We start from the raw sequence: 113324 nt of genomic DNA, 5'->3' as shown, positions 1-113324 counted from the left end.
CACGTGCTGAAACGGTTCGGCGGTGACCGATGCATGGTGGTACGCATCATCAGTGCGTCGCGAGATTTCTTCGAGAAGGCCCTCAACCTCGGACCGGACGAACTCAGTGCCCGGAATGCCGCACTACTGACGCGACTGACCACGGCACGCAGCGTCAGGGTCCGCAGCCGAGGCGGCACCGACCTCCGCATCCGCCTCGACTCCGATCGATTCGACTGGATCAGCAATCGCGGCGTGTGGCGGCCGGGCGGCTTCACCATTCTCCCGGCAGGGGAGATCGCCACGTATCCCGCCAGGATCGACGGCCGCCTGGTGGCGGACGGAGCGCTCAATTGCAACGTCATCACCCGGATCGACACCCGGCTGGCGGCTCACCCGCTGACGGTCGACATCACAGACGGGCGCGCCACGGGCTTCACGGGCGCCGATGACGACGTCCGTCAGCTGGTGGAGCTGTGCTTCAAGCAGCCGCACGGCACCCGGGTGGGTGAGCTGGGATTCGGAACGAATGCGGGCATCGACCGGTTCATCCCGGCCAACTCGCACATCAATGAACGGCGCGTCGGAGTACACATCGGATTCGGACAGCACAACCAGGACCGTTCCGTGGTCGGCTACGAGGAGAAAGTGCATCTCGACCTCATCACCGATGGCGCGGAGCTCTTTGTCGACGACGAGTCCGAACCCATCGATCTGGACAACCTTCGGCTGACCGGTGACGAGCACCCCGAGTTGGTGCGGGACGAGGACATCACGGGCGACTGCTGCGGGTTCGGCTACGGGGAGTTGACCGATCCTGCGTCGGCGACTCCGATCGGCTGAGCATGCCTGACCGGAACACCTTGTTCACCGGGCGCCTGGCCGACAGCGCCATGGGACTGCGCGACTTCCGGTATCTCTGGGCCGGGCAGGCAGTCAGCGCGGTGGGAGACCAGCTGTTCAACGTAGCCGTGTCTCTCCGGGTGATCGAGAACGGCGGCGATGCCGGCGATGTCGGCCTGGTGATCGGCGCCCGCATGCTCGCCACGGTCCTGTTCGCGCTCGTCGGCGGTGTGTGGGCGGACCGTGTGCCCCGGCGAAGAGCCATGATCCTCGCTGATGGATTCCGCCTTGCGGCCATCACCGCGGTGGTGCTGGGAACGTTCGACACCGGAACACTTCCGCTGGCCGTCATGACCTTCCTGGTGGGCAGCGGTGAGGCATTCTTCCGCCCCGCCTATGGCGGGCTTGTGCCCTCACTCGTCCCCGACGAGCGGCTGCTCAGCGCGAATGCGTGGCGAGGCGGCATGGAGAGCGCCGCAGCCGTGGTGGGACCGGCGCTCGGCGGGCTCCTGGTGGCCACCGCCGGTACCCGGTGGGCCTTCGCCGTCAACGCGGCGACATTCGCGGTGAGTCTGGTGTGCGTCCTCGCGGTGACCGAACCGCCGAGGGAAAAGTCGGCGACCCGTTCCTCCATCATCCGGGAGACCCACGAAGGGCTGTCGGCGGTACGCCGCGTTCGGTGGACGTCGGCCGTTCTCCTCATGACCGCGGTGCAGACCATGTTCGTCGTCGCGCCGCACATGGTGCTGCTGCCCGTCATCACTCAGGAGGAATTCACCGGCCCCTCGGCCTACGGCCTGGTGATCGCCATGTTCAGCCTCAGCGGATTCATCGGCACGATCGTCGTCGGGCGAATTCCGTTGCGGCGTCCCGGAATAAGTGCGATCGTCTTCAACGCGCTCTTCGTCGCCGTTCCCCTTGTCCTCCTCACCCCGTTCTCCGTGTGGTGGGTGATGGGCGGATACATGATCGCGGGACTCGCGATGATGCCCTTCAACATCCTTTTGCAGACCGCACTGCAACGCCAGTTCCCCGCGTCGCTTCTCGGCCGGGTGACCTCGGTCGACTGGTTGTGCAGCCTCGCCTTGCTGCCGCTCGGCCTCGCTTGCGTCGGGCCGCTGGCAGACGCACTGGGCCGCACGACGGTGCTCGTCGTCGCCGCGGTCGTGCAACTCACCGCCTCAGCCCTGGTGCTGACTGTGCCCGGGGTACGCGATTTCCATCAGGATGAACGGTCAGATATCGAGAATTCGGAGGTAGCAGATGGCGCTGGAAGAAGTTCTTGATGATCCATCCATGCTGGCATCTCTTCGGGACAGGAAGCCGCACGTCAGCCGGAATCTGGGCAAGCTGGACCGTGTCTTCTCGACGGAGATCGCACAGCAGCTCCTCTTTGACCGAGGACTGCGCGCCCCCTATATCAGGCTTTGGCGCAAGGGCGAGGACATAGGAGTCCGGGACGCCGCCAAGGCCAAGGGCGGAGCCGACGAACGCAGGGTGCTGTCCGGGCTCGCAGATCCGCAGTACGTGGTGTCCGAGATGCGGGCAGGAGCGACGCTCGTCTTTCAGGCGATGTCCACCTACTGCCCCGAAGTCGCGTCATTCTGCGCGGACCTGGCTGACGACGTCGGCTGCCCCGTCGCCGCCAATGCCTTCCTGACCCCGCCCCACGCGCAGGGTGCGCCGGTCCATTACGACATGGCGAGCGTCTTCATACGGCAGTTGGCCGGCTCCAAGACGTGGCGACTTCACGAACCGCCCAAGACATGGCCCATCAGGCGCTCGAAGCCGGGCGACAAGCCGGAAACCCCACTGGCTCACGAGATAACCCTCCACCCCGGCGACTGCCTCTACCTCCCGCGCGGCTACTACCACGAGGGAATCACGGGCGAAGACGGGTCCGTTCACATCACGTTCTCCGACGGAGTGGAGGACCACTGGGTCGATGTCCTGCATGACGTACTGGATCTGGTGGCCGAGCGGACCGAATCCATGCGGGCCCGTCTGCCGGGCAGGGCCGAGGCGGTGAGCGGCGCATCGCGAGAACTCTGGCGATCGGTCCGGGAAGATGTGAATCGCGCGCTGGATGATCTGGGCGACGAGATGATATCGGCGCTGATTCTGCGGCGACTGCAGGCACGCGAAGAGGAACTTGCGAGGTCGGAACCGACCTCGCTGGCCGAGGTTCTGAAAGTGGAGTCGAAGCCAGGTGACGCGTGATGGGGACCGGCCGGGACGAAGCGATCCGGGTCGGGATCACTCCAACGGGCACCATGAGCTTGGTCCGAAGTCACCAAAGGGCGGTCTTCCGACATCTCAAGCCATGCCTTGAGGACGGGCATGAGCCCTCCTGTCTGCACCCCGGCCTGGTGTGGGAGGCGACACGGCCATCCACGGACGTGGACGTCGAGCGCATCGCCGACCTCATCCGCACCCTGGGCACTTCCGCCGTCATGCCTCCCCTCGACCACATCGTGCTCGGTGCGTCGCCGTGTCCCGACTGGTGCCAATGGGGCGTACAGCAACTGCTGGCAGACATCCGGCGGACCAGTGGAGCAGGGGACGCCGACTTCGGAACACCCGGCATGCAGAAGGGAATTGAGCACCTCGAAGCCGCCCGGGAGACCCTGCGCAGAGTATGGCCGGAGGCCGCACTGGAAGCGGATCTGCTGATCCGCGTCATCGTGTACGTGCAGGGTGGCGCCTTCCGTTCGGGCACGCTTCGGCAGACCTTCGGAGCCATCTACCTCGGTACGTCCAGCGTCGAAAGCACTCCGGCCGCTTTCGAGGCGCTCCTGCACGAAACCGGCCACCACGCCCTCTATCTGCGCAACCAGTTCGAGACGTTCGTGACGAACGGCGACGCCATGGTGAGCCACCCGCTGCGCCCGGATCCGCGACCGGTCGCAGGAGCCGTGCACGCCGCCCACGTCCTCGCGCGCATGGCGTTCGGGCTCACGCGCTGGTCGCGGGAGCCGACAGCGCCGCCCGAGGTCTCCGAGCGGCGCGACGATGCTCTGCGGCGCCTCAGGGGAACCATCGAGGCACTGGAGCCGGTCGCCGACTGGACGGACCGAGGTCGCTTGTACTTCGACGACCTCCTCACGTGGGAGAAGGAACTGACGGCCGCCCACCCCGGCTGACGACCGGCCCTCCAGGCGCGAGAGCGGCCGTCCTTGCCGCGCAGGTCATCTGGGCCTGGTGTTGTTCTGGGCGCGCTGTCCCATCCGCTCCCAGAATTTCCTGAGCTCCGCGACGTCCGTGCGCTGCTGCCACCCGGTCTGGGGGCGGAACGGGGACTGCGACCGCGACAGCAGGGTGGACTGCGCCCGGCAGAAGGCCTCGCCCAGCTCGACCCGGTGGCTGTCGAAGCCCATGGACGGGTAGGGGCACAGTTCGAAGGAGCAGTCGTCTCGGCAGTTGGAGCCCGCCTGCGAGGCCGCCGTACGGACGACGCTGCGTCCCGGGTCGAGGGGGCTGCGGTCCCGTGTGAGGCAGGGGGGCAGGTCCGGCCGGGCGGTGCGCTGAAGACGCCGGAGCCGGTCCTTGGGCCAGTCTCCGCGCTCGGCGAGGTTGAGCAGCAGGAGCACGTCGGCGAGGAGTTGCTGGGCGCGCGGGTGCAGGGTGCTCCAGCCGGTGGAGGGCGGGATCCACAGGTGGTGCTTGCGGGCTTCGCCCCGCGGGGCCGTCTGCGAGCCGACCTGTGCGGCGACCCCGGATTCGTCGATCCAGAGGAACCGTTCCGGCTGCCGGGTCTTCATGGCCCACACACAGAGTTCGGCGGCCGCACCGACGAAGGGGTGTTGCGGCTCGCCGTCGGGGAGGTCGAGCCACTGGCGGACCTGCTCCGCGGGGTCGGAGCCCCTCCCCCGCTCGGGGTGCGTCACCGTGGTGCCGTCGGGCAGGTCCCACAGGGTCAGCGCGTGCAGCAGGGTGAGGCGGGTGAACCAGAACCGGGTGCGCTTGAGCATGTTCCAGGCCTGCTCGCTCAGGTACTCCCGGGCCTCGGGGCGGGCGTGGGGATGGCGGTGGCGGCGGTTGGCCGCGTACTTGAAACCCTGGGCCAGCGCCACTTCCACGGTCAGGTCGAGAGCGGGGCCGTCGGCCGGTTCCGGCGCGCCCACCCGCCGCACCCAGCCCTCGAGGAACTCGTACGGGGTGTCCTGGTGACGATGGGTGGTGACCGAGCCCACCAGAAGCGGGACCAGCCAGGCACACAGGGTGTTGTCCCGCCACTCCCGCTCCTCGGTCTCGCGTTCCTCACCCTCCCGCCGGCGCTCCACGCGCCTTTGCTCCTCGCGTTCCCGCAACTCCCGTTTGGTGCGCGCGACCTCGCCCTCCGCCTGGCGGCGGCTCCTGCTCTCCTGATCCGCGACGGCTTCCGGCTGCTGACCGCCCCAGAGCGCCTCCACCCAGTCCGGTTCGCGTTCCATCCGCTGGTCCTGGACGGTCTGCGGGCCGCGCAGACGTGGCTGGAGCGCCGCGAAGGCGCTGTCGCCGCCGGCCCCGATCTCCTGCGCGATGGCGACGCGGACGGGGTACGAGGGCTCCAGACGCGCGATCTCGAACAGTTCCAGGTAGGCGGGTTGCAGGGTGCGCCTGCGGGCGACTGTGCGCATCGCTTCGCCGAAGCGTGACACCAGCAGCGCCTTGGCCGTACCCAGGGTGTGCGGATCGCGTGCGCGCAGGTCCGGCCAGGAGGTGGCCAGTTGCATGGCGATCAGGTGCTGCTGCGGCGCGGCGTCGGCGCTGTCGATCTCCAGGGCCGCCGCGTACAGCTCCAGCGCCTTCGTGTGCAGGGTGCGGCCGAAGAGGCGCTGCGCGTCCGAGGCCCGTCCTCCGGAGGTCCTTCCATCGGGGGTCCTGCCGTCAGGGTTCCTGCCGCCGGGAGTCCTACCCTCAGGGGTCCTTCCGTCGGGAGTTCTTCCATCAGGGGTCCTGCCGTCGGGGGATGCCGGCTGCCCGTCGTCGACCATCTGCGCCCGGCAGGCCGCATGCAGCAGGAGGTCGCGCGCCGCTGACAGCGGGCACCAGGGCGTCCTGCCGCCGTGCGCCTCCTCGTGGACGCAGGCTCCCTCGGGTGTACGGGAGTACAGCACCATGGCCATCAGCAGTTCCCGCCCGGGCCTCTCCAGCGCCGCGGGGAAGTAGGACCCGTCCCTGGGCTCCGCGGGCATGTCGGGATGGATCACGGCGTTCATGAACCGGGCCCCGAGGTGGGCCTGGATCACGCTGTGCTGAAAACGGACCCGGTCCCCGCCCAGCTCCAGCAGTCCCATCCGCATACCCCAGTGCGCGGCGAGACGGATGTCCAACTGGCTACCCTCGACCCTCCTCGCCAGTTCCCGGATGATCTCCGGATAGCGGGGCCGCGAGAGGTTCTGCTCGTCCACCAGGTCGGTGAAGCACACCTCGGAGGAGTCCGCGGCGAGTCCGGCGCACGCCAGCGCGGACAGGTAGTGGATCGCCCCCCGCCGCTCGTCCTCGTTGAGCGGCACGTCGGGGCGGATGCGCCCGCTGATGAGGGCGTTGACCCAGGTGTCGAGGAGATGGAAGCGCAGCGCCGCCCGGTCCCCGCCGCGCGTCTCCACCGGCTCCTCCTGGGAGCGGCCGGTGAGGGCGCGTTCCAGCAGGCCCTCCTCGTGCAGTTCGCTGGCGATCTGCAGATAGGTGGGCGCCTCCGCGATGCCGGCCTTCTCCACGATCCAGTCCAGGCGCTGGCGGTCCTCCCAGGCGCTGCCGGAGGAGATGTAGGAGAGGGCGGCCTCCTCGCTCAGCGGCTCCAGATCGGTGAGGGACGCCTCCATGCCCCTCAGCGAGTTGTGCGGCCGCGAGGTGATGAGGAGCGGCAGCCGCTCGTCGTTGGCCCGGCGGATCGCCAGTCTGATGATGGTGTCGCGCTCCTCCGCCAGGTTCTCACCGGTCAGCGCCTCCTCCAGACCGTCCGCGAGGACGACGATCCGCCCCTGCTGGCACAGTCGCCGCCACACCTTCTCCCCTTCGGCGTCGGAGCGGATGTGCCCCTGAACCTCGCGGGAGAACCGTTCGAACGCCAGTTTCCGGAAGTCCAGGTCGCTTTCGGCGCTGCGCAGCCTCAGTGGCACGGGCACGGCGTTGCGCCGGGCGAGCTGCTCCGTCAGCAGCACGACCAGGGCCGTCTTGCCGGCTCCGACGCCGCCGACGACGAGGTGCGTACGGCGGCTCCGGTTGTTCCGCAGGTCCTCCATGAGGACCTCGCAGAGCTGGTCGCGGCCCACCACCTTGCCGAAAACGCCGCCCGCCGTCTCCACCAGCTCGTGCGGCGCCTCCCTGGCCTTCTTGAAATACGTCCTGCGCACGTGGGTGAAGCGGAAGAAGAGGTAGGTGATCGTGGCCAGGGAAAGGGTGAGGAACGGCATGAAGATGCTCCGGAGGACGCCACAGGACTCGTCGCTCTTCTTGCACTGTTCGTCGATCCATGTGAGGGGCGACCGGAATCCGTCGTCCGCGCCCTCCACCAGAGTGAGCACGGCGGTGGCGGCCAGGGACAGCAGGACGAGCGCGCCGAGGAAGGTGAGTGCGAGGAGCGGGAGGTACCAGCCGCTCTTGCGGACCCGCCATTTCCTGGCCCGTTCGTATCCCTGCTGCGCCAGCTGCCGCGAAGCATCCCTGCCAACGTTCACCCTGTGACTGGTTCCGTGTCAGCGGCCGCTTTCGGTGCCGACTCGCCGACATTCACCCGTGCGGAGCAGTACGTGCGCATGGGCGCCTGCTCCTCACGCGCCTCTGCCCTGGCCCTGGTCCACGGACGAGATGAGCCCGGCCAGCCACGGCACGGCGTCCAGCCCGCGATACGAGCCAGGAGCGGCTCCTGCGGGCAGCACATAGGAGCGCAGTCCCGCGGCGGCCGCGCCGCCGTCCTTTGCGGGGTGGTCGCCCACCATGAGTGTCGTGGCGGGTGCGGCGCCCAGTTCGCGGCACGCGTGCCGGAACAGCAGCGGATCGGGCTTCTCGGTGTTGTGCTCGTAGGAATGCACCCAGGAAGAGAAATAGCCGTCCAAGCCGTGGTGGGCGAAGGTGGCACGCAGATCCCATCCCACATCGCTGACCACGCCCAGGGCCACGCCGGCGCCTGCCAGTCGGCTCAGTGTGGACTGGGCGTCCGCGTAGGGCACCCAGTGCTCGGGGGCCTTCAGCTGCTCGTAGAGCGTCTCGGCGACCGGCGCCAGCTCGGGGACCGAGGCATACCAGGTCGTGAAGGCATGGCGATGGGCTTTCGACGACACGTCCCGGGTGCGTCCGAGGCGGTCGTGGCGCGGATGGGCCCTTCCGGGCCGTAGACGGGAAGGCGACTCATTCGATCTTCCTATCGCGCCCCGGGCGGACACACCAGGCCGACGGGTGTTCCGGATCCCGGTCCCCAAGGCGTGGCCGCGGCCGCGAGAGCTCGCCATCGGTCGCCGCGTCCTCGGTCACCCCAGCGGCTTGTCGAGCACCGCCTTGGCGTGGCTGAAGGTCTCCAGTGAGTACTCGCCGTGGTAGCGCCCCATCCCGCTCTCGCCCACTCCGCCGAAGGGCAGGTCGGGCGCGGTGAGGTGGGCGACCGGCACGCCGAAGGTGAGTGCGCCGGAGGAGGTCTCGGTCAGCAGCCTGTGCTTGGTCTCGTCGGAGTCGGTGAACGCGTACAGGGCCAGCGGCTTGTCGCGGCCGTTGATGAACGCGATCGCCGCGTCCAGGTCGGGCACGGCCACGATGGGCAGGATCGGGCCGAAGATCTCTTCCCGCATCACAGGGGCGTCGGGGGAGACATCGGCGAGGACGGTGGGTGCCAGGTAGCGGTCGGCGCGGTGGTGGGTGCCGCCGGTGACCGTACGGCCGCTGTCGAGGAGCGCGGTCAGCCGGTCGAAGTGGCGCTCGTTGACGATCCGTCCGTACTCGGGCGCGGTGGCCGGATCCGCTCCGTAGGCCTCGGTTACGGCCTTGGCGAGGTGGGGCTCGATGTCCCTGGCGGTGTCGCCGATCGCCAGGACGTAGTCGGGGGCGACGCAGGTCTGGCCGGCGTTGAGGAACTTGCCGGCGACCAGCCGCCGGGCGGCGGCGGCCAGGTCCGTGCCCGGGTCGAGGACGGCCGGGCTCTTGCCTCCCAGCTCCAGCGTGACGGGGGTCAGGTGCCGGGCGGCGGCGGCCATCACGATCCGGCCGACGGTGCCGTTGCCGGTGTAGAAGATGTGGTCGAAGCGCTGGGCCAGCAGCGCGGTGGTCTCCGGGACGGCGCCCTCGACGACGGCCACCGCCTCGGCGTCCAGGTGGCGCGGCAGCAGCCGGGCGAGCGCGGCCGAGGTCGCGGGGGCGAGTTCGCTGGGCTTGACGACGGCGCAGTTGCCGGCGGCCAGCGCGCCGACGAGGGGGGCGAGCGCGAGTTGCAGCGGGTAGTTCCAGGGCGCGATCACCAGGACGACGCCGAGCGGTTCGCGGACGACCTGGGCGGTGGCCGGGAGCAGCCGGTCGGGGAGCTGCGCGGGCCGGGGGGCCAGCCAGTCGTCGAGCCGGTCGAGGGTGTGGTCGATCTCGTTGAGGGTGAAGCCGATCTCGGTGCGGTAGGCCTCCTCGGGTCCCTTGCCGAGGTCGGCGGCGAGCGCGGCGAGGAGGTCGTCGCGGTGGTCGGTGAGCAGGGTGCGCAGGGCCGTGAGCTGGCTGCGCCGCCAGGCGGTGGAGGTGGTGCGGCGGGTGGCGAAGGTGGTGCGGAGCCGGTCGACGACGGCGGCGGCGTCCAGATCAGGGGTGGTGGTGTGCGATGCCATGGCCCCAAGGCTACACGAAACGAAAACTTTTCGTTTCGTAATAGCGGGTCGATAGACTCCAGGTGTGGGCGAACGTACCGAGAGCATCCAGACCGCGGCGGCCGGGCGGCCGCCGGCCCGTGGCCGCCCGCGGGACGCGGCGCGCGACAGGGCCCTGTTGGAGGCCACCGTCCAGGTCCTCCAGGAGAGCGGGTACGGCGGGCTGACCACGGCCGCGGTCGCCAAACGGGCCGGGGTCTCCACCGCGACTCTCTACCGCCGCTGGCGCTCCAAGGAGGACCTGGTCGTGGGCACGGCCGTGCGCTGGGCGAGCGACCTCGGCCCACAGCCGGACACCGGCACCCTCGAAGGCGACCTGGTCGCACTGCTCCGGGACAAGGCCGAGACGCTGGAGGGCCCCGGCGGGCGGCTGCTGCACGTGCTGATCGGCGAGTCCGCGCACAACGAGGCCCTGGCCCGGGTCCTGGACACCGCGATCGTCGAGCCGGTCCGCGACCGGGCCGCCACCGTGGTGCGCCGCGCCGTCGACCGCGGCGACATCCCGCCTCTGGAGAACGCGCATGTGCTCGCCGACCTGGTCGTCGGCTCCATGGTCAGCCGCCTCTTCCTGACCCCGACGCCGCACACGGGGCGCCCGCGGACGGCGTCACCTCCTCCGGCGAGGCGGCGATCCACGAGCTGCTCCCGTTCCTGCTGCGCGCCGTGGGGGCGCGGGAAGCCTGAGCCGGGCCGGTCGGTGCGGCCGTACGCCGATCCGGTGACCTTCCCTCCGACTCGGGAATGCTTGCGGGCAGTCACGCGTTGTGACGACCATGAAGGCAATCAGCACGAAGAGCTACGGCGGCCCCGAGGTCCTCGAATACACCGACCTGCCCGATCCGAAGGTGGGCCCGGACTCGGTCCTGGTCAGGGTCAAGGCAGCCGGGATCAACCCCGTCGACTGGAAGATCCTCGCCGGCTATCTCGACCCGATGATGGATGCGCACTTCCCGCTCGTTCCGGGGTGGGACGTGGCGGGCGTGGTCGAGGCGGTCGGCGCCGACGCGACCGAGTTCGAGGTCGGTGACGAGGTCATCGGCTATGTCCGCAAGGACGCGGTGCAGCACGGCACCTACGCCGAACTGGTCGCCGCGCCGGTGCGGACCCTGGCGCGCAAGCCCGCCGCGCTGAGCTGGCAGCAGGCGGCAGGGCTTCCGCTCGCCGGTCTGACGGCGTACCAGTCGATCAAGCGGGTCGGCACGAAGGCCGGCGAGACGGCGCTGGTGCACGCCGCGGCCGGCGGCGTCGGCTCGCTCGCCGTCCAGATCCTGGTCGCCCAGGGCACGCGCGTCATCGGCACGGCCAGCGAGCGCAACCACGACTTCCTGCGCTCCCTGGGCGCCGAGCCCGTCACCTACGGCGACGGCCTCGCCGAGCGGGTGCGGGCGCTGGCGCCCGAAGGGGTCGATGTGGCCCTGGACTTCGTCGGCGGTGGGGTCGTGGACGTCTCTCAGGACCTGCTCAAGGACCGCGGCCGAGTGGCCTCCATCGCCGACGGCGAGGTCAAGCAGAAGGGCGGCCACATGGTGTGGGTACGCCCGGACACCGCCGATCTGACCGCGCTCGCCGAGCTCGCGGACGCCGGGAGGCTGACCGTGCCGGTCGACGCGGTCTTCCCGCTCCCCCAGGCCGCCGAGGCCATCCGCCGGAGCCAGGAGGGCCGGGCCCGCGGCAAGATCGTCCTGGAGGTGTCCTGAGCGCCGACCACGGCGGACTGGCCGTTCCCCGCTGGACGGGCCGGTTCAGCGGGGAGCCAGGTCCTTGGTGACGACGCGGACCAGGTCGCTTTCGGAGATCTCGGCCTCCTCCGAGGTGAACACCAGCGTTGGGTGCTTCGGGTCCGCGGGCCTGTCCAGGGTGATGACCACGAACGGCTCGTAGAAGGAGTGATATTCGTTGGTCGCCTTCCAGAACTTCTGGGTGAACACCCGTGCCGGACCCAGCGGAGTGCGCACCGTGCGAGCGGTCTTGTTCACCGAGGGCGGGATGTCGGCGGTGGACCGGTAGCGCGGGTGCATTCCGTTGTGCGGGTTCTCGTTCGCTTCCCTGTCGGCCGTGCAGGAGGTGGGCACGGAGAACCAGGAGTAGTAGACGTTGTCCTCATCAGCGACCCGCTGAGGCGGCATGCGGCATTCGCTCGGCGTGCCTGAGGCAGCGACCGGGGGGTAGCCCTCCTCGATCCGGACCCCGTCGGGCAGGGTGAGGCGGAAGCGGGGCATCCCGTCACCGCCGACGTCGTGCCGGGTGCCGGGCTCGGCCTGGCGGTCCCAGCCAGGTCCGAACGACGCAGACGCCTCATTGTTGTCCTCGTTGTCGCCATTGTCGTCGTTGTCTCCTCCGAGGCATCCGGAGAGGGTGGCCGTCAGGCCGATCGCCGCGACGCAGACCAGCCACCTCCGGCTACCCGACCGCCGTCGCCTCGGCTTTCCGCTCGCCCGCATCCGCTTGCCACATCCGTCCGTTCCGCGGTCGCCCGTTCGGTGACCATCCGCGAGGGAGGGACGCGAGGCGATGGCACCCGGTTCCAGGCTCGCGAGCGAGGGCGCCCGGCGCGCTCGGCGTACGGCAGCAGAGGGCTCCGGGGCGAACGGCTCTTCCGAAAGCCGGGTTGATCAGCGGTGATGGGTCAGCGGTGATCGGTCAGGGCTTCCCCAAGTAGCCCGCCAGGGTGCTGCGGCTGCGTCGGAGGCCGTCGATGCGCTCATCCACGGCCGCCAACTCGCGATCCAGGATGGCTCGCAGGTCCACGCACATGTCGAACTCCGGCCGCTCGCCGCGGGCGCACGGCAGCAGCGAACGGATCACCTCGGTGGACAGGCCCGCGTTCAGCAAGGCACGCACCTGCCGCACGGTGAGGACCGAGTCCTCGTCGTAGTCGCGATATCCGTTCGGACCGCGCCTGGCGTCCAGCAACCCCTGCGCCTCGTAGTACCGCAGCAACCGCGGGCTGACCCCGGTACGCCGGGACAACTCCCCGATCAGCATGTGACCCCGCCCCATCTGAGCTTGACCTTCTCATCGATGTGAAGCCTTAACGTCGCCCCATGGGCCGACATTCCCGGCGCTCGTCCGCGGCGTCGGCGCCAAGCCCCGTTTGCGTCTACTCGGTTCCGTACGGCTGGAGTGCTCTATGACCTCGTTTGTTGTCCAACGTAATGGCCGGGCGGCGACCGCCGAGGAATTGGCGCCGCTCGCCTTCGCGGGCTATGCCCACTTCACTGCCATGCAGGTGCGTGGGGGCCGCGTTCGCGGTCTCGACCTCCATCTGGAGCGGCTGCGGTGCGCCTCGGTGGAGCTGTTCGGCAGGGCGATACCCGATGATCGGGTGCGGTCCTTTCTGCGGGCGGCGCTGGAAGCCGGCCCGGATGACGTCTCGTTGACGGCCACGGTGTACTCGTCGGCCGGCGAGTTCACCGCGGCCGGGGCCGATGCGGAGCCTGAGGTACTGGTCCGTACGGGACCGGCCGCGTCCGGCCCCGAGGGCCCGCTGGCGCTGGCGGCGGTGGAGTACGAACGGGTCCTGCCGGCGGTGAAGCATGTCGGCGAGGTGGCCAAGACGTATTTCCTCCGCCAGGCCGCCGGACAGGGCTTCGACGACGCAGCCTTCGTTGACCGTCGGGGTCGGCTCAGCGAGGGGTCGATCTGGAATCTGGCCTTCTGGGACGGCGCCGCGGTGGTGTGGCCCGTGGCCGAGATGCTGGGCGGGGTCACGATGGGCATCGTGCGTCGGCAGTTGGATCGCCTCGGTGTACCCCAGCGCGACCAGGAGGTCACGCCGGCCGATCTGGCGGCGTTGGCCGGCGGCGTGGTCATGAACTCATGGACGCCGGGTGTCGCGGTACACCGCGTCGGCTCTGTGTCCTTGCCCGAGGCGCCTTCCTTCCTGGAGTTGCTTCACCGGGCCTACCAGGCTGAGCCGCTCACCTTCCCCTGAGGGGCACGCCGATGCGCGGCCCGTACCCGGGCGGGTACGAGCCGCGCCGGAGGCGAAGGGGCATTCGTCGCATTGCTGCCCGCTGCCGAGCAGGGTGGGCAGGCCTGCGTACCTGTACGGCCACCGTGCGGTGGCAGGCGTGATTCCGACCGCGGCCGGCGCCCCTGCCCTCACTCCGCAAGGTGGTCCAGCTCCTCCCCGATCGCCTCGCGCAGCGCGCTGTGCTGGGGACCCAGCACGTACTGCTCGTCGCTCCACCTCTCTCTCGGATACAGCCACACTGGCAGACCCACGAGATCGGCAGGCTCCCATTCGAACCGCGGCCACACATGCGCATGCAGGAAACCGTCGGTGTTCCCCAGGATTTCCAGGTTCACCCGCCGGAAAGCCGGGTCCAGCCGCCGACAGGCGCGTTCGACGGCCTCGCCCAACCGATCCATGTCGGACAGAAAGCCCAGCCGCTTGCTCTTCGGGAGGTCCGAAAGTCGTCGTACCGCGAGGTCATCCGTCAGAAGCACCGAGTATCCGGGGAGGAACTGGACGTCCCCGATCACGGCGAAGCCCGCTTCAAGCCGCCGGAGCACCGCAGGATTCTCACCCCGAAGTGCGCTGCCGATGCGGTCTTTCCGCCAGTCACCACTCATGACGGTGACTCTATCCACCGAGGGGTGCCGGCTATCCCCACTGCCCGGGCTGGTAGTCGCCGGCGGGCTGCTGGGTGATGACGTTCATGCGGTTGTAGGCGTTGATGAGCGCGATGAGGCACACCAGGGAAGGTTCACCGGGGCGCGGCCGGGCTAGCCTGGCCCGCATGGAGGAGTTCAACGGGGTGGAAGTCGTCGCGTTCCCGGATGCGGCGGCCTTTGAGGACTGGCTGGCCGAGCACCACGCCCGCCGCGAGGGCGTGTGGGTCAAGGTTGCGAAGAAGGCGTCGGGGATCGCGTCGGTCACGGATGACGAACTGGTCGACGTGGGGCTGTGCTGGGGCTGGATCTCCGGGCAGCGTCGGGGCTTGGACGACCGGTATTACCTGCAGAAGTACGGGCCACGGCGACCGAGGAGCCTGTGGTCGCGGGTGAATGTCGAGAAGGTCGCGGCCCTGGCGGCGGCGGGCCGGATGCGAGAGCCCGGCCTCGCCGAGGTCCAACGCGCCCAGGAGGACGGCCGCTGGGATCGCGCGTACGCATCGCAAGCGACAGCTGTTGTCCCGGACGACCTTACGGCGGCGCTAGCCGCGGACCCGGCGGCACGTGCGGCGTTCGACGCGCTCGACCGGACCGCCCGCTACCTCGTGATGCTCCCGCTGCTCCAGGCCGCGACGCCGGAGACTCGGCGGACGCGGCTGGAGCGGGCGGTACGGGACCTGGCGGACGGGCGGCAGGTGGGCGAGGGGTGATCGTCCGCTGGAACTCCTGGACCGCTGGTGCTGTGACCTGAAGCGATCACCAGGTTGCTTCCTCATCAGGCGGTGAGTGGTCGTCCGCCCCAGCGGATGCCTTTGGGATGACTGGAGTTGGCCAGGGTGAACTGCCGCAGCGGCCCGAAGTGCGCCTCGATCGGGTCGCCCAGGACGCGTTCGTCGGCGTGAAGCACAGCTCGACCTTGTTCCGCTTGGCCCAGCGCAGGATGCCCCCGTCCTTGTGGGCCGTCAGGTTGTCCAGGATCACGTAGATCGGGGCGCCGTCGGGGCGGGCCACCCGCACCGTGCTGGTGCTGCCCCTCATACGATCCGCTGGAGCTTCCCCCCTCCACCTCGGTCACCCGACGAACCCTGACCGGCTTCGCCAGGGATCAACGGCTCGATCCGCGCCCACTGGGCATCCGTCAACGGCACATCCACACAACGATCAGACGATCTTTAAAGACACGATCCAGGCACCGCCTCGGACGTATCGCGGCGCGGGCGCCACGGCGGACGACCACCGGCTTCGACAAGACTGTCCGCATCTACCAAGCCGCCCTGTACACCGCCCGCCCTGTGCAAGGTCGGCAATTGCCAGATCGGGGTCAGCCTGCATGCCGCTTCCGATACCGTCTCGTGCCCGTTGTCATGGAGGCTGTTCCTGCCCCCGAGCTGGGACGGCCCCCAGGCGGCGGACCGACGCGACCGCTGCCGCATCCCCGACACCGAACATCACCGGCCCAAGTGGCATCTCGCGCTGGAGATGCTCGATGAGCTGGCCGCCCTCGGGCTGCGGCCCGCGGTTGTGGTCGCGGATACCGGCTACGGCGCGAACGCAGACTTCCGGCACGCTTTGGACGAGCGGGGCCTGGCCTATGCGCTGCAGGTCAAAGGCGAGCTGACCGCCCACGCGGAGGAGGCGGTGCCTTACCAGCCGCCCTACGGCGGGCTCGGGCCCAGGCCGCTGCCCCGCTACCGCACCCGCCCGGTCAGTCTGCGCGAGCACGTCCTGGCCGCCGGTCGTGAAAGCCCCTGCCAGGGCCTGACCCTCTACCAGGCCCTGGGCCTCCTCCAACACCTCATCGCCACCTGGACCGGCACCTGCCCCACCTGCCACCAACCCACCCCATGGCAGCCATACGACACCACCTGACAAAGCACAACTAGTCCTTGGCATCCATGGCCGCGAAGGGAGCGGGAGCGGTGGCGGTGGGCGGTGGCGGCGAGTCCGTCTTCGGTCGCGCGGCACTGCCGAGCTTCCGTACCAGCGGCTTCTCCACCCAGGTGAACATCGCGTACGACGCGGCGAGGCTCGCCGCCAGGCATCCGAAGAGGGTGGCGAGCGCGACGCCGTCCGACATGCCCGTCACCAGCCACCGCTGCGCGGACACCAGGAAAAGCGAGTGCACCAGGCAGAAGGCGAACGACATCTCACCGAGCTTGACCATGACCCGGCCGCGCATCGACGAGCGGGTCCCGCGCGCGTCGGCCGTCACACCGGCGACGATCAGCGGTGTGACCCAGAAGGCGGCCGTGCCGCCGAGGCTGTACAGGTGCGGCACGTGCGCGTTGAGCACGAAGCCGCCCACCGCGAACAGCGTGGCCGGGATCAGGCCCACCCGCGGCATGGCACCGGTGAGCACCAGACGCGCCACGACGATGCCGAGCACGAACTCGACCAGGCGGGTCAGCGGGAAGAAGTAAACGAACCACAGCTGCTCGTACGCGAGGGCCTGACCGGGCATCGGGGCGCCGTCGATGCGGTGCTCGGCGAACAGCACCACGAGCCAGGGGACGACGAGCAGCACCCCGCCGGCCGTCCAGAGACCGCGCGCCGACAGCCGCCGCACAAGGGGCAGCAGCAGCGGGAAGGTCAGGTAGAAGAAGACCTCGCACGACAGCGACCAGGCCACCGGGTTCATCCCGGTCGGCACCGGGAACTCCGGCACCCAGGACTGGACGAGGAAGAGGCTGGTGAAGAACGTCTTCGCCTCGAACGGGTCGGAGGCAATCAGCATGATCACGGCGGCGGCCGCGAAGGCCACCAGATGGTTCGGGTAGATCTTGGCCATCCGGCGCCGCCAGAAGCCCGGCACGGTGTCTCGCGGCCGCGCCGACCAGGTCAGAATGAAGCCGCTCAGGATGAAGAAGAAGCTCACACCCGGCGTCCCGGTGTCCGCAAACACGTCGGTGAGCAAGTCCCCGACGTCACCGCGCAGGAAACCCATCCCCGTCGCATGGAAAACGAAGACGGTAAGCGCCGCGATGAATCGCATCCCAGTGAGGGACGGAAGCCTGGATAGTTCAGGACGTAAGGCATCTGTGGCCATGGGGAAACCTCCACTGCCGCTGACCCGTCGGGCACCTCGTACCCGTGGCGCCGAGCCGCCAGGCCCGCGCGTGGCAGACCTCGGGCGGTCCGCCACGCGGGACACCCGAGGTCTCAAGCGATCTATAAAGGTTGAGAGTTGAGGATCCGGAGCCACAAGATCTCACGGCCTTTCGCTGTAGCTCGTGTACCGCCGACAGGACGGACGGGACAAGAAGCGGAGGATGGGTTGTCGTCCTTCTCCGGCAGGTGATTCCGCCACCGGCTCACCGCGCTTCGGTGTCCGGTCCGGCAACAGCGCCTCGATCCGCGCCCACTGCGCATCAGTCAACGGCACATCCGGACTAGCGATCAGATGATCCAAACGTAACGTTCCAGCTGTGCGACGCCTGATGGAACGGCGGCTCTCGACAGGGCTGTCACAAGCTTCGAAGTCCCTTGACCTTGCCTCAGAGTGGAGGACAACAGTGTCCTTATTCGTGGGAAGAGCGGCTGGAGCTGCCGCTGGGCACGGTGAATGAGCGGCTGCGCGACGTTTGGCGTGCTGGGAGTCTCGGGAGCATCAGCGAACGAGAGGTGCACGAGCAGGTGGCGACACGCTTGCGCCTCGACGCGCCCCAGGTCGAAGCCTTCATGGCTGACCTGTGGGCGGAATACCTGGGAACTCCGAACGAGGAACTCATCGCCTATGTGCGAGGGCTGCGGGGAAGCTGCACGCTGGGCATCCTCAGCAACAGCTTCGTCGGTGCCCGGGAGCGGGAGACGGCGCTGTACCACTTCGACGAACTGGTGGACCAGATCGTCTACTCGCACGAGATCGGTATCGGCAAGCCTGACCTGCGAGCCTTCGAGGCCGCTTGCGACAGCTTGGGGGTGCGGCCGGAGAGCTGTCTCCTCGTCGACGATGTCGCAGTCAACGTCGAGGCCGCTCAGGCGGCAGGAATGCAGGGGCACCTGTTCGAGGACAACGTCCGGACCATCGCGCGCATCGCTGCTCACCTGCACTCGGGTTCCCGTGGCCCGAGTGCGAGCAGCCTGTCCACGTAGCCCCCGGCGGCTCCAGGAGACTTTTGCGCCATCGAGGGGTTCGCGGGGGCGAGTGGCCGGTGACGCAGGGCCAGGCCAGAGGCCTCACGCCGCAAGCGCGTCGGCGAGCGAGGGGCATCAAGTGAGATGGCGTATTCCCCTTTACTTGGCAGCAAGCTGACGGGCTGGAAGGTTGCTCTTCTCGAGAAGCGACGGTTACTGTTGATCAAGCACCAGGGAAGCCATCACGGGGGACGTGTCCGTTTTTCTTTCGGGCTACTGGAACGGGCTACTGGGATTTATTTCTTCGTTTCCGCGCCAGTGCCTCCGTATGCAGAATCCACTGCACCTTGTGCTGCCATGTCAGGCAAAGAGGAGGTGACTGTAATGCGTAATGACGAGCGTGTAGAGGACCGCGAGCTCCAGGCCTACGAGGCCCCGGAGATGTTCGAGTGCGGTTCCTTCCAGGAGGACACCGGCTACATCGGCCGCAAGAACGTCGAGCCGTGGGGTCAGATCCCCCGGACCTGGTGGTAAATCACGGCCTGATGTGCCGAGCCCGGTGAGGAGGTCGAGATGGTCGGTTCCGGGATGCAGTACTTCGTGGTCCTGCCGGATCACGAGACCGCGGCCGCGGCCGTCGACAGGCTTCCGCCGGGCAGTGCACAGATCATGAGGCACCGGTCCGGCCGGCCCTGGGTGGCCGGCCGGCTGGCCGCCGACCGGGTCCTGTCCGCCGAGGACGGGGACACCCGGCTCGCCGTCGTCGGCCATTGCTCGGCGACGCCCACCGAACTGGCGGCAGCCGCCGCCCGTATCAGCGATGTGGCGCAACTGGACGGACTCGGTACGTCGTGGGCGGGGAGCTACCACCTCCTCGCCTCGGTGGCCGGGCGGCTGTATGTCCGGGGCAGCGCCTCCGGACTGCGCCGCGTCTTCCACGCGTCCCTTCGCGGCTTCGTCTTCGCCGCGGACCGTGCCGACGTGCTGGCCGCGCTGCTCGACGCGCCCCTCGACCGGTCCTCGCTGGCACTGCGTCTCCTCGACGCCGTACCGCACCCCTTGGGAGAACGGCCGGTGTGGCGGGGCATCGCCGCAGTGCCTCCGGGTTTCCGTCTGACGCTGTCCCCGGACGGGCTGCGGCATACGGTGACACGCTGGTGGCAGCCCCCGGAGCCGGTCCAGTCCCTGGCCGAGGGAGCAACCGCGCTGCGACAGGCGCTGGAGGACTCCGTCAAGGTGCGCACGCGCGGCCTCACCGCCATCAGCTGCGACCTGTCCGGCGGCATGGACTCCACGTCCCTCACGGTGCTTGCCGCGCGGGAGCAGGCCCAGGTGACCGCTTTCACCATGGAGAACGACGACCAGGCCGACGACGACGCGTACTGGGCCCGGAAAGCCGCGGCACATCTGCCGCAGGTGAACCACGTCGTCTTCCCGAGCCATGACGTTCCCGGATTTTTCGAAGAGCTGCTCGAGATCGATGACGTTCCCGACGAACCGTCCATCGCCCTGCTCAGCGCTCCCCGTCTGCGCGCCGGGCGGGAGCGGGCCAGCGCCCACGCGCACCTCCATCTCGACGGATTCGGCGGCGACCAGGTCCTGTCGGGCCACCCCGCGTACTACCACGACCTGCTGCGCAGCCGGCCCTGGAGCGCCTTCCGGCAACTGCGCACCGTCCGACTGCTCACCGGATTCGCCCTGGGCACGTCGGTGCGGACGCTGCTGGACGGCAGCTCGTACCGCCGCTGGCTCGCTGCCGAGGCGCACGCGCTGGCCGGCGGCCAGGCGCGCCGCCCGCGGAACGAGCTGTTCGACTGGGGCGGCTCCCTGCGCCTGCCCGACTGGCTCGCGCCCGACGCGGCCGACCTGGTGGCCGATGCCCTGCACGAGGCGGCCGGCACCGCGGAGCCGCTCGCACCCGCCCGGGGCAGACACGGCGATCTGCTGGCGATCCAGGAGGCCGGACGGATGATCCGCCAGTTCCACCAGCTGGTGGAGACGCCGCACTACGCCCAGTCCTCGCCGTTCCTCGACGACCAGGTCCTGAGCGCCTGCCTGGCCGTCAGAGCCGACGAGCGCGTGACTCCGTGGGAGTTCAAGCCGCTGGTCAAGGCGGCCATGGCCGACGTCATGCCCCGCGAGTTGCTGCAGCGGCGGACCAAGGCCGACGGCTCGATGATCGCGGCCGAGGGCTTCGAACGCAGCCGGCGGGAACTCGCGGCGCTGTGGGAGACCTCCCGACTGGCCGAGCTGGGGCTGATCCGTCCGGAACCGCTGCGCGAGCTGTTCCGCCGCCCCTACACGGCCCGGCTCCACGAAGGAGCCATGCCGGTGGCGCTCGGCTGCGAACTGTGGGCACGAGCCGCCACGGCGAGCGCCCCCGACCGCCGCTGACCCGCCGCCCCGCGTGGACACCGCTCTCCACGCGACCGACGGACGCCGCCGGCCACGCTTACGGACACCCGTCTACGGACACCCGTCGCCCGACGTGACACATGGACAGGACAATGGCACTGAGACTGCACCCCGACATCTCGACAGCCGACACCGAGTACGGAACGGTGCTGCTCGACGGGGCCAGCGGCCGCTACTGGCAGCTGAACGCCACCGCGGCCGCCGCCTTCCAGGCCCTCCTCGACAGCGGGACGGTGGAGGAGGCCGCTCAGCGGCTGACCAGCACGTACGACGTCGACGCGGCGCGGGCGCGCGAGGATGTGGAGCGTCTGCTGGCCAGGCTCATCGACGCGAAGGTGGTGCAGATGTGAGCGCGGTCGTACCGCACCGGGTACGGGTCCGGCTGTCGCCGTGGCGGCGCCTGCTCACCCTGCTCGCGGTGGCCGCCGCCAAGCGGCTGGCGCGCAAGCCGCCGGCCCGTATCCGTGCCGTGCTGGCCCGGCTGCGCAAGGGCGCCCGCCCGGCGACCTACGCCGAGGCGCGGGCCGCGCGGGAGGCCGTGGTGGCGGTGAGTCTGCGCTGCGCCGCCTCCGAGGGCTGCCTGCCGCGTTCACTGGCGACGGTTCTGCTGTGCCGCGCGGGTGGCACCTGGCCGGCCTGGTCCGTGGGGGTGCGGGCCCGCCCGCCGTTCGGCGCGCACGCCTGGGTCGAGGCGGAGGGGCGCATGGTCGAAGAGGACACGGACGCCGCGTACTTCCGCACGCTGTTCTCGGTCCCGGCACCGGGGACCGAGACCGGTGCCGGGTCGTCCTGACGCTCCGGCCGGCACCCGGACAGTGGCGGAATCGAGGCTGAGACCCACCCCTCGCAAGCGCGGTTCCGCCGCTGATCAGGGCGAAGAAGGCACTACCGTCGCCGCTGTCGCCGCCGTGATGAGCGTCTCGGCCGCCGTACGAGCGTGCCGGGCCGCGGCCGGGTCGCCGGTGATCGCGGCGGTGGTGATCGCGCCCTCGACCAGGAGCACCAACTGCTGGGCCAGCGCGGACGGATCACCGGCTCCCACGTCGCGGGCGAGATCGGCCACGTACTCCCGGACGGCGTGTTTGTGGTCGCGGGCGGCGCGGGCCACGCCGTCCGAGACGGCGCCCAGCTCGCCGAAGGAGTTGACGAAGGCGCAGCCCCGGAAGCCGGGGACGGCGAACCATTCCCCCAACCAGTCGAACACCGCCAGCAGCCTGTCTTCCGGCGTGGCCGCGTGCCGGGTGCCGTAGCCGGACAGATCCGTGCGCCAGCGGTCGTCGCGGCGGCGCAGGTACTCCTCCACGAGATCGTCCTTGGAGGAGAAACACTGGTACAGCCGCTTGAGCGACACGCCGGCGGCGGCCCGGAGCTCGTCCATGCCCACGGCCTGCACGCCGCGTTCGTAGAACAACCGCTCAGCGGCGTCGAGCAGCCGCCTGCGGGCCTCCTCGTGATCCACAGCACCTCCCACTACCGCCGAGAACGATCGTTCTCTAGAGTAGCCGACACCAGGGAGAACGACCGTTCTCCCCGGCAGGTCACGACACGAGGAGCCCGCCATGGCGCCACGGCCCCCCTTCCCGCCGTTCGACGAGCAGACCGCCCTGCAGAAGGTTCAGGCCGCCGAAGACGCGTGGAACACCCGCGATCCCGAACGCGTCGCCCTCGCCTACACCGAGGACGCCGTGTGGCGGAACCGGGACCGGTTCGTCACCGGCCGGGACGAGATCACGGCCTTCCTGCGCGAGAAGTGGGCCCGGGAACTCGATTACGCCCTGCGCAAGGAGCTGTGGGCGTTCGAGGGCGACCGGATCGCGGTGCGATTCCAGTACGAGTTCCACGACGCGGCGGGCCAGTGGTGGCGCGCCTACGGGAACGAGCTGTGGGAGTTCGCCGAGGACGGGCTGATGCGCCGCCGCGAGGCCAGTATCAACGACGTCCGCATCACCGAGGCCGAGCGGCGCGTCTTCGGTCCGCGGCCGGCAACCGAGCGGGGAGCGCTCCTCCCCCTCCGGTGACGGGGCGCACCCCGACGGGCGCCGCGGCCGGGCACCATCGGCGTTGGTTGCGCCAGTGCCGAGCATCAGCGAGTCAGTTCTGACCCGGGTCGATGTGCCGCATAGGCTCAGGCTGCTTCGTTGTGTTGTGCTTGCGGTTGCGGGTTGTGCTGCCGCCTTCCCACCGGAGCCGACGCCGGTGGTTGAACGGCAGACCAAGAGTCACCGGATACGAGCCGCACCAATTCGACAGTGCCCACTGCCGATTCGCTTCGGCCAAGAGGAGGTCGTCAGGAAAGGAATCCGTCAGCAAGACGCGCGTCACCGGATACCTGTCCCGTCGCCAGGACAACGCGCCAAGAATGGTCTCGCTCTCACCGGTTGAATCGCCACCCCTGCCATACAGTCGAGGGCATCAATCGCGTTCCGATCCGCATCGGTCAGCCTCTTCCGAATACCCTTCTTCCCTACGAGGATGGGACGCTGAGAATCCGCTCGGTCCGTCGGATCCTCCGCGGAGGAATCGCGTGCCCCCAACATTTCACCCGCCACGAAAGGAACTTTCGTGAGCCGCCCCTTACCACGTTCGAGGTCGGCCCTGTTCTCGACCGCTGTACCTCTCTTGCTGGAGTCGCTCTGGACAGCGAGGGGCATCAACTGGCGCATCGAGTCGGGAATGAGTGCCTTCGGCATCACCGCCGCATCGCCGCCGGAGATCGGGCGGACGTTGCCCGAGTGGGAAGCCTTCCTCGCCAGCTTCCCCACCGTCGCCGACGCCATCTGCGCCGTCGCCGCCGGCGAGTCGGTCGAACTGTTCAGCAACGAGCACGCCCCTGTATGCCGCCGCGTGCTGATCAGCGACAGTGAACCGGTGGTCCAGGACACCCTGTACCTGGACATGGACCTGCGGGAGGCCGTCCTCACCGGACTGCTCAACCACGGCGATCCCCAGGCGGCGCAGGCGGTGATCCTGGGGGCCATGCCCGGTCTGGTGCCCGCCGCCCTGTGGCACGACGACGTCGTCTGCGTCAGCGAGGCGTCGACCGGTGCCCTGCCGCGCTTCGGGTACCGCTACACCCTGCCGCTGTCCGGCTCGATGACCTGGGCCGACGTGGAGAGCCTCAGCGAACCCTTCATGCCGCTCTTCGAAGCGCTGACGTACGGCCTCGACGGGGCGGCGGACGCGGACAGCGCCGCCGTCGGACTCCTGCGCGACGCCGGACTCCCCGTGGTGACGTGCGCGGCGTGCGGGCGATTCGTCACCTGCCGCCATCCCGAGTGGCCGGGCGTGTGGGTGTGCCTCGACGACGAGGACCCGATCCGCTGCACCTACCGGCACCATCCTCCGGGGAGCGTTGAGGAGTTCGACTCCATCGACATCGGCACCCCGCACCGGCCCGAGCCCGCGGTTGCGGGCCGTGCGGCAGCCGCCGTCCCCCTGGTGAACGCCGCACCGCGCGTCACCCGGTGACGGCCGCTCCCCCGCCCAGCTTCTCCTCGATCCAGGCGACGCCGAAGTCGACCACGTCGCCGGCGTCGAACAGGTGGCTTTCGGCCGCGCCGACCATGCCGCGGACGCCGATGCCGGCGGCGAGCATGTCCTGGGCGATGGCCTCGAACGGCCACTGACCCTCGGGCACCACGGAGGAGTAGTCGAAGGCACCGTCCGACGAGTCGATGTCGTGGAAGCGCCGCCAGACCCGCTCCCCGTCGACGGTGATCGGCTGCTCGTAGTCCACGAACCGCTTGCCCGGGGCCTCGGCGAGCGCCTCGGCGTGGTGCAGGAGCGTGAGGGAGTCCAGCGGCGCGCCCAGCAGCAGGACGCGGCCGCCCATGGCGACGAGCCGTGCCAGGGGGCTGTCGGGCCCGTGCGGGTCGTCCCAGGGGTGATCGGCCATCAGCGAGACGGCCGCGGCGCCGAGCGCGGCGAAACTGGCGTCGGGATGCCGGCTGCGTACGGCGCCGGGCCAGCGACGCAGCGCCTCCGGGAGCCGGCCGTTGTTGTGGTCCGCTTCACTGGTCTCGGGGTCGTAGGCGGGATGCTCCGCGCGCAGGGCCTCCTGCCAGGCGGCGGGCCAGTCGGTGAAGTCGTAGGGCGGGGCGTCGTTCCAGCAGCAGGTCACCATCAGGGTTCCCCGCTCGCCCACCACGTCGCCGAGGGCGCCGATGATCGTCGCGGGGCCGCCCGCCACGTATCCGATCGCGGACATCTGCGTGTGGAACATCACTGTGTCGCCCTCGGTGAGGCCGAGCGCGGTCAGGTCCCGGGCGAGCCGACCGCGGGTGACAGGACCGCCGGAGCGCTGAAGTAAGGCCATCTCATCCATGAGGGCGACATTTGCGCGGCATACGGGTCGGCGGCAACCGGTTTATCGGCCGGGCGTTCATCCGTTCGAGTGTTCCGTGGCCCGATCCGGCACGCCGGGCGAAGTCGCCCGCGTTGAAGGAGTGAACGTGGCCTGGGGACACCGGGCCGAGCACGAAAGGGGACGGCCGTGGTGGACATCGCGGGTGCGGGAGAAGGCACGTTGTGCGTCGGTGCGGTGGTGCCGCGGACCGGTCGGCTGGCCCAGCTGGGCGACCCGCTGTCGTTCGTCGTGCGGTGGCTCGGGGAGCGGCTGCCGGTCGTGGGTGACGGCGCCCGCCGCCGTCGCATTCGTATCGCCTGCCGCGACAGCCGCTCCGACCCGGCGGCGGCGCGGCAGGCGGTGCGGGAGCTGGCACGGGACGAAGGGGCGCGGCTGGTGGTGACCATGGCCGGCACGAAGGTGCTGCCCGCGGTGGCCGACACCTGCGAGGAACTGGGGGTGCCCTGCGTGTCCACGACCTTCCCCTGGCAGGCGTACGTGTACGGGCGGGGCGGGGACCCGGGACGGCCGTTCCACTGGACGTACCACTTCGCCTGGGGCCTGGACGACATCGCCGAGGTCTTCGCGGAGATGTGGGAACGAGTCGGCCCCGCGCGGGCGGTCGGCTGCCTGTGGAACGACGACCTGCAGGGCCGGCTCCTGCGCGACGGGGAGCACGGGTTCGCCCCGGTCGCGGCCGCGCGCGGCCACACGCTGGTCGATCCGGGTGGCTACGGCGAACCGGCCGAGAACCTCGGCGCGCACATCGACCGCTTCCGCGACGGCGGGTGCGACATCGTCACCAGCGCGTCCACCGCCGGGGATCTGGCGCTGTTCCACCGGCAGGCGCGGGAGCGCGGGCTGCGGCCCCGGCTGCTCACGTGCTCTCGGTGGCTGGCCTACCCGCACGGCTCCGCCGCCGCGGAGCTGGACGGCGCGGGCGTGGCCACGCTCGTCTACTGGTCCCCGCGCCACCCGTACCGCTCTTCACTGGACGGCACGTCGGCCGCCGCGCTCGCGGATGCCTACGAACGGGCCACCGGCAAGCCGTGGCTTCAGCCGCTGGGTCTGGCCCACGCCCTGCTGGAGGTGGCCGCACACGCCCTGGCCACCGCCGATGACCCCACCGACCGCCGTGCGGTGGCCGACGCCATCGGCCGTCTCCGGCTGGCCACCATGGCCGGCACGCTCGACTGGACGAATGGGCCCACCCCCAATATCGCCTTGGTCCCGCTGATCGGCGGTCAGTGGCGCTCGGGCCGGGACCGCGCCCACGAACTGGCGCTGGTCACCAATACCCGGTTGCCGGGAGTGCCGCTGGACGGGGAGGTGGTTCTGACCGGTTGAGCGGTGCGGGCTGCCCGGGCCGGGGCGCGGCGGTAGCGGGGTGGCGCCGCGGTGGCGGGGGCAGGGCAGGAGCCGTCCGGCCCGGTGGATACCATCGTCCGCCGTACGGGGAACAAGGGGGACCGCGATGACGGATGAGACCGCATCGGACGACGACGGCGGCGGCCGGGCCTGGACAGCCCGGGTCAGGCGGCTCGTCCGCGCGCGGCCGAAGACCGCTCTCGCCGCGACCGCCGCCGTGGCGGTTCTGGCGGCGGGGGTCGGCACGTGGGCCGCGGGCATCGGACCGTTCGAGGAAGAGGACCGCTACTGCTGGGGCGCCTGGGAGGAGGGCAGCGGGCCCGAGTTCCTGAGTGACGGGGACGGCAGTCGTACGTCCGAGGAGACCGCGCCGACGGCGAAGCGGCCGCGCGGCCGGTGCACCGTCGCGATCCGCTCCGAGCACGCGGGCAGTACCGGCACCTACGTCTCGAAGGCCGAGGTCACGGTGACGTACGGCCCGGCGCCCGGAGACGCCGCGAAGCGCGTGGAGTGGCTGGACACCTACCTCAGCGGCAGTGCCGTGCCGCTGCCCGACGGGCTGCCCGGGGCCGTCGACGGGGACCGGGGCCTGCTCGTGCTGCCCGAACGGTGCGACACACCGGACGGCCGGCCGACAGCGGTCACGCTCGACTCCGACGCGCGGACGGACTGGAACGACGGCGTCTCCGTGCCGGACGGCGCGGAGCTCGGCGGCACCCGCTCGGTGGCCGCGCTGCTGGTCGCGGCCGCCAACCGGGGCATGGAGGCGGCGGGTTGCGCCCCCGCGAAGCCGCTGCGCGTCACCTCGCCCGTGCTCACGCTGGCCGAGAAGAAAGAGGACTTCTTCACGCGCGCGTGCCGTATCAACGGCATGGAGCTCGACGAGGGCACGTCGGATGGCCTCGCATACCAGGTCGGTGCGGTCACCCGGGACTTCCAGTCGTGTTCGGTTCGACTGAGTCGGGGCGCCGACCGGTTCTTCGACGCCCTGATGGTCGCCCAGCCGCGGCTCGCCGCGCTCCTCGACGGTGTGACGGGCGACAAGCCGCCCGCGCGCGGCTGGCGCGGCACCGGCGTCTTCACCGACACCGGCGGCTACAAGGTCGTACGGGCCGAATGCGCGGGGCGTCCCGTCACCCTCGTGGCACTCGCCCCGGCCACCCGCGAGACGACGCCGTACTTCGTCGCCTTCGCCAACTCCGTGACGCAACGCCTGGGTTGCGCACCGATCGCACCGGGGGGTGCCGGCCGATGACGGACACCGAGAAGGTCGTTTCCGAGCGCGCCGGAGCCGCCGCCGAGGACGGCGCCGAAGGCGCGACCGAGGACACCGTCCCCGCGCCGCGCGCGCCCTGGTGGCACTGGCGGCGACTGACGCGCGGCCGGCTGCGGCCCGCGCTGGCCGCGGCCGTGGCCGGGGCGCTGCTCGGCGGCGCGGGCGTGGCCTGGCGGACGGAGACGGGACCGTTCACGGCCGACGACCGGGCGTGCTGGGGTGCGCTCGGTCAGGACGACGTGGCGGCGCTGTTCGGCGGCAAGCGGGACATCGAGACCTCCGACGTGCCCGTAGTAGGCCACACCGGTGCCGAAGGGCTGTCAGGAGGACTGTGCGTCTTGAAGTCGCCCCGCGGCCGCAGCATCACCGTCCGGATCCACCAGCTCGACACCCGGTTCGGCGGTGCGGCCGACCAGTGGGCCGACGAGTTCCTGTCCGCGCGGCTGAGCCCGCTGAGCGGCGGGCTGCTTGGCATGGCCTCGGACACCCGCGCCTGGCTCGCGGTGCCGGACAGCTGCCTCGGCAGACCGAGCGAGGACGACGGCCCCGTCGTGATCGACGTGGAGACGGGTTGGACCGTCTACAGGGACGAGGTCAAGGTCGAGGAGCGCGATCGGCTGGCCCGTACCGTGGTCAAGCTCGTCAACGACTTCATGGCCGACGAGGGATGCGACGGCACGATCGCCGACCCTGTGGGCCGCATGCCGATACCGGCGCGGTTCCAGGCGGAGCAGCCGGACGCCGTGTGCGGCATCAAGGGGCTGCGGCTGCCCGGGAGGCGAAAGGACCACGTGCGCTACCTGCCCGTGGTGACCAACGGCGCCGGCCCGGTGCGCACCTGCGACCGCGATGTGCTGTTCGACCATCCCGGGCTGCGGCTGATGACGGTCGAGGATCCCCGGCTGGCCGCGCTCTACGGCAACCTGGCCTTCGACGGCGGTACGCCGATCGAGGCGGGTGAGGACAGCGACGGACACGGTGTCATCCGGGACGACTTGGGACTGTTCCAGGCCGCCTGCCCGACCGGTCCGGTCACCTTCCTCGTCCGGGCGAGGGACGGCAGGAGGCCCGGCGACATCCGCGCGCTCCTCCCCCGCTACGTGGCCGCGGAGGCCGACCGCGTCGGCTGCGGCCCCTTGCGTATCCAGCTGCCGGACTGATCGGCGCAACCGGCCGAAGGGGCCGACCCCCGTTCCGTGCGGGTCGGCCCCCTGTCAGCGCGCGGTGCCCTCCAGGGACTCCAGCAAGGTGCGGAGCGCGTCGACCAGATGGTCGCGCTGCGGCGCCGTGAGGCCGGCGAGCAGGCCGGCCTCCGTGGCGATGTGATCGGGCAGCGCCTGGTCGATGAGCGCGCGACCCTCGTCCGTGAGCGAGACCTGCACGCTGCGGCCGTCGGACGCGCTGGGGGCACGGGCCACCAGGCCGCGGGCCTCCAGGCGGTCGAGCCGCTGGGTGATGGCCCCTGAGGTGACCATGGCCGACCGCATCAGTTCGGCCGGGGTCAGGCGGTGCGGTGGTTCGCTGCGTCGCAGGGTGGCGAGGACGTCGAACGACGACCGGTCCAGTCCGTGCTTGGCGAACGTCTGGCCCAGTTGAGCGTCCACCAGCCGGTGGAGCCTCCCCAGCCGCCCGATCACCGCCATCGGTGAAACGTCCAGGTCGGGGCGCTGTCTGCCCCACTGCTCCAGTACCCGGTCCACATGGTCTGCCACGGTGCCAGCCTAGCCGAATGCCTTAGCGGTGAGATACATCACCCGCCCTCCGCCGCCAGATAGCTTAGCGCTGAGATACATTTCCTTAGTGCTAAGCAATCGAATCGGGATCGTGCTGATAACCGCGCTGGCTCCCGCCATCTGGGGGACCACCTACCTCGTCACCACCGAACTGCTGCCCCCGGGCCGGCCCTTGCTGGCCGCGGTGGTCCGCGCCCTCCCCGCCGGGCTCGCGCTGATCGCCATCACCCGGCGCCTGCCGCAGGGGATCTGGTGGTGGCGGGCACTGCTGCTCGGCGCCCTCAACATCGGGGCGTTCAACGCGCTGCTGTTCATCGCCGCCTACCGGCTGCCCGGCGGGGTCGCGGCCACCATCGGCGCCCTCCAGCCGCTGCTGGTCGCCGGGCTCGCCGCCGGGCTGCTCGGTGAGCGGTTGTCCGCGCGTACCGTGCTCGCCGGAGCCGCGGGCGTGGCCGGGGTCAGCCTGCTCGTGCTCCGCGCCGACGCGCGGCTGGACGGGCTCGGTGTCGCGGCCGCGTTCGGCGGCGCGGTGGTCATGGCCACCGGGGTCGTGCTCAGCAAGCGGTGGACGCCGCCCGCGCCCCTGCTGGCGACGACCGGCTGGCAACTGGCCGCCGGCGGGCTGCTGCTGGTCCCGGTCGCCTTCCTGGTCGAAGGCCCGCCGCCGGCCACACTGACCGCCGCGAACCTGGCCGGCTACGGCTACCTGACGGTCATCGGCGCCGCCGTCGCGTACGCCCTGTGGTTCCGGGGCATCCGCGTCCTGTCCCCCACCGACGTCACCTTCCTCGGCCTGCTCAGCCCCCTGGTCGCCACCACGCTGGGCTGGCTCGCGCTCGGCCAGGAGCTCACCGCGGCCCAGGCCCTGGGCGGGCTTATCGCCCTCGCCGCCCTCGTCGCGGCACAGTCCCGCCGCACCCGGGACCCCCGCGCGCCCCGCCGCGCCGCGGCGTGACCCGTCGTCCCGACCCCCTCCACACATCACCCCCACCCATTCAGAAGCAAGAAGGAGACAACCATGCGTATCACCGTGTTCGGAGCGGTCGGAGCCGTGGGAAGCCGCGTGGTGGCCGAGGCCCTGTCGCGCGGCCACGAGGTCACCGCCGTGGTCCGCGATCCTGCCCGCTTCCCCGAACTGCCCGCCGCCGCCCGCGCCCGTACCGGCGACGCCGCGAACCCCGAGGACGTGGCCGCGCTGAGCGCGGGTCAGGACCTGGTGATCAGCGCGACCCGCCCGGCCCCCGGCCGCGAGGGCGACCTCGTCGCCACCACCAGGGCGCTGCTGGCCGGGCTGGCCAGGACCGGCGTCCGGCTGCTGCTCGTCGGCGGCGCGGCCACCCTGACCCTGCCAGGCAGAGGCGGCCTGACCGTGGTCGAGGATCCGGACTTCCCCGCCGACCTGCGGGCCATCGCCCTGGCCTGCGCCGACCAGCACCAGGTGTGCCGCGCCGAGACGGGGGTGGACTGGGCGTATCTGAGCCCGCCCGCCCTGCTGGAGCCGGGCGAGCGCACGGGCGCGTACCGGCTGGGCCGCGACGAACTATTGATCGACGCCGACGGCAACTCCGCGATCTCCATGGAGGATCTGGCCGTGGCGCTGCTGGACGAGGCCGAGCGGCCCGCCCACCACCGGACCAGGTTCACCGTCGCCCACTGACCCGCGGCCGCCTGACCGCCACCCCGCCGCCTGACCGCCACCCCGCCGCCTGACCGCCGCCCCGCGGCCGCCTGACCGCCACCTGGCGGGCGCGGGAGGCGATCGCCGCCTGGTCCCGTATGGGCCGTGCTGGGCGGCTCGCCGCTCGTTGTCCCGTCCACGGGACGGGACCTGGACCGTCCGGAACTGCGCCATCTCGTCGAGCGTTTCCACCGCGGCTCGGATCCCTACGCCCACGACCGGATCAAGCTGTTCACTCTCGTCTGGGACGCCGTCGGCACGGAGTTCGGCGGCCGGCACGAGCTTTATGAGCTCAACTCCTCGGGCAACGGCGAGCAGATCCGTCTCGACACCCTGAAATGGGCGACGGGGCGCGGGAGCGTCACCGACTACGAGAATTCGCCCGGGAATGCGTCGCGATCTGCATGGCGGACCACGACGTGGACGGCTGGCGCAGAGGTCCATGGCTCGACGCACCGGACCCGCCGCGGTGGCGCTCCAACATCAAGAAATCCACGGCGGCTTCGGCGGCGCCCGGCGGAGCAAGTACGATCGGTTTCCCATTTCGCCCTCTTTCCTACGGGAGTTCAGGTGACCGCATCGCTGCTCCGCCCGCTGCCCCGGCCGGACGCCGGACGGAGTTTGGTGTGCATGAGCTTCGGAGGGGGCGGCACCAGGTCGTTCCGGCCATGGGCCCACGCCCTGCCCGATGACGTCGAGCTGGTGCTGCACCGCTACCCGGGTCGGGAGTCGAGGTTCCACGTCCCCTTCGCGGAGGACTGGGACGAACTGGTCGGCGACGCCCTGAGGTCGGTCCGCACCCTGGCCGACCGCCCCTATGTCCTGCTGGGGCACAGCATGGGCGCCTGGGTCGCCTTCGACCTCGCGCAGCGGCTGGAGCGGGCGGGCGTCGCCCCGCCGCAGGCGCTGGTGGTCTCGGGCGCGCACGCCCCGCTCTTGGGGCACAACCCGCGCACCGAGACGCCGATGCTGTCGGACACCGACGAGGAGCTGGCGGACTGGATGTGCTCGGTGGGCCAGTTGCCGGAGGAGCTGCTGGCCGAGCCCGATCTCGTGGCGATCGCCGTGGACACCTTCCGCGCGGATCTGCGCGCCATGGACAGCTACCGGTGCGCGCCGGACGCGCGGGCCGGCGTGCCGCTGCAGGTGCTCCACGGGGAGCACGACGTCCTGGACGCCGCCCGGTTGGAGCGGTGGCACTCCCTGGCCGACGCCGGATGCCATGCCACCCGGCTGCCCGGCGGCCACTTCTACACGCCCGAGGTGTGGGCGCGGCTGCCCGAGTACGTGGACGCGCTCAAGCCCGCCCGGCACTGGTGACGCGCGCCGTCCACACGGGCCTTGACGGGGCTCTGACGGCGGCGCGGCGGATTCTGACGCGGGCTTGACGGCACGGGCGGCCGTTCGTCAAAGGGGCGCCAATTTCCGCAGCTCAGCAGGGGTATGCGGGCATGTGGGGAGCTAGATTCCGGGGCGGCCGCCGGGACGCCGGCGGGCCGGGTTCTCGCGTCCCGGCCGACACCCCACGAGAAGGTCTCCCCGATGCTCCCCGCTGCACCGCACCAGGCTCCGACGGACTCCGCGGACCCGACAGCCCCGGCGGACCCGACACCCCGGCGAGGCGGGCCGGAAGTCAGGTCCCACCGTCGCCGCGCGGCCGGCTTCTTCCAGCCGGTGCAGCTGGTCACGGCCTTCCCCGAGGCGCTGCGGAAGCTGCACCCGCGGGCGCTGGCGCACAATCCCGTGCTGTTCGTGGTGGCCGCGGGGGCGGTGCTGACGACGCTGTCCGCGGTGTTCCACCCCTCCGTCTTCACCTGGGTGATCAGCTGCTGGCTGTGGCTGACCGTCGTCTTCGCCAACCTCGCCGAGGCCGTCGCGGAGGGGCGCGGCAAGGCGCAGGCCGAGTCGCTGCGCCGGGCACGCACCGCGATGGTCGCGCAGCGGCTGCGGCACTGGCGGGTGGGCATGGACGTGGACCGCGCCGAACTGACGATGGTCGCGGCCGACAAGCTGCGGATGTTCGACTTCGTGCTCGTGGAGGCCGGGATGCCGATCCCGGCCGACGGCGAGGTCGTCGCGGGTGTGGCGGCGGTCGACGAGTCGGCCGTGACCGGGGAGTCCGCGCCCGTCATCCGCGAGTCGGGCGGGGACCGGTCGGGGGTGACCGGCGGCACCACGGTGCTGTCCGACGCGATCGTCGTACGGGTCACCTCGCGCCCCGGGAACAGCTTCCTGGACCGGATGATCGCCCTGGTGGAGGGCACCACCCGGCAGAAGACGCCCAACGAGGTCGCGCTGAACATCCTGCTCGCCGCGCTCACCATCATCTTCGTGCTGGTGGTGGTGGCGCTCCAGCCGATGGCCGAGTACGCGGACGCCGCCCAGTCCACCACCGTGCTCGTCGCCCTCCTCGTCACCCTCATCCCGACCACGATCGGCGCGCTGATCTCGGCGATCGGCATCGCCGGCATGGACCGGCTGGTGCAGCGCAACGTGCTGGCGATGTCGGGCCGGGCGGTCGAGGCCGCGGGGGACGTCGACACGCTGCTGCTGGACAAGACCGGCACCATCACCCTCGGCAACCGCGAGGCGTCTGCCTTCGTGCCGCTGCCGGGCATGGACGAGGTGCGGCTCGCCGACGCGGCGCAGCTGGCCTCGCTGGCCGACGAGACCCCCGAGGGCCGGTCGATCGTCGTACTGGCCCAGAGGAAGTACGGGCTGCGGGAGCCGGCCGAGGGCGAGCTGCGGCAGGCGCGGTACGTGGAGTTCAGCGCCAAGACCCGGATGAGCGGGGTCGACCTGCGCTGGGAGGGCGGCGGCGCGTGCCACATCCGCAAGGGCGCGGCGGCCGAGGTGATCCGCTGGGTGGAGATGTACGGCGGTCAGGTCCCGCCCCAGGCCCGGATGTTCACCGACTCGATCGCGGCCTCCGGGGGCACGCCGCTGCTGGTCGCGGTGCACGACGGCGACGGGCCCCGGGTGCTCGGCGTCATCCACCTCAAGGACGTGGTCAAGGACGGCATCCGGGAGCGGTTCGCCGAGCTGCGCCGGATGGGCATCCGTACGGTCATGGTCACCGGCGACAACCCGCTGACCGCCAAGGCCATCGCCGCCGAGGCGGGCGTGGACGACTTCCTCGCCCAGGCCACGCCGGAGGACAAGCTCGCCCTCATCCGGCGGGAACAGGCCGACGGCAAGCTCGTCGCGATGACGGGGGACGGCACGAACGACGCCCCGGCGCTCGCGCAGGCGGACGTCGGCGTGGCCATGAACACCGGCACCTCGGCCGCCAAGGAGGCCGGGAACATGGTGGACCTGGACTCCAACCCGACCAAGCTGATCGAGATCGTGGAGATCGGCAAGCAGCTGCTCATCACGCGCGGCGCGCTGACCACCTTCTCCATCACCAACGACGTCGCGAAGTACTTCGCGATCACCCCGGCGATGTTCTCCTCCGCCTACCCGGGCCTGGAGTCGCTCAACATCATGGGGCTGCAGAGCCCGACCTCGGCGATCGCCTCGGCGATCATCTTCAACGCGCTGATCATCGTGGCGCTGATCCCGCTCGCGCTGCGCGGGGTCCGCTACACCCCGGCGTCCGCGCACGACCTGCTCCGCAGGAACCTGGCGGTCTACGGGCTCGGCGGGCTGGTGCTGCCCTTCATCGGGATCAAGCTGATCGACCTGGTGATCTCCGCGGTGCCTGGCCTGGGCTGACCCCGCGCCGACGCCATGACCAGCCGGTATGACTATTCCGGGGGCCGGATGGCCCGCCGAAGGTCCGGGTAAGAGCACCCAGTCGTTCTGCGGACCTCAGGAAAGGCACGCGTCAGGTGACCCAGCCGTTCGAACTTCCCGACTTCTACATGCCGTATCCGGCGCGGCTGAACCCGCACGTCGGGCAGGCCAGGGAGCACTCGGCCCGGTGGGCGTCGGAGATGGGGATGCTGGAGGGTTCCGGCATCTGGACCCGGGAGGATCTCGACGCCCACGACTACGCGCTGCTGTGCGGCTACACCCATCCGGACGCGTCGGCGGCGGATCTGGCGCTGGTGACGGACTGGTACGTATGGGTGTTCTTCTTCGACGACCACTTCCTGGAGGTCTTCAAGCGGACGCAGGACCGGGCGGGCGGCAAGCAGTATCTGGACCGGCTGCCCGCGTTCATGCCGATGGAGCTGTCCGCCGGGTTCCCGGAGCCGACCAATCCGGTGGAGGCCGGGCTCGCGGACCTGTGGGCCCGGACGGTGCCCGCGATGTCCATGGAGTGGCGCGAGCGGTTCGCGGAGAGCACCGAGAACCTCCTCAACGAGTCCCTGTGGGAGCTCGCCAACATCAACGCCGACCGCGTCGCCAACCCCGTCGAGTACATCGAGATGCGCCGGAAGGTCGGCGGGCGCCGTGGTCGGCCGGGCTCATCGAGTTCGCCGCGCACGCCGAGGTGCCGGCGCCCATCGCCGGCTCGCGGCCGATGCGCGTGCTCAAGGAGTGCTTCGCCGACGCGGTGCACCTGCGCAACGACCTGTTCTCGTACCAGCGGGAGATCGAGGACGAGGGCGAGCTGAGCAACGGCGTCCTCGTCCTGCGGAAGTTCTTCGACTGCACCACCCAGGAGGCCGCGGACTCCGTCAACGACCTGCTGACCTCCCGGCTCCAGCAGTTCGAGAGCACCGCCCTCACCGAGGTCCCGCCGCTGCTGGTCGAGCAGCGTCTGGACCCGCAGGCGTGCGCCGACGTGGCGGCGTACGTCAAGGGGCTCCAGGACTGGCAGTCGGGGGGCCACGAGTGGCACATGCGCTCCAGCCGCTACATGAACGGCGCGGCACAGGGGTCCGCCCCCAACCCGTGGTCGCCGTTCGCCCTCAGCGGGCTCGGCACCTCGGCGGCGAACATCACGCTCACCGGCCGATCCGAAGCCGCCAGGTCCCGCAGGTTCACCCACATCCCGTTCCAGCGGGTCGGCCCGGCGCAGGTGCCCGACCTCTACATGCCCTTCACCACCACCCTCAGCCCCCATCTGGAGCCGGCGCGCCGCAACCTCGTCCAGTGGGCGCACCGGATGGGCATGCTCGAACCCGAGCCCGGCATCCCCGGCTCGCACATCTGGACCGAGGAGAAGCTGGTCGACTTCGACTTCCCGCTGTGCTCCGCGGGCATCCACCCGGACGCCACGCCCGAGGAGCTCGACCTCACCTCGGCCTGGCTGACCTGGGGGACGTACGCCGACGACTACTACCCCGTCGTCTTCGGGCGCACCCGGGACCTGGCGGGCGCCAGGCTGGCGAACGAGCGGCTCACCGCCCTCATGCCGCTGGAGGGCCCCCTCACGGCCGTGCCGGTGGGCGCCATGGAACGCGGCCTGGCCGATCTGTGGACGCGTACGGCGGAGCCGATGGCGCCCGAGGCCCGGGCGGTGTTCCGCAAGACCGTCGTGGACATGATCGACAGCTGGCTGTGGGAGCTCGCCAACATGGCGCTGAACCGCGTCCCCGACCCGGTGGACTACATCGAGATGCGGCGGCTGACCTTCGGCTCCGACCTGACGATGGCGCTGGCCCGGCTGGCGCACGGCAAGCGGGTGCCGCCGGAGATCTACCGCAGCGGGCCGATGCGGTCCCTGGAGAACGCCGCGGCCGACTACGCCTGCCTGATGAACGACCTCTTCTCGTACCAGAAGGAGATCGAGTACGAGGGCGAGGTGCACAACGCCGTCCTCGTCGTCCAGAACTTCTTCGACTGCGACTACCCGACCGGGGTGGCCATCGTCCAGGACCTGATGACCGGGCGGATGCGCGAGTTCCAGCATGTCGCCGAGCACGAACTCCCCGTTCTCTACGACGCCTTCGGGCTGGACGAGGCGGCCAGGGAGGTGCTGGAGGGGTACGTGACCGAGCTGGAGAACTGGATGGCCGGAATCCTGGGGTGGCACCGCGGCGTCCGCCGCTACAGCGAGGAGGCCCTGCTGCGCCATCACCGGACCGGGCTGTCCCTGCCGCTCACCGGGCCCTCGGGCCCGGGTACGTCGGCCGCGCGGCTGCACCTGGTCGGGACGTCGGCCATGGCCCGATCGGGCCTGATGACCAGTAGCTGAGGACCAGGGGGCCAGGGGGCCAGGGGGGCCAGTCGACGAAAGGAAGAAGCACCCCATGGCCATCGCGACGGTGAACCCGGCGACCGGCGAGACCCTGCAGACCTTCGAGGAGCTGGGACCCGAGGAGATCGAGCGGCGGCTGGCCGCCGCCGACTCCGCCTTCCGCCGCTTCCGCGGCCTCGGCCTCGGCGAGCGCGCCGCTCTGCTGAACCGCGCCGCCGAGCTGCTGGAGGCGGACCAGGAGGACGTCGCCCGCAAGGTGACGACCGAGATGGGCAAGCCGCTGGCCGCGGCCCGCGCCGAGGCCGCCAAGTGCGTCAAGGCGATGCGCTGGTACGCCGCGCACGCCGCGGAGCTGCTGTCCGAGGAGCGGCCGGCGGAGGCCGACGTACGGGACTCGGGCGCCGCCGCGGCCCGCGTCGTGCACCGTCCGCTCGGCCCGGTGCTGGCCGTGATGCCGTGGAACTTCCCGCTGTGGCAGGTGATCCGGTTCGCCGCGCCCGCGCTGATGGCGGGCAACGTCGGCCTGCTCAAGCACGCCTCGAACGTGCCGCGGACCGCGCTGTACCTGGAGGAGCTGTTCCTGCGGGCGGGCTACCCGGCGGGCTGCTTCCAGACGCTGCTGGTCGGCGCGGCGGCCGTCGAGGGCATCCTGCGCGATCCGCGGATCGCGGCGGCCACGCTCACCGGCAGCGAATCGGCGGGGCGGTCGGTGGCCGCCGTCGCCGGCGACGAGGTCAAGAAGACGGTGCTGGAGCTGGGCGGCAGCGACCCGTACGTGGTGCTGCCCTCGGCCGACATCGAGCAGGCGGCGCGCACGGCCGTCACGGCGCGGGCGCAGAACAACGGCCAGTCGTGCATCGCGGCCAAGCGCTTCATCGCGCACCGCGACGTGTACGACGACTTCGCGGCCCGCTTCACCGGGGGCATGGCGGCCCTGACGGTGGGCGACCCGATGGCGGAGTCCACCGACATCGGTCCGCTCTCCACCGAGAAGGGCCGCGCCGACCTGGAGGAACTGGTCGAGGACGCGGTGCGGCACGGAGCGCGGACCCTGTGCGGCGGGCGCCGTCCGCCGGGGCTCGAACGGGGCTGGTTCTACGAGCCGACGGTGCTGGCCGGGGTCACCCCCCGGATGCGGATCCACCGCGAGGAGGCGTTCGGGCCGGTCGCCGCACTGTACCGGGTGGACGACCTCGACGAGGCGCTCGCCCTGGCCAACGGCACCTCCTTCGGTCTCAGTTCGAATGTGTGGACCCGCGACGAGGCCGAGCAGGAGCGGTGCGTACGGGACATGGAGGCGGGCGGGGTCTACTTCAACGGCATGACGGCCTCGCACCCCGCGTTCCCGTTCGGCGGGGTCAAGCGGTCCGGCTACGGGCGGGAGCTGTCGGGCTACGGGATCCGCGAGTTCTGCAACACCACGACGGTCTGGTACGGCCCGTGAGGCTCCCGCCGCTCGCCTTCGGGTGTCAGTCGACCGGGATCAGGGTCAGATACGCGAGTCCGAGCACGCCGCGGTAGGCGAGGCGGCTCGTGCGGTGGCGGTCGAGGCGTTCGCGGGTCTCGGCGGCCAGCGGGTGGTCGCCGTGCGTGGCCAGCCACTCCTCCGTATCGGCCTGGTACGCCGACTCGAACTCGTCCCATTCGTCCTGACCGGCCGTCTCGATCCATTCGGGGCGGAATCCGGCCGCGACGGCGGCGTCGGCGAGACCGGCGAGGTCGAGGTGCTCACCGGCGTGGGCGCCCGGCCACATGCGGGAGAGTTCGGCCTCGGTGGGGGTGCGCTCCCAGAAGCCCTCGCCGAGGAGGACCCGGCCGCCGGGCGCGACCAGGCGGCGGAGCTCGCCGAGCGCGGCGGTGGTGTGCCGGGGCGGTGCGGCGTCGCTGAGGGCGTGGCTGGCGCCGAGGCACAGGACGAGGTCGGCGGGCCCGCGGGTGGTCCCGACGGCGGACTCCTCCACGAACTCCATCCGGTCGGCGAGTCCGCGGGCCGTCGCGTTGCGCCGGCCCCGGGCCAGGTCGTCGGCGCATATGTCGAGGCCGACGCCGGTGGCCCCGGGGGCGGCGTCGAGGATGCGGAGCGTCAGCTCGGCCCAGCCGCAGCCGATGTCGAGGACGGTGGCGGGGCCGGTGCGGGTGAGGCGCCGCACGATGCGGTCGGCGCGGGCCTCGGAGAGGGGCCCGTGGAAGGCGAGGCGCGTGCTGCGCGGGGGTGGTGAGGAGTCGGTCATGCCCACGGACGCTAGCCGCGCGCGGGCGCGGCGCCCACCGAATATCGGCCCGCCGCCTGGGACTCGGGCGGTCAGGGGCGGACCGTCCCCCGGTAGGTGTAGCGCCGTTCCGGTTCCGGGCGCAGTTCGACCAGCGCCATCGGCTTGTCCCGCGGGTTGCCGCGGTCGTCGAACGCGATGGGGCCGCTCAGCCCGCGCAGGGTCTCGCGCTTGCCGACCTGGAGCAGCATGTTCCGTACCCCCGCCGCGTCCACGGCGTCGCTGCCCTGCGGGCCCGCCGCGTCGCGGATCGCCTCGCCGAGGCTGAGGACCGCGTCGTGCCCCATCATGGCCTGGCCGCTGAGCAGTTCCCGGTCCCCGCCGAAGGCGAGGTCGTACGCCTTGCGGAAGGCCGGATAGGGGTTGCCGGCGCGGCCGGGGTAGATCTTCGGGGTGCTGTCGGGGTGGGCGTAGGCGGTGTAGAGGACCTTGACCCCATCGGCGGCGCGCCAGCGGTCCAGTACGTCGCCGCCGACGGCCCCGGCGCCCTTGACCGGCGGGTCGTAGAACATGCCGAGGGCGCTGGAGCCGGAGAGCACGGTGATGGGGCAGTCGCGGCCGGGGCGGTGAGGGCCTCGACGAGGAGTTTCAGTTCCCGTCCGCGGCCGGCGAAATAGACGGCGTCCAGGCGGCGTTCGGGGCGGCAGACGGTCTCGGCGATGGTGGCGAGCGCGGTGGCGGCCGAGGAGCTGCCGGAGACGAACGGATAGCCGTCGGCCGTCTCCAGCCGCAGCTTCTCGGCGGCCGCGGCGCGCTCGAAGTCCTCGTCGAGCGACTCGTTGTACGCGTCGTCGTCCTTGATGTCCTTGATGACGTCGATGCGGTAGCCGGGGTCGCGCTGCCGCCGCTTGAGGTAGTCGGCGGCGATGGACGCCTGGTCGCGGTTGGGTGAGGAGACCCGGAAGAACGTGGGCCGCGGCGTGGCCAGCCGGTCGGCGGCGACCGTGGAGCCCACCATGGGGACGCCCGCGCCGCGCAGGGCCCGGACCGCGGACTCGGTGGTGGCCAGGGACTGCCCGAAACCGGCGACCGCGACCAGCCGGTGGTCGCCGTCGCCCTTCATGCCGATCAGCTGGTCCACCAGCGGGCGCCACTGCTCGCCGCCCTGCCCGCTGTTGGCCAGCAGCAGTTTGATCTGCGGGGTGCGGCCGTGGCCGCCCTGGTGGTTGAGTTCCATCTGGGCCAGGTACGCGCCCTCGACGGCCTGCCGGACGACGTCCGGTCCGCGGTCGTTGCCGGCGGTGTCCCCGCGCCGGGTCATGGGCTCGGTGTAGGCGACGGCCACCCAGTCCTCGCCGGACTCGGCCACCCGCCGGTTCTCGGCCCGGATCTTCTCGCTGACCTCGCGCAGGGCCTCGCTGAAGACGAAGCGGCCGTCGGTGACTCCGACGCACTCGTCCCCGGGCCCGCGCTTGACCACGCCTTCGGAGCAGGTGCGCGCCGACTCCCGCCGGGCGTCGACCAGCCGGACGGTTCCCACGGCCACCGCGACCGCCAGCACCAGGCCGAGCACGGTCCACAGGCGCCACCGCGACGGCGGGGCGGGCGGTACGAGCGCAGGGCGGGTCACCACGGCTTCCCTTCGTACTGTGCCGCCTTGCCGAGCAGCACCGGGTTCCACGAGACGCTGTCGGTGTGCGCCGCCAGGGTGCGGAACCGGGCGGCGATCTCGCCGTACAGCTCCGCGTACAGGTCTCCCAGCGGGTTGCGGTACGGGTCCCCGGTGCGGTCCGCGGCGGCGGGCGGCGGTTCGGGGCTGATCCAGCTGGCGGCCAGCAGCCGGGTGACGGTGCGCAGGCGGCTCTCGATGACGCCTTCGCCGAGGAAGGCGACGAGTTGCTCGTAGCGTTCCCACGGGGGCCTTCGAGGGCGCCGCCGGGCGTGTGCACCGGTGCCCTGCGCAGTCGGCCGAGGTCGGCGCACCACTCCTGGGGGGTGCCGCGCCCGAAGCGCTCGTTGAGGTATCCCGCCGCGGTGGCCAGGTCACCGCAGGCGAGGGCGTGGTAGGCGACGAGCAGCGGCTCGCCGGTCTCCTGCGCGTGGGCCCGCAGCGCCGTGTGCGTGACCGTCCAGGTGCCGTCCGAGGTGCCGTGTCCGCCGTCGCCTGGGTCCTGGGCGGCCAGCTTGCGCAGCAGCAGGAAGCGCAGCAGCGGGTGCAGTACCTGGTCGGCGCCGTGGCCGCCGTCGGGGGCGGGGTCACCGCCGCCGGTGTGCATGGTGCGCAGCGCGTCCGCGGCGAAGGCCTCGAACTCCCTGCGCACCGCCGCGTCCGCCTCGCTCCACAGGGCTCCGGCGGCCCCGGCGCGCGCCAGGTCGGCGGCGGCGGAGGCGCGGGTGAGGACCCGGACCAGCTCCCGGCCCGCGTCGACCGGCAGCAGCCGCTCCAGCAGGTCGTCCACCAGCGTTCCGGAGGGTTCGAAGAGGCGCCGCAGCCGCTCGTCCCACGCCACCTGCTCGCGGTGGCCGAGCAGCGCCTCCAGTACGGCGGCGGTGGCGGCGGGCTGGCCGCGGGTCAGCTCGTAGACGGCCCAGCCGAGCCATTTCATGCCGCTGTCGGCCTTGGGCGGCGGCACCCGGCGGCCCGCCTCGTGGAGGATCTCCTTGGCCTGCCGCTCCACTTCGAGGCGGTGCAGGTCGCGCAGCTGCCCGACGCGCAGGCCGCGGGCGAGCCGCTCCGGCCGGAACCTTTCCTCGGCCCCGTCCCAGCGCCCCGGGTACGCGCCGTGGCGGGGCGACCCGCCCCAGGCGTGGTCCTCCAGCGCCTTGGGATAGCTGCCCGCGGCGGCCAGCACCAGCAGCGGGTCGGGGGCGTCGGTCCCGCGCCGCACCTCCAGCAGGAGCTCCAGGAAGTCGCTGCCCAGCGGGCTGTCGACGTTGTCGAGCAGCAGCAGGCAGCGGGTGGTGCGGCGGCGGCCGCCGCGGCGGCTCCCGTAGGCCCGGCGCAGGTCGTCCAGGAACGCCTCGAACAGCACGGCCTCGGCCCGTTTGCGCTCCTCTTCCTCCTGGGCCCCGTAGCGCTGGTTGAGGGCGAGCAGGAAGGTGTCGGGCGGGAGTTCGGGGGTGGCGCGCCGGATGCGGGACAGCCGCCAGCGGGTGCGCAGCCGGGCCCAGCCGCGCTGCCACTCGGGCAGCAGCAGGAGGGCGGCGTCGACCAGGCCCGGGGCGCCGAGGGCGGCCGCGGCGTCGGCCAGCCGGCCCAGTACCTCGGTGCGGCGGCTGTCCGGGCCGCCCAGCGCGTCGGCCATGTCCCGGACGGCGGCGTCCCGGCCGCCGCCCACCTCGGTGGCCACGGCGATCGCCAGCAGGCCGAAGGAGGGGAAGGTGAGCCGGGGGAAGTCCTTCTTGCGGGCGTTGAGTTCGAAGACCGCGGCGGCCAGCGCGTCGATCGGCTTGCCGCCCTCCTGCCCGAGCGCGGCCAGGTCGAGCCGTGCGACGGGGGCGCGCCGGGCCCACTCGGCCAGCCGCCGCAGCAGGGTGGTCTTGCCGCTGCCGCGCGCGCCGAGCAGCAGCGTGACGTCCAGCCGGGTGGCGGCCGCCGGACGGCGGGCGGCGGAGAACCGTCGCCTGGGGGCGTACGGCCGGATCAGCTGGTCCTCGACATAGGCCTCCACGGCCTGGTCCCGCTCCGACTCCCCCGCCCACTCACGACGCATCGCTCTCCCCTGCGGCCACCCCCGTCACCGCCCTAACTAAGCGTCAATCGGCGTTGATGACAAGTGGGTTGCCGTCAGCTGGCAGCGACATGTCACGGATACGGCACCACGGCCACCGGGCACGGCGCGTGGTGGAGCACCGCGTGGGTGACGGAGCCGATCCCCTTGCGGCCGGAGGTGCGGCGTCCGACGACCACCAGGTCGGCCCGGCCGCTCGCCGTCAGCAGCACCTCGGGCGCGCCGCCGATCTCGACGTGCTCGGTGACCGGCACGTCGGGGTGGCGCTCCCGCCAGGGGCGCAGCGCGTCGGCCAGCAGGCGCCGGTTGAGCGGCTCGGGGCCGCCGGCGTCGTCGGCGGCGCGCAAGGCTTGGGTGCCCAGCTCGAACGGTCCGGGCAGATGCCAGGCGCGTACGGCCCGCAGGGGCGCGCCGCGCGCCGCGGCGGCCGTGAACGCGAACTCCAGCACCGGGGCGCCCTCCTCGCCGGTCTCCCGCACTCCGGTCACCACCTCCCCCGGGCCGCCGGGGCCGGGTTCGTACCCGCCGCGCACCACCACGACCGGGCCGGTGGCCTGGCGCAGCACCTGGAGGCTGACCGAGCCCAGCAGGAAGCCGGCCAGCGCGCCGTGCCCGCGGGATCCCAGGACCAGCAGATCGGCGTCGGCGGCCGCCGCGAGCAGGGCGGGCACCGGTTCGTCGGAGCGCGCTTCGGCGGACACGGACAGCTCTGGGTGGCCGCGCCGTACCCGGTCCTCGGCCGTGCGCAGCACCTCGCGCGCCCAGTCGCGGCGGCCTTGGGTGTCGGCGTCGGTGGGGGTGTCCAACGGATGCCAGGCCCAAGCGTGCACCAGTCGCAGCGCCGCGCCCCGGGCGGACGCCTCGGCGGCGGCCCAGTCGGCGGCGGCGAGGCTGGGGTCGGTGCCGTCCAGGCCGACGGCGATGGTGCCGGTCATGTCGCGCCTCTCACAGGGCAGGGGGCCGTTTCCACCCGATTATTCGGTCGCCGTGGCCGCCCCGCCTGTGGATCATGAGAGCGCGCCGCGGCAGGGGCCGCGGCCGCGGAGCCCACGAGGAGCAGCTGATGTCCCGTAACGGACCGCTCGACGCGGACGAGATCGCGCGTCGCGTCCGGAAGTCGGCCGAGGAGCACGGCTTCTCCGGGGCGGTGGTGGTCGCCCGGGCCGGGGAGCCGGTCTTCGCCGACGCGTTCGGCTGGGCCAGCCGGGCCTGGCGGATCCCCAACACGGTCGGAACGCGCTTCCGGGTGGCCTCCGTATCGAAGATGTTCACCGCCGTCGCCGTGCTGCGGCTGGTCGAGCAGGGCCGGGTCGGGCCGGCGGACCGGCTGGCGCCGCTGCTCGGGGCGCGCGGGGCCTGGCTGCCGCCGGAGGTGACGGTAAGTCATGCGCTGACGATGACGTCGGGCATCGCCGACTGGTTCGACGAGGGCGGCGACTGGGCGGCCGAGTGGGCCGCGCTGACCGCCGCCCATCCGCTGTATCTGCTGCGCGACAACGCCGACTACCTGCCGCTGTTCGCCGGCAAGGAGCCGCTGTTCGCGCCCGGCGAGCGCCACCGGTACAACGGTGCGGGGTACATCCTCCTCGGTCTGCTGCTGGAGTCCCTCACCGGCAGGCCGTACGCCGATGTGATCCATGACCAGGTCTTCGCCAGGGCGGCCATGGCGGACTCCGGCTTCGTGGCGCTGGACGAGGTCGTGCCGGGCGTCGCCGAGGGCCATCTGCCGCCGGAGGAGGCGGCGGACGGGCGGCGTACCGGCTGGCGCCGCAACGTCTACTCCGCCACCCCCGCGGCGGCCGCCGACGGCGGTGCCACCTGCACCGCCGACGATCTCGTCGGCTTCGCCCGCGCCCTGCGCTCGGGTCGGCTGCTGGGCGCGGACATGACCCGGCGGGCGCTCACCCCCCAGGTGCTGGAGCGTGCGGAGAAGGTGCGCGGCTACACCTGGAAGTACGGGTACGGCGTGATGTTCCTCCTGGACGACGACGGCACCGTGGTGCGCTGGGGCCATACCGGGGAGGAGGACGGGGTGAGCGCCCGCCTCTACCACTACCCCCGGCTGGACGCCGATGTCGCCATCCTGGGGAACGTCAGCGGATGTGCCGGGGCGCTGGGCTGGGACCTGCACGACGCGCTGACCGGCTGACGCACGCGCGCGCCGCCGGTGTCAGTCCGCTGGTGTCACACCACCGGTGTCAGTCCGCCGGTGCGGTGCGGGGGCGGCGGTGGACCAGCAGGACGGCGACGTCGTCGTCGTTCGGGGCGGAGACGGCCGGGGTGACGACCCGGTCGGCGAGCCGTTCGAGGTCCATGAGGCCGCTCCGTCCGACCGGGCCGGCCGCCGCGGCGGCGTCGGCGAGGCGGGCGGACAGTTCGGCGACCCCGTCGTCGTAGTCGCCGCCCGGCCGCTCCACCAGGCCGTCGGTGTAGAGCAGCAGCGTGGCGCCCTCGGGGAGGACCGCCTCGGTGACGGGGTAGTCCGCGTCGTCGAAGCAGCCCAGCGGGATGCCTCCGGGGCTCTCCAGCAGGGCCGCGCCGCCGTCCGGGGCGATGAGCAGGGGGTGGGGGTGCCCGGCGCGGACGATCCGGAGTCGGCCGTCGGCCGGGTCGATGTCCACGACGCAGCAGGTGGCGAAGAGGTCGGTGTCCATGTCGCACAGTGCCCGGTTGCCGCGGGCCATCAGCGCCGACAGCTGGTGTCCTTCGGCGGCGTGGGCCCGCATCGCGATCCGCAACTGGCCCATCACCGCCGCCGCGCGCACGTTGTGGCCCTGGACGTCGCCGATGACGACGGTGATCCGATCGTCCGGCATGGGCAGGGCGTCGTACCAGTCGCCGCCGACGTCCAGCCGATCCGAACCGGGCCGGTAGCGCACCAGGACGTCGAGGCCGGGCGGCGACGGCAGGCGGCCCGGCAGCATCATGCGCTGAAGCTCGGTCAGATGCGCGCGGCGTTCGTCGAAGAGCCGGGCCCTGGCCAGCGACTGGGCGAGGATGCCCGCGACACCGGCGACGACCAGCTGGTCGTCGAAGGAGAAGGCGCGCGGATGGTCGTAGATGATCAGGCAGGCTCCGACCAGTCCGTCGGCCGTCGCCAGCGGGAGGATCGCCCACGCGTGCAGCCCCGGCATCGGGGCCAGCCGCTCGTCGCGGATGCGTGCGAAGAACTCCTCGCGGCTTTCGATGAACATCGGCTCGCCGTCGCGCACGCCGGCCAGGAACGGGCTCTCGATACCGATGTCGGCGAGGTTCCGCAGCCGCTCCTGGTGTGCGGCGTCATAGCCGTGGGAGCCGATGAGCCGCATCCGCCCGCCGTCCTCCTTGAGGTAGATCGCCATGCGCTGGCCGCCGAGCGCGGGCAGGACGGTGTCCGCCACGGTGGCGACGACGTCGTCGATGGAGGAGGCCGCGGTGAACGCGCGGGTGATGTTGAGGACGAAGTCCTTGCGCGCCTGCCGTTCGTCCTCGCGGTTCTGCGCCTCGGTGCTGTCCTGGGCGACGCCGATCATGCCGCGCGGCTTGCCCACGGTGTCGTACAGGACGCGGCTCTCGGCGTCGATCCACCGGATCGCCTTGTCGTCGCGGCGCACGACGCGGTAGCGGACCTGGTACCTGCCCGTGACGAGGCTCTCCCGCACCGCGGCCTCGACCCGCGGGCGGTCCTCCGGCAGGACGGCCTCGTGAAAGGTCTCGATGCGGCCGTCGAACTCCTCGGGGGCGATGCCGAACAGCCGGCACAGCCGTTCGTCCCAGATGAGGCGGCCGGAGGCGAAGTCCCAGTCGAAGGAGCCGATCCCGGCGTTCGCCATGGCCATTTCCAGCATCGTCGCGCGGTCGCGGGCCTGCGGCGGATGAGGGTCGCGGGCGCGCGATCCGCCGCCCGGCGCGCGGTCCCGCGGCGTAAGGGCGAGCAGTTCGTCGAAGCGGTGGGCGCACAGGGCCGCCACGGTGAGGAACGCGCGGTGCCGGGCGGCGTCCAGCGGCACGCCGCCGGGCAGCGTCAGGGCGAGGGACCCGACGCAGCGGGAGCCCACGAGGAGAGGGAGCACGGCGTACTCGGCGGGCGGGGTGCCGTCCGCCGCGCCGGCCGCCTCCTCGTCGCGTGCCGCGGGCTCGCGGGGCTCGGCGGGCGGCTCGCGGGGCGGGCCGTAGACCGGCTCGTGGTCGCGGATGACCTGGGCGAACGGCAGGTCGGCGGCGGCGGAGACGACCCGGTACCGCTCCACCAGCTCGTCGGGCGCGCCGATCGCGGCAGCCAGGCGGATCAGCCCGTCGTCGTCGAGCCGGTAGAGCGCGGCCACCTCGACACGGGTGCCGGGCGCCAGGTCGACGGCCGCCATGGCCGCCGCCAGCAGGGACTCGCAGTCGGGGGCGGCGAGCAGCGGCGGCACCGCGCCCTCGTCGAGGCCACCGCCGGGGCCCCGGCGGCCTACCCCCGGCCCTCCGGCCATAGCAGCCTCCGTGTCCCGCTCGTGCCCCAGCCGCCTCGTGCCCGGCCGCGGTCCCATGGTCCTCCAGCACACCGCGGGCCGCATCAGCAGCGGCGCCATGTCCGATTCCCGCCAGCGACGGGGTCCGCCGTAGCGCACAGTGGAAGGCGTGATGGACGAGCAGAGCAGGTACGAGGCGGTGTGCAGCCGGGACGCGCGGTTCGACGGCGAGTTCTTCTTCGCCGTCTCCACCACCGGTATCTACTGCCGGCCGAGTTGCCCCGCGGTCACCCCCAAGCGGCAGAACGTGCGCTTCTACCCGACCGCGGCCGCCGCGCAGGGCTCGGGCTTCCGGGCCTGCCGCCGGTGCCGCCCCGACGCCGTGCCCGGCTCGGCGGAGTGGAACGCCCGCGCCGACGTGGTCGGGCGGGCGATGCGGCTGATCGGCGACGGCGTGGTGGACCGGGAGGGCGTGGCCGGGCTGGCGGCGCGGCTGGGCTACAGCGCCCGGCAGGTGCAGCGGCAGCTGAACGCGGAGCTGGGCGCCGGGCCGGTGGCCCTGGCCCGCGCACAGCGGGCGCACACGGCGCGGGTGCTGCTCCAGACGACCGGGCTGCGGGCCGCCGAGGTGGCGTTCGCGGCGGGCTTTGCGAGCGTGCGGCAGTTCAACGACACCGTCCGGGAGGTCTACGCGGCCACGCCGAGCCAGCTGCGGGCCGCCCCGCCGGGGGCGGGACGGGGGCGGAGCCCAGCGGGGGCGGCGGGGTGCCGCTGCGGCTCGCGTACCGGGGCCGGTACGGGGCCGCGGAGGTCTTCGGCTACCTGGGCCGGCGGGCGATCCCCGGGGTGGAGGAGGTGACCGGAGAGCCGGGGCGGAGGGTGTACCGGCGGACGCTGCGGCTGCCGCACGGCACGGGGGTCGCGGAGGTCTACGAGGGGCCGGAGGACCGCGGCTGGCTGCTGTGCCGGCTGCACCTGGGCGAACTGCGGGATCTGACCACCGCGACGCAGCGGGTGCGGCGGCTGTTCGACCTGGACGCCGATCCGTACGCGGTGGCGGAGCGGCTGGGGGCCGACGCGGTGCTGGGCCCGCTGGTGGCGCGCCGTCCGGGGATGCGGGCGCCGGGCGCGGCGGATCCGCGGGAGCTGGCGGTACGGGCGGTGCTGGGCCAGCAGGTCTCGGTGGCCGCGGGGCGGCGGCTGGGCGCGGCCCTGGTGGCGGCGTACGGCGAGCCGCTGCCCGGCGCGGAAGGCGGACCGGCTCCGTCGGGGACCGGGCTGACCCGGCTCTTCCCGTCCGCCGAGGTGCTCGCGGAGGCGTCCTTGGACGACATCGGGATGCCGGAGGCGCGGCGCGCCGCGCTGCGCACGGTCGCCACCGCGCTGGCGGACGGCACGGTGCGCCTGGACGCGGGGGCGGACCGGGACGAGGCGGAGCGGCGGCTGCTGGAGCTGCGCGGTGTCGGCCCGTGGACGGCCGGCTACGTCCGGATGCGGGCGCTGGGCGATCCGGACGTGCTGCTGTCCGGTGATGTGGCGATCAGGACCGCGATGCGGGAGATGGGCGCGGGCCCGGCGGACGCCGAGGGCTGGCGGCCGTGGCGGTCGTACGCGATGCACCACCTGTGGCACCGGGAGCGGTGAGGCGGGAGCGGGAAGGCGGGTTCCACGGCCCCCACAGCCGCGGAACCCGCCTGGTCCGTACCTCTTCCCGATCAGCGGATGTGCATGCCGCCGTCAGCGGATGCGTATGCCGCGCTCAGCGGATGTGCATGCCGGAGAGCGAGCGGGAGATCACCAGGCGCTGGATCTCGCTCGTGCCTTCGAAGATCGTGAAGATGGCCGCGTCCCGGTGCATGCGCTCCACCGGGTACTCCCTGGTGAATCCGTTGCCGCCGAGGATCTGCACCGCCTGGGCCGTGACGGTCTTCGCGGTCTCGCCCGCGAAGAGCTTCGACATGGAGCCTTCCGCCGACTCGAACGGCTTGCCGTTGGCGGCCATCCAGGAGGCCCGCCACACCAGCAGGCGCGCGGCGTCGATGCGGGTGCGCATGTCGGCCAGCTGGAACGCCACGCCCTGGTTGTCGATGATCGGACGCCCGAACTGCTCGCGGGTCTTGGCGTAGTCCAGGGCCACCTCGTACGCGGCGCGGGCGACGCCGACGGCCTGGGCGCCGACCGCCGGGCGGGACGCCTCGAAGGTGGCCATGGCGGCGTTCTTGACCCGCTCGCCGCCACTGCGGGCCCGCTCGCGGGCGCGGGCGAGCCGTTCGTCGAGCTTCTCCTTGCCGCCGAGCAGGCAGTGGCCGGGGACGCGGACGTCCTCCAGCACGACCTCGGCGGTGTGCGAGGCGCGGATCCCGTGCTTTTTGAACTTCTGGCCCTGGGACAGGCCGGGCGTGTTCGGCGGGACGACGAAGGACGCCTGGCCGCGGGCGCCGAGTTCCGGATCGACGGTGGCGACGACGACATGGACGTGGGCGATTCCGCCGTTCGTCGCCCAGGTCTTGGTGCCGTTCAGCACCCATTCGTCCTTGACCTCGTCGTACACGGCCCGGGTGCGCATGGCGGAGACGTCGGAGCCGGCGTCCGGTTCGGAGGAGCAGAACGCCGCGACCTTCACGTCGCCGGCGTCCCCGTACATCGGCGGGATCCAGGTGCCGATCTGCTCCTCGGTGCCGTTGGCGAGGACCGCGACGGCGGCCAGGCTGGTGCCGACGAGGGACAGGCCGATGCCCGCGTCGCCCCAGAACAGCTCCTCCATGGCCATCGGGATGCCGAGGCCGGTGGGGTCGAAGAACTGCTGGGCGTAGAAGTCGAGGGAGTACAGGCCGATCTTGGCCGCTTCCTGGATGATGGGCCAGGGCGTCTCCTCACGCTCGTCCCACTCGGCGGCGGCCGGCCGCATGACGTCCGCGGCGAAGCCGTGAATCCAGTCACGTACGGCCTTCTGGTCGTCGTTCAGCTCGAACGTGAACTCAGCCACGCGCCCCTCCTGCATACTTGTTACTAGCGGTAACATCGAGTCTGTTACCGGCGAGTATCAGATGTCAACCTCCACCGCCGAGAAGCCCGCGACCTGCGGCGAGTGTTACGTTGCGCAGGCGCGCGGCGCCGCGGGCGTGTGCGGCGGCGCGGAACGGGCGGCACAGAAAGACCAGGGGGCGGGGAGGCACTCATGAACACCGGGACCAGCCAGCGCGACGATCAGCGGCAGACAGCGCAGCAGCGCCGCAGAGAACTGCTGGAGGCGGCGGACCGGGTCGTGCTGCGCGACGGACCGGGCGCCTCGATGAACGCGATCGCCGCCGAGGCGGGGATCACCAAGCCCATCCTCTACCGCCACTTCGGCGACAAGGGCGGGCTGTACCGGGCCCTGGCCGAGCGCCACACCGACGCCCTGCTCGCCTCGCTGCGCGCCGCGCTGGACGCCCCGACCGACCGCCGCGCCCGCGTGGAGTCCACCCTGAACACCTACCTGGCGGCGATCGAGGCGCGGCCGCAGGTGTACCGGTTCCTGATGCACCCGGCCGACGACGAGCAGCAGGCCGAGGCGGAGCAGGGGTTCGACGTCGGCCGGCACTCCGCCCCGCTGCTGCGCCGCATGGGCGAGGAGCTGGCCGAGGTGATCACCGAGCGCGTCGACCTCGGGCCGGGCGGCATGGACCTGGCCCGCGCCTGGGGCCACGGCATCGTCGGCATGATGTACGCGGCCGGTGACTGGTGGCTGCGCGAACGGTCGTGCCCGCGCGAGGACTTGGTGCGGCATCTGACGGATCTGCTGTGGGGGCGGCTGGCCTCGGCGGGCGACCGCGCGGGCGGGCCGGGCTTCTGACGCGGCCCGGCCCGCTCCCGGGCGCTCGTCAGTCTCCGGGCGGAGGGGCTGCGCGGGCCCACGGGGCTCGGCGGGCCGCCCGCAGGGCGCGGCGCTGACGCAGGCCGGAGAGGCGGTCGACGAACAGGCCGCCGTCGAGGTGGTCGCACTCGTGCTGGAGGCAGCGCGCGAAGAACCCGGTGCCCTCCACCCGCACCGGCTCCCCGGTGACCGTGACGCCCGTCACGACCGCGCGGTCGAAGCGGGGCGTGGCGGCCTCGATGCCGGGCAGCGACAGGCAGCCCTCCGGTCCGGTGACGGTGACGCCGTCGGCCTCGGCCAGCCGCGGGTTGACGATGTGGCCCAGGTGCCGCCGGTCCTCGTCGTCGGGGCAGTCGTAGACGAAGACCCGCAGGTTCACCCCGATCTGGTTCGCGGCCAGGCCCACGCCCTGCGCCGCGTACATCGTGGCGAACATGTCCTCGACCAGCGCCGCGAGCGTCGCGTCGAAGGCCGTGACGTCCGTGCACGGTGCGTGCAGGCCCGGATCGCCGAGCAGCCGCATCGGGTGGACGACGCCGGTGCTGCCGGGAATCGTGCCGTTTCGCATGACGGCAAGGGTACGGTTCGCCGGCGGCAGGGAACCCGCACGGGCCGTCGTACCTCTTCACACCCGAAGAGCCGCGGGGTGGGGCACAGCGCCCCCGCCCCTGGTCTGCGGGTGGCGGGATTCGGGTCGGCGGCCGGATCTCGATAGGCTGATCCACGACCGATGCCTCCCGACAGGCCAACGGGCACGGAGGGGGCGTATCCACGCGGCCCAGGGGGAGGGCGCGGCGCTGGACGCAAGGAGGATCTAGGACGATGGCAGGCAATTCGGCGCCGCTGTCGCCGCGGGCCAAGTTGGCCGTGACGGCGGGAAAGGCCGCGGCAGCGGTATCGAAGGCCGCGGGGCGCGGCAGCGGCTCGGTGATCGGCGGCAAGGTGGCCCTCAGGCTCGACCCCGATCTGCTGGGTCGACTCGCCCAGCACCTGGACGTGACCCTGGTCTCGGCGACCAACGGCAAGACCACCACCACCCGGCTGATCGCCGAGGCGCTGCGGGCCGCGGGCCCGGTGGTCTCCAACGCGCTCGGCGCCAACATGCCGGCCGGCATCACCTCGGCGCTCGCCGGGGCTCCGACGCCCGGTTCGGCGTCATCGAGGTCGACGAGAAGTACCTCGCCGGGGTGGCGCGGGACACCGAGCCCAAGTGCATCGCGCTGCTGAACCTCTCCCGCGACCAGCTCGACCGGGCCGCGGAGACCCGCATGCTCGCCGAGAAGTGGCGCGAGGGCCTGGCGGGCACCAAGGCCGTCGTGGTGGCCAACGCGGACGACCCGCTGATCGTGTGGGCCGCGTCCTCCTCCCCCAACGTGGTCTGGGTCGGGGCCGGCCAGGAGTGGAAGGACGACGCCTGGTCCTGCCCGTCCTGCGGCGGCGTGCTGTCCCGCCCGGGCAACGACTGGGGCTGCCAGGCGTGCGGCTTCCGCCGCCCCCAGGCCAGCTGGGCGCTCAACGGCGACTACGTCCTGGACCCGCAGGGCTCGGCGTGGCCGATCCACCTCCAGCTCCCGGGCCGCGCCAACAAGGCGAACGCCGCCACCTCCGCCGCCGTCGCCGCCGTCTTCGGGGTGCCGCCGCAGGTGGCGCTGGAGCGGATGTACCAGGTGCAGGCGGTGGCCGGCCGGTACGACGTGGTGACCTTCAACAACCGCGAGCTGCGGCTGCTGCTGGCCAAGAACCCGGCCGGCTGGCTGGAGACGTTCTCCCTGATCGACGGGCCGCCCGCGCCCGTGATCCTGTCGGTCAACGCGCGCGGCGCGGACGGCACGGACACCTCCTGGCTGTGGGACGTGGACTACACCCGGCTCGCCGGGCACCCGATCTGCGTCATCGGTGACCGCAAGCTCGACCTCGCGGTCCGGCTGGAGGTCGCCGGGCTCGACTTCCGGGTGTGCGAGAACGTGGACGAGGCCGTCGCGATGTGCCCGCCGGGCCGCATCGAGACCATCGCGAACTACACCGCGTTCCAGGACCTGCGCCGCCGCGTCGGCAACTGACCCCCGTACGAGTACGAGCCCGTACGCAGTACGGAGAAGGATTGCGAACATGAGCCAGAACGGCAGTCTGCGCCTGGTGTGGGTCTACCCCGACCTGCTGAGCACGTACGGAGACCAGGGCAATGTGCTGGTCGTGGAGCGCCGGGCCCGCCAGCGCGGCCTGGACGTCTCCCGCGTCGACGTCCGCTCCGACCAGCAGATCCCCACCTCCGGGGACATCTATCTGGTCGGCGGCGGCGAGGACCGGCCGCAGCGGCTGGCGGCCGAGCGGCTGCGGCGCGACGGCGGGCTGAACCGGGCGGTGGCCAACGGCGCCATCGTCTTCTCGGTGTGCGCCGGCTACCAGATCCTGGGCCACGAGTTCATCAACGACCTGGGCCAGCGGGAGCAGGGGCTCGGCCTGCTGGACGTGGTCAGCACCCGCGGCGAGGGCGCCCGGTGTGTCGGCGACGTCCTGGCCGACATCGACGAGCGGCTCGGCCTGCCGCCGCTGACCGGCTTCGAGAACCACCAGGGCGTCACCCACCTGGGCCCGACCGCGCGGCCGTTCGCGCGGGTGCGGTTCGGCAACGGCAACGGCACGGGCGACGGCTACGAGGGCGCGTACAACGACACCGTCTTCGGCACGTACATGCACGGTCCCGTGCTGGCCCGCAACCCGCTGATCGCGGACCTGCTGCTGAAGCTGGCGCTGGACGTGAACGCGCTGCCGCCGGTCAACGACCAGTGGTACGACGCGCTGCGCGCGGAGCGGATCGCCGCGGCGACGCAGGCTTCGGCCTGACGCCCCCCGGGGGGGCATGACGCGGGCCCGTCCAGCACTCGGGCATCGTTCTCGAAGGCCGGACGGGCTGGTTTAGGGTGGCCGGGATTCCGACCGGACGACGTGGTCCGGGCACACCTGGTTGAGTTGCAGAGGTACCCGAACACATGCGCATTGGTGTCCTCACATCCGGCGGCGACTGCCCCGGTCTGAACGCCGTCATCAGGTCGGTCGTGCACCGCGCCGTCGTCGACCACGGCGACGACGTCATCGGCTTCCACGACGGGTGGAAGGGCTTGCTGGAGTGCGACTACCGCAAGCTCGACCTCGACGCGGTGAACGGCATCCTGGCGCTCGGCGGCACCGTCCTGGGCTCGTCCCGGGTCCAGCCGGCGCATCTGCGGGACGGGGTCGAGCGGGCCAGGGGGCATGTCGCCGAGCTCGGCCTCGACGCCGTCATCCCGATCGGCGGCGAGGGCACCCTCAAGGCCGCCCGGCTGCTGTCGGACGCCGGGCTGCCGATCGTCGGCGTCCCCAAGACCATCGACAACGACATCGCCGCCACCGATGTGACGTTCGGTTTCGACACGGCCGTCGGGGTCGCGACCGAGGCGCTGGACCGGCTCAAGACGACCGCCGAGTCCCACCAGCGGGTGCTGATCGTGGAGGTCATGGGGCGGCACACCGGCTGGATCGCGCTGCACTCGGGCATGGCGGCGGGCGCGCACGCCATCGTGGTGCCCGAGCGCCCCTTCGACATCGACGAGCTGACCGAGGTGGTCGGGCGGCGCTTCGCGGCGGGCAAGAAGTTCGCGATCGTGGTCGCCGCGGAGGGCGCCAAGCCGCGGGCGGGCTCCATGGAGTTCGACACCGGCGGCAAGGACGTCTACGGCCACGAGCGGTTCGCGGGCGTGGCCCGGCAGCTGTCGGTCGAGCTGGAGCGCCGCCTGGGCAAGGAGGCGCGGCCGGTCATCCTGGGCCATGTGCAGCGCGGCGGCACCCCGACGGCGTACGACCGGGTGCTGGCCACCCGGTTCGGCTGGCACGCGGTGGAGGCCGCGCACCAGGGCGCGTTCGGGATGATGACGGCGCTGCGCGGCACGGACATCACGCTGGTGCCGCTGGCCGAGGCGGTCGAGACACTCAAGACGGTGCCAGTGGAGCGGTACGCCGAGTCCGAGTGCGTGCTGTGAGCTGAGTGCGCGCGGAACCGCCCCCGGCCACAGCTATGGCCGGGGGCGGTTCTAGTCTGGTGCGGACGCACTGGTGCGAAACAGGAGAGAGCGGATGGAACACGGCGGCCACGGTGGGCACGGCATGATGATGGATCTGCCGCCGTTCACGCTGTCGCGAGGGCTGGAGTTCAGCGGGGAACCGTTCTTCCTGATCAGCTGCTCGCTCGGGATCGTGCTGTACGGCTGGGGCGTGCTCCGGCTGCGGCGGCGCGGTGACGCCTGGCCGGTGGCGCGTACCGTCGCGTTCGTCACGGGTGTGCTGTCGGTCGCGCTGGTGATGTGCACCAAGCTCAACGACTACGGCATGGTCATGTTCAGCGTGCACATGGTGCAGCACATGGTGATCAGCATGCTGTCGCCGATCCTGCTCCTGCTGGGCGCCCCGGTGACGCTGACGCTGCGGGCGCTGCCGGCGGCCGGGCGGGGCCGCAAGGGGCCGCGGGAGCTGCTGGTCGCGCTGCTGCACAGCCGGTACATGCGGATCGTCACGCACCCGGCGTTCACGATCCCGCTGTTCATCGCGAGCCTGTACGCGCTGTACTTCACCCCGCTGTTCTCCACGCTCATGGGCAGCAAGGCCGGGCACATCGGGATGATGGTGCACTTCCTCGCCGTGGGCCTGGTCTTCTTCTGGCCGATCATGGGCGTGGACCCGGGGCCGCACCGGCCCGGCTATGTGATGCGGATGCTGGAGCTGTTCGCGGGCATGCCGTTCCACGCGTTCTTCGGGATCGCGCTGATGATGGCGTCGGAGCCCATGATCGACACGTACAAGAACCCGCCGGCGTCGCTCGGGATCGACGCGCTGTCCGACCAGAACGCGGCGGGCGGCATCGCGTGGGCGTTCAGCGAGATCCCGTCGGTGGTCGTGCTGCTGGCGCTGGTCTACCAGTGGTACCGGTCCGAGCAGCGCCAGGCGCGGCGCAAGGACCGGGTGGCGGACCGCGACGGCGACCGCGAGCTGGAGGCCTACAACGCCTACCTCGCCTCGCTCCAGGCCCGCAGCGGCCGCTGAGCCGCATCCGGATCGGACGTGATCTCGACGCACTCGCCGTAGCGGTGCGGGGCCCGGCGGGGGACGATGGTCTCCTGAACCGTGGTCCGGGCGGGGCGCCGCCGGGCCTCGTTGAGGAGGTTGCGGGGATGCCCGGAATGCCCGGATCGACGAAGGCGATGGCGGGGTTCACGGTGGGGAGCCTGGTCGTGGTGACCGCGTACACCGTGACCCTGGGCAGCAGCGGCTGGCTCTGGTTCACCTGGGTGGTGCTGGGGCTGCTGACACTCGGGGTGCTCGTGACCCGGAACTGAGGGCCGTTCGGTCCTCTTCGCTGACAGCAGATCAGCGCAGGGCGAACCCGGCGAGACGTACGGCACGGCGCGCCGTAGCGTCCCCGGCATGACTCAGCAGAGCGCATTCGTGATCGGGGCGACGGGCCAGGTCGGGCGGGCGACCGTCCGCGCCTTGGCGGCGGACGGATTCCAGGTGCGGGCGGCGTCGCGCGGCGGTGGCCGCGACGCGAGCTGGCCCGCGGAGGTTCGGGCGGTGCGGCTGGACCGCGCGGACGACGCGGCCCTGGCGGACGCCCTCGGGGAGGGCTGCGACGTCCTGGTGGACTGCGTCGCGTACGGGCGCGACGAGGCGCGGCAGCTGCTCGGACTGGCGGACCGGATCGGGTCGGCCGTCGTGATCTCCAGCGTCGCGGTGTACGAGGACGGGCAGGGCCGCAGTCTCGACACCCAGAACGAGCCGGACGGGTCCCCCGCGTACCCGGTGCCGATCCCCGAGTCGCAGCCGACGGTCGAGCCGGGTGAGGGGACCTACGCCACCCGCAAGGCGGCACTGGAGCGGGAGCTGCTGACGGACGGCCGGTTGCCGGCGACACTGCTGCGGGCGGGGGCGATCCACGGCCCGCACAGCCGGACACCGCGCGAGCTGCACTTCGTCAAGCGGGTCGTGGACGGCCGGCGGACGCGGATCCTGGCCCACCGCGGCGAGAGCAGGTTCCATCCGGTGCATGTCGCCAACATCGCGGAGCTGGTGCGGCTGGCGGCGCGGCGACCGGGTTCACGGGTGCTGAACGCGGCCGATCCACAGGCGCCCACCGTGGCGGAGATCTCGGCGGCGGTGGACGCGGCCCTGGGCGCCCCGGAGAGCGAGCTGGTGCTGATGGACGGCGCGCCGGAGACGGGCCCGGTGGGGCAGACCCCGTGGAGCGCCGCCCGGCCGGTGGTGTGCGACATGTCGGCGGCGGAGCGCGAGCTGGGCTACCGGCCGGTGACCGACTACGCCGCGTCCCTGCCGGAGACGGCCGAGGGGCTCGCCCGACGGCTGGCCGAGGAGCCGGACTGGCGCGCGGCGTTCCCCGAGATGGCGAAGGCGTACGACCCGCACCTGGACCTCTTCGACTACGCGGCGGAGGACGCCTGGCTGGCCGGGCACGGTTATTCCGTCGCGCGGTGATCATCGCCCACGTAGCCTCGGGGCCGTGAAAGAGGGACATTCCCTGATGAGGGACGATACGGGGGTATGGGGATGAGCGCGCGACTGCGGCAGATCGCGAAGGAGACCGAGGGGATCGTGGCGGCCGGGCGCTACACCGCGCCGGGCGGCGGCGAGGTCGTGATCGCCGAGACCGTCGCCGCGGCGAGGGCGGGGACCCGGGGGTACGGTCCGGGTCCTGTGGCGTACGAGCCGGCCGCCCCGGCCCGTGCCACGGCCTTCGAGGTGACGGCGGAGAGCAGTCTGGCGGCCGCGCGCAGGCTGGTGCGGGAGGTCTCCGGGACGGTCGGCGTGCTCAACTTCGCGTCGGCCCGCAATCCGGGCGGCGGGTTCCTCAACGGCGCGCAGGCGCAGGAGGAGGCGCTGTGCCGGTCCTCGGCGCTGTACACGTGCCTGCGCCAGGTGCCGGAGTTCTACGCCGCGCACCGCGCGGACCCCAGCCCGTTCTACAGCGACCGGGTGATCCACTCCCCCGCCGTGCCGGTCTTCCGGGACGACCGGGGCGAGCTGCTGGCCGCTCCGTACACGGTGGGCTTCCTCACCTCGCCCGCGCCGAACGCGGGGGTCATCGCCCGGCGGGACCCGGCGGCGGTGGCGCGGATCCCGGCGGTGCTGGCGTCGCGCGCCGGGCGGGTGCTGGACGTCGCGGCCGCGCACGGCTACCGGGCGCTGGTGCTCGGGGCGTGGGGGTGCGGGGTGTTCCAGAACGATCCGGCCCAGGTGGCGGCGGCGTTCGCCGGTGAGCTGACCGGGGCGGGGCGGTTCGCGGGGCGCTTCGAGCGGGTGGTGTTCGCGGTGCTGGACCGCCGTACGGATTCGCCGACGAGGGCCGCCTTCGCGGACGCGTTCGGCTGACCCGTCCGCCCGGCGGGTCCGGCTGGCGCGTCCGGCTGGCGACGTGCCGCGCCCCGCTCCGGGATCCGGAAGCGGGGCGCGGCGTGGTGCGGTGAGCGGTGGTTACTTCTTGGCCTCCGGCTTGGGCGTGGCGTGCGGGGCGCACGTCACGTCCTTGGCGTCGACCTTGCCCTTGAGCAGGTAGCTGTCCACCCGGTCGTTGATGCACGGGTTGATCTCGGTGGTGACGCCGTGCGAACCGGCGTCCTTCTCCGTGATCAGGCGCGAGCCCTTGAGGCGCTTGTGCAGTTCGACGGCCCCTTCGTACGGAGTGGCGGCGTCACGCTCGGACTGCACGATGAGCACCGGCGGCAGGCCCTTGTCGGCGCCGACCTTGAGCGGGGTCTGCTGCGGGGCTCCCCAGGTGGCGCACGGCAGGTTCATCCAGGCGTTGGACCAGGTCAGGAACGGGTAGTCCTTGTGGAGACGGGTGTTGTCCCGGTTCCACCTGCTCCAGCTGGTCGGCCACTTGGCGTCGGCGCACTCCACCGCGGTGTAGACGGCGTTGCTGTTCTCCGACGCGATGTTGCCCGCCGTGTCGGACATGTCCGGCGCGGCGGCCTCGATCAGCGGCTTCTCGTCACCGGCGAGGTAGGCGCTCCACGCCTGGGCGACCTCGGTCCACGCACCGTCGTAGTACGGGGCGCTCTGGAAGAAGGCGAGCAGCTCGGCGGGGCCCACCTTGCCGCCGATCGGCTTCTTCTTGGCGGTGGCGCGCAGCGTCTCCCACTGCTTCTGGACCTTCTCGGGCGTGTCGCCGATGTGGTAGGCCGCGTCGTACTTGGCCACCCACTTCTTCCAGTCGTCCCAACGCATCTCGAAGGCCACGTCCTGGTCCAGGTTGGCCTGGTACCAGATCTTCTCCTGCGCGGGGTTGACGACGCTGTCCACGATCATCCGGCGCACGTGCGTCGGGAAGAGCGTGGCGTAGACGCCGCCGATGTAGGTGCCGTAGGACACGCCGATGTAGTTGAGCTTCTTCTCACCGAGCGCGGCGCGGATGACGTCGATGTCGCGGGCGGTGTTCGGCGTGGTCATGTGCGGCAGCATCCAGCCGCTGCGCGCCTTGCAGCCTGCCGCGTAGTCCTTGGCGAGCTTGCGCTGGACGCGCTTGTCGGCCTCGCTGTCCGGTACCGGGTCGAGCTTGGGGCCCTTGACGAACTCCTGCGGGTCGACGCAGGAGATGGGGGTCGAGTGGCCCACACCGCGCGGGTCGAAGCCGACGAAGTCGTACGCCTTCGCGGTCTTGGCCCACAGCGGGTTCTTGGTGGTGACGCGCTTGGGGAAGCGCATACCCGAACCGCCCGGTCCGCCCGGGTTGTACAGGACCGAGCCCTGGCGCTCGTCGGCCGTGCCGGTGTTGCCGATCCGGTCGACGGCGATCTTGATCTTGCGGCCGTTCGGCTTGGCGTAGTCCAGCGGGACGCTGACGAAGCCGCACTGGATCGGCTTGTCCAGCCCCCAGTCCTTCGGGCAGTCCTGCCAGTCGATGCCCGCCTTGGCGGCACGGGCCGCCGCGATCTTCACACCGCGGGCCTCGGCGTCGCCGCCGGGCGTGCGCTGGCCGGCGCTGGCCGTGGGCGCGGCCAGCGCCCCGGCTATGAGGACGCCGGTCACGACGCCACCGGTGGCGCCGAAGATTGCTGTACGTCTCACGTGGGTAACTCCCCCTGCTGGGTGTGCCGCTTGTGGCGGCGGTTGGTCGAGAGGATCCTCGCCTCTCGTTTGCCGATCAGTACAGGTCACGACGGGGTTTCTTTACCAAGCCGTGAGCTCGGACGCGTCGTCGAGCAGTCGGCGCAGCCGGAGCGCGTCGCCCGCGACGGCCGTGACGAGCAGCGCGGGGCCGGCCAGCGGGGTCAGCACCGCGGTCTCGCCGAGCAGCACGGGGCGCGGCGGCCGGTCCGCCAACGCCGGGTCGACGACGAGCAGTTGGCCGACCGCCCGGTGGCCCCCGAGCACGGCCGCGCCGTCCCAGCCGGGCGCGCCGGGCCCGTAGGCCAACTCCTGGTCCAGCAGGGGGCGCCCGGCGCGGTGGACGGTCAGCCGGGTCGTGAGCCTGCCGGGTGGCTCGCCGGCGCGGCCCAGGACCTGCTCCTCGCGCAGCACCAGGCGCGCGGTCGGTGCCAGGTCGACCCGGGTGGTCATCGTCAGGTCGCTGCCGTGGGCCGAGATCAGCGGTTCGGGCAGCCAGCGCAGGCGGGCGCCGTCACCGACGCTCAGCACCGTGTCGTAGGTGGCGGGCGCGCCGTCGCGGCCGGGCAGGGCGATGGTGGCCGCCGTGCTGGTCACCCGCAGTGCGGCGGCCTCCTCGACGGCCGCGGTCAGCCGCAGCCGGTCGCCGCCGAGGGGCGCGCTCATGGCGCCGACGAGCGCGACGTGCGCCTCGGAGGCGCCCGGTGCCGCGTGCGGCTGGTGTGGCCCGCCTATCGGCTGCGTGTGGTGCACCGCGGTGCCGCGGCCGCCGACCCGCCGGAGCGCGAAGGGCCCCGCCCCCTCCAGTACGGGCAGCGCGGTGCCGCCGCGCCCGTCGGGGGTGGCGACGACGCGGGCGGTGGCGGTGAGGCCACCGCCCCGGCGGCCCGGCTCGGCGGCGGCGTGCGCGGTGACGGTCATGGCGTGCCCGCCGCCCACCGCGCGAGCCGCTCGCGCACCCAGTCCGCGACCGGCCTCACCCCGCCGTCGGCGACCAGGGAGGTGAAGGCGACGGGGAGTGCGCCGCGCTGCGCCGCGGCGTCCCGGGCCATGCGGTCCAGGTCGGAGCCGACGTGCGGGGCGAGGTCGGTCTTGTTCACGACGAGCAGGTCCGCGGTGGTGACGCCGGGCCCGCCCTTGCGCGGGATGTCGTCGCCGCCCGCGACGTCGATGACGAAGATCTGGGCGTCGACCAGACCCTTGGAGAAGGTCGCGGTGAGGTTGTCGCCGCCGGACTCGACCAGCACCAGGTCGAGCGGGCCGACGCTGTCCTCCAGGTCCTCGACCGCTTCGAGGTTGGCGGAGATGTCGTCGCGGATGGCGGTGTGCGGGCAGGCGCCGGTCTCCACGGCCGTGATGCGCTCGGGCGGCAGCACGGCGTTGCGCAGCAGAAACTCGGCGTCCTCGCGCGTGTAGATGTCGTTGGTGACCACCGCGATGCGCAGCTCGTCGCGGAGCGCGCGGCACAGCGCGGCGACGGTGGCCGTCTTGCCGGAGCCGACGGGCCCGCCGAGCCCGATGCGCAGGGCGCGCCGGGCGCCGTCGGGGCGGTGCGGGTCGGCGGCGCTGTAGGTGTGGCGGTGCGGGAAGGTCTCCGCGTGGTCCAGGTGCATGGCGGCGGCTCCGGCTGTGGTGAGGGGTGGTGTCGCGGGTGTGTCGGGGGTACGGGCGTCGGGAGTGCTGGCGGTCGGCAGTGCTGGTGATCGGGAGCGCTTACGTCGGGGTCAGGCCGAGGTCAGGAGGCGAAGAGGCGTACGGGCCAGGTGGCGTGCGCTTCGGCGGCGATGTCGAGCAGCGGGCCGGAGGCGGCGGGCAGCACGTCGGTGCCGTCGCGCAGGGCCCGGTGGGCGGCGTCGGCGGCGCGTCGGGCGACCTGGTCCAGGTCGGGGGCGAGGCGGGCGAGGACGGCGGTGGCGTCGAACGGATCGAGGCTCAGCAGCCGTACGACGGCGGTCGCGGGGCCGCTGACCGCCTCGTACGCGGCGGCGTGGGCGGCGTCCAGGGCCCCCAGTCCGGCGGCGCGCGCGGCGAGCCCGAGGACGACCGGCTGGTGGGCGCCGCGGGGCCGGGCGGCGGCGAGGGCGGCGAGTTCGGGGGACGGCCAGGCGGCCCGTACCGCGCGCATCATCTGGCGGCCGAGGCGGCGGGCGGTGGCGCGCAGCGCGGGCACCGGGGTGCGGGCGTCGGCCGCCTCGTCCAGCAGCAGCGGGTCGACCCCGGCGGCGGCCGCGGCGGCGAGCCCGGCCGCGGTGAGCCCGGCGGTGTGCAGCCGCCCGCGGCAGAACGCCTCCAGGGACGCGGGGTCGTGGATCCGGCCCGCCTTGACCGCGGCTTCCGCGCCGCCGGAGTGCGCGTGCCCGCCGGCCGGGAAGCGGCCGTCGGCGAGCACGAGCAGCGCGGCACGGGCCGCCGACGCTCCGGGCGCGGCGACGGGTCCGGGTGCGCGTTCGGCTGCGGCGGGCGCGGCGGCGGGCTCGCCGGGCCGAGTGGGCATCTCCGTACCCGTGTCCATGGCTGTACCCCTGTCCATGGTCAGAACAGGAAGTAGCGCTGGGCCATGGGCAGTTCGGCCGCCGGTTCCGGTTCGACGGCCTCGCCGTCGATGGTGACCGTGAACGTGTCGGGGTCGACCTCGACCCGCGGCCGGGCGTCGTTGCCCCGCATGTCGGCCTTGGTGAGGCCGCGGGTGCCGCGGATGGCGGCGAACCGCTTGCCGAGGCCGAGCCGTTCGGTCAGACCGTCCTCCAGTGCGGTGGCGGTGACGAAGTTGACGGAGTTGGCGGCCGGGGAGCGGCCGATGGCGCCGAACATCGGGCGCGGCAGCACCGGCTGCGGGGTGGGGATGGAGGCGTTCGCGTCGCCCATCTGCGCGTACGCGATCTGGCCGCCCTTGATGACGAGCTGCGGTTTGACACCGAAGAACGCCGGGTCCCACAGCACCAGGTCCGCGAGCTTGCCCGGCTCCACGGAGCCGATCTCGCCGTCGAGCCCTTGGGCGATGGCCGGGTTGATGGTGTATTTGGCGACATAGCGCCGCGCCCGGTGGTTGTCGGCGCGGCCGTCGCCGGGCAGGGCGCCGCGCCGTCGCTTCATGACGTGCGCCGTCTGCCAGGTGCGCAGCACGACCTCGCCGACGCGCCCCATGGCCTGCGAGTCGGAGGAGATGATCGAGATCGCGCCGAGGTCGTGCAGGATGTCCTCGGCGGCGATGGTGCTGGGCCGGATGCGGGACTCGGCGAAGGCGAGGTCCTCGGGGACGGCCGGGTTGAGGTGGTGGCAGACCATCAGCATGTCGAGGTGCTCCTCGACGGTGTTGACGGTGTGCGGCCGGGTGGGGTTGGTGGAGCTCGGCAGCACGTTGGGCTGGGAGACCACCGTGATGATGTCGGGTGCGTGGCCGCCGCCCGCGCCCTCGGTGTGGTACGCGTGGATGGTGCGCCCGGCGATGGCGGCCAGCGTGTCGCCGACGAATCCGGCCTCGTTGAGCGTGTCGGTGTGGATGGCCAGTTGGGCGCCGCTCTCCTCGCAGACCCCCAGGCACGCGTCGATGGCGGCGGGGGTGGCACCCCAGTCCTCGTGGATCTTGAAGCCGAGCGCGCCGCCCCGCAGTTGGGACCACATGGCCTCGCGCGAGACGGTGTTGCCCTTGCCGAGCAGCCCGATGTTGACGGGGTACGCCTCCAGCGCCTCGAACATCCGGGCAAGGTGCCAGGGGCCGGGCGTGATGGTGGTCGCCTTGGTGCCCTCGGCCGGGCCGGTGCCACCGCCGACGAGGGTGGTGATGCCCGCGGAAAGGGCCTCGTCGACGATGGTCGGGGAGATGAAGTGGACGTGGGCGTCGATGGCCCCGGCGGTGAGGATCCTGCCGTTGCCCGCGATGACCTCGGTCTCGGGCCCGATGACGAGGTCGGGGTGGACGCCGTCCATGGTGTCGGGGTTGCCGGCCTTGCCGATGCCGGTGATCCGTCCGTCGCGCAGTCCCACGTCGGCCTTGACCACGCCCCAGTGGTCGAGGACGACGGCGCCGGTGATCACCGTGTCGGGGGCGCCCTCGGCGCGGGTGGCGCGGGACTGGCCCATGGACTCGCGGATCACCTTGCCGCCGCCGAAGACGGCCTCGTCCCCGGCCCGGCCGGGCCCGCCGCTGCGGTCCTCCTCGATCTCGATCAGCAGGTCGGTGTCGGCCAGCCGTATCCGGTCGCCGGTGGTGGGGCCGAAGAGGGCGGCGTAGTCGGGGCGGCTCAGTGCGGTCATGTCGTCCGTCGTCTCAGTCATCGAGGGGGCCTCCGGTCTCGGCGCGCAGGCCGGGGACGATGCGGGCGCCCGCGAGCGGCACGAGCGCGACCTCGACGGGGATGCCGGGCTCGAAGCGGACGGCGGTGCCCGCGGCGATGTGCAGCCGCTTGCCGCGGGCGGTGGCGCGGTCGAAGTCGAGGCCGGGGTTGGCCTCGGCGAAGTGGTAGTGCGAGCCGACCTGGACGGGCCGGTCGGCGGTGTTGAGCACGGTGAGGCGGGTGACGGGCCGGCCCTCGTTGAGGCCTATCGGCGCCTGGTCGTGCAGGATCTCTCCGGGTATCACGGGCGGCGCCTCCTTCAGGCGATGGGCTCGTGGACGGTCACGAGCTTGGTGCCGTCGGGGAAGGTCGCCTCGACCTGGACGTCGTGGATCATCTCCGGGATGCCGTCCATGACCTCGTCGCGGGTGAGGACCTTGCGGCCGGAGGACATGAGCTCGGCGACGGTGCGGCCGTCGCGGGCGCCTTCGAGGATGTGGGCGGTGATGAGCGCGAGGGCCTCGGGGTGGTTCAGCCGCACACCGCGGGCCCGGCGCTTGTCGGCTACGTCGGCCGCGACATGGATGAGCAGCCGTTCCTGCTCGTGCGGGGTCAGTTGCACGGTTCCACCTCATCCTCGTCGCCGGTCGCTCGCTGCGGGACCCTAGTCGACGCGTCCACGTAGTTGACCTGCGGTTCTTCGCTGGGCTGCCGGTTTTGGAACAGCCATTGCAGGTTAGAGCCGAACCTTTTCCAACGCGTTAACTGGCGCTTTGCCCGCCCATGACGCCGCCGTCCTCCCGGACCGGATCGGGTGCGGACGCGCCTGATACCGCATGCCGGAACACGTCGTCCGGTATTCGCTCTTGACGATCACCTGACGAAACGCCGATCCTCTTGACCGCGTGCATACATCGCTCCGCACCAACCCCCCACACAGTTACGGAGCCACAATGTCCCGAATAGCACCATGGCGTCGTGCCGCGCTCGCGGCCGGCACCTGCACCGCGGTCGCCTCGCTGCTGATCAGCGGCGCCTCCGGCGCGGGAGCGGCCGACACCGCCGCCGCCCCCGACATCGACGTCGCGGCGGTCAAGGCCGATCTGGCCGAGCTCCAGTCCATCGCGGACGCCAACGGCGGCAACCGGGCCCACGGCAAGCCCGGTTACAAGGCGTCCGTGGACCACATCAAGTCGAAGCTGGACGCCGCCGGATTCACCACGAAGATCCAGGAGTTCAGCTACGGCGGAGCCACCGGCTACAACCTGGTCGCCGACTGGCCGGGCGGCGACGCGGACAACGTCGTCATGGCCGGCGCGCACCTGGACTCGGTGGACGAGGGCCCCGGCATCAACGACAACGGATCCGGCTCGGCCGGCATCCTGGAGGTCGCGCTCGCCGTCGCCAAGGCCGACTACAAGCCGACCAAGCACCTGCGGTTCGCCTGGTGGGGCGCCGAGGAGTACGGCATGGTCGGCTCGACGCACTACGTCGACGAGCTCGGCTCCGGTGAACGCGGCAAGCTCGACGCGTACCTGAACTTCGACATGATCGGCTCCCCAACCCCGGCTACTTCGTCTACGACGACGACCCGGCGCTGGAGAAGGTCTTCACCGACTACTACGGGGCCAAGAACATCGCCACCGAGCCGGAGACGGAGGGCGACGGCCGCTCGGACCACGCCCCGTTCAAGGAGGCGGGCGTGCCGGTCGGCGGCCTGTTCACCGGCGCCGAGGCCACCAAGAGCCAGGCGCAGGCGGACAAGTGGGGCGGTACGGCGGGCGAGTCCTTCGACCCCTGCTACCACGCGTCCTGCGACTCCACGAAGAACATCGACGACAAGGCGCTGGACACCAACACCGACGCCATCGCCCACTCCATCTGGCAGCTCAGCAGCTGACGGTCCACCGCCCGGACCGCTCAGCCCCTGACGGCTGAGCGGTCCGGGCGGCTCAGCATCCGACGCGGGCCCTGCCCGCCGTCACCCCTCGCGGCCCGGTCGCCGATCCCCGGCGGCCGGGCCGCGGTGTTCCGCCGCGATGCCGAAGCGCCGCCGTTCGCCGGGAGCGGACGCCGTGGGGCGCACGGTCGAGACCGTACTGATCACCTGCTCTTCCGCCGCGGCCTGCTCCTCCTCGAGTCGTTGCAGGTCAGCCGCGGAGACCAGGGCCACGAGGGGCTTCCCGTGGCGCGTCACGACCACCCGTTCGCCGCCGTAGACGACGCGGTTGATCAACTCCGCGAGCTCTGCCCGGGCTTGCGTCACCGGAATCTCATAGGCCATGCTCCCCATCATAACGAGATGTACGTCCTGTACATTTTTTACAGAGAGCGATGCGAGGAGCCGCGATGCCCCGACCGACCCCGACGGCGCGCCACGTCCTGCCCGAGTTCACCGAGCGGACCAGCGCGGGGATCCGCACGATGGACCCGTACTCCAAGCTGCTGTCCGAGCGCATCGTCTTCCTGGGCACGCCCATCGACGACACCTCGGCCAACGACGTGATCACCCAGTTCATGCATCTGGAACACGCCGCGCCGGAGCAGGACATCTCGCTGTACATCAACTCCCCCGGCGGCTCGTTCGCCGCCATGACCGCGATCTACGACACGATGCGCTTCGTGTCGTGCGACATCGAGACGATCTGCCTGGGCCAGGCCGCCTCCGCCGCGGCGGTCCTGCTCGCCGCCGGAACCCCCGGCAAGCGGCTCGCCCTGCCCCACGCGCGCGTCCTCATCCACCAGCCGTCGGCCGCCGAACCCATGGAGGGCCAGATCTCCGATCTGCACATCCAGGCGGAGGAAATGCTGCGCACCCGGGCCCTGCTGGAGGAGATGCTGGCGGCGCACACCGGGCAGCCCGCCGAGCAGGTGCGCGCCGACATCGAGCGCGACAAGATCTTCGACGCGCCGGCCGCGGTGGCCTACGGCCTCGTGGACGGCGTCACCCGCAGCCGAAAGGGCCCGTCGGCGCCGCTCGGGACCCGGTGAACCGCGGTGGTGCCCGAACTGCCTCCCCTGCCCGCGCTGACGCGCGCCGAAGGAGAGCTGGTGGACCGCTATCTGGAGGTGGTCGACCTGCTGGGGCGGATCAATCCGGCGCGCGGCCGCGACACCTACAGCGGGCTGCGCGCCGCCCAGGCGCTGGCGGCCAAGGCCGCCGCGCTGCGGGACGCGCTGACGCTGATGCACGAGCGCGGGGAGAGCGAGCTGCACGCGGCGACGCTGGGCCGCGCGCTGCGCGTGCTGGACGGGGAGCGGCGTGCGGGCCGGGTGGCCGTACCGCCGCCGTAGCGCCTCCGGCATGGGCGCGCTCCGGCGCGCCAGGGGTACTCCGTACGGGCCCGCCCGAACGGAGCAGCGCGGCAACGACGCGGCGCGGGCCCCGACTTGCGCCGCGTGCGCGACGGCGACGGGCGGGGTGCCGCGTCGCCGCTGGTACGGGTCCGGCGCCACCCCCGACACAACCGCCCGAACCGTACATAACACCACCAACGGCTCAAGAGTGATGAACATCACATGCCGTCGTTTCTCCTCAGAATCGCCGATATCGTGCGTGACGATCCGTGGGACGACAAGCCCTCGCCGCAACGGCGGGGCGGTCCGGGCGGACGCCGAGTCCCGCCGCCGCGCCGGGCGTCCGGTCGACCTGAGGACCGGCGGGAGTGGAGGACCCAGGCACGCCGGGCCGGCTCGGGATCACGGGCCGCCCTTGGGGTGAAGCCGCCGCGGCGGCCGGGCATCTTCGCCTGCCCGAACCCGACAGGACTCCCTTCACAGGCGGCTGACGAAGGGGTGCGCATGACTGCGCGCACAGCAGATCCCATCGGGCTCGTGCGGGCCGGTACCGTCGCGGCCCTCGCCGCCGCCACGATCAGCGGCATGTTGCTGGTGCCCGGGTGCGCACCGGAGGCCGAGGCGGCCGCGGTCTCGGCGCGCGCCCTGAAGGTGGCGGCCTCCAAGAGGGGCGCGCCGTACCAGTGGGGCGCCACGGGCCCGCATCGCTTCGACTGCTCCGGACTGACGCTGTATTCGTTCAAACGAGCAGGAAAGCGACTGCCCCGCACGGCGGCGCAGCAGTACAACCACACGCGGCACGTCAAGGCGTCCACACGTCGACGCGGTGACCTGGTCTTCTTCCACGCCGGCAGCCACGTCTACCACGTCGGCATCTACGCGGGCCACGGCCGGATCTGGCACTCGCCCAAGACGGGCGCGGTGGTGCGGCTGGAGCCGATCTGGACCGGGAGCGTGAGTTACGGGCGCGTCCACTGAACGGGGTTGCACCGGCGGGCGCTTGGGCGTGACCCGGTGATGGCCGATCCGGAGGGCAACGAGTTCTGTGTGGAGCGCAGTGCGGTGGAGCGCGGTCTGACCGGGTCGTAGGCTGGATCACGTGCCCCGCGCCGCCCGTCATGAGACACCTCTGGAGCGCGCCGACCGGAACTTCGCGGAGCTGCTCCAGGAGCTCCGGGTGACCCAGACCGGTGTGCAGATCCTCTTCGCGTTCCTGCTGACGCTCGCCTTCATGCCGGGTTTCCCCCGGCTGGACGACTGGCAGCGCGGGATGTACGTGACGGCCCTGCTGCTGTCGATGCTGGCGGCCGCGCTGTTCACGGCCCCGGCGGCGTTGCACCGCGCGTTGTTCCGCAAGCACGTCAAGCGCCGCATCGTGGACATCTCGTCCCGGCTGGCGAGCCTGGGGCTGGTGGTGCTGGCCCTGGCGTTCACCGCGTCGGTGCTGCTGGTGGTCGACGTGGTGCTGGGGCGCGGGGCCGGGATCGCGGCGGCGGCGGGGACGTTCGCGGTGTGCGCCGGGCTGTGGGGGGTGCTGCCCCGCTGGGTGGGCCGCAGTCTGCCGAAGGCCGGGTCGGGGGCGGGCGCGCAGGCGCGGCGGGGGACCCGCTGACCAGCTGCGGCACGGGCGGCGTCCGCGGCCGGGGTCAGCCGCCGGTCCGGGGTGAGGCCACCGGGCCCGGCCCGGCCCGGGTCAGGCCACCGGTGCCGTCCAGGGCAGTGCGATCCATACGGTCTTGCCGCCCTCGGGGGTCGGGGTGACGAAGAACCTGCCGCCGGACTCCGCGGTGAGACTGCGGATGATCACCAGGCCCCGGCCGTTGTCCTGCTGGACGGCGGCGGGCAACCGTTTCGGCCACCGAGGGTGGCTGTCGGTGACCCCGATGCGCAGGTGCCGGTCGCGGTCGAGCCGTACGTCGACGGTGAAGGTGGGCGACTGCCCGAAGGTGTGCTGGACGGCGTTGGTCGCGAGCTCGGAGACGATCAGCCGCACGGTGTCCGTGGCCTCGGCGGCCTCCGGCAGCCCCCAGTCGGCGAGCACGCCCGTCACATAGCTGCGGGCCTCGGCGACGGAGGCGGGAGCGCTCGGCAGGGTGACGGACGCTTCCTGATGGTCTGCCATGGCGGCCCTGTTCCCTCTCGTTGCGTCGGAGTGCCACCGATGCTGCCCGGCTCTCCCGCGATCCTCCAAGATATGCATAAACCTGTCGCCCAAAGCAGTGAACTCTGCTATGGGAGGCCGTGACCAGGGGTACGGAAAGCTGTCGTTCAGTCTCGCGGCGCGGTCCCCGTGATCACCTCGACCGCCTGGGCGACCTGCTGGTCCGTCAGGTCCGCGCGGGCGGTCAGCCGCAGCCGGGAGATCCCGTCGGGGACGGACGGCGGCCGGAAGCAGCCGACCGCGAGTCCGGCGGCGCGGCAGTCCGCGGCCCAGCGCACCGCCTGCTCCGGCGAGGGGGCGCGTACCGACACCACGGCCGCGTCGGGCCGTACGGCGGTCAGTCCGGCGGCGGTCACGCCCGTGTGCAGGGCGGTCGCCACCGCCCGGACGCGTTCGGCGCGTTCCGGTTCGCGGCGCAGCAGGCGCAGCGCCGCCAGTGCCGCGCCGACCGCCGCCGGGTTCAGACCGGTGTCGAAGATGAACGTACGAGCGGTGTTGACCAGGTGGTCGATGACCCGGGCGGGCCCGAGGACCGCGCCGCCCTGGCTGCCGAGGGCCTTGGACAGGGTCACGGTGGCCACGGCGTACGGGGCGCCGGCGAGTCCGGCGGCGTACGGGGCGCCTCGGCCGCCGGCGCCCAGCACGCCCAGGCCGTGCGCGTCGTCGACGACGAGCGCGGCCCCGGCGGCGCGGCAGACGTCGGCGAGGCGGGCCAGCGGCGCGGCGTCGCCGTCGACGGAGAACACCGAGTCGGTGACGGCCAGCGCGCGGCCCTCGTGGCCGTCGAGTGCTTTGGCGACGGCGGCGGGGTCGGCGTGCGGGGCCACGACGGTCTCGGCGCGGGAGAGCCGGCAGCCGTCGATGAGCGAGGCGTGGTTGCCCGCGTCGGAGACGATGAGCGCGTCCGCGCCGCTCAGGGCGGTGACGGCGGCGAGGTTGGCGGCGTAGCCGGAGGACAGCACCAGCGCGGACTCGAAGCCGCAGAAGGCGGCGAGTTCGCGCTCCAACTCGGCATGGAGTTCGGTGCTGCCGGTGACCAGCCGGGAGCCGGTGGCCCCCGCGCCCCAGCGCTGGGCCGCCTCGGCGGCGGCGGCCGTGACCCGCGGGTGGCGGGCGAGGCCCAGGTAGTCGTTGCCCGCCAGGTCCAGCAGCGGTGAGTCGGACGGCCGGGGGCGCAGTTCGCGGACCAGCCCGGCGCGGCGGCGCCGCTCGCGGTCGGCGTCGATCCAGTCGAACGGTCCGTCGCGGCCGTCGGACGGTCCTTCGTTGCCGTCGAACAGGCCGTCCCGGCGGTCGACCGGGCCGTCCTGGCGGTCCTGGGGCATGGGCCGTCCCTCACGCTTCTCGCCACGGGCTCGCGGGCCCTTTGTATGCACTCGCTAGAACGTAGCGGTGTCCATGCGGGGTCAGCGTGTGGCAATAGACACACGCTTCGCAGGCCGAGTTGTGCGAAGTCTCCATTGGCCAGGGGCGGTGCGGTGGGAAAGGATCAGGCCATGGACCTGCTGAACACGCTGGTGGAGAAGGGGTTGCGGCGCGAGTCGCCGACCCGCGAAGAGGCGCTCGCCGTGCTGGCGACCTCCGACGACGAACTGCTCGACGTGGTGGCCGCGGCCGGGAAGGTGCGCCGCGCCTGGTTCGGGCGGCGGGTGAAGCTCAACTATCTGGTGAACCTCAAGTCGGGGCTGTGCCCGGAGGACTGCTCGTACTGCTCCCAGCGGCTCGGCTCGAAGGCCGAGATCCTCAAGTACACCTGGCTCAAGCCGGACGAGGCGGCGGCCGCCGCGCGCGCGGGCGTCGCCGGCGGCGCGAAGCGGGTCTGCCTGGTGGCGAGCGGCCGCGGCCCGACGGACCGGGACGTCGAGCGGGTCGCGAAGACCATCGCGGCGGTCAAGGAGGAGGTCGAGGGCGTCGAGGTGTGCGCCTGCCTGGGGCTGCTCTCCGACGGCCAGGCGTCGCGCCTGAAGGACGCGGGCGCGGACGCGTACAACCACAACCTCAACACCTCCGAGGCCACGTACGGGGACATCACCACCACGCACACGTACGCCGACCGGGTGGAGACCGTGCAGCAGGCGCAGGCGGCGGGCATGTCCGCCTGCTCCGGGCTGATCGCGGGCATGGGCGAGACGGACGAGGACCTGGTGGACGTGGTCTTCTCGCTCCGCGAGCTGGACCCGGACTCGGTGCCGGTCAACTTCCTCATCCCGTTCGAGGGCACGCCGCTGGCCAAGGAGTGGAACCTCACCCCGCAGCGGGCGCTGCGCATTCTGGCCATGGTCCGGTTCGTCTGCCCGGACGTGGAGGTACGGCTGGCGGGCGGCCGCGAGGTGCATCTGCGCTCGATGCAGCCGCTGGCCCTGCACCTGGCCAACTCGATCTTCCTCGGCGACTATCTGACCAGTGAGGGCCAGGCCGGCAAGGACGATCTGGCCATGATCGCCGACGCGGGCTTCGAGGTGGAGGGCGCCGGCACCACGACGCTGCCCGCGCACCGCGCCGACGCCCTTGCGGCGGCCGGGACCGGCGGCTGCGGCGGTCACTCCGATGCCGGGTCCGGCTGCGGCGGCCACGGCGACGGCGGCTGCGGCGGTCACGGCGGCGACAGCGGTCACGGCGGCGGCTGCGGGCCGTGCGGCGGCGGGGAGCCGGCGGATGGCGCCGCCGAGGCACCCGTACCGGCCGCCGCCGGTGAGGCGCGCACCGATCTGGTCGCCGTGCGCCGCCGGGGTGCGGGGACGGAGCTGCCGCCCAATGCCTGAGCCGCTGACCGCTCCCGAAACACTCGCCCGGCCGGAGCCACTGACGGCTGGTGAACTGCTCGCGCTCGACCGCCGGCACGTGTGGCATCCGTACGGCCCGATGCCCGGACGCCAGGAACCGCTCCTGGTGGAGTCGGCGGCCGGGGTGCGGCTGCGGCTCGCCGCCCCGGTGGAGGGGCGCACCGAGCTGATCGACGGCATGTCGTCCTGGTGGTCGGCCGTGCACGGCTACAACCACCCGGTGCTGAACGACGCGGCGCGCACCCAACTGGACCGGATGAGCCATGTGATGTTCGGCGGGCTCACGCACGAGCCCGCCGTACGGCTGGCCACCCGGCTGGTCGAGATCACCCCCGAGCCCCTCCAGCACGTCTTCCTCGCGGACTCCGGGTCGGTGTCGGTCGAGGTCGCGGTGAAGATGTGCATGCAGTACTGGCGCTCGGTGGGCCGCCCGGGCAAGCAGCGGCTGCTGACGTGGCGCGGCGGCTACCACGGCGACACCTGGCAGCCGATGTCGGTGTGCGACCCGGACGGCGGGATGCACGACCTGTGGTCCGGGGTGCTGCCCCGGCAGGTCTTCGCGGACGCCCCGCCGACGGGTTTCGACGGCGAACCCGACCCGTCGTACGTGGCGCATCTGCGGGAGGTCATCGCGCGGCATGCCGACGAGGTGGCCGCGGTGATCGTGGAACCGGTGGTGCAGAACGCGGGCGGGATGCGGTTCCACTCCCCGGCTATCTGCGGGTGCTGCGCGAGCTGTGCGACGAGCACGACGTGCTGCTGGTGTTCGACGAGATCGCCACCGGCTTCGGCCGTACGGGCGCGCTCTTCGCGGCGGACCACGCCGGGGTCTCCCCCGACGTGATGTGCGTCGGCAAGGCCCTGACCGGCGGATACCTGACGCTGGCCGCGGCGTTGTGCACGACCCGGGTCGCGGAGGGCATCTCCAGCGGCGAGGTGCCGGTGCTCGCGCACGGCCCCACCTTCATGGGGAACCCGCTCGCGGCGGCCGTCGCGAACGCCTCGATCGACCTGCTGCTGTCGCACGACTGGCAGGGCGAGGTCAAGCGGATCGAGACCGGGCTGCGGGACGGGCTGGCGGAGGCCGCCGACCTGCCCGGGGTGCGGGACGTCCGGGTCCTCGGCGCGATCGGCGTCGTCCAGCTGGACCACCCGGTGGACATGGCGGCGGCGACGCGGGCGGCGGCCCGGGAAGGGGTCTGGCTGCGTCCGTTCGGCGAGCTGCTGTACACCATGCCGCCGTTCGTCACCGGGGACGAGGACCTGGGGCGGATCTGCGCGGCGGTGCGCGCCGCGGCGGTTGCCGGCTGACGCCGGCGCGGCCGGACAAGGCAGCCGGGAAGTCCGGCCGAGAAAACCGAGAAACCGAAAGGGCGTAGGAGAGCGATGTCGGTACTGGTCGTGTCGGGTACGAACACGGAGATCGGCAAGACGGTCGTGACGGCGGCGCTGGCGGCGGCCGCGCTGGCGCAGGGGCGGTCGGTGGCCGTGGTCAAGCCCGCGCAGACCGGGGTCGCGGAGGGTGAGCCGGGCGATGTCGCGGAGGTGCGGCGGCTGGCCGGGGACGCGGTGACGGGGGTCGAACTGGCCCGCTTCCCCGAGCCGCTGGCGCCGGACAGGGCCGCGCTGCGGGCCGGGTTGGCGCCGGTGCGGACCGCCGACGTGGAGCTCGCGGTCAAGCGGCTGGCGGCCGAACACGATCTGGTCCTGGTCGAAGGGGCGGGCGGCCTGCTCGTACGCCTCGACGACCGGGGCGCGACGCTCGCCGACGTGGCCGGGCTGCTCGACGCGCCGGTGCTGGTGGTCGCGCAGGCCGGGCTGGGCACGCTCAACATGACGACGCTGACGACGGAGGCGCTGCGCGCGCGTGGCCTGGCCTGCCGGGGGGTGGTCATCGGCAGCTGGCCCGCCGCGCCCGGCCTGGCCGACCGCTGCAACCTGGCCGACTTCCCCGAGGCCGCGGGCGCCCCGCTGCTGGGCGCCGTCCCGGAGCGCGCGGGCACGCTGCCTCCGGCCGGGTTCCGCCGGACGGCGCCCGACTGGCTGGCCCCGGCACTGGGCGGCACGTGGGACGCGGCCGCCTTCGCGGCGGCCCACGGCTGAGGCGTGCCCGAGGCTCCGTCCCTGTCGAGCCGCGACCTCAGGACTGCCCCTTCAAACCCCTTCAAAGGCCCTCGGCGAAGGCCGGCTATCAAAACTCGCCAACATTGCATTCGAACTTGGCACCGCTACACCCCCATTAACCCAAAGGGTTGAGTTCTCCCCTTTCAGGCGAATGGCCAAGGACAGGTGAGACGTCGCGCTGCCTACGAGTTCGCCTGAGCGCTGGACAGGTGCCGCTCACAGCGGTCGATGGGCACATTTGAACAAGTGACCGAAATATTCCGCTGGCCCGTGCCTCTCTCGTCACCTCATGTTCTCCTTGCCTCGCACCCATCACTTCCCTGTCGGTTTCCGCTCCGGGGCCTCAGGGACACCGTAGGCGGGGAACGGGGGGATGACCGGCATGGTGACATCGCAGCACACCGACAGATCGGTCCCGGCGGCGTTACGGCGAGTGGCCCCCTACACGGGCAACGGGGTGTGGGCCGCGGGGAGTTGTTTCATCGAGGACGCCCGCGCCCATGACTGGCAGCCCCGCGAGGCGGTGCGCTCCGCACTGCGCGACCGGCCGGGGCGGGAGCGGCCTTCCGAGCTCTCCTGGCGGCTGGCCTGCGGCAGCACCTACGCCGAGCAGGTCGGCCTGGACGTGGCCGCGAGCCTGTTGCACACCTGCCCGGAAGCCGACATGAAGTGGGTCCTGGCCACCGCCGTCGCCGACGAGGCCAAGCACAGTGCCGCCTTTCATGAATACGCCCGCAGCGTCGCGGACTCGGTGCTCGAGCCCTCGGACGCCGTCGACGAGCTGTCACGCGACCTCATGGGCATGGACGACTACACTGCGCGCTTCATCGCCCACACCCTGGCCGAGGGGTTCGCGGCCGACGAGTTCCACTGGTTCGTCCAAGGCCTGCGGCGCGACGGCCTGGGGGCCGTCTACCGGCTGGTCCGCAGAGACGAGAACCGGCACGTGGCCCTCGGCATGGCGTATCTGACGCGCGGCCCTGGAGTGGCTCGGCTGCGGGCGATGCCCGCCGACCTCTTCTTGGAAAGCGAACGAACCGTGTTGCGCCACAACGACACGGAGTCGATCGGTTCGCTCGTTCACCGGCTGCTGCCCGACGTGGTCGGTGAGGACGTGGCGGTGTGGCTCCGCGCCCGTCACGAGACCCGGATGCGGGTCCTCATGAATGTCCGGCGCGACGGTGAGGAGCTCTCACGGCGCCGGCAGTACGAAATGCATCCAACCACCCAGTGAGGAGGCACACCATGGAGATCAAGAAGGTGATCGTCCGCGAGGAGACCCAGTCCTGCAACAAGTACTCGGTCTCGACGCTCGGCGCCACGAAGCAGCTGCAGTCGGAGCGCTGAGCGGTCGGGGTGGGCGCCGGCTGTGCTGCCGGCGCCCACCCCTGGTACGAGGGGAGGCTGAATGCGGGTTCATCTGGTGGCCATGCCCTGGCAGGCCATGGACATGCCGTCATTGCAGGTCGGATTGGTGCGCGGGCTGTTGGGGCGCGCTCGCCCCGACGACGACGTGTCCGAGTACCACGGGTCCATCCACTGGGCCGAGCACCTGCTGCACCGCACGGACGGGCTGCTGCGCCCCGCCGACTACGTCACGGTCGGCAGCGAATCGATCTTCGACGGGCTCGGCGACTGGGTCTTCTCCGGCGCGCTGTACGACGACCCGGACTGGGGTGTGCAGCGGTTGAAGGAGTATGCGGCCAAGCACGGGATCGCCATCGACACCGCACTCGCGATGCGTCCCTACGCCGCCGAGTTCATCGCGCTGGCCGCCGACGAGATTCTTGCCGCGGGCCCCGACCTGGTCGGGCTCACGACCACCTTCATGCAGAACGTCCCCTCCCTGGCCCTGGCCCGGGAACTCAAGCGGCGCCGCCCGGAGTTGGTGATCGTCTTCGGCGGCAGCAACTGCGACGGCCCCATGGGCCACGCCCTCCACCGCAACCACCGCTTCGTCGACCATGTGGTGCGCGGCGAGGCCGAGCGCGCCTTCCCGGCCCTGCTCACCCATCTCGACCAGGGCACGGCTCCCGTGGACGTCCCCGGACTGTGCTGGTGGGACGGTGACCGGTCGCGGGCCAACGAGGAAACGAAGCAGATCGTCCCGCCCGCCGAGATCCCCATGCCGAACTACGACGCGTGGCAGGCCGTCATGGACGCCTCACCGCTCGCGGAGTTCCTGGAACCCAAGCTGGTGGTGGAGGGCGCTCGCGGCTGCTGGTGGGGCGAGAAGCACCATTGCACGTTCTGCGGTCTGAACGGGTCGTTCATGACGTTCCGCGCCAAGTCGGGCCAGCAGTTGTGGGCCGAGATCGAGCACTTGGTGCGCAGGCACCGCATCCTCGACGTCATCACCGTCGACAACATCATCGACATGGCGTACTTCAAGGACTTCCTGCCGCTGGCCGCCGCGAGCGACTGGGATCTGCGGATGCACTACGAGGTCAAGTCCAACCTCTCCTCCGACCAGATCGCGTTGCTCGCCCGGGCCCGGGTGGCCCACGTCCAGCCGGGCATCGAAAGCCTCAACAGCCGTGTGCTGGACCTGATGGACAAGGGTGTGAGCGGGGCACGCAACGTCCGCACGCTGCGCGACTGCGAAACCCACGGCCTCACCTGTACCTGGAACTATCTGTACGGCTTCCCCGGTGAGAGTGCCGCCGACTACCTGCCCGTCATCGACCAGATGCCCGCACTCGTCCATCTCCAGCCTCCGGGGGACGCGACCCGCATCGCCCTGGAACGGTTCAGCCCCAACTTCACCGACCCGCGCATGGGCTTCACCGAGCGTCGCCCGGCGGAGATGTACCAGCACGTCTATCAGCTGCCCGAGGAGGAACTGACGGATCTCGTCTACCTCTTCGACACCACGTTCACCGGCATCGACGCCGAAGTGGAACAGCAGCTGCTTCAGGCCCTCGACGTCTGGAAGGCACATCACCACGTCTCCCGGCTCCTGGTGGAAGAGGAGCCCGATGCCGACAACGTCCTGTTGGTGCACGACCGCCGCCACGGCTGGCCGCGGCGAACCCACCGGCTGGCCGGGTGGGAGGCCGATGCCCTGCGCCATCTCGACCACGGCCGTACGGTGCCCGCGCTCCACCGGCTGCTGGCCGAGAACGGCCACGAGCTCTCGGCGTCCGAGGTCGAGCAATGGGTTCTGCGCTGCCGGGACCGGGGACTGCTGTTCCAGGACGACCGTACCTATCTGGCTCTGCCCACGTGGGGAGCGCCGATCCGCATCACGAGTGACGGAACGGCGCAGGCGGAGCCGGAGGCGATGGCCGCAGGTGCCCTGACGGGACAGGCGGTCGGCCGATGACGGTGCTCGACTCTCCGCTGCACACCGCGCCGATCCTGCCGCATGGTCCGGCTCACCAGGTGACCGGGAGACACGTCGTGGTGGAGGAGCCGTTGCGTCTCGGCGCGCATGGCCGAAGCACCGTCGACGCCGTGTGGTTCCTGCGCGAGTGCCAGACGCAGGCGCTGACCGTGGACTGGTCCCTGGCTCCCTGGGCGGCTCAGGGCACGAACCCCGCCGGCCTGCCGTTCGACCTCACCCTGCTGCGGCATCTGCCACCGCCGGCTCCGACGCCGGGCGAGTCCGCCGAGGTGATCGAGTGGCGGACACTCCATACCTACGGCCAGTTCTTCCACCGGCGAGGCCCCGGGTTCGTGACGGTCAAGGACCGCCGCGACACCTCGGCATCGGCCCGCTTCACCCTCGACCATCCCGACCTGGTCGCCACCTTTCTGAAGTGTCAGACGCCTCAACAGCTCGGCACACTCGCCCCGGTCGAGCAGGAAGCGGTGACCTTGATGGCGGCCGAACGCATCACGCTCAGTCAGGACGGCTGGGTGGTGGCCCTCCCCTCGCGCATGCGCATCTGGCCCGTCCCCCACACCGGAATCTGATGTGACCACCTCCTCCGCCGCCGAGCCCACGCCGCCGCTCCGCAGGCACAAGGCCTTCGTCCTGCTGTGCGCCGAGCAGGCGGCCAGCGCTCTGGGCCGTCAGGTCACCGCGCTGGCCCTGCCGTTGCTCGCCATCTCACAGCTGGACGCCGGGCCGTTCGGCGCCTCGGCGTTGATGGCCATGACGTATCTGCCCGGCGTCCTCCTGAGCCCGTTCATCGGTGTGCTGGTGGATCGGGCGCGGCTGCGTCGGCTGGTGGTCGCCCTCACCCTGGCGCAGGTCGCGATCGTGGGGACCATTCCCCTCGCGGGCGCCGCCGACCGACTGACCTGGCTCCACCTGTATGCGGTGGCCCTGGCCTCCGGCGGCCTGACCTCGACCCTCGGTGTCGCGCTGCAGGCCGCGCTGCCCCGGATCGTACGTGCGGACCAACTGCTGGCCGCCAACTCGGCCTTGACCGGAGCACGCACAGGTGGCCAGATCGGCGGCCCGGCCCTCGGTGGCGTACTCGTCGGTCTCTTCGGCGCCTCGCCGGCGCTACTCGTCGACTGCGCCGCGTACGCCGTCGAAGCGGTGCTGCTGCTCGCTCTCCCCGCAGCCCTCGATGTTCCGGCCGAGCAGGCCGGACCCTCCGCCGGTTCGCGCATGGACGCCCTGCGCGAAGGACTCGCGATCATCCGGCAGGAGAAGCTGCTGCGCCGCCAGGCCCTGGCGGCCGCAGGACTCAACCTGGGGGGTGGCGCCGCAGGCGCACTGTTCGCGCTGTACGCCACACGGGATCTCGAACTGCCGGCTTGGCAGCTGGGCGTCGTGTACGCGACGTTCTCCCTGGCCACCAGCATGGGTGTGCTGCTCGCGGGGCGGGTGGCCAAGACCATCGGCCTCGGCAGGGCCACCCAGTACTGCGCGGTGGGCGCCGCGACAGCGCTGTTCCTGATCCCCGCGGCCTCCATGGGCCTCGCCTTCCCCGTCCTGCTCGTCTACGAGCTGGCCTTCGGCGTGCTGGCGACCGTCTGGACCATCGCCATGACGACGGGACGCCAACTCGTCACCCCCGCCCATCTTCAGGGCCGCGTCAACGCCTTCCTCCAAGCGGCCCTCACCGGCACTCTGCCGATCGGCGCGCTGGTGGGCGGTGCGCTCGCCTCGCGTGTCGGAATGGTGCCCGTTCTCGTCACCGCGGCGACCGTCGCGCTGCTGGCCGCCACGAGCCTTTGGTCCCCGCCGGGACTGCACTCCTCCATCGAGACCGCGGCACGAGAGAAGCAGGCATGACCACGCCAGACCCGCACCACCCCACCGGACCCGGCACGATCCTGATCACCGGGGCGAGCAGCGGCATCGGCCGCGCCACCGCGCATCGACTGGCCGCCGCGGGACACGACGTCGTGCTGTTGGCCCGTCGCGAAGGCCGGCTGCGCGACCTCGCCGAGCAGCTCTCGGACGCGCACGGCGTACAGGCCATGGCCGTTCCCACGGACCTCACCCGGACCGACGCGTTGGCGGAAACCGTCGATGCCGTCCTGGCCGAGGTGCCCGGCCTGGCGGGTGCGGTGCTCGCCGCCGGCCACGGTCGCGGCCACGGAGCGGTCCGCGAGGCCGACACCACCGCATGGGCCTCTCAACTCCAGGTCAACCTGCTCGCGCCCATGCTGTTGACCAAGCTCCTGCTGCCCTCGCTCGACCGCAACGGCGGCCGACTGATCCTCATCGGCTCGGTGTTCGGGCATCGCCCCATGCCCGGCTACGCTCCCTATGCCGCCGCCAAACACGGACTGGCCGCCTTCGCGCGATCCCTGGCGCTGGAGGAAAGGCCGCCCGGCGGCTGCCGCGTGTCCCTGCTCTCCCCCGGAGCGACGAACACCGAGTTCGCGTCCGTGCTGGCCGGCGAGGAGACACCACGTGTCCATGACGTGACGGCATGGCCCTACCACCCCCTGCTCGCAGAGGACGTCGCCCGGGCTGTCGCATGGATCCTGCGCCAGCCGCCGCACGTACGGATCGCGGAACTTCAGATCGACCCCACCGATGCGGCGTACTAGGGGCGGCTCCAGCCGCGGAGTTCCTCGGCGATCACGCGGACGTCGGCGGTGCCGCTGTTCACCAGGCGGGCCAGGTCGCGGACCCGTTCGGGCGAGGTGGTGACCTTCACGCCGGCGGCGACGAGGTAGGCATACGCGACGGCGCACGCGAACAGGGCGTTGGAGCGCTCCAGGGCGGGCACCAGCAGCAGGAGCTGGAGCAGGGCGGCGGCGCGGGCCTGCGGGTCCTGGTAGATGGGGGTGCCGAAGATCTCGGCTTCGTGGCGCGCCACGGCGGCCACCAGCACGCCGTAGTCCGCCACTTGGGGATCGCCGGGCACGTTGCGTTCGGCGATCATGAGCAGCCAGGCCAGGTCGATCCGGAGTGTCAACGGCGTACGTCGCCCTGCTGCCCGAACTCCTCCGCGAACACGTCGCGGTACTGCTTCATGAAGTCGGCCGCGGCCTCGACGAACGTATGGCCGACCTCGCCCGCGTCCTTGCGGACCAGGTCCTCGATGTAACGGTTCACGCTCATGCCGCGCTGGAGCGCGCGCTCCCGCGCGGTCCGCGCGGTGGTCTCGTCGACCCGGACGTTCAGCTGCGTCTTCGCCACAGGATTACGCTAGCGCGCGGGCGCTAGCACCGGCAAGACGCGCCGGGCGCGGGTTATCCACAGGGATACCGGCGGCCGGTCCGCGCGCCTACGCTCGGCTCATGGTCGCGCGTACCCCGCGCGACCGCGCGTACGGCTCGTACGCGACCGCCCGCGCGTACCTCGCGTACGTGCGCGTACCGGAGAGCGGGAGGCGCCTTGTCCACAGCGACGGCAGCGACGGCCGGCGGGGCCGCGGAGCGGCCGGAGGCCGCGGCGCGCGCGGTGGCGCTCACCAAGACGTACGGCTCCGGGGAGACGGCCGTACGGGCGCTGGACGCGGTCGACGTGGAGATCGCCCGGGGCCGGTTCACCGCCGTGATGGGGCCGTCCGGCTCGGGCAAGTCGACGCTGATGCACTGCCTGGCCGGTCTCGACACGGTCTCCGCCGGACAGGTGTGGCTGGGGTCGACCGAGATCACCGGGCTGGGCGACCGGGAGCTGACCCGGCTGCGCCGCGACCGGGTGGGGTTCGTGTTCCAGTCGTACAACCTGCTGCCGACGCTGACGGCCGCCGAGAACATCACGCTGCCCATGGACATCGCCGGGCGCCGGCCGGATCCCGCGTGGCTGGACCGGGTCATCGACACCCTGGGGCTGCGGGACCGGCTGGACCACCGGCCAGGGCAGCTCTCGGGCGGGCAGCAGCAGCGCGTGGCGTGCGCCCGCGCCCTGGCCTCGCGCCCCGAGCTGATCTTCGCGGACGAACCGACGGGCAACCTGGACTCGCGCTCGGGGCTGGAGGTGCTGCGGTTCCTGCGCGAGGCCGTCGACCGGCTCGGCCAGACCGTGGTCATGGTCACCCACGACCCGTCGGCCGCCGCCCACGCCGACCTGGTGCTGTTCCTCGGCGACGGCCGCATCGTGGACCGGATGGCGGACCCGACCGCGGAGGCGGTGCTGGAGCGGATGCGGCGGCTCTCCTCGGGCGCCGGGCCCGCCTCGCCTTCCGGGCCCGGACCCGCTTCCCCGGCCCGGCAACCCGGGTCCCGGCGCCGCGGCCGGCGGCGGAGAGGGCTGAGGGGCGGTCATGCTCCGGGCGACGCTGCGCAGTTTCCTCGCGCACAAGGGGCGGTTGCTGCTCTCCGCGCTCGCGGTCGTGCTGTCGGTCGCGTTCGTCGTCGGCAGCCTCATCTTCTCCGACACCGTCAACCGCACGTTCGACGAGCTGTTCCGGTCGTCGGCCTCCGATGTCACGGTGTCGCCGAAGTCCGCGTTCGCCGAGAACAGCCGCTACGGCGCGGGCCGGACGCCGACGCTGCCGGCCTCGCTCGCGGAGCGGCTCTCCGGCGTCCCCGGTGTGGCGGCGGCGCGGGTGGACGCCACCGTGGAGAACGTCACCGTCATCAACGCGCGCGACAAGGAGGTCAGGACCACCGCCAACGCCCCGACGCTGGCCACCGACTGGAACCCCGGCAAGGAGACGCCGGTGCGGCTGACCAGCGGGCACGCACCGCGCCGGGCCGGGCAGGCGGTCATCGACGCGGACACCGCGGACCGCGCGCACGTGGAGATCGGCGACACGCTGCGGATCATCGCCGCCCCCGGCACCTTCCCGGTGAAGGTCACCGGCATCGCCGCGTTCACCACCACCAACCCCGGTGCCACGCTGATCTACGTGGACACCCCGACCGCCCAGCGGCGGCTGCTGGGTGATCCGGACGCGGCGTCCTCCATCAAGGTCGACGCGGCCCCGGGCGTTGCGGACGAGACGCTCAAGCGCCGGGTCGCCGCCGCGCTCGACGGCGGGAAGGACGGGGGTGCGGACCGCTACGAGCTGCGGACCCGGGCGGAGCAGGCGGAGTCGGACGCCGCCACGTTCGGCGAGTTCCTGGACGTCATCAAGTACGTGATGCTGGGCTTCGCGGGTGTCGCGGTGCTCGTCGGGGTGTTCCTGATCGTCAACACGTTCTCGATGCTGATCGCCCAGCGCACGCGCGAACTGGGGCTGCTGCGGGCGCTCGGCGCCGACCGCCGCCAGGTGCGCCGCTCGGTGCTCGCCGAGGCGCTGCTGCTCGGTGTGTCCGGCTCCACCGTGGGGCTCGCGGCCGGGGTGGGGCTGGCGATCGCCCTGATCGAGCTGCTGGGGCTGCTCGGGATGAACCTCGACGCGGCGGACCTGGCGTTCCGTCCGGCGACGCCCGTGGCCGCGTACGTCGTGGGCCTGGGGGTCACGCTCGTCGCCGCCTATCTGCCGTCCCGCCGCGCGGCCCGGGTCTCCCCGATGGCGGCGCTCGCCGACACCGAGGTGGCGGGGGTCGGCCGTCCCCTGCGGATCCGCGCCATCGCGGGAGTGGCGGCCGCAGCCGCGGGCGCGGCCGCCCTGGGCGCCTCCGCGACCCGTGACGGCACCGAGTCCGCGGCCGCCCTGCTGGGGCTCGGCGTGCTGCTGACCCTGATCGCGATGGTGATCGCGGGGCCGCTGCTGGTGCGGCCGCTGGTACGGGTGCTGGGCGGCGCCTTCCCGAGGCTGTTCGGGCCGGTGGGGCGGCTGAGCCAGCGCAACGCGCTGCGCAACCCGCGCCGCACCGGGGCCACGGCCGCGGCGCTGATGGTGGGGCTGGCGCTGGTCGCCGGGCTGTCGGTGGCCGGGGCGTCGATCACCACATCGTTCGACAAGGAGATCGACAAGCGGCTGGGCGCCGACTTCGTGCTCCAGACCAACTCCTTCGGGCCGTTCCCCCGGGCGGTCGCCGAGCGCGTGAGCGAGGTGGACGGGCTCGGGGTGCTCGTACGGCAGCGCTATGTGCCGATGCGGGTGAAGCTGCCGGACGGGGAGTCGGTCCGCACCAATGGCGGGGCCTTCGGGCAGCGGTTCGACGAGGTCATCAATCTCGACTACCGGGCGGGTGGCACCGCGGCGGCGCTGGCGCCGGGGCGGATCGGCATGGAGGCGAAGTTCGCGCACGACCACGGCGTCAGGTTGGGCAGCCCGGTCACGGTGACGTTCTCCACGGGGCGCACGGCCCGGCTGACGGTCGGCGCGCTGGCCAAGTCGGAGTCCGGCGGCGGGTTCGGTTCCCAGGGCGGCCTGATGATGGGGCTCGGCACGGCGGAGCGGTACCTGCCGGGCGGCCAGGACTCGGCGCTGTACGTGAACGCCGCTCCCGGCACCGACCCGCGGGACCTGCGCCGCTCCCTGGAGCGGGAGCTGTCGTCGTATCCCCAGGTGAAGGTCCGCGACCAGGCCGACTACAAGGAGCTGGTGCGCGATCAGATCGCCGTGCTGCTCTATCTGGTCTACGCGCTGCTCGGGCTGGCGATCATCATCGCGGTGCTCGGGGTCGTCAACACCCTCACGCTCTCGGTGGTGGAGCGCACCCGCGAGATCGGGCTGCTGCGGGCGATCGGCCTGTCACGGCTCCAGACGCGGCGGATGGTCCGGCTGGAGTCGGTGGTGATCTCGGTCTTCGGAGCGGTGCTGGGACTGGGGCTGGGGCTGGTGTGGGGGGTGACGATGCACCATGTGCTGGCGCTGGAGGGGATGAAGGAACTGGCCGTGCCGTGGCCGACGATGGTGGTCGTGCTGATCGGGTCGGTGGTGGTGGGGCTGGTCGCGGCGCTGCTGCCCGCGCTGCGGGCGTCCCGGATGAACATGCTGGCCGCCATCGCGCACGAGTGAGTCGGCTACGACGTGCCGGCCGTACCGGATCACATCGAACTCGGCATGCCGAAATTGCCGCGACGGGACGTGCGGGCCGTGCTGGGATCGGGGCATGACCGATCTCCACATACGGGCCGCGACGCCCGCGGACCTCGATGACGTACTGGCCTTCTGGAAGGTGGCTGCCGAGGGGAACAGCATCAGCGACGACGCGGACGGCGTGGCCCGGCTGCTGGAGCGCGACCCCGAGGCCCTGCTGCTGGCCATGAGGGTCCCCCTGGTCGAGCGGAGTCGAGAGCTTGGGGGATGAACGGCGAGCTGGCCGGGACGGTGATCGCGGGGTTCGACGGATGGCGCTGCCATCTCTACCGGCTGGCCGTCCATCCGGAGCAGCGGCGGCGCGGCGTGGGCTCGGCGCTGCTGGCGGCGGCCGAGGAGCGGTTCGTGGCGCTCGGCGGGCGCCGCGGCGACGCGATGGTGCTGGACCGCAACGATCTCGCGCACCAGGCGTGGCGCTCCGCCGGGTACGCGCCCGAGCCGCAGTGGAGCCGCTGGGTGAAGCCGCTCGTGTCCTGATGCGGCGACGGGCACCGCCGGCGCTCCGCACCGCACCGCACTTTGCCGATCTTTTACCATGGGTGGACAACCCTCCGGTTCCACGTGAAAGGTGTGAGCGTCCGCCCATGGGCGAGCCTCCCAGTAGTCATCCCGGCAGACCGATATCGCGCGCCCCCGGTGCCCTGTCCGATCATGGGACAGAGGTGAACCGATGACCGAAGTGATCCTCCTGCTGGTCGCCCTGCTGCTGACGCTCGCCTGCGCGGTGTTCGTCGCGGCGGAGTTCTCCCTGACCACGGTCGAGCGCAGCGAGCTGGAGGCCGCCGCCGCCCGCGGCGACCGCGGCGCCCAGAGCGCCCTGAAGGCCGTACGCGGGCTCACCTTCCAGCTGTCCGGCGCCCAGCTCGGCATCACCGTCACCGGCCTGATCATCGGCATGATCTCCGAGCCGTCCATCGCCGTGCTGCTCACCGGCCCGGTCGAGGCCCTGGGGCTGTCCCGGTCGGCGGCTTCCGGCACCGCCCTGGTGCTGGGCACCGCGCTGTCCACCGTCGTCCTGATGGTCGTCGGCGAGCTGGTGCCGAAGAACTGGGCGATCTCCCGGCCGCTGCCGGTCGCCAGGCGGGTGGCGGGCGCGCAGCGCGGGTTCAGCGCGGCGTTCCGTCCGCTGATCCGCCACCTCAACAACACGGCGAACCGCTCCGTCCGCCGGATGGGCCTGGAGCCGACCGAGGAGCTGGCCTCCGCCCGCGGCCCGCAGGAGCTGGTCGCGCTCGCCCGGCACTCGGCCAAGGAGGGCTCGCTGGAGGCGGACACCGCCGAGCTGTTCGTCCGCACGCTCAACCTGTCCGAGCTGACCGCGGAGAACGTGATGACCCCGCGCGTCCAGGTCATCGCATTGGAGGCGCAGGCCACCGCCGAGGACGTCGCCAACGCCACCCGCGCCACCGGCCTGTCCCGCTTCCCGGTCTACCGGGGCAGCCTGGACAGCGTCGTGGGGACCGCACACATCAAGGACGTGCTGGCGGTGCCCGCCGAGCGGCGGCTCCGCCACCCGGTCACCGCGATGATGCGCGAGCCGCTGCTCGTGCCGGCGTCGCTGACGGTGGACCGGCTGCTGGACCGGCTGTCGGCCAAGCGCAGCATGGCCGTCGTGATCGACGAGTACGGCGGCACGGCGGGTGTGGTGACCTTGGAGGACATCGTCGAGGAGGTCGTCGGCGAGGTGCGGGACGAGCACGATCCGCATGAGACGCCGGACCTGGCGCCGGCCGGCACGGACGAGGACGGGTGCCGGCTGTACGACGCGGACGGCGCGGCCCGCACCGACCAGTTGCGGGCCATCGGGCTGCGGGTCCCGGAGGGCCCGTACGAGACGCTGGCCGGGCTGGTCGCGACCTCGCTCGGCCGGATCCCGGCCGTCGGGGACACCGTGGAGCTGGCCGGCTGGCACATCGAGGTGCTGGACGCCTCGGGGCGCCGCGCGGCCCGGGCCCGGCTGCGGGCGCCGCACCCCGGCGCGGGGGACGAGGCGCGGGACGGGGAGGCCGGCCGATGACCGTCGTACAGCTGCTGATCGGCCTGCTGACGCTGGTCGTCAACGCCTTCTTCGTGGGCGCGGAGTTCTCGATGATCTCGGTGCGCCGCAGCCAGATCGAACCGCACGCGGAGCGCGGCGACCGGCGGGCGCGCAGCGTCCTGTGGGGCCTGGAGCACGTCTCGGCGCTGCTGGCCGCCGCCCAGCTCGGCATCACGCTGTGCACGCTGGTGCTCGGTATCGTCGCCGAGCCCGCCATGGCGCACCTGCTGGAGCCGGTCTTCCACGCGGCGCACCTGCCGGACGGGCTGATCCACCCGGTCGCGTTCGTGATCGCGCTGGCCGCGGCGACGTATCTGCACATGCTCTTCGGCGAGATGGTGCCCAAGAACGTCGCACTGGCGGAGCCGGTGCGCACGGCGCTGGCGCTCGGGCCGCCGCTGGTGGGCCTGTCCCGCGCGCTGCGGCCGGTGATCTTCGGCGTGAACGCGTTCGCGAACAGCCTGCTGAAGCTGCTGCGGGTGGAGCCCACGGGCGAGGTCGCGGCGACCTTCTCCGACGACGAGCTCGCCCGGATGGTCGCGGATTCCAGCAAGGCGGGGCTGCTGGACGACCGCGCGACGGAGCGGCTGCGGGACGCCCTTGAGCTGGGGCGGCGGCCGGTGCGGGACGTGGTGCTGCCGGTGGAGCAGGTGGTCTCCGCGCCGCTCGGGGTGACGCCCGAGGAGTTGGAGCGGCTGTCGGCCGAGTCCGGCTTCTCGCGGTTCCCGGTGGTCGACGACGGCGGCCGGATCATGGGCTATCTGCATGTGAAGGACGCGCTCGACGTACGGCCGCGCGACGTGCCCTTCCGGCTCGGCCAGATGCGGCCGATCGCCCGGGTACGGGCCGCGACGCCGCTGGACGACGTGCTCACGGCGATGCGCGGGAGCCGTACGCACCTGGCGGCGGTGATCGACGAGGACGGCCGTCCGGCGGGGCTGGTGACCATGGAGGACCTGCTGCGGAAGCTGGTGGCCTGATCCTTCCGCGCAGGCGTCGCCGCCCCCTCGGCCCGGGCGCGGGTCAGGCCGGCCGCTGGGCCGAGCGGCTGCCGGACGGGTCGTAGCGGAAGACCGTGAACTCGACCCGCCCGATCACCCGGGTCCGGTTCGTCCTGCGGTACAGCTCGGGCGGCCGGAAGATGTTGTCGTCGTAGACATCGGCGTCGGGTTCGAGGTTCCAGGTCACGGTCGTGCCGTTGCGCGCACCGCCTTCGAAGTAGATGTGCACGAGCGCCATAGAGCGATGATGCTCGCCTGCGGCGCGGCGCGCACACGGAATCGCCACGGTGCGCCCGGGGAGGCCGACGTACCGAGCGGTATGCTCATGCCGCCATGCAGAAGAACGCCCACCCCATCGCCCCGTACAGCAGCTTCGTCGCGCTCGGCGACTCCTTCACCGAGGGCATGTCCGACGGCCTCCCGGACGGTACGTACCGAGGCTGGGCGGACCTGCTCGCCGCGCGGCTCGCGGCCCGGACACCGGGCTTCCGCTACGCCAACCTGGCCGTGCGCGGCAAGCTCATCGGGCAGATCGTCCAGGAGCAGTCCCGTCCTGCCGCCGCCATGGGCGCCGACCTGGTGACCCTGGTCGGCGGGCTGAACGACGTACTGCGCCCCAAGTGCGACGTGGCGCGGGTGTGCGCGCTGCTGGAGGAGGCCGTGGAGCGGCTGGCCCCCGGCTGCCGCACGCTGGTGCTGATGCGCAGCCCGGGGCGGCGCGGTCCGGTGCTGGAGCGGTTCCTGCCGCGGATGGAGCAGCTGTTCGCGCACATCGACGCGCTGGCGGCGCGGCACGGCGCGGTGGTGGTGGACCTGTTCGCCGCCGACGTGCTGGGCGATCCGCGGATGTGGGCGGAGGACCGGCTGCACCTGACCGGCGAGGGGCACCGGCGGGTGGCGGAGGCGGTGTGGGAGTCCCTGGGCCATCCGCCGGAGTACGACTGGCGGGCGCCGCTGCCGCCGCCGGTACGGCCGGGGTGGGCCGCGCGGCGCGGCGCCGACGTGCGGTTCGCGCGCGAGCACCTGGTGCCGTGGATCGGCCGGCGGCTGACGGGCAGGTCCTCCGGCGACGGCCGCGCGCCGAAGCGGGCCGAACTGCTGCCGTACGAGGGCTGAGCGTACGGGCCGCAATACGGCGGGGCGGCGGGCGGCGTGCGGTGAGGCGGCGTGCGGCGGGGCGCGCACGGGACCCCCGCACGGGTGCGGGGAGCCGGGAGCCGCGTTCGTAGCAAGCGACAAACCGGGGCGGGGCGCTGGCCTGCGCAAACCGCCAGTAGAATCAGGACACGTGACTGCTAAGCCGCGCATCCCGAACGTCCTGGCCGGCCGCTACGCCTCGGCGGAGCTGGCCGTCCTGTGGTCCCCCGAGTACAAGGTGACGCTGGAGCGGCGGCTGTGGCTCGCCGTGCTGCGCGCCCAGAAAGACCTCGGGATCGAGGTGCCGGACGCCGCGCTCGCCGACTACGAGCGGGTGCTGGAGACCGTCGACCTGGCGTCGATCGCGGAGCGCGAGAAGGTCACCCGGCACGATGTGAAGGCCCGCATCGAGGAGTTCAACGCCCTCGCCGGGCACGAGCACGTCCACAAGGGCATGACCTCCCGCGACCTGACTGAGAACGTCGAGCAGCTCCAGATCCGGCTCTCCCTGGAGCTGGTGCGGGACCGTACGGTGTCCGTGCTCGTCCGGCTCGGCAGGCTGGCGGCGGACAACGCCGAGCTGGTCATGGCCGGCCGCTCGCACAATGTCGCCGCGCAGGCCACCACGCTCGGCAAGCGCTTCGCCACCGCCGCCGACGAGATGCTCGCCGCGTACGGGCGGCTGGAGGAGCTGCTGGCCCGCTACCCGCTGCGCGGCATCAAGGGCCCGGTCGGCACCGCGCAGGACATGCTGGACCTGCTCGGCGGCGACGCGGCCAAACTGGCCGAACTGGAGCAGCGGATCGCGGCCCACCTCGGCTTCGCGCACGCCTTCACCTCCGTCGGCCAGGTCTACCCGCGCTCGCTGGACTACGAGGTGGTGACCGCGCTGGTGCAGCTGGCCGCCGCCCCCTCCTCGCTCGCCAAGACGATCCGGCTGATGGCTGGGCACGAGCTGGTGACCGAGGGCTTCAAGCCGGGCCAGGTCGGGTCGTCCGCCATGCCGCACAAGATGAACACCCGGTCGTGTGAGCGGGTCAACGGCCTCGCGGTGATCCTTCGCGGGTACGCGTCGATGGCCGGCGAGCTGGCGGGCGACCAGTGGAACGAGGGCGACGTGTCCTGCTCGGTGGTGCGCCGGGTCGCGCTGCCGGACGCGTTCTTCGCCTTCGACGGGCTGCTGGAGACCTTCCTGACCGTGCTGGACGAGTTCGGCGCGTTCCCCGCCGTGATCGCCCGCGAGCTGGACCGCTACCTGCCGTTCCTCGCCACGACGAAGGTGCTGATGGGCGCCGTGCGGGCCGGGGTGGGCCGCGAGGTCGCCCACGAGGCGATCAAGGAGAACGCGGTGGCGACGGCGCTGGCCATGCGCGAGCAGGGCGCCGAGCGCAACGACCTGCTGGACAAGCTCGCCGCCGACCCGCGCATCCCGCTGGACCGGGCGGAGCTGGACGCGCTGATGGCGGACAAGCTGTCCTTCACCGGCGCCGCGGCCGACCAGGTGCGGTCCGTGGTCGCGGGGATCGCAGAGATCGCCAGGGAGCACCCGGAGGCCGCGGCGTACGTGCCGGGGGCGATCCTCTGACCCCCGAGGAGCTCGAGGCCGCCCGCGACCGCGTCGTTCCGGACGTGGTCGCGGGCGGTCTCCGCGTGCTCTTCTGCGGTACCAACCCCGGGTTGATGACGGCCGCGACCGGGCACCACTAGCCGGGCAACCGTCCCCCAGACTTCGTCCGGGGGTGCCCCCAGCCCGTCCTGCACGCGTCGGGCTTCACGCCGCGCCTGCTCAAGCCGTCCGAGCAGACGGAACTGCTCGACTACGGGTTGGGCATCACCCAATGTGGTCGCGCGCGCCTCCGCCCGTGCCGACGAGCTCACCGCCGCCGAATACCGCGCGGGCGGGCTGCTGCTGGCCCGCGGAGGAGTTCGGACGGCTGCGTACGGCGGCGTTCACCGAGGTCTGAGCGAGTCCGGCTCGCCTATCGCCGCTACCAGCTGTATGGGCAGTTCGCGGTCGGCCTGCCCTACCCCGACCGCGACCCAGCGCCCGTCCACCATCCAGGTGTGCAGCTCCGCGACGTATCCGCACAGGGAGTCCAGCGGCGGCGGTACGGGCTCGCCGAGGCCGGACCGCTCCAGGCACTCGGTGAGGTCGAGGACATCCGGGGCGCCCCACTCGCGCGCCAGGGCCCCGACCAGCAACCGCAGTTCGGCGTCGAACTCCTCGTCCACCTCCCGCACCCGGCTCAGGTCCGCGTCCCAGAAGTCCTCGCTGACCCTGAGCGCGGCTATGTGGTAGCCGGGTCCGCTGTCGGTCCAGCCCGCGCGCTCGCACCGCGCGGGGAACGCGCGGGCGCGCAGCTCCTCGATGGCGGCCAGATGCCCGGCGATGCTCGTCATGCCGTCAGTAAACCGCTGCCCTCTGACAATTGGCCGCCCGTCAGGCGGTCGGCAGGCGGTCGTCAGGCGTCGCGGCCTCGCAGGGCCCGCAGCCCCGCGTACACCGCGACGGCCGTCCACGCCGCCAGCACCGCCAGTCCCGTCCCGGCGCCGAGCGGCCCTTCGGGATGGGCGTGCAGCACCTGCTGTCCGGCCTGGTCCGGGAGGAAGGACACCGCCCCGCCCGTGCCCAGCACCGGGGCGAGGAAGCAGGTCACCGGGATGAGCAGGCCGAGGGCGCCGACCGCGCCCCGTACCACCGTCGCGACACCCGCGGCCATCACCGTCAGCAGGGCCAGGTAGAGCCCGCAGCCCAGCGCGGCGCGCAGCGCCCCGGTGGCGCCGAGGCCCACCCCGTCCGCGCCCAGCGCCAGCTGCCCGCCGAGCAGCGAGGTGAAGCCGGTGACCAGGCCGGCGGTGAGCGCGAGGCCGCCGGTGACGGCCAGTTTGCCGCCGTAGTAGAGCCCGCGCCGGGGCACCGCGGCGAGCCAGATCCGGGCGCCGCCGTGCGCCTGGTCCGCGGTGACGGCCAGCACGCCGAAGCAGATGGCCGCGATCTGCCCGAAGTTGAGGCCGAAGAAGGAGGCGAAGACCGGGTCAAAGTCGGCCGCGTCGTCCTCGGGCCCGCCGGAGGTGGCCCTCACCAGCACGGTGATGCCGGTGGTGGCCACCAGCCCGCCGGCGAGGGCGAGTTGCAGCGATCGGAGGGAACGGAACTTCATCCATTCGGAGCGGAGCACCGCTGGCAGAGGCATGGCTGGTCAGATCTCCTGAGTCGGGACGGTCGGGGCGATTCGGGTGATGGGGGCGGCCTGGGCGGCCGGTGCCGCGCAGTCGGTGTCGTCGGCCTGAGCCGCGAACTCGGTGTCCTCGGCGGTGAGCCGCAGGTATGCCTGTTCCAGTGACGTCCGGTCGTCGACGAGTTCGAGGACCGGGACGCCGTGGCGGGCGGCGAGCGCGCCGAGCTCCGCGGCGGGGACGCCGTCCACCGCCCAGGCGCCGGAGTCGTCCGCGACCGCGGCGGCCAGACCCTCGTCCGCCAACGCGGCGCGCAGCCGCTCCGGTTCGCTGGTGCGCACCCGCGCCCGGGGGTGGCTGTGCTCGCGTACGAAGTCGTCCATCGCGGTGTCGGCGAGCAGCCGTCCGCGGCCCAGCACCACGAGGTGGTCGGCGGTCAGCGCGGTCTCCGTCATCAGGTGGCTGGAGACCAGCACGGTGCGGCCTTCGGCCGCCAGCCGCCTCATCAGGGTGCGGATCCACACGATGCCCTCGGGGTCGAGCCCGTTGGCCGGCTCGTCGAACATCAGCACCGGCGGCTCGCCGAGCAGCGCGGCCGCGATGCCCAGCCTCTGGCGCATGCCCAGCGAGAAGGTCTTCACGCGCCGCCCGGCCACGTTCGCCAGGCCCGTCTCTGCCAGGGCCTCCTCGACGCGGCGGGCCGGCAGATCGTTGCTGAGGGCGAGGCACCGCAGATGGTCCCGGGCGGTCCGGGAGCCATGTGCGGCGGAGGCGTCGAGCAGCGCGCCGACGTGCCGCAGCGGTCGGTCGAGTTCCCGGTAGGGGCGGCCGCCCACGGTCGCGGTGCCGGAAGCCGGCCGGTCCAGTCCGAGGACGGCGCGCATGGTGGTGGACTTGCCCGCCCCGTTGGGGCCGAGGAATCCGGTGACCCGGCCGGGGAGGACGCTGAACGTGAGCCGGTCCACGGCCCGTACCGATCCGTAGACCATGGTCAGCTCGCGGATGTCGATCGCTGTCATGGCAAGGACGATGCCGGTCGGCGGGGGTGCCGGGCCTCCCTCACGGGTGGGCTTGGGCTCCCTCGTGCGCGGGCGGCCCGCTCCCCCTCGCGGGGCGATCCACTCCCCCACGCGGGGGAGGCCGCGCCCTCCCGGACGCTGCCAGGATGTGCGTATGCCGGTATCCGCCCTGTTCACACCGCTGGCCCGTGCCGTCACCTACACCCGGTGGGTGCACCTGCTGACCGGCGTCCTGCCCGCGATCATCTGCGGCTTCGTCTACCCGGGCTACGAAGGGATGACCCCGGGCCGGCAGTTGTGGCTGCTGGTGCTCCCGGTGCCGCTGCTGATCGGCTGGGCGATGGTGCCGTCGGCGCGGCTCGCGGAGGGGCTGCAGGCGCGTCTGCTGCTCACCGCCGGCGAGCACGCCCGGGACCGGCGCGACGGCAGCAGCGATGACGGGGCGTCAGGGATCGCGGCGACCCCGTCGGCCTCCTGGGCCGACCGGGTGCTGACCGCGGTCTGGCTGGTGCTCCGGCTGGAGGTGGGCTGTGCGGTGGGCTGGCTGTGCGTGCGGCTGCCCCAGCTGATGGGGGCGCTGATCGAAGCGGCCACCGGCGGCACGGGCGACACGGGCGCAGGGCTGCGGATCAGCGGCGGCCACTGGTGGTACGCGCTCCTCGCGCCGCTGCCGCTCGCCGCGCTGGCGGCCGTGGTCGTGGGGCTCGGGTGGCTGATGGCCGCCGCCGCGCCCCGGCTGCTCGGCCCGTCCGCCGCCGAGCGGCTCGCGGCGCTGGAGGAGCGTACCGAGCGCCTGCTGGAGCACAACCGGCTCGCCCGCGAACTGCACGACTCGATCGGGCACGCGCTGACCGTGGCCGTCGTCCAGGCGGGCGCGGCGCGCGCCGCCGGCTCCGCGGAGTTCACCGACCGGGCGCTGGCCGCGATCGAGGAGACCGGGCGGTGCGCGCTCGACGATCTGGAACGGGTGCTGCTCCTGCTCCGCGAGGACGGCGCGCGGCGGCCCGCCGAACGGCCGGGGCTCGCCGACGCCGAACGGCTGCTGGAGTCGGCGCGCGCCGCGGGCGCTCCGCTGAGCGCGGAGGTCACCGGCCCGCTGGAGACCCTGCCCGGCCCGGTCTCCCGCGAGGGCTACCGCATCCTCCAGGAGGCGCTGACCAATGTGCTGCGGCACGCGGGCCCGGTTCCGGTACGGGTACGGATACGGGTCGCCCCGGACGCGGGGCGGGGCGCGCCGGACGCGGGACGGGGCGCGCTGGAGCTGGACGTACGCAACCCGCTGCCGACGACCGGAACGGACACGGAGGCGGAGGCGGTCCCTGACCCGGCCGGTCGCCGCACCGGCGGCAGCGGCCTGCGCGGCATCCGCGAACGGGCGGCCCTGCTGGGCGGGGAGGCGGACACCGGGCCGCACGCCGGGCAGTGGCGGGTGCGCGTGCGGCTCCCCCTGGACGGCGCCCCGCACCCGACCGCGTACGGCGCCCCGCGCCCGACCGCATAAGGTGATCTTGTGCCGATCACCGTTCTCCTCGTCGACGACGAGCAGTTGGTGCGCGCCGGGCTGCGCGCGATCCTGGAGGCCCAGCCGGACATCGAGGTGGTCGGCGAGGCCGCCGACGGCGCCTCGGTCATCCCGCTGGTGCGCCGACTGCGCCCCGATGTGATCGCCATGGACGTGCGGATGCCGCTGCTGGACGGCATCGAGGCGACCCGCGCGGTGCTGCGCACGGTCCCCCGTCCGCCCAAGATCCTGGTCGTCACCACCTTCGAGAACGACGACTACGTGTACGAGGCGCTGCGCGCGGGCGCCGACGGCTTCCTGCTCAAGCGCGCCCGCCCGGCCGAGATCGTGCACGCGGTGCGGCTGGTCGCGGAGGGCGACTCGCTGCTCTTCCCCGCGGCCGTACGGGAGCTGGCGGCCGGTCGCGGGAACGAGGCCGCGCGGGCGGCGATGGCGCGGGCCGCGCTGACCGACCGTGAGGCGGAGGTCCTGCGGCTCATGGCGCGCGGCATGTCGAACGCCGAGATCGCCACGGCCCTGCTGCTGGGCACGGAGACGGTGAAGACGCACGTCAGCGCGGTGCTGGCGAAGTTGGGCGCACGGGACCGCACGCAGGCCGTGATCGCGGCGTACGAGTCGGGGTTCGTCGTACCGGGCTGAGGCCCGGGGCCACGGGCCGGCACTCGCCGCACCGCGGAGGGGCGGATACGATCCGGCACACACGCACAGACAGGGAGGCCGACGTGGCGCGGCTCACCGGCGGAGACCCGTCACTGCTCAGGCGGATCAACTCCGCCGTGGTCCTGCACGCGCTGCGTACGGCCGCGTCGTCCGGGATCCGGATCCGGCCCGAGGGGCCCGAGCGGCCGGAGGGGTCCGAGGGGTCCGGCGAGCCGGTCGCGGGTACGGACGACGGCCCGGGCGGCGGCGCGGGCGGCGGTGCGGGCACTCCGGCAGACGCGCCGGCAGACGCGCCGAGAGCCGCTCCGGGAGCCGCGACGCTCACCGACCTCGTCCAGGCGACGGGGCTGTCCCGGCCGACCGTCGAGGGCGCCGTCGAAGCGCTGATCGGCAGCGGTCTGGTGGTCGAGGCACCCGCGGACGGCGGCGAGGTGCGCCGCCAGGGGCGGCCCGCCCGGAGGTACCGGTTCCGGGCCGAGGCGGGGCATCTGCTCGGCGTCGACATCGGCTCGCACCGGATCGCCGTGCTCCTGTCCGATCTGGACGGGCGGGTCCTGGGCTCGGCTGTGCGCGAGGTCTCCGAGAGCGCGTCGGCGGACGAGCGGCTGGAACGGGTCCGTACCGCCGTCGCGGACCTGCTGCGCCGCGAGGGCGTGGCGCGGGACTCGCTGCGCGCGGTCGGGGTGGCGACGCCGGGGGTCGTGGAGACCGACGGGACCGTACGGCTGTGCACGGCCCTGCCCGGGTGGACGGGGCTGCGGCTCGGCGACCGACTGAAGCGGTCGTTCCGCTGTCCTGTGCTGGTGGAGAACGACGCGAACGCCGCCGCCGTGGCGGAGCACTGGAAGGGTGCGGCGGTCGGCTCCGGCGACGTGGTGTTCGTCCTGGCCGGGCTGAGCCCGGGGCCGGCGCGCTGATCGGCGGGCGGCTGCACCGCGGCTTCGGGGGCGCGGCCGGCGAGATCGGCGCCCTGCACCTGCTGGGTCGCGAGGCGGCCCCGGAGGAGGTGCTGTCGACCACCGGCGAGCCGCTGAACCCGCTGGACGAGGAGCAGGTGGCGCGGGTCTTCGAGCTGGCACGGGAGGGCGACCGCGGGGCGTGCGCGGCGGTCGACCGGTTCATCCGGCGGCTGGTGCACGACGTGGCGGCGCTGGTGCTGGCGCTGGACCCGGAGGTCGTGGTGGTCGGCGGCTGGGCGGCCGGTCTCGACGGGGTGCTGGGCCCGCTCGGCGACGAACTGTCGCGCTACTGCCTGCGGCCGCCGCTCGTCGCCCAGTCGGCGCTCGGCGAGGCGGCGGTGGCCATGGGCGCGCTGCGGCTGGCGCTGGACCATGTGGAGGAGGAGCTCTTCGCGGTGGAACGCACGGCCACGGCCCGGCGCGGGGCGCGGTAGCGGGGGTTCCGGGAACGGGCGCGGGAGCAGCGCGGGGCGATTCCCTGAGCAGGCCCCGTCGAGCAGGGCTCAGCCCCGGCCCTCCGTCGGTCCTGGGGCCTCTCCGGAGGGGCGCCTGGCGCAGGACCTCGCCCCGGCCCGGTCGTTCACGAGCCCCTCCGAACGGCCTGGCTGTGCCGCTTCCTCACACCCCGGACGGGCTGGTCTCGGCGAAGGTCAGCCGGCACGTGTCGGCCCGGTACGTGGCCACCCCGACGGCGGCCGTCCGGCCCTGGGCGTAGTAGCGCGTGGTCACAACGAGCACCGGCGCGCCCGGCAGCCGGTCGAGCGCCTTGGCGTCGTCGGCACGGGCGGAGCCCAGCTCCACCGCCTGGTCCTGGCCTTCGAGGTCCAGCCGCCGCAACTCGCGCAGCACCGCGCGGGCGCGGACATCGCCGCCCGGGGCGTCGACGGCCCCGAGACCGGGGACGGAGTCCGCCGGGATGTAGAGCAGTTCGGCGGCCAGCGGCTGACCGTGGGAGATCCGGGTGCGCCGCACCACGTGGACCTCGGCGTCCGGCTCGGCGTGCAGGAGCCTGGCCACCGCGGCAGGGGGGACCGCCGTACCGCTGTCGACCGGCTCCCACGTGTCGGCGGCCTCACCCGCGCCCGGCCACGCCGGACCGGGGTCGGTGACGGAGACGCCCACGCGCGGCGGTGCGACGGTGGTGCCCACGCCGCGGCGGCGCTGGAGCCGGCCCTCCAGCTCGAGCTGCTCCAGGGCCTGGCGGAGCGTGGCGCGCGCGACACCGAACCGGGCCGCGAGTTCGCGCTCGTTGGGCAGGATCTCCCCCACCGCGAACTCGGAGTCGAGCGCGTCGCTGAGCACGGTCTTCAGGTGCCAGTACTTCGGCTCCGGCACCGATGCGAGCTGCGTGGTCCCCACCCTGTCCTCCGCAACGTTCCGCGTGCTTGTTTATTAAAGGTTGTTGCACTATCCGCGACTGTGACCATAGGACGGCCTCCTGGCTTGGTCAAGACCAATCCTTGATCAGCTATCGTCGGCACAGACTCAGGCACAACTGTCGGCACGTACGGGGAGGACGCGGGCATGGGAGACCAGGTCACGGTGGTCACGGGAGGAAGTCGCGGCATCGGCGCGGCCGTCGCACTGCGGCTCGCCCGCGCCGGGCACGACATCGCCATCGGCTACGAGCGGGCGCGGGAGGCGGCGGAGGAGTCCGCGGCCGCGGTGCGCGCGCACGGCGTGCGGTGTGTGGCCGTACAGGTGGACACCAGCGTCGGCGACCAGGTCGAGGCACTGTTCGACGCGGCCGCGGACGAGCTCGGCCCGGTCACCGGGCTGGTCAACAACGCCGGGATCACCGGTCCGTTGGGCCGGTTCACCGACACCTCGCCGGAGGTGATGCGCCGGGTGGTGGACGTGAACGTGACCGGCGCCCTGCTGTGCGCCCGGCGCGCCGCGCGCGCGATGTCCACCCGGCTCGGCGGCCCCGGCGGGACGATCGTCAACATCTCCTCGGGTGCCGCGACCACCGGCAGCCCGGGCGAGTACGTGCACTACGCGGCCAGCAAGGCCGCGGTGGACGCGATGACGGTCGGCCTGTCGAAGGAGCTGGCGGCCGAGGGCATCCGGGTCAACTCGGTGCAGCCCGGGATGACACTGACGGACATCCACGCCGCGATGGGCGACCCGGAGCGGCCGTGGCGCGCCCCGGAGCGGGTGCCGATGGGCCGCCCCGGCGAGCCGGACGAGATCGCGGCCGCGGTGGCCTGGCTGATGTCGCCGGAGGCGTCGTACACCACCGGGGCGGTGCTGCGGGTCGCGGGCGGGCTGTGAGGGCTCTCCTGCGCAAGGACCCTCCTCCGCAAGGACTCTCGGCGCGCGGACAGTAGGCGCGCGCGGACGGTAGGCGGTCTCCCCCGCGCGGGCTCATACCGCCAGACCGGCGAGTTTCTCCGGGTTGCGCACGACGTAGACGCACTGGACGAGCCCGTCGGCGACGTCCAGGCTGAACGCCATGTCGGGCGTGCCGTCCAGGAGCACGACCGCGGCGACCTGGCCGTTGAGCTCGGTGAGACGCAGCTCCGCGCCCGGCAGCCGGCTCGCGGCGCCGGCCAGGAAACGGCCGATCTTGTCGGCGGTCTCCAGGATCCGCAGCGGGGCCTGCGCCCTGCCGCCGCCGTCGCCGATGAGCCGGGCGTCCGGGGCCAGCAGGGCGACGAGCTGCCCCAGGTCGCCTCCGGCGGCGGCCGCGATGAACCGCTCGGTGAGGGCGCGCCGTTCCGCGGGGTCCACGGTGTACCGCGGCTTGCGCTCCTCCACATGGCGGCGGGCCCGCCCGGCGAGCTGGCGCACGGCCGCCTCGGTGCGGTCCAAGGTGGCGGCGATCTCGCCGTACGGGAGCCCGAACGCCTCGCGCAGCACGAACACCGCGCGCTCCAGCGGCGACAGGGACTCCAGGACCACCAGCACGGCGAAGGAGACGGACTCGGCGAGCACGGCCCGCTCGGCGGTGTCCGGCACGGCGTCGCCGAAGTCGGTGGCGAGCGGTTCGGGCAGCCACGGGCCGACGTACGCCTCGCGCCGGGCCTGCGCCTGCCGCAGCCGGTCGATCGCGAGCCGGGTGGTGATCCGTACGAGATAGCCGCGCGGGTCGCGGACGTCGCCGTGGTCGGAACCGGACCAGCGCAGCCACGCCTCCTGGACGACGTCCTCGGCGTCGGCGACCCGGCCGAGCATGCGGTAGGCGACGCCCATGAGGACCGGGCGGTGCTCCTCGAAGAGGTCGGTGGCGGCGTCGGCGGAGATCACGGGCTCATCCCACCTGACGGCGGGACGAGTTGTCCAGCGCGACGGCCTCGCCGGGGTCCGGGCGCAGCCCCCACGCGGCGGAGCCGTGCGTCGGGTGCGGCCGGGAAGGGGCGGGCCGGGGAATGGGCCCCTACCCGGCCGCGTCCGTGAGGGGGCCGGGCAGGGGGCGGGCGTGGAGCACGTCCAGGCGGGAGACGGCCCGGGTCAGGACGACGTACAGGCGGTGCAGGCCGCGTGGTTCGGCCTCCGCTATCGCCGCCGGTTCGACCACCACCACATGGTCGTACTCCAGGCCCTTGGCGACCGTCGCCGGGAGGACCACGACCCGGCGCCCGGCGTCCGACTCGTCGGGGGCCGCCGTCCCGATCCCGGCGGCGTCCAGCCCCGCGCGGACCGCCGCCACATCCGCGTCGGCGGCGATCACGGCGACCGAACCGTCCCGCGCCAGCGCCTTCCGTACCGTCGCCGCGGTCGCGTCCGGGAGGCCGTCGGCGGATACGGCGCGGATCCGCAGCTCGCCGTCGCCGCGCAGGGAGCGCGCGGGCGGCACGTGGACGTCGAGCGCGCCCAACAGCCGGTTGGCGAGCGCGACCACGGCGGCGGGCACGCGGAAGCCGGTGGTCAGGGGGGCGATGGCGGCCTGCGGTTTGCCCAGGTGGGTGAGGTGTTCGGGCCAGCTGCGGGCCGCCCACGGGGTGGTCCCCTGAGCGAGGTCGCCGAGCACGGTGAGGGAGCCGAAGTCGCTGCGCCGGGCGATGGCGCGGCACTGCATCGGGGAGAGGTCCTGCGCCTCGTCGACGACGACGTGGCCGTAGCCCTCCGGTCGTTCGATCAACCCGGCGACCTCGTCGATGAGCACCATGTCGGCGGGCGACCACTTGGCGCTCTTGTAGGAACGCGGCGCGGTGCGCCACGCCAGAGCCCGCTGCTCGTCGGCGTCGAGGACGCCGTCCGCGGCGGCGGCCAGCGCCGCCGGGTCGGCCAGCAGTGTGCCGACGACCTCCTCGGGGCGTACGGCGGGCCACACGGCGTCCAGGAACGCGGTGACCGCCTTGGCCCGGCCCATCCGGCGCAGCCATGCGGTGTTCGGTGGGCCCGCGCGCCGTTCGGCCTGCCGCTGGAGGAGGGCGACGGCCCGTGACCTGACGCGCTCGCGGCCGACCGCGTACGGCGGTGCCTCGTCCCGGACCTCGGTGACGATCCGGTCCAGCTCGGCCGCGTCGATCCGCCAGCGGTACGAGCCGTCGGGGACGGCGAGCGGTTCGGCGGGCGTGCGGACCCTGCCGTACAGGGCGCGGGAGAGGACCTCGGCCATCCGGGCGCTGTGTTTGACGGCTGCGGCCGCCGGGTCGTCGGTCGCCCGGATTGTCAGTCGGGGGCGGGCGATGAGGTCGTCCAGGGTGCACTGGCGCACGTCGCTCTCGCCGAGCGCGGGCAGCACCTGGGAGATGTACCGCAGGAAGGTCCGGTTGGGGCCGATGACCAGCAGTCCGGCGCGTTGGACGCGCTGCGGGCAGGTGTAGAGCAGGTAGGCGGCGCGGTGCAGGCCGACCGCGGTCTTGCCGGTGCCGGGGGCGCCTTGGACGCATACGGAGGCGGTGAGTTCGCCGCGTACGAGGTCGTCCTGCTCGGGCTGGATGGTGGCCACGATGTCGCGCATCGGGCCGACACGGGGGCGTTCGATCTCGGCGGCGACGATCCGGCTGGCGGTGCCGGACGCGCCGGCGCCCCTCCCGGCGGTGGCCGACTGTCCGGCCGCGCCCGGATCTCCGGCCTCCGCCCCGGCCGTGGCCGGTTCGGTGGCGGCGGTGAGCCGCTCGTCCTCCAGGCTGGTGAGGTCTTCGGCGGCGCCGGTGCTCCACGGGGCCCAGCCGAAGCGGCGGCGTACCGCCACGCCCTGCGGTTCGCGGGCGGTGGCCTGGTAGAAGGCGCGGGAGACCGGCGCCCGCCAGTCGACCACCAGGGGCGGGGCGGAGGGGTGGCGGGCGATCCGGCGGCGGCCGATGTAGTACCGCTGGCCCTGGTGGTCGCCGGCGACCGGGCCGCGGTCGAAGTCGAGGCGGCCGAAGAACAGCGGGCTGTCGGGTTCCTCGGCCAGTTCCTTGGCGTGGCTGCGCAGGTACCGGCCGAGGGCTTCGGCGCTCGCGCCGCTGCCGGAGACATCCTCGCCGGTGACGACGCGCGTCCCCGCGGCGTCGACCATGGCGGCCATGGCCGCCTGGCAGGCGCGGGCGTAGTCGCGCTCCTGGCCGAGCTCGGCGCCGGGGCCCCCGCCGTCGTCGCCGAGACCCCCGCCGCCGAGGCCGCCGTCTGACGTCATCTGCCCTGTCCCTTCGATTCGTTTCGATTCATTTCGATTCGTTTTGTTTCGGTGGCTTCCGGATCCTCGGTGGCTCAGCGGAGATCCGCGAGGCCGGAGCGGAGCAGGCCGAAGGCGTGCCTGGCCGCGGCCACCGCCCGCGGGTGGACTGCGTCCGCCGTGCCGCCGTCGGCGATCTGCCGCCAGTTGTCCAGGGCGAGGATCCGCTGGGCGGCGATGATCTGGCCGGCGGCGAGGCGGGCGGTGACGTCGGCGAGCGGGCCGCGGTCGGGGAGCAGCTCGCGCAGCGTCGCGGCCAGCGCGTCCTCGGACCGGTTGGTGTACTCGAAGAGGCGGGCCACCAGGCTCGGTGTGGAGTACAGGAGCTGATGGAACGCCAGCACCCGGGCGTCGTCGCTGAGGCCGGTGACCGGGTCGCGCCGCTCCAGTCCCGCCAGGAAGTGCCTCTCCAGCGCCGCGAGCGGCGCCTCGTCGGCGGCGCGCTCGCGGACCACCCGGGCCGCCTCGTCCTCGTGGTCCGCGAAGCGGTGCAGCACCAGGTCTTCCTTGGCCGGGAAGTACCGGAAGAGCGTCGGCTTGGACACCTCGGCGGCGGCCGCGACCTCGGCGACGGAGACCTGGTCGAAGCCCTTTTCCAGGAACAGGGCGATCGCGGTGTCGGAGAGCGTCTGGTACGTCCGCTGCTTCTTGCGTTGGCGCAGGCCCGGCTGATGGCTCGTCATGCGGCCACGTTAGCAGATTTCGTTACCAGGTTACGTTTTTTACTGGGTAAGTAAACCCGCCGGAGCCGCCGCACGCGTCGCGCGGGTCACCTGTGCCACACGCGTACTTCTCGCGGCGTACAGCCCGTTGTTCACTGGGCGTTCGAGTGGGAGGCATCTCCTACCGATAGCAACGAGCCACTGACCACCACGAGCAGGAGGTTCTCCATGGCGCTGGATTCCGGGGCGTCCGCAAGGTCCGGGCAGCCCGGGGAGCGCGTCGGGCGGCGCGCGGTGCTGCGCGGGTCGGCCGCCGCGTCCGCCGCGCTGGCGCTGCCGGCGCTGCCCGCGCTGTCCTCCGCGGCGCCCGCCCAGGCGCTGTCGGGGCGGCCCAGCGCCCAGTGGGGCGTCCAGGTGGGCGAGGTGACGACCGGTTCGGGACTGGTGTGGGTGCGCGCCGACCGCCCGGCCCGGATGGTCGTCGAGACCTCGGCGACCGAGTCGTTCGCCCGAGCACGGCGCTGGGGCGGCCCGCTGCTGGGCCCCGGCACCGACTTCGCCGGCACCACCGCGCTGCGCGGCCTGCCACCGGGCACCCAGATCCACTACCGCGTCCTGCTGGCCGACCCGGACGACCCGCGGCGCACCTCGGAGCCGGTGTACGGCACGTTCCGCACCGCTCCCGCCCGACGCCGCGGCGTGCGGTTCGTGTGGTCGGGGGATCTGGCAGGGCAGGGCTGGGGCATCAACCCCGACCGGGGCGGCTACCGGGTCTTCGAGGAGATGCGCCGCCTGGACCCGGACTTCTTCCTCTGCAGCGGCGACACCATCTACGCCGACGGGCCGATCGCGCCGAGCGTCACCCTGCCGGACGGCGGCGTATGGCGGAACCTGACGACGCCGGAGAAGTCGAAGGTCGCCGAGACGCTGGACGAGTTCCGCGGCAACTTCCGGTACAACCTCCTCGACGGCAACCTCCGGCGCTTCAACGCGCAGGTGCCGTCCATCGTCCAGTGGGACGACCACGAGGTGCTCAACAACTGGTACCCGGGCGAGATCCTCACCGACCCCCGCTACACCGAGAAGCGGGTGGACGTGCTGGCCGCCCGCTCGCGCCGGGCGTTCGGCGAGTACTTCCCCGTGGGCACCCTCCGCCCCGACGGCCAGGGCCGGATGTACCGGGTGCTGCGGCACGGCCCGCTGCTGGACGTCTTCGTCCTGGACATGCGCACGTACCGGAACGCGAACTCGCCCGGTCGGCAGCCCGACGACGCCCAGGGCATCCTCGGCGCCGAGCAGCTGGCCTGGCTCAAGCGGGAGCTGGCGCGGTCGCGGGCCGTATGGAAGGTGATCGCCTCCGACATGCCGCTGGGCATCGTCGTGCCGGACGGGGAGACGGACTTCGAGGCGGTCGCGCAGGCGGATCCGGGCGCACCGCTCGGCCGCGAACTGCAGATCGCCGAGCTGCTGCGGCACGTCAAGCACCGGCGCATCACCGGCACGGTCTGGCTGACGGCGGACGTCCACTACACCTCCGCCCAGCACTACGACCCGACGCGGGCGGCGTATCCGGACTTCGCGCCCTTCTGGGAGTTCGTGACCGGGCCGCTGAACGCGGGCGCGTTCCCCGCCGGGAAGCTGGACGGCACCTTCGGCCCGGAGCAGCCGTATGTGAAGGCACCCACCCGCGCGAACGTCTCTCCCGCCGAGGGCTTCCAGTTCTACGGCGAGGCGGCGATCGACGGGGACAGCGGGGAGCTGACGGTCCGGCTGCGCGAGGTGGGCGGGTCGGTGCTGTTCACCAAGGTGCTCCAGCCGGGGCGGGTCGGCCAGTGAGCCCGCCGCCCTCGCGGCCGTACGGGTGATTGAAGAGCCGCATGATTAAGTATCGGATTAAATCGGGCGGTAAAGGAACAGAAGCGTCCTTAACTCATCGGACACAGTACGTTCGTGATCAGGCAACACCCGTGGTCCATGGTGGGGGTATGACTGAACAGAGTTCTGTGCACACCCACCGTCGCCGCCACCACTGGCGGCGCGACCTGGTCGAGCTCGCCGCGCTGTTCACCGCCGTGGCCGTGGCCGACGCGGTGGCCAATACCGTCGCGCACGGCCCCGAGGGGCCGGAGCTGCTGCTGCTCTCCGCCGCGACGCTGCTGGCCACCGCCGGCTTCCACACCTGGTGGTCGCGACGGCACAGCCATGCGCCGCCAGTACCCGCGTCCGATACCGGCGCCACGGCGCGGGCCGCGGACAGCGGCTCCGCGCTGTGGCGGATGCGTACGACGGTGCGGGACGAGCCGGGCAGTCTCGCCACCCTGTGCGGGGCGTTCGCACAGGCGCGCGTGGACATCCTCACCCTCCAGACCCACCCGCTGGCCGAGGGCACGGTCGACGAGTTCCTGCTGCGCGTTCCGGCGTCCCTCCAGCCGGCCGAGCTGACCCGCACCGTCGCCGACGCGGGCGGCAGCGAAACCTGGCTGGAGCGGGCCGATCCGCACGACCTGGTGGACGCCCCCACCCGGGTGCTGAACCTGGCCACCCGTACCGCCCTGGACGCCGCCGAACTGCCCCTCGCGCTGCGGCAGCTGCTCGGCCGCTGCACCATCCGGTCCCGGCCCGCGAAGAGCCTCGCCGGGAGTGGTCTCGCCGGGAGTCCGGCGGGCGACGGCACCCCGCCGGTCGAAGGGGTGCTGGAGGAGACGGTGATGCGGCTGCGCGACCCCTCGGGCGGGGTGATCTCCATCGAGCGGCCGTATCTGCCGTTCACCCCCACCGAGTTCGCGCGGGCCCGCGCTCTGGTGGAGCTGGACGCCCGGCTGGGCCCGCGGATCCCGCACCGCAGTGACGTCCTCACCCTGCCCGAAGGCAACGAGATCACCGTACGCCGGGCGGGCACCGGCGACCTGGCCGAGGCGCGGGCGATGCACGAGCGCTGCTCGGCCGACACGCTCGCGCAGCGCTACCACGGCCCGGTCGCCGACGCGGACCGCTACCTGGACCACCTGCTGAGCCCGCGCTTCGGCCGCACCCTGGCCGCCCGCGCCGGCTCCGGGCGGCTGGTGGCGCTGGGCCATCTGCTGTGGGACGGCGACGAGACCGAGATCGCGCTGCTGGTGGAGGACGAGTGGCAGCGCCGCGGGGTGGGCTCCGAGCTCCTGCGGCGGCTCGTGGAACTGGCCCGTGAGGCGCGTTGCGAGAGCGTGTACGTGGTCACCCGCTCCGCCAACACCGGCATGGTCGCGGCCATGCGCGGCCTCGGCCTGCCGTTGGACTACCAGATCGAGGAGGGCACGCTCGTCATCACCGCCCGCCTCGCACCGCTGCCGGAACCGGCCGCCGCGGCGCTGCCCGTGCCCGCGCCCCACGCCGGTTCCTGACCCCGCACGGCCCGTCACCGGTGGGGCGGAGCCCCGGCCTCCGGCGCCGCCCCACCAGGCGTGCCCACCCCGCCCCCATCAGGCGCGTCCACCCCGTGAGCCGCCGAGGACTGCCGAGGGCCGTCGAGGGTCAAGCATCAGCCATGTCCGCCGATACGGTGATGACGCGGCGCACCCCGGCGTACGAGGATGACCGCATGTCCGACACCAAGAATGTGCTGCTGCCCCGGCAGGTCGCCGACGCCTACGTCGACGCGCTCATCGAACTCGACCCGATCACCGGCACCTACCTCGGGGTGCCCGAATCGTCCCGGCGGCTGCCGGACTTCTCCCCCGCCGGGAGCGAGGCCCTCGCCGACCTGGCCCGTACCACCCTGGCGCGGCTCGCCGAGTCCGAGGGGGTGCCCGGCGCGGACGCCGACGCCGAGCGGCGCTGTGCGCGGCTGCTGCGCGAGCGGCTGACCGCCGAACTGGCCGTACACGAGGCGCAGGAGCCGCTGCGCGCGGTCAGCAACCTGCACTCCCCCGTGCACGCCGTGCGCGGCGCGTTCACCGTGACCCCGGCGGAGACCGCGGAGGACTGGGCCGCCATCGCGGAGCGGCTGCGAGCCGTGCCGGAGGCGCTCGCGGGCTACCGCGCCTCGCTCGCCAAGGGCCTGGAGCTGGGCCTGCCCGCGGGCCCGCGCCAGGTGTCCACGGTCATCGGGCAGTTGGGCGAGTGGATCGGTACGGACGGCGGATGGTTCGCCCAGTTCGCGGCGGGCGGCCCCGACGCGCTGCGCGCCGAGCTGGACGCGGCCGCGGCCCAGGCGACCGGGGCCGTCTCCGACCTGCGCGACTGGCTGCGCGACGTGTACGGGCCGGGCGTCGAGGGCGCGCCCGAGGTGGTGGGGCGCGAGCGCTACACCCGCTGGGTGCGCTACTGGAACGGCACCGACCTGGACCTGGACGAGGCGTACGCCTACGGCTGGTCGGAGTACCACCGGCTGCTGGCGGAGATGCGCGCCGAGGCGGCGAAGATCCTGCCGGGCGCGACCCCGTGGGAGGCGCTGCGCCATCTCGACACGCACGGCGAGGCGATCGAGGGCGTCGAGGAGATCCGCGTCTGGCTCCAGCGGCTGATGGACGAGGCGATCGAGTCGCTGGACGGTACCCACTTCGACCTGGCCGAGCGGGTCAAGCGCGTGGAGTCGATGATCGCGCCGCCGGGCAGCGCGGCGGCGCCGTACTACACCCAGCCGTCGGTGGACTTCTCCCGCCCCGGCCGCACCTGGCTGCCGACCATGGACAAGACCCGCTTCCCGGTCTACGACCTGGTCACCACCTGGTACCACGAGGGCGTCCCCGGCCACCATCTCCAGCTCGCGCAGTGGGCACACGTCGCCGACCAGCTCTCCCGCTACCAGGCGACGGTCGGCATGGTCAGCGCCAACGCCGAGGGCTGGGCGCTGTACGCGGAACGGCTCATGGACGAGCTGGGCTTTCTCAAGAACGCCGAGCGGCGGCTGGGCTACCTGGACGCGCAGATGATGCGGGCAGTGCGGGTGATCATCGACATCGGCATGCACCTGGAGCTGGAGATCCCCGCCGACTCCCCGTTCCATCCCGGTGAGCGGTGGACGCCGGAGCTTGCGCAGGAGTTCTTCGGCACGCACTGCAGCCGGCCGGCGGACGTCATCGAGAGCGAGCTGGTGCGCTATCTGGGGATGCCGGGCCAGGCCATCGGCTACAAGCTGGGCGAACGCGCCTGGCTGGCGGGCCGGGAGGCGGCGCGGCAGCGGCACGGCGAGGGCTTCGACCTGAAGCGGTGGCACATGGCGGCGCTGTCGCAGGGGTCGCTGGGCCTTGACGACCTGGTGGCGGAGCTGTCGGCGCTCTGACGGTACGTCATACGTCGGTACGGGCCCGGCGGCAGGAGGCTGCCGGGCCCGGTCGCACGGCGCCGCTCAGATCCGCCACTCGCGGATGCGGTCGGCGCATTCGTAGACGTCCACGCGGTATTCCTTGATGTCGCGGGCGAGATCCACGATGGCGCCGTAGGGCGGGTCTATGCCCTCACCGGCGGCGGCCATGTAGGCGACGACCACCATGCACGCGTAGAGGCTGCTGCGTGCGGGCAGCGGCTGGAGTCGTACGAGGGTGTGCATCAGGGCCGCCGCGCGCCAGGCCGCGTCGGGTTCGTGGTCGAACCGGGTCACGTCGAAGGCGTGCCGCGAGGCCGCGGCGGCGAGCGCCGTGTAGTCGTGGACGGCCGGCTCGTCGTACAGCTTCTGTTCCTGCACCCCCAGCAACCAGGGGACATCGATGCTGAGTTTCATCAGGCCGCGGCACCACGGTCGGTGGGAGGCACTTCCTCCGGGAACGCGGCGTCGAACTCGTCGATGTGGTCGTTCCAGAACTTCACCGCGTGCTGGACGAAGACCCGCCGCTGCTGCTCACGGACCGAAAGGTCGTGCACATACGCCTTGATGCTCTTGCCATCGGCGGCCGCAGCCTCCCGAATGGCCGCGAGCTCTTCGTCGGTGAACTCGATGTTGAGTGCTGGCATGGCGGTCACGGTACCGGATCGGTACCGCGCGGCAGTACGGAATGGTCGACACCGGTACGGGGGTGGTTGCGGGGATCGTTCAGCAGCCGCACTCGGCGGCGCCGACGGGCGCGGTGAGCGGGTCGGCCGGGCGCTGCTCGGTGCCCTCCCAGGTCTCGACGGGGTAGCCCTCGCGGATCCAGTACTCGATGCCGCCGAGCATCTCCTTGACCCGGTAGCCGAGTCGGGCCAGCGCGAGCGCGGCGCGGGTGGCGCCGTCGCAACCGGGGCCCCAGCAGTAGACGACGACGGGAACGGCGGGGTCGAGCAACCCGGCGGCCTCCCGCGGGATCAGCGCGGTCGGCAGGTGGACGGCGCCGGGCACATGCCCCTGGTCCCAGGACGGGGTGCTGCGCGAGTCCACGACCACGAACCCGGGATCGCCTGCCCGGAGGGAGGCGCGTACATCGGCCACGTCGGTGTGGAAGGCGAGGCGGGAGGCGAAGTAGGCGGCGGCGTCCGCGGGGACCGCGGGCGGGGTGGCGAGAACCGGGCTGACGGCGCTGACCTGCGGTGATGTGGTGTTCATGGGGAAGAATCTATGGCTGGGCGGCGACCGCGTGAACCGACGAACCCCGGCGGATGCGTTGATCAGCCGGGGATTCCCCTGCTAGACAGCGCACATGACCGGGTATTCCCCTGACGCCACCGACTGGCGCATTCTCGACGCCCTGCAGACCAACGGCCGGGCGGGCTTCGCCGAGTTGGCCCGCGCCGTGAACATGTCCGCGAGCGCGGTGACGGAGAGGGTCCGGCGGCTGGAGGAGGCGGGGATCATCGCCGGGTACACGGCCGTCGTGGACCCGGAGCGGCTGGGCCTGTCGGTGCTGGCGTTCGTGCGCCTGCGGTATCCGAACGGCAACTACAAGCCGTTCCACGACCTGATCGCCGTCACACCGGAGATCCTGGAGGCCCATCACGTCACCGGGGACGACTGCTTCGTCATCAAGGTCGCCGCGCGCTCGATGCGCCACCTGGAGCAGGTGACGGGGCGCATCGGCGCGCTGGGCTCGGTCACGACGAGCGTGGTGTACTCCTCACCACTGGCCCGGCGGGCGATCTCTCCCTGACCTTCCGCCTGTTGCCGCCCGCCGTCAGCCGGGTGTGCGGTGCACGACCACCGAGCCCGTCCGCCGCTTGACCACCTCCAGTTGGGCGGGAACACGCTGCCGCAGGTCGGCGACGTGGCTGACGATGCCCACGGTCCGGTCCCGTTCGCGCAGGGAGTCCAGGACGTCCAGCACCTCGTCCAGGGTCTGCTCGTCCAGGCTGCCGAAGCCCTCGTCGATGAAGAGCGTGTCCAGGCGGGTGCCGCCCGCCTCGTCGGTCACGACGTCGGCGAGGCCGAGGGCCAGGGCCAGCGAGGCGAAGAACGTCTCGCCGCCGGAGAGCGTGGCGGTGTCGCGTTCGCTGCCGGTCCAGGCGTCGATGACGTGCAGGCCCAGGCCCGCGCGGCGGCCGCCGGTGCGCTCGTCGGAGTGGACCAGCGTGTAGCGCCCGGACGACATGTGCTGGAGGCGGGCGCTGGCGGCGGCCGCCACCTGCTCCAGCCGTGCGGCCAGCACGTACGACTCCAGGCGCATCTTGCGCTCGTTGTCGGCCGAGGTCCCGGCGGCCAGCGAGGCGAGGCGGGCGACCCGGTCGTAGGCCGACCGCAGCGGAGCGAGCCGCCGCGCGTCGGCCACGGCCTGGGCGGACAGCCGGTCCAGCTCCGCGCAGCGGGTCCGGGCGGCGGCGTCCCTCGCGGACGCCTCGCGCAGCGCCCGGGTGGCCGCCTCCGCCAGGGCCTCGGCGGCCGGGAGGTCGGCGGGGGGCCGTGCCCCGGCCGCCGCGACGGCGGGATCGGACAGTTCGGCCTCGACCGCCGCCGACTCGCGCTGCCACTGGTCGAGCCGCTGCTGGAGGGCGTGCTGCCGGTCCGCCGGCAGCATCGCGTCGGCGGCGGCCTGCGGGGTGGGGAACCCGGCGCGGTACGCGGCGTCGGCCAGCGCCGCGTCGGCGTCCTTGAGCCGCTCGGCGGTGGCCTGGGCGGTACGCGCCGACTCGACGGCCTCGGCGAGCAGCCGGGCGCGGTGCTCCAGCACGGCGGCGCGGTCGGCCACCGCGGCGGCGCCGTCCCGGGCCTGGGCCAGCTCCTCCTCCAGCCCCTCCCGTTCCCGTACCAGGGCCTCGCGGCGCGAGGTGCGGGCGGCGGCCCCGCGCTCGGCCTCCTGTGCCTGGGCGCGGCGGCGCTCGCACTCGCGCTCGTCGTGTGCGAGGGCTTCGCGGGCGGCGTGTCCGTCCGCGGCCTCCCGCCGTGCCGTGTCGAACGCCGCGCGCAGTCCGTCCAGTTCGCGGGCGAGGGCGCCGGCGGTGGCGCCGCCGGCGCCCGCCTCGGCGGCCGCGAGCGCCTCGCGCAGGGTGGCCAGCCGGGTCTCGGCCCCGGTGCGCCGCGACTCCGCCTGCTCCGTCGCGGCCAGCGCCGCCTCCTCCGCGGCCCGGTCCACATGGCCGGCCCCGGCGCGGGCGGGCCGGGGGTGGTCCGCCGAGCCGCACACCGCGCAGGGCTCGCCGGGGCGCAGCCCGGCCGCGAGTTCGGCGGCGATGCCGCGCAGCCGCCGCTCCTTGACGTCGAGCCAGCGCTCACGCGCGGCCGCGGCGTCCTCGCGGGCGCGCAGCAGCGCCTCCTGCGCCTCGCGGGCCTCGAGGGTGAGTCGGTCGTGTTCCCAGGCCGCCTCCAGCCGTGCCTCGGCGGGGCCGATCCGGTCGCCGAGCTGGTCGGCGCGGGCGGCCGCGGCGTCGGCCTCGTCGATCCGCCGCTGGTGGGCCTGGCGGGTCGGCTCCCACTGGGCGAGCCAGTCGGCGGCCTCCTGGAGCAGTTCCTCGTCGGCGTGGGCCTCCCGGTCCAGGGCCGCGATCTCGGTGCCGATGGCATGGGCGCGCTGCTCGGCGCGGCGAGCGGCGGCGAGTCGGCCCAGGTCCTCGCGCAGCCGCCGTTCGGCGTCCGCGAGCCGGTCGCCGGGCGCGTCGGCGAGCCCCGGCGGGAGCTGGGCGCGGGCGGTCCGCTCGGCGGTGGCGGCGGCGCGCTGGTCGCGTTCGGCGCCGTCCCGCAGGTCGAGGGCGGGGGCGACGGCCGCGGCGGCGCGCGCCCGCTCCAGCCGGTCGCGCAGTTGCTCCGACTCGGCGCGCTGGGTGTCGAGTTCGGCCGCGCGCCGCCGGGCGTCGGCGTACCGCCGCCGACGGCGGTCCAGGTCCCGTACGGCCTCCAGCCGCTCACCGGCGGCCCGGTGGGCGGCCTCCGCGGTGTGCGCGGTGGCGGCCGCGATGTCGCGCAGCTCGCGGGCGGCGGTACGGGCCACGGCCGCCCACTCCAGGACGGTGTCGGCCAGCCCGGGCTCGCCCGGGGCCGGGGCGGCGCGGCCGCCGGCCTTGGCCGTACGGGCCGGCCTCGTCCGTACCCGCGAGGCGGTGCGCTGGTCGGGGACCGCGGGCCCTGCGGCGTCCCACAGCCCCAGCCGCCTGAGGTCGGCGTTGTCGCCCGCGGCCTGGGCCATGCGGTGGGCCAGCGCCAGCAGCCGCTCGTCGCCGCTGACCACCTGCTTCTCGGCGTCCCGGCGCAGCTCGGCGAGCCGGTCCTCGACGGCGGCGAACCGGCCGGTGTCGAAGAGTCTGCCCAGCAGCTTGCCGCGGGCCTCGGCGTCCGCGCGCAGGAAGCGGGCGAAGTCGCCCTGCGGCAGCAGGACGACCTGGCAGAACTGGTCCCGGCTCATGCCCAGCAGCTGGCTGATCTCCTCGCCGATCTCCTGGTGGGAGCGGCTGAGCCCCTGCCAGGTGCCGTCCGCCGCCAGCTCCCGCAGCTCGCTGTGCGCCTTCTCGGTCGTCCATCCGCGCCCGCTCTTCTTGGGGCGCTGCTGCTGCGGGCGCCGGGTGATCTCCAGCCGCCGCCCGCCGACGGTGAGTTCGAGCACGACCTGGGTGCGGGTGTGCGGGTCGGCATGGTCGCTGCGCAGGCTGAGGCCGGTGGCCTGGCGGGCGCC

96 protein-coding genes and 14 pseudogenes (2 of these 110 only partly in view) are annotated in these 113324 nt (G+C 72.6%); 66 read left to right on the top strand and 44 right to left on the bottom strand.

Annotated features, from left to right (window positions below):
- The 4 genes from Q3Y56_RS32575 to Q3Y56_RS32560 form a co-directional block, all read left to right on the top strand.
- A protein-coding gene (locus tag Q3Y56_RS32575; RefSeq protein ID WP_304465312.1) for a hypothetical protein crosses the window boundary here: on the top strand, positions 1–822 show its 3' portion. The gene continues 312 nt to the left of window position 1, outside the view; 822 of the gene's 1134 nt are visible here — the last part of the coding sequence; its start codon lies off the left edge, out of view; its stop codon occupies positions 820–822.
- Between the two features lie 2 nt (positions 823–824).
- On the top strand, positions 825–2108 hold the full coding sequence (locus Q3Y56_RS32570; protein WP_304465311.1) for an MFS transporter: 1284 nt from the start codon (positions 825–827) through the stop codon (positions 2106–2108).
- A complete protein-coding gene (locus tag Q3Y56_RS32565; protein WP_304465310.1) occupies positions 2086–3042 on the top strand; it encodes a JmjC domain-containing protein in 957 nt (318 codons plus the stop codon). Before Q3Y56_RS32570 ends, Q3Y56_RS32565 begins: the two co-directional genes overlap by 23 nt.
- Positions 3043–3191: 149 nt before the next feature.
- Positions 3192–3965: an HEXXH motif-containing putative peptide modification protein gene (locus Q3Y56_RS32560; RefSeq protein ID WP_304465309.1), complete on the top strand. Its 774-nt coding sequence runs from the start codon at positions 3192–3194 to the stop codon at positions 3963–3965.
- A gap of 45 nt (positions 3966–4010) precedes the next feature.
- Here Q3Y56_RS32560 and Q3Y56_RS32555 read toward each other — a convergent pair whose 3' ends face one another.
- The 3 genes from Q3Y56_RS32555 to Q3Y56_RS32545 form a co-directional block, all read right to left on the bottom strand.
- Positions 4011–7484 carry an ATP-binding protein gene (locus Q3Y56_RS32555; RefSeq protein WP_304465308.1) on the bottom strand — a complete coding sequence of 1158 codons (3474 nt, stop codon included), beginning with the start codon at positions 7482–7484 and terminating at the stop codon, positions 4011–4013.
- 93 nt (positions 7485–7577) lie between these two features.
- Entirely contained in the window at positions 7578–8087 is a 510-nt protein-coding gene (locus Q3Y56_RS32550; protein WP_304465307.1) for an HAD family hydrolase, read from the bottom strand.
- Between the two features lie 186 nt (positions 8088–8273).
- Positions 8274–9602 carry an aldehyde dehydrogenase family protein gene (locus tag Q3Y56_RS32545; RefSeq protein WP_304465306.1) on the bottom strand — a complete coding sequence of 443 codons (1329 nt, stop codon included), beginning with the start codon at positions 9600–9602 and terminating at the stop codon, positions 8274–8276.
- 64 nt (positions 9603–9666) lie between these two features.
- Here Q3Y56_RS32545 and Q3Y56_RS32540 point away from each other — a divergent pair.
- Both Q3Y56_RS32540 and Q3Y56_RS32535 read left to right on the top strand, forming a co-directional pair.
- Positions 9667–10170, top strand: a pseudogene (locus Q3Y56_RS32540) (TetR/AcrR family transcriptional regulator); the annotation flags it as partial.
- 244 nt (positions 10171–10414) lie between these two features.
- On the top strand, positions 10415–11338 hold the full coding sequence (locus Q3Y56_RS32535) for an NADP-dependent oxidoreductase (RefSeq protein WP_304465305.1): 924 nt from the start codon (positions 10415–10417) through the stop codon (positions 11336–11338).
- A gap of 45 nt (positions 11339–11383) precedes the next feature.
- On the opposite strand, the gene Q3Y56_RS32530 is transcribed toward Q3Y56_RS32535, so the two are convergent.
- Positions 11384–12082 (bottom strand): hypothetical protein, encoded by a 699-nt coding sequence (locus Q3Y56_RS32530; protein WP_304465304.1) that lies wholly within the window; start codon positions 12080–12082, stop codon positions 11384–11386.
- A 199-nt stretch (positions 12083–12281) separates the two neighbouring features.
- Entirely contained in the window at positions 12282–12626 is a 345-nt protein-coding gene (locus tag Q3Y56_RS32525; RefSeq protein WP_304465896.1) for a MerR family transcriptional regulator, read from the bottom strand.
- A gap of 145 nt (positions 12627–12771) precedes the next feature.
- Between Q3Y56_RS32525 and Q3Y56_RS32520 the strand changes: the two genes are divergently transcribed.
- The gene (locus Q3Y56_RS32520; RefSeq protein WP_304465303.1) at positions 12772–13575 is read left to right on the top strand and encodes an aminotransferase class IV family protein; all 804 of its coding nucleotides are present in this window, start codon (positions 12772–12774) and stop codon (positions 13573–13575) included.
- Positions 13576–13745: 170 nt separating this feature from the next.
- Here Q3Y56_RS32520 and Q3Y56_RS32515 read toward each other — a convergent pair whose 3' ends face one another.
- The gene (locus Q3Y56_RS32515) at positions 13746–14219 is read right to left on the bottom strand and encodes an HIT family protein (RefSeq protein WP_304465302.1); all 474 of its coding nucleotides are present in this window, start codon (positions 14217–14219) and stop codon (positions 13746–13748) included.
- Between the two features lie 31 nt (positions 14220–14250).
- A pseudogene (locus tag Q3Y56_RS32510) lies at positions 14251–14349 on the bottom strand (carboxymuconolactone decarboxylase family protein); the annotation flags it as partial.
- A 37-nt stretch (positions 14350–14386) separates the two neighbouring features.
- Here Q3Y56_RS32510 and Q3Y56_RS32505 point away from each other — a divergent pair.
- The gene (locus tag Q3Y56_RS32505; RefSeq protein WP_304465301.1) at positions 14387–14971 is read left to right on the top strand and encodes a YdeI family protein; all 585 of its coding nucleotides are present in this window, start codon (positions 14387–14389) and stop codon (positions 14969–14971) included.
- 65 nt (positions 14972–15036) lie between these two features.
- Here Q3Y56_RS32505 and Q3Y56_RS32500 read toward each other — a convergent pair.
- Positions 15037–15281: pseudogene (locus tag Q3Y56_RS32500) on the bottom strand (transposase); the annotation flags it as partial.
- A 231-nt stretch (positions 15282–15512) separates the two neighbouring features.
- On the opposite strand from Q3Y56_RS32500, the gene Q3Y56_RS32495 reads away from it, so the two are divergent.
- A complete protein-coding gene (locus Q3Y56_RS32495) occupies positions 15513–16130 on the top strand; it encodes a transposase (protein ID WP_369696874.1) in 618 nt (205 codons plus the stop codon).
- 10 nt (positions 16131–16140) lie between these two features.
- Here the strand turns inward: Q3Y56_RS32495 and Q3Y56_RS32490 are convergent, their stop codons facing one another.
- The gene (locus tag Q3Y56_RS32490; RefSeq protein ID WP_304465300.1) at positions 16141–17307 is read right to left on the bottom strand and encodes an acyltransferase; all 1167 of its coding nucleotides are present in this window, start codon (positions 17305–17307) and stop codon (positions 16141–16143) included.
- Positions 17308–17786: 479 nt separating this feature from the next.
- On the opposite strand from Q3Y56_RS32490, the pseudogene Q3Y56_RS32485 reads away from it, so the two are divergent.
- From Q3Y56_RS32485 to Q3Y56_RS32465, 5 genes and pseudogenes are all read left to right on the top strand, one after another.
- Positions 17787–18353 (top strand): annotated as a pseudogene (locus Q3Y56_RS32485) (HAD-IA family hydrolase); the annotation flags it as partial.
- Positions 18354–18719: 366 nt separating this feature from the next.
- Positions 18720–18869, top strand: coding sequence for a keywimysin-related RiPP (locus Q3Y56_RS32480; RefSeq protein WP_304465299.1), 150 nt, complete (start codon positions 18720–18722; stop codon positions 18867–18869).
- Between the two features lie 39 nt (positions 18870–18908).
- Positions 18909–20729: an asparagine synthase-related protein gene (locus Q3Y56_RS32475; protein WP_304465298.1), complete on the top strand. Its 1821-nt coding sequence runs from the start codon at positions 18909–18911 to the stop codon at positions 20727–20729.
- Between the two features lie 113 nt (positions 20730–20842).
- Positions 20843–21100: a lasso peptide biosynthesis PqqD family chaperone gene (locus tag Q3Y56_RS32470; protein ID WP_304465297.1), complete on the top strand. Its 258-nt coding sequence runs from the start codon at positions 20843–20845 to the stop codon at positions 21098–21100.
- Positions 21097–21543 carry a lasso peptide biosynthesis B2 protein gene (locus Q3Y56_RS32465; protein WP_304465296.1) on the top strand — a complete coding sequence of 149 codons (447 nt, stop codon included), beginning with the start codon at positions 21097–21099 and terminating at the stop codon, positions 21541–21543. Before Q3Y56_RS32470 ends, Q3Y56_RS32465 begins: the two co-directional genes overlap by 4 nt.
- Positions 21544–21618: 75 nt before the next feature.
- Here the strand turns inward: Q3Y56_RS32465 and Q3Y56_RS32460 are convergent, their stop codons facing one another.
- The gene (locus tag Q3Y56_RS32460; RefSeq protein ID WP_304465295.1) at positions 21619–22209 is read right to left on the bottom strand and encodes a TetR/AcrR family transcriptional regulator; all 591 of its coding nucleotides are present in this window, start codon (positions 22207–22209) and stop codon (positions 21619–21621) included.
- A 100-nt stretch (positions 22210–22309) separates the two neighbouring features.
- On the opposite strand from Q3Y56_RS32460, the gene Q3Y56_RS32455 reads away from it, so the two are divergent.
- Positions 22310–22768 (top strand): nuclear transport factor 2 family protein, encoded by a 459-nt coding sequence (locus tag Q3Y56_RS32455; protein WP_304465294.1) that lies wholly within the window; start codon positions 22310–22312, stop codon positions 22766–22768.
- A 655-nt stretch (positions 22769–23423) separates the two neighbouring features.
- A complete protein-coding gene (locus tag Q3Y56_RS32450) occupies positions 23424–24218 on the top strand; it encodes a hypothetical protein (RefSeq protein WP_304465293.1) in 795 nt (264 codons plus the stop codon).
- Here Q3Y56_RS32450 and aac(3) read toward each other — a convergent pair.
- On the bottom strand, positions 24208–25074 hold the full coding sequence (gene aac(3), locus Q3Y56_RS32445) for an aminoglycoside 3-N-acetyltransferase (protein WP_304465292.1): 867 nt from the start codon (positions 25072–25074) through the stop codon (positions 24208–24210). The two genes, Q3Y56_RS32450 and aac(3), sit on opposite strands and share 11 nt — an antisense overlap.
- 168 nt (positions 25075–25242) lie before the next feature.
- Between aac(3) and Q3Y56_RS32440 the strand changes: the two genes are divergently transcribed.
- From Q3Y56_RS32440 to Q3Y56_RS32430, 3 genes are all read left to right on the top strand, one after another.
- Positions 25243–26442: an ABC transporter substrate-binding protein gene (locus Q3Y56_RS32440; protein WP_304465291.1), complete on the top strand. Its 1200-nt coding sequence runs from the start codon at positions 25243–25245 to the stop codon at positions 26440–26442.
- 127 nt (positions 26443–26569) lie between these two features.
- Positions 26570–27718 (top strand): hypothetical protein, encoded by a 1149-nt coding sequence (locus tag Q3Y56_RS32435; RefSeq protein WP_304465290.1) that lies wholly within the window; start codon positions 26570–26572, stop codon positions 27716–27718.
- Positions 27715–28899, top strand: coding sequence for a hypothetical protein (locus Q3Y56_RS32430; RefSeq protein WP_304465289.1), 1185 nt, complete (start codon positions 27715–27717; stop codon positions 28897–28899). Before Q3Y56_RS32435 ends, Q3Y56_RS32430 begins: the two co-directional genes overlap by 4 nt.
- A 54-nt stretch (positions 28900–28953) precedes the next feature.
- Here Q3Y56_RS32430 and Q3Y56_RS32425 read toward each other — a convergent pair whose 3' ends face one another.
- On the bottom strand, positions 28954–29451 hold the full coding sequence (locus Q3Y56_RS32425; protein ID WP_304465288.1) for a MarR family winged helix-turn-helix transcriptional regulator: 498 nt from the start codon (positions 29449–29451) through the stop codon (positions 28954–28956).
- Between the two features lie 112 nt (positions 29452–29563).
- Here Q3Y56_RS32425 and Q3Y56_RS32420 point away from each other — a divergent pair, with 112 nt between their 5' ends.
- From Q3Y56_RS32420 to Q3Y56_RS32395, 7 genes and pseudogenes are all read left to right on the top strand, one after another.
- The gene (locus tag Q3Y56_RS32420; protein ID WP_304465287.1) at positions 29564–30427 is read left to right on the top strand and encodes an EamA family transporter; all 864 of its coding nucleotides are present in this window, start codon (positions 29564–29566) and stop codon (positions 30425–30427) included.
- A gap of 63 nt (positions 30428–30490) precedes the next feature.
- On the top strand, positions 30491–31129 hold the full coding sequence (locus tag Q3Y56_RS32415; protein WP_304465286.1) for an NAD(P)-dependent oxidoreductase: 639 nt from the start codon (positions 30491–30493) through the stop codon (positions 31127–31129).
- A 126-nt stretch (positions 31130–31255) separates the two neighbouring features.
- Positions 31256–31492, top strand: a pseudogene (locus Q3Y56_RS33665) (4-hydroxyphenylacetate 3-hydroxylase C-terminal domain-containing protein); the annotation flags it as partial.
- Between the two features lie 288 nt (positions 31493–31780).
- Entirely contained in the window at positions 31781–32470 is a 690-nt protein-coding gene (locus Q3Y56_RS32410) for a thioesterase II family protein (RefSeq protein ID WP_304465285.1), read from the top strand.
- Positions 32471–32692: 222 nt separating this feature from the next.
- Complete coding sequence (kdpB, locus tag Q3Y56_RS32405) at positions 32693–34867, top strand: potassium-transporting ATPase subunit KdpB (protein WP_304465284.1); 2175 nt, start codon at positions 32693–32695, stop codon at positions 34865–34867.
- Between the two features lie 116 nt (positions 34868–34983).
- Positions 34984–37241: pseudogene (locus tag Q3Y56_RS32400) on the top strand (family 2 encapsulin nanocompartment cargo protein terpene cyclase).
- A 55-nt stretch (positions 37242–37296) separates the two neighbouring features.
- Positions 37297–38688, top strand: a complete 1392-nt coding sequence (locus tag Q3Y56_RS32395; RefSeq protein ID WP_304465283.1) for an NADP-dependent succinic semialdehyde dehydrogenase — start codon at positions 37297–37299, stop codon at positions 38686–38688.
- Between the two features lie 25 nt (positions 38689–38713).
- On the opposite strand, the gene Q3Y56_RS32390 is transcribed toward Q3Y56_RS32395, so the two are convergent.
- The 4 genes from Q3Y56_RS32390 to Q3Y56_RS32375 form a co-directional block, all read right to left on the bottom strand.
- Positions 38714–39475, bottom strand: a complete 762-nt coding sequence (locus tag Q3Y56_RS32390; protein ID WP_304465282.1) for a cyclopropane-fatty-acyl-phospholipid synthase family protein — start codon at positions 39473–39475, stop codon at positions 38714–38716.
- A 71-nt stretch (positions 39476–39546) separates the two neighbouring features.
- Positions 39547–39804, bottom strand: coding sequence for a hypothetical protein (locus Q3Y56_RS32385; RefSeq protein WP_304465281.1), 258 nt, complete (start codon positions 39802–39804; stop codon positions 39547–39549).
- Complete coding sequence (locus tag Q3Y56_RS32380; protein ID WP_304465280.1) at positions 39801–41084, bottom strand: ABC transporter substrate-binding protein; 1284 nt, start codon at positions 41082–41084, stop codon at positions 39801–39803. Before Q3Y56_RS32380 ends, Q3Y56_RS32385 begins: the two co-directional genes overlap by 4 nt.
- A complete protein-coding gene (locus Q3Y56_RS32375; protein WP_304465279.1) occupies positions 41081–41437 on the bottom strand; it encodes a hypothetical protein in 357 nt (118 codons plus the stop codon). Before Q3Y56_RS32375 ends, Q3Y56_RS32380 begins: the two co-directional genes overlap by 4 nt.
- 167 nt (positions 41438–41604) lie before the next feature.
- On the opposite strand from Q3Y56_RS32375, the gene Q3Y56_RS32370 reads away from it, so the two are divergent.
- Positions 41605–43203, top strand: coding sequence for a hypothetical protein (locus Q3Y56_RS32370; RefSeq protein WP_304465278.1), 1599 nt, complete (start codon positions 41605–41607; stop codon positions 43201–43203).
- 56 nt (positions 43204–43259) lie between these two features.
- On the opposite strand, the gene Q3Y56_RS32365 is transcribed toward Q3Y56_RS32370, so the two are convergent.
- Positions 43260–44120 (bottom strand): universal stress protein, encoded by an 861-nt coding sequence (locus Q3Y56_RS32365; protein ID WP_304465277.1) that lies wholly within the window; start codon positions 44118–44120, stop codon positions 43260–43262.
- Positions 44121–44248: 128 nt separating this feature from the next.
- Between Q3Y56_RS32365 and Q3Y56_RS32360 the strand changes: the two genes are divergently transcribed.
- Positions 44249–45334 (top strand): serine hydrolase, encoded by a 1086-nt coding sequence (locus Q3Y56_RS32360; protein ID WP_304465276.1) that lies wholly within the window; start codon positions 44249–44251, stop codon positions 45332–45334.
- A gap of 49 nt (positions 45335–45383) precedes the next feature.
- On the opposite strand, the gene Q3Y56_RS32355 is transcribed toward Q3Y56_RS32360, so the two are convergent.
- Entirely contained in the window at positions 45384–47738 is a 2355-nt protein-coding gene (locus tag Q3Y56_RS32355) for a SpoIIE family protein phosphatase (protein ID WP_304465275.1), read from the bottom strand.
- Positions 47739–47790: 52 nt separating this feature from the next.
- Between Q3Y56_RS32355 and Q3Y56_RS32350 the strand changes: the two are divergent.
- Positions 47791–49262 (top strand): annotated as a pseudogene (locus Q3Y56_RS32350) (DNA-3-methyladenine glycosylase 2 family protein).
- A gap of 115 nt (positions 49263–49377) precedes the next feature.
- Here the strand turns inward: Q3Y56_RS32350 and Q3Y56_RS32345 are convergent.
- Positions 49378–50604, bottom strand: a complete 1227-nt coding sequence (locus Q3Y56_RS32345) for an acyl-CoA dehydrogenase family protein (protein WP_304465274.1) — start codon at positions 50602–50604, stop codon at positions 49378–49380.
- A 192-nt stretch (positions 50605–50796) separates the two neighbouring features.
- Between Q3Y56_RS32345 and Q3Y56_RS32340 the strand changes: the two genes are divergently transcribed.
- Entirely contained in the window at positions 50797–51453 is a 657-nt protein-coding gene (locus Q3Y56_RS32340; protein WP_304465273.1) for a TetR family transcriptional regulator, read from the top strand.
- A gap of 28 nt (positions 51454–51481) precedes the next feature.
- Here Q3Y56_RS32340 and def read toward each other — a convergent pair whose 3' ends face one another.
- Complete coding sequence (gene def / locus Q3Y56_RS32335) at positions 51482–52042, bottom strand: peptide deformylase (RefSeq protein ID WP_304465272.1); 561 nt, start codon at positions 52040–52042, stop codon at positions 51482–51484.
- A gap of 254 nt (positions 52043–52296) precedes the next feature.
- Between def and Q3Y56_RS32330 the strand changes: the two are divergent.
- The 7 genes and pseudogenes from Q3Y56_RS32330 to Q3Y56_RS32300 all read left to right on the top strand — a co-directional run bounded on the left by Q3Y56_RS32330 (position 52297) and on the right by Q3Y56_RS32300 (position 58887).
- Positions 52297–53534: pseudogene (locus Q3Y56_RS32330) on the top strand (MurT ligase domain-containing protein).
- A gap of 49 nt (positions 53535–53583) precedes the next feature.
- Entirely contained in the window at positions 53584–54318 is a 735-nt protein-coding gene (locus tag Q3Y56_RS32325) for a type 1 glutamine amidotransferase (RefSeq protein WP_304465271.1), read from the top strand.
- 146 nt (positions 54319–54464) lie between these two features.
- Positions 54465–55490, top strand: a complete 1026-nt coding sequence (locus tag Q3Y56_RS32320) for a 6-phosphofructokinase (RefSeq protein ID WP_304465270.1) — start codon at positions 54465–54467, stop codon at positions 55488–55490.
- 94 nt (positions 55491–55584) lie between these two features.
- Positions 55585–56547 (top strand): cytochrome c oxidase assembly protein, encoded by a 963-nt coding sequence (locus Q3Y56_RS32315; protein WP_304465269.1) that lies wholly within the window; start codon positions 55585–55587, stop codon positions 56545–56547.
- A gap of 128 nt (positions 56548–56675) precedes the next feature.
- Positions 56676–56840 (top strand): hypothetical protein, encoded by a 165-nt coding sequence (locus Q3Y56_RS32310; RefSeq protein WP_304465914.1) that lies wholly within the window; start codon positions 56676–56678, stop codon positions 56838–56840.
- A gap of 88 nt (positions 56841–56928) precedes the next feature.
- Complete coding sequence (locus Q3Y56_RS32305; RefSeq protein ID WP_304465268.1) at positions 56929–57993, top strand: NAD(P)-dependent oxidoreductase; 1065 nt, start codon at positions 56929–56931, stop codon at positions 57991–57993.
- Positions 57994–58065: 72 nt separating this feature from the next.
- Positions 58066–58887: a TIGR02452 family protein gene (locus Q3Y56_RS32300; RefSeq protein ID WP_304465267.1), complete on the top strand. Its 822-nt coding sequence runs from the start codon at positions 58066–58068 to the stop codon at positions 58885–58887.
- Positions 58888–58989: 102 nt separating this feature from the next.
- On the opposite strand, the gene Q3Y56_RS32295 is transcribed toward Q3Y56_RS32300, so the two are convergent.
- The 7 genes from Q3Y56_RS32295 to Q3Y56_RS32265 form a co-directional block, all read right to left on the bottom strand.
- A complete protein-coding gene (locus tag Q3Y56_RS32295) occupies positions 58990–60582 on the bottom strand; it encodes an alpha/beta hydrolase (protein ID WP_304465266.1) in 1593 nt (530 codons plus the stop codon).
- 102 nt (positions 60583–60684) lie between these two features.
- Positions 60685–61542 (bottom strand): urease accessory protein UreD, encoded by an 858-nt coding sequence (locus tag Q3Y56_RS32290; RefSeq protein WP_304465265.1) that lies wholly within the window; start codon positions 61540–61542, stop codon positions 60685–60687.
- Positions 61539–62234, bottom strand: coding sequence for an urease accessory protein UreG (ureG, locus tag Q3Y56_RS32285; protein WP_304465264.1), 696 nt, complete (start codon positions 62232–62234; stop codon positions 61539–61541). The genes Q3Y56_RS32290 and ureG overlap by 4 nt, the downstream gene beginning before the upstream one ends.
- A 122-nt stretch (positions 62235–62356) precedes the next feature.
- The gene (locus Q3Y56_RS32280; protein WP_304465263.1) at positions 62357–63133 is read right to left on the bottom strand and encodes an urease accessory protein UreF; all 777 of its coding nucleotides are present in this window, start codon (positions 63131–63133) and stop codon (positions 62357–62359) included.
- A gap of 20 nt (positions 63134–63153) precedes the next feature.
- Positions 63154–64875, bottom strand: a complete 1722-nt coding sequence (locus tag Q3Y56_RS32275) for an urease subunit alpha (protein ID WP_304465894.1) — start codon at positions 64873–64875, stop codon at positions 63154–63156.
- Between the two features lie 13 nt (positions 64876–64888).
- Complete coding sequence (locus Q3Y56_RS32270; RefSeq protein ID WP_304465262.1) at positions 64889–65200, bottom strand: urease subunit beta; 312 nt, start codon at positions 65198–65200, stop codon at positions 64889–64891.
- Between the two features lie 14 nt (positions 65201–65214).
- Positions 65215–65517 (bottom strand): urease subunit gamma, encoded by a 303-nt coding sequence (locus Q3Y56_RS32265; protein ID WP_304465261.1) that lies wholly within the window; start codon positions 65515–65517, stop codon positions 65215–65217.
- A 685-nt stretch (positions 65518–66202) separates the two neighbouring features.
- Between Q3Y56_RS32265 and Q3Y56_RS33660 the strand changes: the two are divergent.
- Positions 66203–66795: pseudogene (locus Q3Y56_RS33660) on the top strand (M20/M25/M40 family metallo-hydrolase).
- A gap of 81 nt (positions 66796–66876) precedes the next feature.
- Here Q3Y56_RS33660 and Q3Y56_RS32255 read toward each other — a convergent pair.
- Positions 66877–67179, bottom strand: a complete 303-nt coding sequence (locus Q3Y56_RS32255; protein WP_304465260.1) for a type II toxin-antitoxin system Phd/YefM family antitoxin — start codon at positions 67177–67179, stop codon at positions 66877–66879.
- 65 nt (positions 67180–67244) lie between these two features.
- Between Q3Y56_RS32255 and Q3Y56_RS32250 the strand changes: the two genes are divergently transcribed.
- The 4 genes from Q3Y56_RS32250 (at position 67245) to Q3Y56_RS32235 (ending at position 69804) form a co-directional block, all read left to right on the top strand.
- Entirely contained in the window at positions 67245–67886 is a 642-nt protein-coding gene (locus Q3Y56_RS32250) for an ATP-dependent Clp protease proteolytic subunit (protein WP_304465259.1), read from the top strand.
- A 6-nt stretch (positions 67887–67892) separates the two neighbouring features.
- Complete coding sequence (locus Q3Y56_RS32245; protein ID WP_304465258.1) at positions 67893–68189, top strand: hypothetical protein; 297 nt, start codon at positions 67893–67895, stop codon at positions 68187–68189.
- A gap of 507 nt (positions 68190–68696) precedes the next feature.
- The gene (locus tag Q3Y56_RS32240; RefSeq protein ID WP_304465257.1) at positions 68697–69170 is read left to right on the top strand and encodes a C40 family peptidase; all 474 of its coding nucleotides are present in this window, start codon (positions 68697–68699) and stop codon (positions 69168–69170) included.
- 121 nt (positions 69171–69291) lie between these two features.
- Positions 69292–69804 carry a DUF6328 family protein gene (locus Q3Y56_RS32235; RefSeq protein WP_369696829.1) on the top strand — a complete coding sequence of 171 codons (513 nt, stop codon included), beginning with the start codon at positions 69292–69294 and terminating at the stop codon, positions 69802–69804.
- Positions 69805–69885: 81 nt separating this feature from the next.
- Here Q3Y56_RS32235 and Q3Y56_RS32230 read toward each other — a convergent pair whose 3' ends face one another.
- Positions 69886–70314: an ATP-binding protein gene (locus tag Q3Y56_RS32230; RefSeq protein WP_304465256.1), complete on the bottom strand. Its 429-nt coding sequence runs from the start codon at positions 70312–70314 to the stop codon at positions 69886–69888.
- A 146-nt stretch (positions 70315–70460) separates the two neighbouring features.
- Positions 70461–71678: an 8-amino-7-oxononanoate synthase gene (locus Q3Y56_RS32225; RefSeq protein WP_304465255.1), complete on the bottom strand. Its 1218-nt coding sequence runs from the start codon at positions 71676–71678 to the stop codon at positions 70461–70463.
- Positions 71679–71849: 171 nt separating this feature from the next.
- On the opposite strand from Q3Y56_RS32225, the gene bioB reads away from it, so the two are divergent.
- The 8 genes and pseudogenes from bioB (at position 71850) to Q3Y56_RS32185 (ending at position 81221) form a co-directional block, all read left to right on the top strand.
- The gene (gene bioB, locus Q3Y56_RS32220) at positions 71850–73115 is read left to right on the top strand and encodes a biotin synthase BioB (protein WP_304465254.1); all 1266 of its coding nucleotides are present in this window, start codon (positions 71850–71852) and stop codon (positions 73113–73115) included.
- Positions 73108–74447 (top strand): annotated as a pseudogene (locus tag Q3Y56_RS32215) (adenosylmethionine--8-amino-7-oxononanoate transaminase). Before bioB ends, Q3Y56_RS32215 begins: the two are co-directional and overlap by 8 nt.
- A 75-nt stretch (positions 74448–74522) precedes the next feature.
- On the top strand, positions 74523–75239 hold the full coding sequence (gene bioD / locus Q3Y56_RS32210; protein WP_304465253.1) for a dethiobiotin synthase: 717 nt from the start codon (positions 74523–74525) through the stop codon (positions 75237–75239).
- Positions 75240–75693: 454 nt separating this feature from the next.
- Entirely contained in the window at positions 75694–76494 is an 801-nt protein-coding gene (locus Q3Y56_RS32205; protein WP_304465252.1) for a ferritin-like domain-containing protein, read from the top strand.
- A gap of 174 nt (positions 76495–76668) precedes the next feature.
- Entirely contained in the window at positions 76669–78585 is a 1917-nt protein-coding gene (locus Q3Y56_RS32200) for a RiPP maturation radical SAM C-methyltransferase (RefSeq protein ID WP_304465251.1), read from the top strand.
- On the top strand, positions 78582–79178 hold the full coding sequence (locus Q3Y56_RS32195; protein WP_304465250.1) for a DUF5825 family protein: 597 nt from the start codon (positions 78582–78584) through the stop codon (positions 79176–79178). Before Q3Y56_RS32200 ends, Q3Y56_RS32195 begins: the two co-directional genes overlap by 4 nt.
- Before the next feature lies 1 nt (position 79179).
- Positions 79180–80454, top strand: a complete 1275-nt coding sequence (locus Q3Y56_RS32190; RefSeq protein ID WP_304465249.1) for an MFS transporter — start codon at positions 79180–79182, stop codon at positions 80452–80454.
- Entirely contained in the window at positions 80451–81221 is a 771-nt protein-coding gene (locus Q3Y56_RS32185; protein ID WP_304465248.1) for an SDR family oxidoreductase, read from the top strand. Before Q3Y56_RS32190 ends, Q3Y56_RS32185 begins: the two co-directional genes overlap by 4 nt.
- On the opposite strand, the gene Q3Y56_RS32180 is transcribed toward Q3Y56_RS32185, so the two are convergent.
- Both Q3Y56_RS32180 and Q3Y56_RS32175 read right to left on the bottom strand, forming a co-directional pair.
- Positions 81218–81592 (bottom strand): fic family toxin-antitoxin system, toxin component, encoded by a 375-nt coding sequence (locus Q3Y56_RS32180; protein ID WP_304465247.1) that lies wholly within the window; start codon positions 81590–81592, stop codon positions 81218–81220. The two genes, Q3Y56_RS32185 and Q3Y56_RS32180, sit on opposite strands and share 4 nt — an antisense overlap.
- Positions 81589–81816 (bottom strand): antitoxin, encoded by a 228-nt coding sequence (locus Q3Y56_RS32175; protein WP_304465246.1) that lies wholly within the window; start codon positions 81814–81816, stop codon positions 81589–81591. Before Q3Y56_RS32175 ends, Q3Y56_RS32180 begins: the two co-directional genes overlap by 4 nt.
- A gap of 198 nt (positions 81817–82014) precedes the next feature.
- Here Q3Y56_RS32175 and Q3Y56_RS32170 point away from each other — a divergent pair.
- The 5 genes and pseudogenes from Q3Y56_RS32170 to Q3Y56_RS32150 all read left to right on the top strand — a co-directional run.
- A pseudogene (locus tag Q3Y56_RS32170) lies at positions 82015–82773 on the top strand (ABC transporter ATP-binding protein); the annotation flags it as partial.
- 112 nt (positions 82774–82885) lie between these two features.
- The gene (locus tag Q3Y56_RS32165; protein WP_304465245.1) at positions 82886–85477 is read left to right on the top strand and encodes an FtsX family ABC transporter permease; all 2592 of its coding nucleotides are present in this window, start codon (positions 82886–82888) and stop codon (positions 85475–85477) included.
- A 94-nt stretch (positions 85478–85571) separates the two neighbouring features.
- Positions 85572–86035: pseudogene (locus tag Q3Y56_RS32160) on the top strand (GNAT family N-acetyltransferase).
- A 193-nt stretch (positions 86036–86228) separates the two neighbouring features.
- On the top strand, positions 86229–87575 hold the full coding sequence (locus Q3Y56_RS32155; RefSeq protein ID WP_304465244.1) for a hemolysin family protein: 1347 nt from the start codon (positions 86229–86231) through the stop codon (positions 87573–87575).
- The gene (locus tag Q3Y56_RS32150; RefSeq protein ID WP_304465243.1) at positions 87572–88576 is read left to right on the top strand and encodes a hemolysin family protein; all 1005 of its coding nucleotides are present in this window, start codon (positions 87572–87574) and stop codon (positions 88574–88576) included. The genes Q3Y56_RS32155 and Q3Y56_RS32150 overlap by 4 nt, the downstream gene beginning before the upstream one ends.
- A 43-nt stretch (positions 88577–88619) precedes the next feature.
- On the opposite strand, the gene Q3Y56_RS32145 is transcribed toward Q3Y56_RS32150, so the two are convergent.
- A complete protein-coding gene (locus Q3Y56_RS32145; protein ID WP_304465242.1) occupies positions 88620–88835 on the bottom strand; it encodes a hypothetical protein in 216 nt (71 codons plus the stop codon).
- Between the two features lie 95 nt (positions 88836–88930).
- On the opposite strand from Q3Y56_RS32145, the gene Q3Y56_RS32140 reads away from it, so the two are divergent.
- The 3 genes and pseudogenes from Q3Y56_RS32140 to Q3Y56_RS32130 all read left to right on the top strand — a co-directional run.
- Complete coding sequence (locus Q3Y56_RS32140; protein ID WP_304465241.1) at positions 88931–89713, top strand: SGNH/GDSL hydrolase family protein; 783 nt, start codon at positions 88931–88933, stop codon at positions 89711–89713.
- 172 nt (positions 89714–89885) lie between these two features.
- On the top strand, positions 89886–91319 hold the full coding sequence (gene purB / locus Q3Y56_RS32135; protein ID WP_304465240.1) for an adenylosuccinate lyase: 1434 nt from the start codon (positions 89886–89888) through the stop codon (positions 91317–91319).
- A gap of 65 nt (positions 91320–91384) precedes the next feature.
- Positions 91385–91646: pseudogene (locus Q3Y56_RS32130) on the top strand (mismatch-specific DNA-glycosylase); the annotation flags it as partial.
- 38 nt (positions 91647–91684) lie between these two features.
- On the opposite strand, the gene Q3Y56_RS32125 reads toward Q3Y56_RS32130, so the two are convergent.
- From Q3Y56_RS32125 to Q3Y56_RS32115, 3 genes are all read right to left on the bottom strand, one after another.
- Positions 91685–92134 carry a hypothetical protein gene (locus tag Q3Y56_RS32125; RefSeq protein WP_304465239.1) on the bottom strand — a complete coding sequence of 150 codons (450 nt, stop codon included), beginning with the start codon at positions 92132–92134 and terminating at the stop codon, positions 91685–91687.
- 62 nt (positions 92135–92196) lie between these two features.
- Positions 92197–92928: an ABC transporter permease gene (locus Q3Y56_RS32120; RefSeq protein ID WP_304465238.1), complete on the bottom strand. Its 732-nt coding sequence runs from the start codon at positions 92926–92928 to the stop codon at positions 92197–92199.
- 6 nt (positions 92929–92934) lie between these two features.
- The gene (locus Q3Y56_RS32115; protein ID WP_304465237.1) at positions 92935–93930 is read right to left on the bottom strand and encodes an ATP-binding cassette domain-containing protein; all 996 of its coding nucleotides are present in this window, start codon (positions 93928–93930) and stop codon (positions 92935–92937) included.
- 154 nt (positions 93931–94084) lie between these two features.
- On the opposite strand from Q3Y56_RS32115, the gene Q3Y56_RS32110 reads away from it, so the two are divergent.
- The 3 genes and pseudogenes from Q3Y56_RS32110 (at position 94085) to Q3Y56_RS32100 (ending at position 97505) form a co-directional block, all read left to right on the top strand.
- Entirely contained in the window at positions 94085–95431 is a 1347-nt protein-coding gene (locus Q3Y56_RS32110; RefSeq protein WP_304465236.1) for a sensor histidine kinase, read from the top strand.
- A gap of 9 nt (positions 95432–95440) precedes the next feature.
- Entirely contained in the window at positions 95441–96091 is a 651-nt protein-coding gene (locus Q3Y56_RS32105) for a response regulator transcription factor (RefSeq protein ID WP_304465235.1), read from the top strand.
- Between the two features lie 83 nt (positions 96092–96174).
- Positions 96175–97505 (top strand): annotated as a pseudogene (locus tag Q3Y56_RS32100) (ROK family protein).
- A gap of 184 nt (positions 97506–97689) precedes the next feature.
- Here the strand turns inward: Q3Y56_RS32100 and Q3Y56_RS32095 are convergent.
- The gene (locus Q3Y56_RS32095; protein WP_304465234.1) at positions 97690–98430 is read right to left on the bottom strand and encodes a GntR family transcriptional regulator; all 741 of its coding nucleotides are present in this window, start codon (positions 98428–98430) and stop codon (positions 97690–97692) included.
- Between the two features lie 165 nt (positions 98431–98595).
- Here Q3Y56_RS32095 and Q3Y56_RS32090 point away from each other — a divergent pair, with 165 nt between their 5' ends.
- The gene (locus Q3Y56_RS32090) at positions 98596–99345 is read left to right on the top strand and encodes an SDR family oxidoreductase (protein ID WP_304465233.1); all 750 of its coding nucleotides are present in this window, start codon (positions 98596–98598) and stop codon (positions 99343–99345) included.
- 93 nt (positions 99346–99438) lie between these two features.
- Here Q3Y56_RS32090 and Q3Y56_RS32085 read toward each other — a convergent pair whose 3' ends face one another.
- From Q3Y56_RS32085 to Q3Y56_RS32075, 3 genes are all read right to left on the bottom strand, one after another.
- Positions 99439–100317 carry an RNA polymerase sigma-70 factor gene (locus tag Q3Y56_RS32085; RefSeq protein WP_304465892.1) on the bottom strand — a complete coding sequence of 293 codons (879 nt, stop codon included), beginning with the start codon at positions 100315–100317 and terminating at the stop codon, positions 99439–99441.
- 133 nt (positions 100318–100450) lie between these two features.
- Entirely contained in the window at positions 100451–102532 is a 2082-nt protein-coding gene (locus Q3Y56_RS32080) for an AAA family ATPase (RefSeq protein ID WP_304465891.1), read from the bottom strand.
- Between the two features lie 182 nt (positions 102533–102714).
- Positions 102715–103362 carry a TetR/AcrR family transcriptional regulator gene (locus Q3Y56_RS32075; protein WP_304465232.1) on the bottom strand — a complete coding sequence of 216 codons (648 nt, stop codon included), beginning with the start codon at positions 103360–103362 and terminating at the stop codon, positions 102715–102717.
- 207 nt (positions 103363–103569) lie between these two features.
- Between Q3Y56_RS32075 and Q3Y56_RS32070 the strand changes: the two genes are divergently transcribed.
- The 3 genes from Q3Y56_RS32070 (at position 103570) to Q3Y56_RS32060 (ending at position 108601) form a co-directional block, all read left to right on the top strand.
- A complete protein-coding gene (locus tag Q3Y56_RS32070; RefSeq protein ID WP_304465231.1) occupies positions 103570–105177 on the top strand; it encodes an alkaline phosphatase in 1608 nt (535 codons plus the stop codon).
- Positions 105178–105326: 149 nt separating this feature from the next.
- The gene (locus Q3Y56_RS32065; RefSeq protein ID WP_304465230.1) at positions 105327–106721 is read left to right on the top strand and encodes a GNAT family N-acetyltransferase; all 1395 of its coding nucleotides are present in this window, start codon (positions 105327–105329) and stop codon (positions 106719–106721) included.
- A 197-nt stretch (positions 106722–106918) separates the two neighbouring features.
- Positions 106919–108601 carry a DUF885 domain-containing protein gene (locus Q3Y56_RS32060; protein WP_304465229.1) on the top strand — a complete coding sequence of 561 codons (1683 nt, stop codon included), beginning with the start codon at positions 106919–106921 and terminating at the stop codon, positions 108599–108601.
- 66 nt (positions 108602–108667) lie between these two features.
- Here Q3Y56_RS32060 and Q3Y56_RS32055 read toward each other — a convergent pair whose 3' ends face one another.
- From Q3Y56_RS32055 to Q3Y56_RS32045, 3 genes are all read right to left on the bottom strand, one after another.
- Complete coding sequence (locus Q3Y56_RS32055; protein ID WP_304465228.1) at positions 108668–109039, bottom strand: toxin Doc; 372 nt, start codon at positions 109037–109039, stop codon at positions 108668–108670.
- The gene (locus tag Q3Y56_RS32050; protein WP_304465227.1) at positions 109039–109269 is read right to left on the bottom strand and encodes a hypothetical protein; all 231 of its coding nucleotides are present in this window, start codon (positions 109267–109269) and stop codon (positions 109039–109041) included. Before Q3Y56_RS32050 ends, Q3Y56_RS32055 begins: the two co-directional genes overlap by 1 nt.
- A gap of 79 nt (positions 109270–109348) precedes the next feature.
- Positions 109349–109837 carry a rhodanese-like domain-containing protein gene (locus Q3Y56_RS32045; protein ID WP_304465226.1) on the bottom strand — a complete coding sequence of 163 codons (489 nt, stop codon included), beginning with the start codon at positions 109835–109837 and terminating at the stop codon, positions 109349–109351.
- Between the two features lie 94 nt (positions 109838–109931).
- Here Q3Y56_RS32045 and Q3Y56_RS32040 point away from each other — a divergent pair, with 94 nt between their 5' ends.
- A complete protein-coding gene (locus tag Q3Y56_RS32040) occupies positions 109932–110378 on the top strand; it encodes an Lrp/AsnC family transcriptional regulator (RefSeq protein ID WP_304465225.1) in 447 nt (148 codons plus the stop codon).
- Positions 110379–110402: 24 nt separating this feature from the next.
- Here the strand turns inward: Q3Y56_RS32040 and Q3Y56_RS32035 are convergent, their stop codons facing one another.
- A protein-coding gene (locus Q3Y56_RS32035; RefSeq protein ID WP_304465224.1) for an SMC family ATPase crosses the window boundary here: on the bottom strand, positions 110403–113324 show its 3' portion. Its footprint extends 171 nt past the window's final position; only the last 2922 of its 3093 coding nucleotides appear in the window; the start codon falls outside the window, past its right edge; it ends in the stop codon at positions 110403–110405.

Source organism: Streptomyces sp. XD-27 (assembly GCF_030553055.1).
In the GTDB taxonomy this organism is placed as follows: Bacteria; Actinomycetota; Actinomycetes; order Streptomycetales; family Streptomycetaceae; genus Streptomyces.
This window is presented reverse-complemented; position numbering and strand designations above follow the sequence as displayed.

Coding starts and splice junctions, on each gene's coding strand:
- Q3Y56_RS32195 (WP_304465250.1), top strand. CDS start 78,582: ATGACGGTGCTCGACTCTCCGCTGCACACCGCGCCGATCCTGCCGCAT.
- Q3Y56_RS32185 (WP_304465248.1), top strand. CDS start 80,451: ATGACCACGCCAGACCCGCACCACCCCACCGGACCCGGCACGATCCTG.
- Q3Y56_RS32385 (WP_304465281.1), bottom strand. CDS start 39,804: ATGATGGGGCACGACGCGGTCCTCAGCCTCGGCGAGGCGATCCGCGAC.
- Q3Y56_RS32060 (WP_304465229.1), top strand. CDS start 106,919: ATGTCCGACACCAAGAATGTGCTGCTGCCCCGGCAGGTCGCCGACGCC.
- bioB (WP_304465254.1), top strand. CDS start 71,850: ATGGACCTGCTGAACACGCTGGTGGAGAAGGGGTTGCGGCGCGAGTCG.
- Q3Y56_RS32395 (WP_304465283.1), top strand. CDS start 37,297: ATGGCCATCGCGACGGTGAACCCGGCGACCGGCGAGACCCTGCAGACC.
- Q3Y56_RS32410 (WP_304465285.1), top strand. CDS start 31,781: ATGAGCTTCGGAGGGGGCGGCACCAGGTCGTTCCGGCCATGGGCCCAC.
- Q3Y56_RS32300 (WP_304465267.1), top strand. CDS start 58,066: ATGAGCGCGCGACTGCGGCAGATCGCGAAGGAGACCGAGGGGATCGTG.
- Q3Y56_RS32140 (WP_304465241.1), top strand. CDS start 88,931: ATGCAGAAGAACGCCCACCCCATCGCCCCGTACAGCAGCTTCGTCGCG.
- Q3Y56_RS32055 (WP_304465228.1), bottom strand. CDS start 109,039: ATGAAACTCAGCATCGATGTCCCCTGGTTGCTGGGGGTGCAGGAACAG.
- Q3Y56_RS32080 (WP_304465891.1), bottom strand. CDS start 102,532: ATGGCCGCCATGGTCGACGCCGCGGGGACGCGCGTCGTCACCGGCGAG.
- Q3Y56_RS32155 (WP_304465244.1), top strand. CDS start 86,229: ATGACCGAAGTGATCCTCCTGCTGGTCGCCCTGCTGCTGACGCTCGCC.
- Q3Y56_RS32145 (WP_304465242.1), bottom strand. CDS start 88,835: ATGGCGCTCGTGCACATCTACTTCGAAGGCGGTGCGCGCAACGGCACG.
- Q3Y56_RS32415 (WP_304465286.1), top strand. CDS start 30,491: ATGCGTATCACCGTGTTCGGAGCGGTCGGAGCCGTGGGAAGCCGCGTG.
- Q3Y56_RS32075 (WP_304465232.1), bottom strand. CDS start 103,362: ATGACGAGCCATCAGCCGGGCCTGCGCCAACGCAAGAAGCAGCGGACG.
- Q3Y56_RS32315 (WP_304465269.1), top strand. CDS start 55,585: ATGGAACACGGCGGCCACGGTGGGCACGGCATGATGATGGATCTGCCG.
- Q3Y56_RS32255 (WP_304465260.1), bottom strand. CDS start 67,179: ATGGCCTATGAGATTCCGGTGACGCAAGCCCGGGCAGAGCTCGCGGAG.
- def (WP_304465272.1), bottom strand. CDS start 52,042: ATGCGAAACGGCACGATTCCCGGCAGCACCGGCGTCGTCCACCCGATG.
- Q3Y56_RS32240 (WP_304465257.1), top strand. CDS start 68,697: ATGACTGCGCGCACAGCAGATCCCATCGGGCTCGTGCGGGCCGGTACC.
- Q3Y56_RS32090 (WP_304465233.1), top strand. CDS start 98,596: ATGGGAGACCAGGTCACGGTGGTCACGGGAGGAAGTCGCGGCATCGGC.
- Q3Y56_RS32310 (WP_304465914.1), top strand. CDS start 56,676: ATGCCCGGAATGCCCGGATCGACGAAGGCGATGGCGGGGTTCACGGTG.
- Q3Y56_RS32045 (WP_304465226.1), bottom strand. CDS start 109,837: ATGAACACCACATCACCGCAGGTCAGCGCCGTCAGCCCGGTTCTCGCC.
- Q3Y56_RS32455 (WP_304465294.1), top strand. CDS start 22,310: ATGGCGCCACGGCCCCCCTTCCCGCCGTTCGACGAGCAGACCGCCCTG.
- Q3Y56_RS32525 (WP_304465896.1), bottom strand. CDS start 12,626: ATGCTGATCGGGGAGTTGTCCCGGCGTACCGGGGTCAGCCCGCGGTTG.
- Q3Y56_RS32475 (WP_304465298.1), top strand. CDS start 18,909: ATGGTCGGTTCCGGGATGCAGTACTTCGTGGTCCTGCCGGATCACGAG.
- Q3Y56_RS32290 (WP_304465265.1), bottom strand. CDS start 61,542: ATGACCGTCACCGCGCACGCCGCCGCCGAGCCGGGCCGCCGGGGCGGT.
- Q3Y56_RS32530 (WP_304465304.1), bottom strand. CDS start 12,082: ATGCGGGCGAGCGGAAAGCCGAGGCGACGGCGGTCGGGTAGCCGGAGG.
- Q3Y56_RS32390 (WP_304465282.1), bottom strand. CDS start 39,475: ATGACCGACTCCTCACCACCCCCGCGCAGCACGCGCCTCGCCTTCCAC.
- Q3Y56_RS32535 (WP_304465305.1), top strand. CDS start 10,415: ATGAAGGCAATCAGCACGAAGAGCTACGGCGGCCCCGAGGTCCTCGAA.
- Q3Y56_RS32355 (WP_304465275.1), bottom strand. CDS start 47,738: ATGGCGCCGCTGCTGATGCGGCCCGCGGTGTGCTGGAGGACCATGGGA.
- Q3Y56_RS32225 (WP_304465255.1), bottom strand. CDS start 71,678: ATGCCCCAGGACCGCCAGGACGGCCCGGTCGACCGCCGGGACGGCCTG.
- Q3Y56_RS32505 (WP_304465301.1), top strand. CDS start 14,387: ATGGAGGAGTTCAACGGGGTGGAAGTCGTCGCGTTCCCGGATGCGGCG.
- Q3Y56_RS32065 (WP_304465230.1), top strand. CDS start 105,327: ATGACTGAACAGAGTTCTGTGCACACCCACCGTCGCCGCCACCACTGG.
- Q3Y56_RS32115 (WP_304465237.1), bottom strand. CDS start 93,930: ATGACAGCGATCGACATCCGCGAGCTGACCATGGTCTACGGATCGGTA.
- Q3Y56_RS32565 (WP_304465310.1), top strand. CDS start 2,086: ATGGCGCTGGAAGAAGTTCTTGATGATCCATCCATGCTGGCATCTCTT.
- Q3Y56_RS32360 (WP_304465276.1), top strand. CDS start 44,249: ATGTCCCGTAACGGACCGCTCGACGCGGACGAGATCGCGCGTCGCGTC.
- Q3Y56_RS32490 (WP_304465300.1), bottom strand. CDS start 17,307: ATGGCCACAGATGCCTTACGTCCTGAACTATCCAGGCTTCCGTCCCTC.
- Q3Y56_RS32470 (WP_304465297.1), top strand. CDS start 20,843: ATGGCACTGAGACTGCACCCCGACATCTCGACAGCCGACACCGAGTAC.
- Q3Y56_RS32070 (WP_304465231.1), top strand. CDS start 103,570: ATGGCGCTGGATTCCGGGGCGTCCGCAAGGTCCGGGCAGCCCGGGGAG.
- Q3Y56_RS32110 (WP_304465236.1), top strand. CDS start 94,085: ATGCCGGTATCCGCCCTGTTCACACCGCTGGCCCGTGCCGTCACCTAC.
- Q3Y56_RS32515 (WP_304465302.1), bottom strand. CDS start 14,219: ATGAGTGGTGACTGGCGGAAAGACCGCATCGGCAGCGCACTTCGGGGT.
- Q3Y56_RS32325 (WP_304465271.1), top strand. CDS start 53,584: ATGAGCCAGAACGGCAGTCTGCGCCTGGTGTGGGTCTACCCCGACCTG.
- Q3Y56_RS32480 (WP_304465299.1), top strand. CDS start 18,720: ATGCGTAATGACGAGCGTGTAGAGGACCGCGAGCTCCAGGCCTACGAG.
- Q3Y56_RS32280 (WP_304465263.1), bottom strand. CDS start 63,133: ATGGACACGGGTACGGAGATGCCCACTCGGCCCGGCGAGCCCGCCGCC.
- Q3Y56_RS32450 (WP_304465293.1), top strand. CDS start 23,424: ATGAGTGCCTTCGGCATCACCGCCGCATCGCCGCCGGAGATCGGGCGG.
- bioD (WP_304465253.1), top strand. CDS start 74,523: ATGTCGGTACTGGTCGTGTCGGGTACGAACACGGAGATCGGCAAGACG.
- Q3Y56_RS32320 (WP_304465270.1), top strand. CDS start 54,465: ATGCGCATTGGTGTCCTCACATCCGGCGGCGACTGCCCCGGTCTGAAC.
- kdpB (WP_304465284.1), top strand. CDS start 32,693: ATGCTCCCCGCTGCACCGCACCAGGCTCCGACGGACTCCGCGGACCCG.
- Q3Y56_RS32125 (WP_304465239.1), bottom strand. CDS start 92,134: ATGACGAGCATCGCCGGGCATCTGGCCGCCATCGAGGAGCTGCGCGCC.
- Q3Y56_RS32435 (WP_304465290.1), top strand. CDS start 26,570: ATGACGGATGAGACCGCATCGGACGACGACGGCGGCGGCCGGGCCTGG.
- Q3Y56_RS32520 (WP_304465303.1), top strand. CDS start 12,772: ATGACCTCGTTTGTTGTCCAACGTAATGGCCGGGCGGCGACCGCCGAG.
- Q3Y56_RS32200 (WP_304465251.1), top strand. CDS start 76,669: ATGCGGGTTCATCTGGTGGCCATGCCCTGGCAGGCCATGGACATGCCG.
- ureG (WP_304465264.1), bottom strand. CDS start 62,234: ATGCACCTGGACCACGCGGAGACCTTCCCGCACCGCCACACCTACAGC.
- Q3Y56_RS32545 (WP_304465306.1), bottom strand. CDS start 9,602: ATGGCATCGCACACCACCACCCCTGATCTGGACGCCGCCGCCGTCGTC.
- Q3Y56_RS32340 (WP_304465273.1), top strand. CDS start 50,797: ATGAACACCGGGACCAGCCAGCGCGACGATCAGCGGCAGACAGCGCAG.
- Q3Y56_RS32570 (WP_304465311.1), top strand. CDS start 825: ATGCCTGACCGGAACACCTTGTTCACCGGGCGCCTGGCCGACAGCGCC.
- Q3Y56_RS32165 (WP_304465245.1), top strand. CDS start 82,886: ATGCTCCGGGCGACGCTGCGCAGTTTCCTCGCGCACAAGGGGCGGTTG.
- Q3Y56_RS32305 (WP_304465268.1), top strand. CDS start 56,929: ATGACTCAGCAGAGCGCATTCGTGATCGGGGCGACGGGCCAGGTCGGG.
- Q3Y56_RS32275 (WP_304465894.1), bottom strand. CDS start 64,875: ATGACCGCACTGAGCCGCCCCGACTACGCCGCCCTCTTCGGCCCCACC.
- Q3Y56_RS32250 (WP_304465259.1), top strand. CDS start 67,245: ATGCCCCGACCGACCCCGACGGCGCGCCACGTCCTGCCCGAGTTCACC.
- Q3Y56_RS32120 (WP_304465238.1), bottom strand. CDS start 92,928: ATGCCTCTGCCAGCGGTGCTCCGCTCCGAATGGATGAAGTTCCGTTCC.
- Q3Y56_RS32430 (WP_304465289.1), top strand. CDS start 27,715: ATGACGGACACCGAGAAGGTCGTTTCCGAGCGCGCCGGAGCCGCCGCC.
- Q3Y56_RS32365 (WP_304465277.1), bottom strand. CDS start 44,120: ATGACCGGCACCATCGCCGTCGGCCTGGACGGCACCGACCCCAGCCTC.
- Q3Y56_RS32050 (WP_304465227.1), bottom strand. CDS start 109,269: ATGCCAGCACTCAACATCGAGTTCACCGACGAAGAGCTCGCGGCCATT.
- Q3Y56_RS32230 (WP_304465256.1), bottom strand. CDS start 70,314: ATGGCAGACCATCAGGAAGCGTCCGTCACCCTGCCGAGCGCTCCCGCC.
- Q3Y56_RS32040 (WP_304465225.1), top strand. CDS start 109,932: ATGACCGGGTATTCCCCTGACGCCACCGACTGGCGCATTCTCGACGCC.
- Q3Y56_RS32150 (WP_304465243.1), top strand. CDS start 87,572: ATGACCGTCGTACAGCTGCTGATCGGCCTGCTGACGCTGGTCGTCAAC.